At 63.1% G+C, this 112335-nt stretch carries 117 protein-coding genes and 2 riboswitches (2 of these 119 running past the window's edge); of the genes, 45 read left to right on the forward strand and 72 right to left on the reverse strand.

Annotated features, from left to right (window positions below; all coding sequences use genetic code 11):
* A protein-coding gene (locus V1288_RS05860) for a glutathione S-transferase family protein (protein WP_334356171.1) crosses the window boundary here: on the reverse strand, positions 1-365 show its 5' portion. It extends 355 nt beyond the left edge of the window; 365 of the gene's 720 nt are visible here — the first part of the coding sequence; its start codon is at positions 363-365; the stop codon falls past the left edge of the window.
* Between the two features lie 236 nt (positions 366-601).
* Here V1288_RS05860 and V1288_RS05865 point away from each other — a divergent pair, with 236 nt between their 5' ends.
* From V1288_RS05865 to V1288_RS05880, 4 genes are all read left to right on the forward strand, one after another.
* Complete coding sequence (locus V1288_RS05865; RefSeq protein ID WP_334356172.1) at positions 602-1570, forward strand: Bug family tripartite tricarboxylate transporter substrate binding protein; 969 nt, start codon at positions 602-604, stop codon at positions 1568-1570.
* Positions 1567-2052: a tripartite tricarboxylate transporter TctB family protein gene (locus V1288_RS05870; RefSeq protein ID WP_334356173.1), complete on the forward strand. Its 486-nt coding sequence runs from the start codon at positions 1567-1569 to the stop codon at positions 2050-2052. The genes V1288_RS05865 and V1288_RS05870 overlap by 4 nt, the downstream gene beginning before the upstream one ends.
* Positions 2052-3551 carry a tripartite tricarboxylate transporter permease gene (locus tag V1288_RS05875; RefSeq protein ID WP_334356174.1) on the forward strand — a complete coding sequence of 500 codons (1500 nt, stop codon included), beginning with the start codon at positions 2052-2054 and terminating at the stop codon, positions 3549-3551. Before V1288_RS05870 ends, V1288_RS05875 begins: the two co-directional genes overlap by 1 nt.
* A gap of 744 nt (positions 3552-4295) precedes the next feature.
* The gene (locus tag V1288_RS05880; protein ID WP_334356175.1) at positions 4296-5123 is read left to right on the forward strand and encodes a metallophosphoesterase family protein; all 828 of its coding nucleotides are present in this window, start codon (positions 4296-4298) and stop codon (positions 5121-5123) included.
* Here the strand turns inward: V1288_RS05880 and V1288_RS05885 are convergent.
* Positions 5062-5547: a Crp/Fnr family transcriptional regulator gene (locus V1288_RS05885; protein WP_334356176.1), complete on the reverse strand. Its 486-nt coding sequence runs from the start codon at positions 5545-5547 to the stop codon at positions 5062-5064. The two genes, V1288_RS05880 and V1288_RS05885, sit on opposite strands and share 62 nt — an antisense overlap.
* A gap of 136 nt (positions 5548-5683) precedes the next feature.
* Positions 5684-6001 (reverse strand): ArsR/SmtB family transcription factor, encoded by a 318-nt coding sequence (locus V1288_RS05890; RefSeq protein WP_334356177.1) that lies wholly within the window; start codon positions 5999-6001, stop codon positions 5684-5686.
* 71 nt (positions 6002-6072) lie between these two features.
* Here V1288_RS05890 and V1288_RS05895 point away from each other — a divergent pair, with 71 nt between their 5' ends.
* From V1288_RS05895 to V1288_RS05905, 3 genes are all read left to right on the forward strand, one after another.
* Complete coding sequence (locus V1288_RS05895; RefSeq protein ID WP_334356178.1) at positions 6073-7029, forward strand: threonine/serine dehydratase; 957 nt, start codon at positions 6073-6075, stop codon at positions 7027-7029.
* A gap of 181 nt (positions 7030-7210) precedes the next feature.
* A complete protein-coding gene (locus tag V1288_RS05900; RefSeq protein ID WP_334356179.1) occupies positions 7211-8236 on the forward strand; it encodes a Fe(3+) ABC transporter substrate-binding protein in 1026 nt (341 codons plus the stop codon).
* A gap of 103 nt (positions 8237-8339) precedes the next feature.
* The gene (locus tag V1288_RS05905; RefSeq protein WP_334356180.1) at positions 8340-9986 is read left to right on the forward strand and encodes an ABC transporter permease; all 1647 of its coding nucleotides are present in this window, start codon (positions 8340-8342) and stop codon (positions 9984-9986) included.
* Positions 9987-10249: 263 nt separating this feature from the next.
* Here V1288_RS05905 and V1288_RS05910 read toward each other — a convergent pair whose 3' ends face one another.
* The 6 genes from V1288_RS05910 to V1288_RS05935 form a co-directional block, all read right to left on the reverse strand.
* Positions 10250-10900, reverse strand: a complete 651-nt coding sequence (locus tag V1288_RS05910; RefSeq protein ID WP_334356181.1) for a 3-oxoacid CoA-transferase subunit B — start codon at positions 10898-10900, stop codon at positions 10250-10252.
* Positions 10900-11637 (reverse strand): CoA transferase subunit A, encoded by a 738-nt coding sequence (locus tag V1288_RS05915; RefSeq protein WP_334356182.1) that lies wholly within the window; start codon positions 11635-11637, stop codon positions 10900-10902. The genes V1288_RS05910 and V1288_RS05915 overlap by 1 nt, the downstream gene beginning before the upstream one ends.
* An 84-nt stretch (positions 11638-11721) precedes the next feature.
* Entirely contained in the window at positions 11722-12495 is a 774-nt protein-coding gene (locus tag V1288_RS05920) for a hypothetical protein (RefSeq protein WP_334356183.1), read from the reverse strand.
* Complete coding sequence (locus V1288_RS05925) at positions 12495-12623, reverse strand: hypothetical protein (protein ID WP_334356184.1); 129 nt, start codon at positions 12621-12623, stop codon at positions 12495-12497. The genes V1288_RS05920 and V1288_RS05925 overlap by 1 nt, the downstream gene beginning before the upstream one ends.
* A 77-nt stretch (positions 12624-12700) precedes the next feature.
* The gene (locus V1288_RS05930; RefSeq protein WP_334356185.1) at positions 12701-13153 is read right to left on the reverse strand and encodes a hypothetical protein; all 453 of its coding nucleotides are present in this window, start codon (positions 13151-13153) and stop codon (positions 12701-12703) included.
* Between the two features lie 25 nt (positions 13154-13178).
* Entirely contained in the window at positions 13179-16505 is a 3327-nt protein-coding gene (locus V1288_RS05935; protein ID WP_334361200.1) for a CHAT domain-containing tetratricopeptide repeat protein, read from the reverse strand.
* Between the two features lie 445 nt (positions 16506-16950).
* Here V1288_RS05935 and V1288_RS05940 point away from each other — a divergent pair, with 445 nt between their 5' ends.
* Positions 16951-18876 carry an AsmA family protein gene (locus V1288_RS05940; protein WP_334361201.1) on the forward strand — a complete coding sequence of 642 codons (1926 nt, stop codon included), beginning with the start codon at positions 16951-16953 and terminating at the stop codon, positions 18874-18876.
* A gap of 72 nt (positions 18877-18948) precedes the next feature.
* On the opposite strand, the gene V1288_RS05945 is transcribed toward V1288_RS05940, so the two are convergent.
* From V1288_RS05945 to V1288_RS05960, 4 genes are read right to left on the reverse strand one after another with little or no spacing between them, the layout of a single operon-like run.
* Complete coding sequence (locus V1288_RS05945) at positions 18949-19425, reverse strand: hypothetical protein (protein ID WP_334356186.1); 477 nt, start codon at positions 19423-19425, stop codon at positions 18949-18951.
* Between the two features lie 22 nt (positions 19426-19447).
* On the reverse strand, positions 19448-19615 hold the full coding sequence (locus V1288_RS05950) for a hypothetical protein (RefSeq protein WP_334356187.1): 168 nt from the start codon (positions 19613-19615) through the stop codon (positions 19448-19450).
* A gap of 5 nt (positions 19616-19620) precedes the next feature.
* Positions 19621-19833, reverse strand: coding sequence for a hypothetical protein (locus V1288_RS05955; protein WP_334356188.1), 213 nt, complete (start codon positions 19831-19833; stop codon positions 19621-19623).
* Entirely contained in the window at positions 19823-20230 is a 408-nt protein-coding gene (locus tag V1288_RS05960) for a hypothetical protein (RefSeq protein ID WP_334356189.1), read from the reverse strand. The genes V1288_RS05955 and V1288_RS05960 overlap by 11 nt, the downstream gene beginning before the upstream one ends.
* Before the next feature lie 97 nt (positions 20231-20327).
* Here V1288_RS05960 and V1288_RS05965 point away from each other — a divergent pair, with 97 nt between their 5' ends.
* Positions 20328-20507, forward strand: a complete 180-nt coding sequence (locus V1288_RS05965; RefSeq protein WP_334356190.1) for a DUF3072 domain-containing protein — start codon at positions 20328-20330, stop codon at positions 20505-20507.
* A gap of 154 nt (positions 20508-20661) precedes the next feature.
* On the opposite strand, the gene V1288_RS05970 is transcribed toward V1288_RS05965, so the two are convergent.
* Positions 20662-20856 (reverse strand): hypothetical protein, encoded by a 195-nt coding sequence (locus tag V1288_RS05970; RefSeq protein WP_334356191.1) that lies wholly within the window; start codon positions 20854-20856, stop codon positions 20662-20664.
* Between the two features lie 761 nt (positions 20857-21617).
* Between V1288_RS05970 and V1288_RS05975 the strand changes: the two genes are divergently transcribed.
* The 3 genes from V1288_RS05975 (at position 21618) to V1288_RS05985 (ending at position 24929) form a co-directional block, all read left to right on the forward strand.
* Positions 21618-23003 carry an ABC transporter substrate-binding protein gene (locus tag V1288_RS05975; protein WP_334356192.1) on the forward strand — a complete coding sequence of 462 codons (1386 nt, stop codon included), beginning with the start codon at positions 21618-21620 and terminating at the stop codon, positions 23001-23003.
* Positions 23004-23208: 205 nt separating this feature from the next.
* The gene (locus V1288_RS05980) at positions 23209-24081 is read left to right on the forward strand and encodes a carbohydrate ABC transporter permease (RefSeq protein ID WP_334356193.1); all 873 of its coding nucleotides are present in this window, start codon (positions 23209-23211) and stop codon (positions 24079-24081) included.
* Positions 24078-24929: a carbohydrate ABC transporter permease gene (locus tag V1288_RS05985; protein WP_334356194.1), complete on the forward strand. Its 852-nt coding sequence runs from the start codon at positions 24078-24080 to the stop codon at positions 24927-24929. Before V1288_RS05980 ends, V1288_RS05985 begins: the two co-directional genes overlap by 4 nt.
* Here V1288_RS05985 and V1288_RS05990 read toward each other — a convergent pair whose 3' ends face one another.
* The 3 genes from V1288_RS05990 to V1288_RS06000 are packed head-to-tail and all read right to left on the reverse strand — an operon-like array spanning position 24930 to position 27834.
* Positions 24930-25745: an ABC transporter permease gene (locus tag V1288_RS05990; protein ID WP_334356195.1), complete on the reverse strand. Its 816-nt coding sequence runs from the start codon at positions 25743-25745 to the stop codon at positions 24930-24932.
* The gene (locus V1288_RS05995; protein ID WP_334356196.1) at positions 25745-26659 is read right to left on the reverse strand and encodes an ABC transporter permease; all 915 of its coding nucleotides are present in this window, start codon (positions 26657-26659) and stop codon (positions 25745-25747) included. The genes V1288_RS05990 and V1288_RS05995 overlap by 1 nt, the downstream gene beginning before the upstream one ends.
* Positions 26656-27834: an ABC transporter ATP-binding protein gene (locus V1288_RS06000; RefSeq protein ID WP_334356197.1), complete on the reverse strand. Its 1179-nt coding sequence runs from the start codon at positions 27832-27834 to the stop codon at positions 26656-26658. Before V1288_RS06000 ends, V1288_RS05995 begins: the two co-directional genes overlap by 4 nt.
* Before the next feature lie 92 nt (positions 27835-27926).
* Here V1288_RS06000 and V1288_RS06005 point away from each other — a divergent pair, with 92 nt between their 5' ends.
* Together V1288_RS06005 and V1288_RS06010 are read left to right on the forward strand one after the other, a co-directional pair.
* Positions 27927-28271: a nuclear transport factor 2 family protein gene (locus tag V1288_RS06005; RefSeq protein ID WP_334356198.1), complete on the forward strand. Its 345-nt coding sequence runs from the start codon at positions 27927-27929 to the stop codon at positions 28269-28271.
* Positions 28272-28295: 24 nt separating this feature from the next.
* Positions 28296-29606: a tetratricopeptide repeat protein gene (locus V1288_RS06010; protein ID WP_334356199.1), complete on the forward strand. Its 1311-nt coding sequence runs from the start codon at positions 28296-28298 to the stop codon at positions 29604-29606.
* A gap of 12 nt (positions 29607-29618) precedes the next feature.
* Here V1288_RS06010 and V1288_RS06015 read toward each other — a convergent pair whose 3' ends face one another.
* From V1288_RS06015 to V1288_RS06025, 3 genes are all read right to left on the reverse strand, one after another.
* Positions 29619-30635, reverse strand: coding sequence for an adenylate/guanylate cyclase domain-containing protein (locus V1288_RS06015; RefSeq protein WP_334356200.1), 1017 nt, complete (start codon positions 30633-30635; stop codon positions 29619-29621).
* 14 nt (positions 30636-30649) lie between these two features.
* Positions 30650-32110: a glycerol-3-phosphate dehydrogenase gene (locus tag V1288_RS06020; protein WP_334356201.1), complete on the reverse strand. Its 1461-nt coding sequence runs from the start codon at positions 32108-32110 to the stop codon at positions 30650-30652.
* Positions 32111-32187: 77 nt separating this feature from the next.
* Positions 32188-34893, reverse strand: a complete 2706-nt coding sequence (locus tag V1288_RS06025; RefSeq protein WP_334356202.1) for a sensor domain-containing protein — start codon at positions 34891-34893, stop codon at positions 32188-32190.
* A 258-nt stretch (positions 34894-35151) separates the two neighbouring features.
* On the opposite strand from V1288_RS06025, the gene V1288_RS06030 reads away from it, so the two are divergent.
* The gene (locus V1288_RS06030) at positions 35152-36255 is read left to right on the forward strand and encodes an NAD(P)/FAD-dependent oxidoreductase (protein WP_334356203.1); all 1104 of its coding nucleotides are present in this window, start codon (positions 35152-35154) and stop codon (positions 36253-36255) included.
* A gap of 128 nt (positions 36256-36383) precedes the next feature.
* On the opposite strand, the gene V1288_RS06035 is transcribed toward V1288_RS06030, so the two are convergent.
* The gene (locus tag V1288_RS06035; RefSeq protein ID WP_334356204.1) at positions 36384-36569 is read right to left on the reverse strand and encodes a YdcH family protein; all 186 of its coding nucleotides are present in this window, start codon (positions 36567-36569) and stop codon (positions 36384-36386) included.
* A gap of 237 nt (positions 36570-36806) precedes the next feature.
* Here V1288_RS06035 and V1288_RS06040 point away from each other — a divergent pair, with 237 nt between their 5' ends.
* From V1288_RS06040 to V1288_RS06050, 3 genes are all read left to right on the forward strand, one after another.
* Positions 36807-37013, forward strand: coding sequence for a YdcH family protein (locus tag V1288_RS06040; RefSeq protein WP_057851906.1), 207 nt, complete (start codon positions 36807-36809; stop codon positions 37011-37013).
* Between the two features lie 231 nt (positions 37014-37244).
* The gene (locus V1288_RS06045; protein ID WP_334361202.1) at positions 37245-37457 is read left to right on the forward strand and encodes a hypothetical protein; all 213 of its coding nucleotides are present in this window, start codon (positions 37245-37247) and stop codon (positions 37455-37457) included.
* A 23-nt stretch (positions 37458-37480) separates the two neighbouring features.
* Positions 37481-37732, forward strand: a complete 252-nt coding sequence (locus tag V1288_RS06050; protein ID WP_334356205.1) for a hypothetical protein — start codon at positions 37481-37483, stop codon at positions 37730-37732.
* A 63-nt stretch (positions 37733-37795) separates the two neighbouring features.
* Here V1288_RS06050 and V1288_RS06055 read toward each other — a convergent pair whose 3' ends face one another.
* A complete protein-coding gene (locus V1288_RS06055; RefSeq protein WP_334356206.1) occupies positions 37796-38479 on the reverse strand; it encodes a GGDEF domain-containing protein in 684 nt (227 codons plus the stop codon).
* 151 nt (positions 38480-38630) lie between these two features.
* Here V1288_RS06055 and purE point away from each other — a divergent pair, with 151 nt between their 5' ends.
* Both purE and V1288_RS06065 read left to right on the forward strand, forming a co-directional pair.
* Positions 38631-39119, forward strand: a complete 489-nt coding sequence (purE, locus tag V1288_RS06060; RefSeq protein ID WP_334356207.1) for a 5-(carboxyamino)imidazole ribonucleotide mutase — start codon at positions 38631-38633, stop codon at positions 39117-39119.
* A gap of 11 nt (positions 39120-39130) precedes the next feature.
* Complete coding sequence (locus V1288_RS06065; RefSeq protein WP_442894011.1) at positions 39131-40219, forward strand: 5-(carboxyamino)imidazole ribonucleotide synthase; 1089 nt, start codon at positions 39131-39133, stop codon at positions 40217-40219.
* Between the two features lie 37 nt (positions 40220-40256).
* On the opposite strand, the gene aqpZ is transcribed toward V1288_RS06065, so the two are convergent.
* On the reverse strand, positions 40257-40979 hold the full coding sequence (gene aqpZ / locus V1288_RS06070) for an aquaporin Z (protein ID WP_334356209.1): 723 nt from the start codon (positions 40977-40979) through the stop codon (positions 40257-40259).
* A 255-nt stretch (positions 40980-41234) separates the two neighbouring features.
* Here aqpZ and rpsU point away from each other — a divergent pair, with 255 nt between their 5' ends.
* On the forward strand, positions 41235-41540 hold the full coding sequence (rpsU, locus tag V1288_RS06075) for a 30S ribosomal protein S21 (RefSeq protein WP_334356210.1): 306 nt from the start codon (positions 41235-41237) through the stop codon (positions 41538-41540).
* A gap of 175 nt (positions 41541-41715) precedes the next feature.
* Positions 41716-42360: a tetratricopeptide repeat protein gene (locus V1288_RS06080; protein WP_334356211.1), complete on the forward strand. Its 645-nt coding sequence runs from the start codon at positions 41716-41718 to the stop codon at positions 42358-42360.
* 122 nt (positions 42361-42482) lie between these two features.
* On the opposite strand, the gene V1288_RS06085 is transcribed toward V1288_RS06080, so the two are convergent.
* The 14 genes from V1288_RS06085 to V1288_RS06150 form a co-directional block, all read right to left on the reverse strand.
* Entirely contained in the window at positions 42483-43595 is a 1113-nt protein-coding gene (locus tag V1288_RS06085; RefSeq protein WP_334356212.1) for a hypothetical protein, read from the reverse strand.
* Positions 43596-43807: 212 nt separating this feature from the next.
* Positions 43808-44092 (reverse strand): cupin domain-containing protein, encoded by a 285-nt coding sequence (locus V1288_RS06090; protein ID WP_334356213.1) that lies wholly within the window; start codon positions 44090-44092, stop codon positions 43808-43810.
* A 15-nt stretch (positions 44093-44107) separates the two neighbouring features.
* Positions 44108-45205 carry a calcium:proton antiporter gene (locus V1288_RS06095; RefSeq protein ID WP_334356214.1) on the reverse strand — a complete coding sequence of 366 codons (1098 nt, stop codon included), beginning with the start codon at positions 45203-45205 and terminating at the stop codon, positions 44108-44110.
* Between the two features lie 54 nt (positions 45206-45259).
* Positions 45260-46066 carry an alpha/beta hydrolase gene (locus tag V1288_RS06100; RefSeq protein ID WP_334356215.1) on the reverse strand — a complete coding sequence of 269 codons (807 nt, stop codon included), beginning with the start codon at positions 46064-46066 and terminating at the stop codon, positions 45260-45262.
* A gap of 18 nt (positions 46067-46084) precedes the next feature.
* Positions 46085-47482: an NAD(P)(+) transhydrogenase (Re/Si-specific) subunit beta gene (locus tag V1288_RS06105; protein ID WP_334356216.1), complete on the reverse strand. Its 1398-nt coding sequence runs from the start codon at positions 47480-47482 to the stop codon at positions 46085-46087.
* Between the two features lie 59 nt (positions 47483-47541).
* Positions 47542-47859: a proton-translocating transhydrogenase family protein gene (locus tag V1288_RS06110; RefSeq protein ID WP_027579715.1), complete on the reverse strand. Its 318-nt coding sequence runs from the start codon at positions 47857-47859 to the stop codon at positions 47542-47544.
* A gap of 11 nt (positions 47860-47870) precedes the next feature.
* Positions 47871-48998, reverse strand: a complete 1128-nt coding sequence (locus V1288_RS06115) for a Re/Si-specific NAD(P)(+) transhydrogenase subunit alpha (RefSeq protein ID WP_334356217.1) — start codon at positions 48996-48998, stop codon at positions 47871-47873.
* A 134-nt stretch (positions 48999-49132) separates the two neighbouring features.
* On the reverse strand, positions 49133-49285 hold the full coding sequence (locus V1288_RS06120; RefSeq protein ID WP_334356218.1) for an aa3-type cytochrome c oxidase subunit IV: 153 nt from the start codon (positions 49283-49285) through the stop codon (positions 49133-49135).
* An 84-nt stretch (positions 49286-49369) separates the two neighbouring features.
* On the reverse strand, positions 49370-49756 hold the full coding sequence (locus V1288_RS06125) for a type II toxin-antitoxin system death-on-curing family toxin (RefSeq protein ID WP_334356219.1): 387 nt from the start codon (positions 49754-49756) through the stop codon (positions 49370-49372).
* Entirely contained in the window at positions 49753-50025 is a 273-nt protein-coding gene (locus V1288_RS06130) for an AbrB/MazE/SpoVT family DNA-binding domain-containing protein (protein WP_334356220.1), read from the reverse strand. The genes V1288_RS06125 and V1288_RS06130 overlap by 4 nt, the downstream gene beginning before the upstream one ends.
* Before the next feature lie 140 nt (positions 50026-50165).
* Positions 50166-50753, reverse strand: coding sequence for a dioxygenase family protein (locus tag V1288_RS06135; protein WP_334356221.1), 588 nt, complete (start codon positions 50751-50753; stop codon positions 50166-50168).
* Positions 50754-50856: 103 nt separating this feature from the next.
* Positions 50857-52716 carry a M3 family oligoendopeptidase gene (locus V1288_RS06140; RefSeq protein ID WP_334356222.1) on the reverse strand — a complete coding sequence of 620 codons (1860 nt, stop codon included), beginning with the start codon at positions 52714-52716 and terminating at the stop codon, positions 50857-50859.
* Between the two features lie 45 nt (positions 52717-52761).
* A complete protein-coding gene (locus V1288_RS06145) occupies positions 52762-53205 on the reverse strand; it encodes a hypothetical protein (RefSeq protein WP_334356223.1) in 444 nt (147 codons plus the stop codon).
* Positions 53202-53534, reverse strand: a complete 333-nt coding sequence (locus V1288_RS06150; RefSeq protein ID WP_334356224.1) for a helix-turn-helix domain-containing protein — start codon at positions 53532-53534, stop codon at positions 53202-53204. Before V1288_RS06150 ends, V1288_RS06145 begins: the two co-directional genes overlap by 4 nt.
* Before the next feature lie 78 nt (positions 53535-53612).
* On the opposite strand from V1288_RS06150, the gene V1288_RS06155 reads away from it, so the two are divergent.
* From V1288_RS06155 to V1288_RS06180, 6 genes are all read left to right on the forward strand, one after another.
* Positions 53613-53954, forward strand: a complete 342-nt coding sequence (locus V1288_RS06155) for a hypothetical protein (RefSeq protein WP_334356225.1) — start codon at positions 53613-53615, stop codon at positions 53952-53954.
* 118 nt (positions 53955-54072) lie between these two features.
* Positions 54073-54717, forward strand: a complete 645-nt coding sequence (locus V1288_RS06160; protein WP_334356226.1) for a TerC family protein — start codon at positions 54073-54075, stop codon at positions 54715-54717.
* Between the two features lie 87 nt (positions 54718-54804).
* Entirely contained in the window at positions 54805-56304 is a 1500-nt protein-coding gene (locus V1288_RS06165; protein ID WP_334356227.1) for a sigma-54-dependent transcriptional regulator, read from the forward strand.
* A gap of 8 nt (positions 56305-56312) precedes the next feature.
* A complete protein-coding gene (locus V1288_RS06170) occupies positions 56313-56492 on the forward strand; it encodes a hypothetical protein (protein ID WP_334356228.1) in 180 nt (59 codons plus the stop codon).
* A gap of 177 nt (positions 56493-56669) precedes the next feature.
* Positions 56670-58811 (forward strand): L,D-transpeptidase family protein, encoded by a 2142-nt coding sequence (locus V1288_RS06175; RefSeq protein ID WP_334356229.1) that lies wholly within the window; start codon positions 56670-56672, stop codon positions 58809-58811.
* A gap of 252 nt (positions 58812-59063) precedes the next feature.
* The gene (locus V1288_RS06180) at positions 59064-60671 is read left to right on the forward strand and encodes a DUF882 domain-containing protein (RefSeq protein ID WP_442893912.1); all 1608 of its coding nucleotides are present in this window, start codon (positions 59064-59066) and stop codon (positions 60669-60671) included.
* 111 nt (positions 60672-60782) lie between these two features.
* On the opposite strand, the gene V1288_RS06185 is transcribed toward V1288_RS06180, so the two are convergent.
* Both V1288_RS06185 and V1288_RS06190 read right to left on the reverse strand, forming a co-directional pair.
* On the reverse strand, positions 60783-61058 hold the full coding sequence (locus tag V1288_RS06185; protein WP_334356231.1) for a DUF2312 domain-containing protein: 276 nt from the start codon (positions 61056-61058) through the stop codon (positions 60783-60785).
* Between the two features lie 311 nt (positions 61059-61369).
* Entirely contained in the window at positions 61370-61672 is a 303-nt protein-coding gene (locus V1288_RS06190) for a DUF1244 domain-containing protein (protein ID WP_334356232.1), read from the reverse strand.
* Between the two features lie 194 nt (positions 61673-61866).
* Here V1288_RS06190 and V1288_RS06195 point away from each other — a divergent pair, with 194 nt between their 5' ends.
* Together V1288_RS06195 and pyk are read left to right on the forward strand one after the other, a co-directional pair.
* The gene (locus V1288_RS06195) at positions 61867-62448 is read left to right on the forward strand and encodes a DUF1036 domain-containing protein (protein ID WP_442893913.1); all 582 of its coding nucleotides are present in this window, start codon (positions 61867-61869) and stop codon (positions 62446-62448) included.
* Complete coding sequence (pyk, locus tag V1288_RS06200; RefSeq protein ID WP_334356233.1) at positions 62445-63881, forward strand: pyruvate kinase; 1437 nt, start codon at positions 62445-62447, stop codon at positions 63879-63881. Before V1288_RS06195 ends, pyk begins: the two co-directional genes overlap by 4 nt.
* 68 nt (positions 63882-63949) lie before the next feature.
* Here pyk and V1288_RS06205 read toward each other — a convergent pair whose 3' ends face one another.
* Both V1288_RS06205 and V1288_RS06210 read right to left on the reverse strand, forming a co-directional pair.
* On the reverse strand, positions 63950-64378 hold the full coding sequence (locus V1288_RS06205) for an OsmC family protein (protein ID WP_334356234.1): 429 nt from the start codon (positions 64376-64378) through the stop codon (positions 63950-63952).
* Between the two features lie 89 nt (positions 64379-64467).
* On the reverse strand, positions 64468-65142 hold the full coding sequence (locus tag V1288_RS06210) for a TetR/AcrR family transcriptional regulator (RefSeq protein WP_334361204.1): 675 nt from the start codon (positions 65140-65142) through the stop codon (positions 64468-64470).
* A gap of 290 nt (positions 65143-65432) precedes the next feature.
* On the opposite strand from V1288_RS06210, the gene V1288_RS06215 reads away from it, so the two are divergent.
* On the forward strand, positions 65433-66242 hold the full coding sequence (locus V1288_RS06215; protein WP_334356235.1) for a sialate O-acetylesterase: 810 nt from the start codon (positions 65433-65435) through the stop codon (positions 66240-66242).
* On the opposite strand, the gene V1288_RS06220 is transcribed toward V1288_RS06215, so the two are convergent.
* The 4 genes from V1288_RS06220 to V1288_RS06235 form a co-directional block, all read right to left on the reverse strand.
* Positions 66239-66607, reverse strand: coding sequence for a hypothetical protein (locus tag V1288_RS06220; RefSeq protein WP_334356236.1), 369 nt, complete (start codon positions 66605-66607; stop codon positions 66239-66241). The genes V1288_RS06215 and V1288_RS06220 overlap by 4 nt on opposite strands.
* Positions 66608-66636: 29 nt before the next feature.
* Positions 66637-67767: a ribonucleotide-diphosphate reductase subunit beta gene (locus V1288_RS06225; protein ID WP_442893914.1), complete on the reverse strand. Its 1131-nt coding sequence runs from the start codon at positions 67765-67767 to the stop codon at positions 66637-66639.
* A 25-nt stretch (positions 67768-67792) separates the two neighbouring features.
* Positions 67793-70708 (reverse strand): ribonucleoside-diphosphate reductase subunit alpha, encoded by a 2916-nt coding sequence (locus tag V1288_RS06230; RefSeq protein ID WP_334356237.1) that lies wholly within the window; start codon positions 70706-70708, stop codon positions 67793-67795.
* A gap of 116 nt (positions 70709-70824) precedes the next feature.
* Positions 70825-71043, reverse strand: a riboswitch (cobalamin riboswitch).
* Between the two features lie 146 nt (positions 71044-71189).
* Positions 71190-72611 (reverse strand): short-chain fatty acyl-CoA regulator family protein, encoded by a 1422-nt coding sequence (locus V1288_RS06235; RefSeq protein WP_334356238.1) that lies wholly within the window; start codon positions 72609-72611, stop codon positions 71190-71192.
* 134 nt (positions 72612-72745) lie between these two features.
* Between V1288_RS06235 and V1288_RS06240 the strand changes: the two genes are divergently transcribed.
* From V1288_RS06240 to V1288_RS06265, 6 genes are all read left to right on the forward strand, one after another.
* Positions 72746-73177 (forward strand): acyl-CoA thioesterase, encoded by a 432-nt coding sequence (locus tag V1288_RS06240; RefSeq protein ID WP_334356239.1) that lies wholly within the window; start codon positions 72746-72748, stop codon positions 73175-73177.
* Positions 73174-74724, forward strand: a complete 1551-nt coding sequence (locus V1288_RS06245; protein ID WP_334356240.1) for an MmgE/PrpD family protein — start codon at positions 73174-73176, stop codon at positions 74722-74724. The genes V1288_RS06240 and V1288_RS06245 overlap by 4 nt, the downstream gene beginning before the upstream one ends.
* An 11-nt stretch (positions 74725-74735) precedes the next feature.
* The gene (gene prpC / locus V1288_RS06250; protein ID WP_334356241.1) at positions 74736-75908 is read left to right on the forward strand and encodes a bifunctional 2-methylcitrate synthase/citrate synthase; all 1173 of its coding nucleotides are present in this window, start codon (positions 74736-74738) and stop codon (positions 75906-75908) included.
* Between the two features lie 10 nt (positions 75909-75918).
* Positions 75919-76839 carry a methylisocitrate lyase gene (gene prpB / locus V1288_RS06255; protein WP_334356242.1) on the forward strand — a complete coding sequence of 307 codons (921 nt, stop codon included), beginning with the start codon at positions 75919-75921 and terminating at the stop codon, positions 76837-76839.
* A gap of 104 nt (positions 76840-76943) precedes the next feature.
* Positions 76944-77157: riboswitch (cobalamin riboswitch) on the forward strand.
* A gap of 110 nt (positions 77158-77267) precedes the next feature.
* Complete coding sequence (gene metE, locus V1288_RS06260; RefSeq protein WP_334356243.1) at positions 77268-79652, forward strand: 5-methyltetrahydropteroyltriglutamate--homocysteine S-methyltransferase; 2385 nt, start codon at positions 77268-77270, stop codon at positions 79650-79652.
* A 53-nt stretch (positions 79653-79705) separates the two neighbouring features.
* The gene (locus V1288_RS06265; RefSeq protein WP_275185808.1) at positions 79706-79903 is read left to right on the forward strand and encodes a hypothetical protein; all 198 of its coding nucleotides are present in this window, start codon (positions 79706-79708) and stop codon (positions 79901-79903) included.
* Positions 79904-79985: 82 nt separating this feature from the next.
* On the opposite strand, the gene ftsH is transcribed toward V1288_RS06265, so the two are convergent.
* The 3 genes from ftsH to ybgF form a co-directional block, all read right to left on the reverse strand.
* Positions 79986-81908: an ATP-dependent zinc metalloprotease FtsH gene (gene ftsH / locus V1288_RS06270; protein ID WP_334356244.1), complete on the reverse strand. Its 1923-nt coding sequence runs from the start codon at positions 81906-81908 to the stop codon at positions 79986-79988.
* Positions 81909-82175: 267 nt separating this feature from the next.
* Entirely contained in the window at positions 82176-83210 is a 1035-nt protein-coding gene (gene tilS / locus V1288_RS06275) for a tRNA lysidine(34) synthetase TilS (RefSeq protein ID WP_334361206.1), read from the reverse strand.
* A gap of 50 nt (positions 83211-83260) precedes the next feature.
* Positions 83261-84403, reverse strand: coding sequence for a tol-pal system protein YbgF (gene ybgF / locus V1288_RS06280; protein WP_334356245.1), 1143 nt, complete (start codon positions 84401-84403; stop codon positions 83261-83263).
* A 182-nt stretch (positions 84404-84585) separates the two neighbouring features.
* On the opposite strand from ybgF, the gene V1288_RS06285 reads away from it, so the two are divergent.
* Positions 84586-85458, forward strand: coding sequence for an alpha/beta fold hydrolase (locus V1288_RS06285; RefSeq protein ID WP_334356246.1), 873 nt, complete (start codon positions 84586-84588; stop codon positions 85456-85458).
* A 49-nt stretch (positions 85459-85507) separates the two neighbouring features.
* Here V1288_RS06285 and pal read toward each other — a convergent pair whose 3' ends face one another.
* From pal to tolQ, 7 genes are all read right to left on the reverse strand, one after another.
* The gene (pal, locus tag V1288_RS06290; RefSeq protein ID WP_057838504.1) at positions 85508-85999 is read right to left on the reverse strand and encodes a peptidoglycan-associated lipoprotein Pal; all 492 of its coding nucleotides are present in this window, start codon (positions 85997-85999) and stop codon (positions 85508-85510) included.
* Between the two features lie 230 nt (positions 86000-86229).
* A complete protein-coding gene (locus tag V1288_RS06295) occupies positions 86230-86970 on the reverse strand; it encodes an N-acyl amino acid synthase FeeM domain-containing protein (protein ID WP_334356247.1) in 741 nt (246 codons plus the stop codon).
* Between the two features lie 165 nt (positions 86971-87135).
* Positions 87136-89469: a putative bifunctional diguanylate cyclase/phosphodiesterase gene (locus tag V1288_RS06300; RefSeq protein ID WP_334356248.1), complete on the reverse strand. Its 2334-nt coding sequence runs from the start codon at positions 89467-89469 to the stop codon at positions 87136-87138.
* Between the two features lie 181 nt (positions 89470-89650).
* Positions 89651-90979, reverse strand: a complete 1329-nt coding sequence (gene tolB / locus V1288_RS06305; protein ID WP_334361207.1) for a Tol-Pal system beta propeller repeat protein TolB — start codon at positions 90977-90979, stop codon at positions 89651-89653.
* Positions 90980-91066: 87 nt separating this feature from the next.
* A complete protein-coding gene (locus V1288_RS06310) occupies positions 91067-91969 on the reverse strand; it encodes a protein TolA (protein WP_334361208.1) in 903 nt (300 codons plus the stop codon).
* 74 nt (positions 91970-92043) lie between these two features.
* Positions 92044-92520 carry a biopolymer transporter ExbD gene (locus V1288_RS06315; RefSeq protein ID WP_057850190.1) on the reverse strand — a complete coding sequence of 159 codons (477 nt, stop codon included), beginning with the start codon at positions 92518-92520 and terminating at the stop codon, positions 92044-92046.
* A gap of 36 nt (positions 92521-92556) precedes the next feature.
* Positions 92557-93270: a protein TolQ gene (tolQ, locus tag V1288_RS06320; protein WP_334356249.1), complete on the reverse strand. Its 714-nt coding sequence runs from the start codon at positions 93268-93270 to the stop codon at positions 92557-92559.
* 1153 nt (positions 93271-94423) lie between these two features.
* Between tolQ and V1288_RS06325 the strand changes: the two genes are divergently transcribed.
* A complete protein-coding gene (locus tag V1288_RS06325) occupies positions 94424-95689 on the forward strand; it encodes a serine hydrolase domain-containing protein (RefSeq protein ID WP_334356250.1) in 1266 nt (421 codons plus the stop codon).
* 51 nt (positions 95690-95740) lie between these two features.
* Here V1288_RS06325 and V1288_RS06330 read toward each other — a convergent pair whose 3' ends face one another.
* From V1288_RS06330 to V1288_RS06380, 11 genes are all read right to left on the reverse strand, one after another.
* Positions 95741-96202 (reverse strand): DUF302 domain-containing protein, encoded by a 462-nt coding sequence (locus V1288_RS06330; protein WP_334356251.1) that lies wholly within the window; start codon positions 96200-96202, stop codon positions 95741-95743.
* A 99-nt stretch (positions 96203-96301) separates the two neighbouring features.
* Positions 96302-97024 (reverse strand): cytochrome c biogenesis CcdA family protein, encoded by a 723-nt coding sequence (locus V1288_RS06335; RefSeq protein WP_442893915.1) that lies wholly within the window; start codon positions 97022-97024, stop codon positions 96302-96304.
* Between the two features lie 22 nt (positions 97025-97046).
* Complete coding sequence (locus V1288_RS06340) at positions 97047-97439, reverse strand: thioredoxin family protein (protein WP_334356252.1); 393 nt, start codon at positions 97437-97439, stop codon at positions 97047-97049.
* Between the two features lie 393 nt (positions 97440-97832).
* A complete protein-coding gene (locus V1288_RS06345) occupies positions 97833-98318 on the reverse strand; it encodes a DUF2852 domain-containing protein (protein WP_334361210.1) in 486 nt (161 codons plus the stop codon).
* A gap of 108 nt (positions 98319-98426) precedes the next feature.
* Positions 98427-99137, reverse strand: coding sequence for a TetR/AcrR family transcriptional regulator (locus V1288_RS06350; protein WP_334356253.1), 711 nt, complete (start codon positions 99135-99137; stop codon positions 98427-98429).
* Between the two features lie 121 nt (positions 99138-99258).
* A complete protein-coding gene (locus tag V1288_RS06355; RefSeq protein WP_334356254.1) occupies positions 99259-99624 on the reverse strand; it encodes a hypothetical protein in 366 nt (121 codons plus the stop codon).
* A gap of 86 nt (positions 99625-99710) precedes the next feature.
* Positions 99711-100136: a YciI family protein gene (locus V1288_RS06360; RefSeq protein WP_334356255.1), complete on the reverse strand. Its 426-nt coding sequence runs from the start codon at positions 100134-100136 to the stop codon at positions 99711-99713.
* Between the two features lie 131 nt (positions 100137-100267).
* Positions 100268-100684, reverse strand: a complete 417-nt coding sequence (locus V1288_RS06365) for a YciI family protein (protein ID WP_334356256.1) — start codon at positions 100682-100684, stop codon at positions 100268-100270.
* Positions 100685-100878: 194 nt separating this feature from the next.
* The gene (locus V1288_RS06370; RefSeq protein ID WP_334356257.1) at positions 100879-101247 is read right to left on the reverse strand and encodes a nuclear transport factor 2 family protein; all 369 of its coding nucleotides are present in this window, start codon (positions 101245-101247) and stop codon (positions 100879-100881) included.
* A 12-nt stretch (positions 101248-101259) separates the two neighbouring features.
* Positions 101260-101913, reverse strand: coding sequence for a glutathione S-transferase family protein (locus tag V1288_RS06375; RefSeq protein WP_334356258.1), 654 nt, complete (start codon positions 101911-101913; stop codon positions 101260-101262).
* Between the two features lie 88 nt (positions 101914-102001).
* A complete protein-coding gene (locus tag V1288_RS06380; RefSeq protein ID WP_334356259.1) occupies positions 102002-102547 on the reverse strand; it encodes a dihydrofolate reductase family protein in 546 nt (181 codons plus the stop codon).
* Between the two features lie 115 nt (positions 102548-102662).
* On the opposite strand from V1288_RS06380, the gene V1288_RS06385 reads away from it, so the two are divergent.
* The 4 genes from V1288_RS06385 (at position 102663) to V1288_RS06400 (ending at position 106625) form a co-directional block, all read left to right on the forward strand.
* Positions 102663-103175, forward strand: a complete 513-nt coding sequence (locus V1288_RS06385) for a winged helix-turn-helix transcriptional regulator (protein ID WP_334356260.1) — start codon at positions 102663-102665, stop codon at positions 103173-103175.
* A 215-nt stretch (positions 103176-103390) separates the two neighbouring features.
* The gene (locus tag V1288_RS06390; protein ID WP_334356261.1) at positions 103391-105070 is read left to right on the forward strand and encodes a methyl-accepting chemotaxis protein; all 1680 of its coding nucleotides are present in this window, start codon (positions 103391-103393) and stop codon (positions 105068-105070) included.
* Positions 105071-105231: 161 nt separating this feature from the next.
* On the forward strand, positions 105232-106017 hold the full coding sequence (locus V1288_RS06395) for an SDR family NAD(P)-dependent oxidoreductase (protein ID WP_334356262.1): 786 nt from the start codon (positions 105232-105234) through the stop codon (positions 106015-106017).
* Between the two features lie 176 nt (positions 106018-106193).
* Positions 106194-106625, forward strand: coding sequence for a hypothetical protein (locus V1288_RS06400; RefSeq protein WP_442894012.1), 432 nt, complete (start codon positions 106194-106196; stop codon positions 106623-106625).
* A 99-nt stretch (positions 106626-106724) separates the two neighbouring features.
* On the opposite strand, the gene V1288_RS06405 is transcribed toward V1288_RS06400, so the two are convergent.
* The 6 genes from V1288_RS06405 to V1288_RS06430 form a co-directional block, all read right to left on the reverse strand.
* Positions 106725-107138 carry a VOC family protein gene (locus V1288_RS06405; protein ID WP_334356264.1) on the reverse strand — a complete coding sequence of 138 codons (414 nt, stop codon included), beginning with the start codon at positions 107136-107138 and terminating at the stop codon, positions 106725-106727.
* A 186-nt stretch (positions 107139-107324) separates the two neighbouring features.
* Entirely contained in the window at positions 107325-107861 is a 537-nt protein-coding gene (locus V1288_RS06410) for an SRPBCC family protein (protein ID WP_334356265.1), read from the reverse strand.
* Between the two features lie 27 nt (positions 107862-107888).
* A complete protein-coding gene (locus tag V1288_RS06415; RefSeq protein ID WP_334356266.1) occupies positions 107889-108302 on the reverse strand; it encodes a DoxX family protein in 414 nt (137 codons plus the stop codon).
* A gap of 301 nt (positions 108303-108603) precedes the next feature.
* Positions 108604-109875: an RNA polymerase sigma factor gene (locus V1288_RS06420; protein WP_334356267.1), complete on the reverse strand. Its 1272-nt coding sequence runs from the start codon at positions 109873-109875 to the stop codon at positions 108604-108606.
* Complete coding sequence (locus V1288_RS06425) at positions 109872-110240, reverse strand: YciI family protein (protein WP_334356268.1); 369 nt, start codon at positions 110238-110240, stop codon at positions 109872-109874. Before V1288_RS06425 ends, V1288_RS06420 begins: the two co-directional genes overlap by 4 nt.
* A gap of 90 nt (positions 110241-110330) precedes the next feature.
* Positions 110331-110537 (reverse strand): hypothetical protein, encoded by a 207-nt coding sequence (locus V1288_RS06430; protein WP_334356269.1) that lies wholly within the window; start codon positions 110535-110537, stop codon positions 110331-110333.
* 164 nt (positions 110538-110701) lie between these two features.
* On the opposite strand from V1288_RS06430, the gene V1288_RS06435 reads away from it, so the two are divergent.
* Both V1288_RS06435 and V1288_RS06440 read left to right on the forward strand, forming a co-directional pair.
* Positions 110702-111667 carry a 2-hydroxyacid dehydrogenase gene (locus V1288_RS06435; protein ID WP_334356270.1) on the forward strand — a complete coding sequence of 322 codons (966 nt, stop codon included), beginning with the start codon at positions 110702-110704 and terminating at the stop codon, positions 111665-111667.
* A 92-nt stretch (positions 111668-111759) separates the two neighbouring features.
* On the forward strand, positions 111760-112335 hold the beginning of the coding sequence (locus V1288_RS06440; RefSeq protein WP_334356271.1) for a methyl-accepting chemotaxis protein. It continues 1422 nt past the right edge of the window; the window shows 576 of its 1998 coding nt (coding positions 1-576); its start codon is at positions 111760-111762; its stop codon lies beyond the right edge, outside the window.

Consider the following 112335-nt stretch of genomic DNA (forward strand, 5'->3'; position numbering starts at 1 on the left):
TCATCCGATTCATGCTCCAGCCGGCGAGACCAGGCCCGTGCGGCAGAAGTCGCAGGCCACAGCGCAGGATGCGGCTTGATGTCTTCAAGATATTCGAAGATCTGGGTGGAATCGAAGATCTCGAGGTCACCGTCGATCAGCACGGGGACCTGCCGCTTTGGATTGATGCGCAGGACTTCCGGATGCTTTGGCGCGTAACCCTCCTTCATGGTGAAGGGGACCATGACCAGTTCGAAATCGATGTTCTTCTCGTGCGCCGCGATCTGGACCTTTGCGCCGAACATACTTAAGGGGCCGGAGAACAGCCGCATTTTGCGGTTGCTGCTTCGATGCGTTTCCTGGTCGGATTGAACATTCGCAGGCATCGATTTCTACCCTCACTCAATTTTTCGGAGGCTAATCCAGAATCGCGATCAGCACACGGGGCTTTCTCCGCTCCTCTCCCCGTCCTTCGCGGGGGCGAGGTTGGAGACGCGGCGAGATCTTTTACTGAAGGATCCCGTTCGGACACCTAAAGGTCCTTCTGGACAGCGGCGCCTTTTCCGGTTGATATGCGACGAATTGACACATAATGGCTCCGCGTGAGCCTGGAGGGAATCCCATGACGCCGTTTCATACGCGCCTGTTCGGCGCGGCCGTTGCGTTGACGCTTGCAGCAGGTAGCCCGGCCCTCGCGCAGCAGCTCGAGCTCAAGATCATGGCGCCGGCCGCTCCCGGCGGTGGATGGGATCAGACCGCCCGGTCGATGCAGCAGGCGCTGGTCGCCGCCAAGATCGCCCGCAGCGTCCAGGTCACCAACGTGGCCGGCGCCGGCGGCAGCGTCGGCATCGCGCAGTTCGTCAACGGCGCCAAGGGCGACGGCAACCAGATGATGGTGAACGGCTTCGTCATGGTTGGCGCGCTCGCCATGAACAAATCGCCGGTGACGCTCGAACAGGTGACGCCGATTGCGCGCCTCACCGAGGAGATCCAGGTGATCGTGGTGCCGGCGAATTCACCGCTCAAGACCGCGCAGGATCTTGCCGCTGCCGTGAAGGCCGACATCGCCAAGGTAACGTTTGCCGGCGGCTCGGCCGGGGGCGTCGACCATGTGATGGCGGCGCTGTTTGCGGGAACGATCGGCGCCGACGCCAAGAAGGTCAACTACATTCCGTTTTCGGGCGGCGGCGAGTCGCTGGCGGCGATCCTTGGCGGCAAAGTCACCGCAGGCATTTCGGGAATGAGCGAATACGAAGGACAGATCAAGTCCGGCAAGCTGCGCGCGCTCGGCGTGACGTCGGAGAAGCGCATCGCCGGCAGCGATATTCCGACGTTCAAGGAACAAGGCATCGACCTCGTGCTGGCCAACTGGCGTTCGGTGGTCGCGCCCCCCGGCATCACGCCGGAACAGCGCAAGACCCTGAGCGATGCGGTGGAGAAGATGGTCCAGTCGGACGCCTGGAAGGACATCCTCAAGCAGAAGGGCTGGGATGACGCCTATCTCGGCGGCGACGCGTTTGCGGATTTCCTGAAGAAGGAAACGACGCGCGTCACCGACGTCTTGAAGTCGGTCGGCCTCGTCAAATCATGACGGACCTTCCGCAGGAGCCAGGGTCGCGGCACATCGATCGTGCGGGCCTCATCATTGCCGCGGCGCTCGCCGCGCTTGCCGTGGTGCTGGTATGGGATTCAAGGCAACTGCCGGCCACCACGATGTACGGCATGGGCCCCGAGGTGATGCCGGTCGTCATCGCGATCGGGCTCGGCTTGCTTGCGATCGGCAATCTGGTCGACGCGTTGCGCGGCAACCTGCCGCCGCGCGAGAGCGCCGATCCCAGGGCTGTGCTGCTGATCCTCGGCGGGCTTGCGCTGCTGATCGCCATCATCGGCTTCGGCGGCGGCTTCATCCTTGCGACCTCGGCGTTGTTCGTCACCACCTCGGCTGCGTTCGGACGGCGCGCCATCCTCGCCGATTCCGCCATCGCGCTCGTGATGAGCACCCTGGTCTATCTCGCTTTCGATCGGCTGCTGACGTTGAGTCTCCCTGCCGGCCCCCTGGAAAGACTGCTGTAATGGAAACTTTCGCTGCGCTCGCGCATGGCATGGCTGTCGCCGTGCAGCCGATGAACCTGCTCTACGCGCTGATCGGCGTGTTCCTCGGCACCGCGGTCGGCGTGCTGCCCGGCATCGGTCCGGCGCTCACGGTCGCGTTGCTGCTGCCGGTCACTTACAAGCTCGATCCCGGCGGCTCGCTGATCATGTTCGCCGGCATCTATTACGGCGGCATGTATGGCGGATCGACCACCGCCATCCTCATCAACACGCCCGGCGAGAGCGCCTCGATGGCGACCGCGCTCGAAGGCAACAAGATGGCCAAGGCCGGCCGCGGCGGTCCGGCGCTGGCGACGTCGGCGATCGGCTCGTTCGTCGCGGGCACCATTGCCACCATCGGCCTCGCCTTTCTGGCGCCGTGGCTGGTGGATTTTGCCGTGCGCTTCGGGCCTGAAGATTATTTCGCGCTGATGTGCGTGGCCTTCGTGACGGTGTCCGCGACCTTCGGAGATTCGCCGATCCGCGGACTGACCAGCCTGTTTGTCGGGCTGACGCTCGGGCTGATCGGCATCGACAAGCTCACCGGCCAGGCCCGGCTCGCGTTCGGCATCCCCGAACTGCTCGACGGCGTCGAGGTGACGACGCTGGCGGTCGGCCTGTTCGCTGTGGGCGAAGCGCTCTACGTCGCATCGCGCCGCCATCACGCCGAGGAGAAGATCGAGCCGGTGCGCGGCTCGCTGTGGATGACGAGGGAGGATTGGAAGCGGTCGTGGAAGGCGTGGCTGCGCGGGACGATGTTCGGCTTCCCGATCGGCGCGCTTCCGGCCGGCGGCGCGGAGATTCCGACATTCCTGTCCTACTCGACCGAGAAGCGGCTGTCGAAACATCCGGAGGAATTCGGCAAGGGCGCGATCGAGGGCGTCGCCGGCCCGGAAGCCGCCAACAACGCTTCCGCCGCCGGTACGCTTGTGCCGCTGCTGACGCTCGGCCTTCCGACCTCGGCAACGGCAGCGATGATGCTGGCGGGCTTTCAGCAATACGGCCTGAACCCGGGACCGCTGCTGTTCGCCGAGCGGCCCGATTTGGTGTGGGGCCTGATCGCCAGCCTGTTCATCGCCAACGTCATGCTGCTGGTGCTCAACCTGCCGCTGGTCGGCCTGTGGGTGAAACTGCTCGCGATCCCGCAGCCGTGGCTGTACGCCGGCATTCTCGTGTTCGCGACCATGGGCACCATCGCGGCCAAACCGTCGGTCGTCGAGCTGTCGATGCTGGCAGGTTTTGGCGTGCTGGGCTTCTTGATGCGCCGGTTCGACTTTCCGATCGCGCCTGTCGTCGTTGGTCTCATCTTAGGGCCCATCGCCGAAAGCCAGTTGCGCCGCGCGCTCGCCATCAGCCTCGGCGACCCCATCGTGCTGTTGCAAAGCCCGATGTCGGCGACGCTGCTCGGTATCGCGCTGATCGCGCTGCTGGCCCCGTTCGTGCTGAAGGGGCTCGGCCGGTTCAAGGCGAGCGAGGATTAGGCGTGGACATATTAGCGCGCAGCCAAATTCGGATTAAGGCGAGTTGAATTGATTTTCGCTTTCGGCGTCACAGCGGACATGGCTGGACTTGCTGCTGGGTCGCCCCTGTAGCGAATGACCCCGGCGGACTTGGGCGGCGAAGATTGGGCTCTGACTGGGATTGTCAGCCCACCTGTGGCGGCATTATCATTGACGTCTTTCATTCCTCATTTTTGCTGGAGCAATCCATGTCACGTTTCGCATTTGCGGTTCTCGCTATTACACTCTTTGCCGGTATGGCCTGCGCTTTCGTGTCGGAGGCACGAGCGGCGGCCGCAGTTTGTGACGTCGCTGCGTGCATAAACACCAAGTGCAAGCGCGCAACTGGAAGCAACAGTCAGCGCTGCAATTCGAATTGCCAGATCGATATAGCGGAGAATAAGAAGAAAAGGCTCTGCAAGTAAGCCGACACTCGGCTTAACCAAACCAATGTCGCATCGAGAGGGTTATCTGCCGCTTTGCAGGCTACGTTCGCTGCTGGCACTTTGCGTCGTGCGTTGCGATGTGGAATTTGGTTCACTAGCGGGCATATCGCACGTCGAGTAGCCATCAATCCCGATTTATGGGTATGCCGCCCTGATCCTCCCAGCCGAGTAATGGACCCGTTTGAAGTCACGACCGGCACAATTCTTGCTCGAATCTACTGTGCCTGAATGCATCCGCCTGCGGATCGCCTGTTTCCTGGCATATTGGATTTGAATCATTATGCGCTGCCTTGTCGTTGCCGATTTGCATTATTCATTGCCGCAGTTCGACTGGCTGCTGGCGGCAGCTCCTGAATTCGACGTCGTCATTTTCGCCGGCGACGCGCTCGACATCGGGTCGTTCGTCGATTTCCGCGCGCAGATTCTCGTCGTGAAGAAATATCTGTCGCTGCTGTCCCGCGTCACGCGCATCATTCTCTGCTCGGGCAATCACGACCTCGACGAACGCAGCGCGGAAGGCGAAAAGATCGCGCGCTGGGTCGGCGATATCCGCGAGCTCGGCATCGCCTGCGACGGCGACAGCCTCACCATCGGCGACACGCGCTTCACGGTGTGTCCGTGGTGGGACGGACCGCTGGTCAAGGGCCGCATCGAATCCCAGCTTCGCGACGCCGCGGCGGAACGGGCGCAACGCTGGATCTGGGTGCATCATGCGCCGCCGGCGAATTCGCCGACGAGCTGGGGCGGCAAGCGGTTTTTCGGCGACGTCGAGTTGGTGCAATGGATCGCGCAGTACCAGCCGTCAATGGTGATCTCGGGCCACGTGCATCAGTCACCTTTCATCCCCGACGGCTCATGGTTCGACCGTCTCGGCACCACCTGGGTATTCAACACCGGCCTGCAGCACGGCCGTCCGCCGGTCTATATCGTGCTCGACCTCGATGAGGGCGCGGCGTTCTGGCTTGCGGCCGGCGAAGCCCAACGCATCGACCTGCGCGCGCCCTTGGCTCGGCCGGCGGCGGCAATCGAGACCCCGCCGACCTGGCTTACATCCTTGGGTCGGATTGCCGATCCGAGCCTGGCGAAACCTGCGTCGGCGGCAGGTTGATCATGCTCTGCAGGAGTTCGCCGACCATCGAGAGGTGGTTGCCGTGGCCGGCATATTGATGCATCAGGTCGGCCAGATAGGTGTTGGCGACGTTGAGGCGTTGCGCCAGCAGGCGCGCGATCAACAGCGCCACCGCCGGCTGGTCGCGCAGGAACGCCGCCGCGTCGTCGAACTCGTAGACGACGGAATCGGCGGCGGCGCGCACGGTCGCGGTGTGGGGCTGCTCGAGCAGGACCGACATTTCGCCGAGCATCGCCCCCGGCTCGGTCAGAACGGCGACGACGCTATCGCCCTTGACGACTTCCAGCCTTCCCTCGAGCAGGACGAACAGATGTCCGGTCTTGCTGCCCTCATGAAGGACAAGCGCGCCTGCCAGCACCTCTCGCTTCATTCCGCCGGTACAATAGTCCAGGATCGCGCGCATCAGCATCGTCTCCGCTCCAGCCCAGACTAGGCACTGATGATGCCAAGGTCGAACGGATAACGTGCGCTTCGCTGCTCAAAATGTCAGCACGGAGCGCCCAGCGTCGGCGCGCGCTGGCGCAGCCCACGACCGAACATCATATCTTTTCGAGTATGGCGGCTTTCAGCTTGGCGATGCGCGCTTCATCGCGCTTGTAGAACGTCCACTGCTTGACGCGCTTGGCGCTCACTAGTCCCGCCTGCGACAATATCTTCAGATGCTCGCTCACGGTGGGCTGGCTGACGCCGAGCTTCTCGGCAATCAACACGCCGCAGACCCCATCCTTGACAAGGTCGCCGTCGACCTGCGGCCGAAAGTGCGCCCGGGGGCGTTTCAGCCATTCCAGGATCAACAGCCGCCGATCGCTGGCGAGCGCGCGAAAAGCAGACTCGACGTCATCCTCGAAAGAAGTCATATTGCTAATTAGCTAAGTGACTAATTCCTGTCAACAAGCCTTTCCTTCAACAAGCCTTGGAGTGCCTTGGAATGAACGCGCCGGTGGATGCGGTAACTTCAGAAATGATCGCACAATGCGAGAGGCTCATTCGGCCCTTCATCCGGCGAACGCCAGTCGTCGACGTCGATGCGGCCGAGTTCGGCCCTCCCGGCCCTACGCTGACGCTCAAGTTGGAGCTGCTTCAGCACTCCGGCTCGTTCAAGGCGCGCGGCGCGTTCGCCAATCTCTTGACCCGTGACGTACCGAAGGCCGGCGTGGTCGCGGCGTCGGGCGGCAACCACGGCGCGGCGGTCGCCTATGCCGCGATGAAGCTTGGCAAGCCGGCCAAGATTTTCGTTCCGAACATCTCTTCGCCGGCGAAGCTGCAGCGGATCCGCGACTATGGCGCCGACCTCGCGATCGAGGGCGACCGCTATGCCGACGCGCTCGCGGCAAGCGAGAACTGGGCGCAGCAAACCGGCGCACTGCAAGTGCCGGCCTTCGATCAGAAGGAAACCATCATGGGACAGGGAACGCTCGGCCTCGAGCTCTCCGGTCAGGCGCCGGATATCGACACGCTGCTCGTATCGGTAGGCGGCGGCGGGCTGATCGCAGGAATCGCCGCCTGGTACGCCGGCCGTATCAAGGTGATTGGCGTCGAGCCGCTGGCATCGCCGACGTTGACCAGAGCCTTTGAAGCCGGCCGGCCGATCGATGCGGAGGCCGGAGGTCTGGCGGCGGATTCGCTGGCGCCGCGGCGCGTCGGCGAACAGGTCTTTCCGATCGTGCAAAAATACGCGCGGCACACCGTGCTGGTTTCCGACGCCGCAATCGCCGAGGCGCAGGCTGAGCTTTGGCGCGCCTTGCGCATCGTGGCAGAACCGGGTGGCGCAGCGGCATTCTCAGCGATCCTGTCGGGCGCCTACAGGCCCGTCGCCGGCGAGCGCGTTGCTGTCATCATCAGCGGCGGTAACACCACAGCCGTCAATTTCGACCTCACCCGTTGAGCGCCGATGATTGCGTCCCCCGCGCAAGGCGGCGGTGGCTCGTCCACACTTTGGAATCACTCTAAATCATTTCGCTGGAATCCTTCTAAATCGGGCCATTCGCGACATCCAGTCGCTGACGGCATGGCAGTCGCTGCGCTACTGAAACCGGCATCTTCACCAGCTTTGTCGGGCAGCTTTCATGATCAAATTTCGCGCTACCGCCGCAACCGCAGCGTTGCTTTGTTTCACCGCGTTCGGGGCCGCGCCGGCGTCCGCCGACGGCGAGGTCAATGTCTACACCTATCGCGAAACCAAGCTGATCCAGCCGTTGTTCGACGCCTTCACCAAGGACACCGGCATCAAGGTCAATGTCGTCTCGGCGAGTTCGGGCCTCGAGCAGCGCATGAAGGCGGAAGGCGCCAACAGCCCCGCCGACGTGCTGCTGACGGTCGACATCGGCCGCATCGACGAGGCCGTGCAGGCCGGCGTCACCCAGCCGATCAAGTCGGTGGTGATCGACGAGATCGTGCCGGCGCAATATCGCGATCCTGATGGCCACTGGGCCGGCATCTCGATGCGCGCGCGGGTGATCTACGCCTCGAAGGACCGCGTCAAGCAGGACAAGATCACCTACGAAGAGCTCGCCGACCCCAAGTGGAAGGGCAAGATCTGCATCCGCTCCGGCCAGCACATCTACAATAACGGTCTGTTCGCGGCCTACACGGCCAAGTACGGCGAGGCCAAAGCCGAGGAGTGGCTTAAGGGCCTGAAAGCCAATCTGGCGCAAAAGCCCTCGGGCGGCGACCGCGAAGCCGCGCGCGACGTCGCGGCCGCCAAGTGCGACATCGGCATCGGCAACACCTATTACTGGGCGCTGATGATGAACAACGATCCCGAGAAGAAGCCGTGGGCGGAAGCCACCAAGGTGATCCTGCCGACGTTTGAAGGCGGTGGCACCCACGTCAATCTCTCCGGCGTCCTGTTGGCCAAGCACGCGCCCAACAAGGCCAACGGCGTCAAGCTGATCGAGTGGCTTGTCAGCGACAAGGCGCAGCAGATCTACGCCGATTCCAACTACGAATATCCGGTTCGCGCCGGCGTCGCCGTCAACCCGACGATTGCGGGCTACGGCAAGCTGACCGCCGATCCGCTCCCGATCGCCAAGATCGCCGCCAACCGCAAGGCAGCCTCGACGCTGGTGGACAAGGTCGGGTTCGATAATTGATCGCACCAAGTCGCGACAGTCATTCCGCCAACATGCCCTCTTCCTCCCCGGGAGAGGGCATAATGCTGCATGGGTTTCCGGCTGCTCGCCGATGTGAGCCGGCGTGACCCGAACCACGCACGCGGGGTGGATCGCCGCAGTGATCGCGGTCGCGACCGCCATCCTGGTGGCCGCCCCCGTCATCTCCATCATCGCGCTGGCGCTGCAGCCGGCGCCTGATGTCTGGCAGCCCCTCATCGAATACGTACTGCCGCGGAGCCTTCTCGACACGGCGCTCCTGCTCGGCGGCGTCGGCGCCCTGTCGCTTGCGATCGGCACCGGCACGGCCTGGATCGTCTCGCTGCATGAATTCCGCGGCCGGCAAATGCTGCTCTGGCTGGTGCCGCTGCCGCTCGCGATCCCGACCTACCTCGCGGCCTACGTCTATGTCGATTTGTTCGAGCCGCTCGGCCTGGTCCACCGGACGCTCGCACTTTGGCTGCCGCTGCAGGACGCGGTGCGCCTGCTTCCCAGCCTGCGCTCGCTGCCCGGCGCCATCATCGTGATCGCACTGGTGCTCTACCCTTACGTCTATCTGTCGGCGCGCACGATGTTCCAGTTCCAGAGCGCCGAGTTCACTGAAGCCGCGAAGACGCTCGGCGCCGGACGCTGGACCACCTTCTGGCGTATCTCGCTGCCGATGGCGCGTCCCGCACTCGCCGTCGGCGTCGCGCTAGTGTCGCTGGAGACGCTGAACGATATCGGCGCCAGCGAATATCTCGGTGTCCGCACGCTGACGGTCTCGGTGTTCACGACCTGGCTCAACCGCGGCAGCCTCGCCGGCGCCGCGCAATTGTCCTGCTTCATGCTGGCGATCGTGGCCGGACTGATCGCGATCGAGCGTTACGGCCGGCGCAACGTCACGACGGAGTTTTCCGCCGAAAGCCCGCGGCTGACGCAACGGACAACGCTTGCCGGCATCAAGGGCGGTTTCGCATTCGCGGCCTGCCTGCTGCCGGTCTGCCTCGGATTTCTGGTGCCGCTGCTGTATCTCGCGCATCAGAGTTTCAAGCGCGGGCTGTTTGCGAATTTCGACATGGCGCTGTGGCGCGACGCCTTCAACTCGATCGCGTTTGCGAGCCTTGCGACGCTCGCCGCGCTGCTGCTCGGCTTTGCGACCATTCTGGCCTGGCGCTGGCGGCCGAACAGGCTGCGCTTCGTCGCGATGAACATCGCGCAATTGGGTTACACGCTGCCCGGGCTCGTGCTGGCGCTCGGGCTGCTCGCGCCGGTGCTCGCCATCGACAACGCGCTGAACGCGCTCGCCGCATCGCTCGGACGATCGCTGCCGGGACTGATCATGGTCGGCTCCGGCGCTGCCGTTGTCATCGCCTATGTGATCCGCTTTCTGGCGGTGCCGACCGGATTCATCAAGGCAGGGTTCGAGCGGATCCCGCGCGATTACGACGACAGCGCGCGCGCCGTCGGCGCCGGCCAGACCACGACGATGCGGCTGATCCATCTGCCGCTCTTGCGCCCCGCCATGCTCGGCGCCGTCATCGTGGTATTCGTGGATTGCCTCAAAGAGCTGCCGGCGACGCTGCTGTTGCGGCCGCTCAACGTCGAAACGCTGGCGACCTCGATCTACCAATACGCCAGCCGCGGCAGCTTTGAGGAAGGCGCGCTGGCGGCGCTACTGATCGTCGCCGCCAGCATCGGCCCGGTGGCGTGGCTGACAAGGTTTTCGGACATACCGAGCGGGCCGGCGTAGGCCAAGCAACTGGATTTCCGTCGTCCCTGCCAACGCATGCCAACGCAGGGACCGATAACCACCGGCCGTTGTTGTTACGAAGGCAACTAGCCCCAGCGCTAAAAAGAGAGGCCGCAGAGTGTGGGTCCCTGCGTTCGCAAGGACGACGACCCGTTGTAGGGTGGGCAAAGCGTCAGCGTGCCCACCACCTTTCCGCCTGTGCGGTGTAAATGGTGGGCACGGCGCTAAGCGCCTTTGCCCACCCTACGAGACCGGCACGATCGTCAGGCGTTCTTCAGCGCAACGCGGAATTCGGCTTCGGTCTTCGCCTTCACCTCGTCCAGGGTGACGCCGTCGGCGAGTTCGATCAGCGCCATGCCGTCCTTGCCGTGCTTGTCGATGGTGAAGACTGCCAGATCCGTTACCACCATGTCGACCACGCGCTCACCGGTCAGCGGCAAATTGCACGTCTTCAGAAGCTTCGGGCCGTCCTTGGCGGAGTGCTCCATGACGACGACGACGCGCTTGACGCCGGCGACGAGGTCCATCGCGCCGCCCATGCCCTTCACCATCTTGCCGGGGATCATCCAGTTGGCGAGGTCGCCGTTCTGCGCCACCTGCATCGCCCCCAGGATCGACAGATCGATATGCCCGCCGCGTACCATGCCGAAGGAGTCGGCGCTCGAGAAATAGCTGGTCGAGGGCAATTCGCTCACCGTCTGCTTGCCGGCGTTGATCAGGTCGGCGTCCACCTCGTCCTCATAAGGAAACGGGCCCATGCCGAGCATGCCGTTCTCGCTCTGCAGGCTGACGTCGATGCCGTCAGGGATATAGTTCGAGACCAGCGTCGGAATGCCGATGCCGAGGTTGACGTAATAGCCGTCGCGCAACTCTTTCGCGGCACGCGCAGCCATCTGTTCACGGGTCCAGGCCATCAGATTTCTACTCCCGTTGCCGCCGCGGACGCGCTCGATGGGCGCGGCCGGGTATTGCGGAATTCAATGCGCTTCTTTCCAGTTCCGACTTCGATGATGCGTTTGACGAAAATGCCGGGCGTGTGGATGCAGTCCGGATCGAGTTCGCCGGCCGGAACCAGATGCTCGACCTCCGCCACCGTGATCTTCGCGGCGGTCGCCATCATCGGGTTAAAATTGCGCGCGGTCTTGCGGTAGATCAGGTTACCGGCGGTGTCGCCCTTCCAGGCATGGACGATGGCCAGATCGGCGAACAGGCCGCGCTCCATGATGTATTTCTCGCCGTCGAATTCCTTCACTTCCTTGCCTTCGGCGATCAGCGTGCCGACGCCGGTCTTGGTGAAGAAGGCCGGGATACCAGCGCCGCCGGCGCGGATGCGCTCGGCCAGCGTGCCCTGCGGGTTGAATTCGAGTTCCAGTTCGCCGGCGAGGTATTGCTGCGCGAACAGCTTGTTCTCGCCGACATAGGACGAGATCATCTTTTTGATCTGCCGCGTCTCCAGCAGCCTGGAGAGGCCGATGCCGTCGACGCCCGCATTGTTGGAGACGACCGTCAAACCCTTGACGCCGGAATCGCGGATCGCGTCCGACAAGGTTTCGGCGATACCGCACAGACCGAAACCGCCGGACATGATCATCATGCCGTCCTTGAGAACGCCATCGAGTGCCGATTTGGCGTCGGGATAGACCTTGTTCATGGAAATATGACCTGATGGAGGGAACGGCCGAAAGCCGGCATTGTCGGGATTATTAGGCGAATTCTTCGCGGTGCGTCAATGCGCTCAGCCGCCCATAACGCCCTTCAGGCCGGCATACAGGGACCCGGCCGCGGTCCCCATGATACCCACCATGGGCCCGGCCGCCGTCATCAGGTCCTGAATGATGCGAGCGCGGCGGCGCAGGTGCTCCGCGCCGACATGCCGACCGACGAGCAGGCCTGCAGCCTTGTAGGCGAGCGGGTTGGGCTTGCCGCCGCCCCGCGTCACCGTTTTCGGCAGCACATCGACAATCAGGAGACCGAGAATGTTGCCGGTCACGAAAGCGAGCGCGATGCTGGCGGTATATTCGATCACCTCTCGCCATTCGACCCACGGCCCCGGCACGATCGGAACATTATCGTTGATGCCGGTCACGGTGAGCATGCATGTCACGGCAATCGCCGCCGTCAAAAACCCGACCGAAATGGCGCCGCGCCACCCGATTTTCAGATGCGAATGGATCAGGAAGCCGAACGGCAGCGGAATGACCACCGAAGCAAGCCGGAGATAGAGCGGGGTAATGTCCAGGATGATGGTGATGAGGATGTGAGCAGCCAGCAGCAGGATGACCGGGAGCAGGACATAGGCGAGCGAATGAACACCGTAGTATCGCAAGGGGGAACGAATCCGCTCGATGCGCGCATTGGTCTGATCGAGTTCACGCCGCAAGGCGTCGAGTTCGATGACGATTTTCTCGATCTCGATGATGACAGGGCGTACGATCCGCAGATCCCGCGAGCAATGTTTGCAGACGACCGCCTCATCCTTGATCGTTTCGGCGCAGAACGGACATTCCATCAGGCTGATCGATTTTTTCTGCGGCGCATGAGCATCTCAAGTTCGCTTTTCACCCGGTGCAGTTCGAAGCGCAACATGTCGCGCTTGCGCGCCAGTTCGTCACGCTCCGCCATCAGCGATTGCGGCACCGCGATCTCCCGCGAGCAGGAGCCGCACACCAGCGCCTCGGGTGGATTTTCCCGCGCGCAGTATGGACAGGCGGCGCTCAGGGGACGACCTTCAGGATGAAGCTCGTAGTCCCGACACGCCCGTCGGTGTCCTTGATGTCGACCCGCACCATGTGCTCGCCGGCCGGCAGTTCGACCTCCGGCATATCAATCCCGCGCGGCCCAACGAAGGATCTGACCCGCGACGTGAGATCGACGTTCGGGGTCCGGAGATAGGTCATCTTGACCGAATCCGGATCGATCTTGGCCCCGCCATAGGGTTCGAATTTGAGCTGAAGGCGCATCGGAGACCGGAACTCCCCGCCGCCGGTCAGGAGATCGACCTTGGGTCCCCGCGTGATTCCGCGCCGCTCGGCCGCGACCGCGCCTTTCGGCGGCGGCAACGCGGCTTCCTCGGCCGTGATCAAAACCTGCGCCGCTTTCGCCGGCATCGCGCCGGCGGCGATAATCGCAATACTTCCCAACAGAAGCCGCAAGCCGCAGATGCGCACGATCGTTCTCCCCTGCCCTTCAACATTATCTCACGCCGCCATCGCCGATGATGGTGTACGGCGCCCAAAACAACGGATGTGCATAAGCGAATTCGGCCTTGCCGTCGGCGCCAGCGTAGCCGGGGCCGTCCACCAGAGCCATCATCGCCAGCCGCAGCGCTTCGCCACGCGTCAATTTAGGATCCTGCGCCTGCCGCCTGAACAGGTCGGTCACCAGTTCACGCGCCGACTGCGAGTGAACCGACCAGTTGGTCACCAGAAGGGCGCGAGTGCCGGCGTAGAAAAAAGCGCGGCCGAGGCCCGAGGCGGCTTCGGCGCCGGCGCCTGCTCCGGCGCCGGTGTTGCACGCCGATAGCACCACCCAGTCGGCATCGAGTTTCAATCCGAGGATTTCCTCCATGGTGAGCAGGCCGTCACCCTCGCCGCCGGTCACGGTTGGCGATGACATTGCCAGCGCCGGCTGCGACAGGCCGTTCAACTCGCCGGGCACCAGGCCATGGGTGGCGAACGCCAGCACCTTGAAACCTGAAAGGTCGATCGTCTTGACCGCCTGCTCGCTCGCCTGCTTGCCGAGGTTCAGGACTTTCGAGGGATCGGCCTGCAGCGCCAGCGCGATCGACTTCAATTCTTCCCTCGTGTCCGGAAGCCGCGGCAATAGCGCCAGTTCGGCGCTGTCGACACCGTCGAGCTTTGGGCTGTTGCGACGCTTCAACGGTCTGCCGCGCGTGGTGTTGCCACTGGCATCGGCAACCCTGATCTGTTCATCTGTGGCGGCCTCCGCTTCCTGCTCCCTGCTGAAATAGGGATCGCCGAACGCGATCAATTCGCTCCGCCCCGCCTTGCCCGGCGGCAATTGCCGCAGGGTGCGCAGCGCCGCCGCCGAAGGCACTGCCGTGACCGCATGCGTCCGCGCCAGCCACGGCACGTTCTTGTAGCTTGAAAACAGCGGATCGTCGTCGCTGCGAGCTTCAGACGGCGCGGTCGGCAACAGCGACAGCGGCAACAGGCCGAGCGCGCCGTTGGTAACCACGATCAGGTTCTTCGCTGGCTTCCAGCCGCTTTCCACCGGCTGCAACAGCAGCGAATAGAGTTCATGCGCGAGTTTGAGATCGAACGGCGGAATGTCGGAAATCATCGCCGCCTCCGGCTCCAGCGCCTCGCGCAGCTTGCGCACCTTGCTCTCGATGTCGCCGCTGGTGGCCTTGATCGCGGCGAACGCGACCGGGCCGCTCTTCGGCACCGCCCAGACGAAGCTGTTGTTCTGGCCGAAATAGAACGACAGCATCGCCTCCCCGTCGGCCAATGTTGCCTTGATCTGCTCGACCGATGGCGGCTTCGGCGAGACCAGGTCGGCATAGGCCGGGAAGCGCTGACTGATTTCCTGCCGCGCCTTGGTGCGTTCAGCGCGCAGGGCGTTGATCGAAGCATTGATCGCCTGAACGCCTTTCTCGTCCCGCTCGTGCGACGGCAGCGACAGCACGTTGGTCAGCGTTCCCAGTTGTGCATTCACCTGCTTGCCGAGGTCCTGCTCTTTTCGGACCAGTTCGGCCAGCGCCGGATCCTTGGCGGCGGCACGCGCACTCGATGCCGCCAGCGCCTGCTGCACTGAGCGGCTGCGAATGGCATCGGCAAGGCTGAAGGTCTCAGCGCCGATGTCGCCTGCGGAATTCTTTGCGAGCATGTTGAGATAGGCTTCGACGATGCCCTGCAGGCGCTGGCTGCGCGCCGCGACCGCCGTGGCATTGTCGTCATCGGCGGTCTCGCGCGAGGACGCCATCAGGATCGGGATCGCCGTCCTGAATTCGCGGATCGCTTCCTCATCGCGTCCCGCCCGCATCAGGCCGACCGCCAGCGTGCCGCGCGCCGAGGCGGTATCGAAATGATTCTCGCCGACCCGGGAAACCTGCTTCTTCACGAGCTGTTCGGCCGCGGCGATGCCGGCCTCGATCTGTCCCGAGGCGTACAGCGAGGTGATGCGCCCGCCGCTGAGTTCGAAGGTCTGCCGCCGCGCGGGCTCCCAGTTCGCGATCGCCTTGTCGATCTGCGCGAACACCGCGATCGCTTCCCGGCCCTTGCGCTGCAAGTTCAGAATACTGCCGAGCTGCGACAATTGTTGCACATTCGAGAGAGAATTCTCGGCAACGCCGACCGTCCGGCTGATCTCGAGGCTCACCCGGGCCAGTTGCTCGGCTTCGGCATAACGGCCCTGCTCGACCAGAATATCGGCCAGCCCCGCGACGAAACGTGGCGTGGGGGCGTTGTACTTGCCCTGATTTTTCAGCTGCGCCAGCAGCGCGCGACGGGCATCGACCTCGGCCTCGGCAAGACGCCCCTGGCGCGCCTTCATTCGGGCCTGGCTTAAAACAGTGAAGTCGACGCCGAGCTGCATGCTGGACTCGGAAGGCGGATTCTCGGCTCCCAGCATTGGCTTGATCGCTGCGCGCCTGCGTAGTTCGCCGAGTTTGTATGCGGCCTCGGCATCGCGATACTGGCCACGCGCTTCGAACAGCATGGCTCGGCCAAGCTCGATTTCGGATTCCCACATCTGGCCGTAGGTAATGTAGGCCGCCCGCATCGGCGGAAGGCCGCTGGTGCGCACTTCCTGAAGCAGCGGCTGGTTGCGGCGAATATAGGCCTCCGCCTGGGCGATATCGCCCATCTGGATCAGGATGGCGGCGATCGCGCGGTTGGCGCTGAACTGGTAGCCCCTCCCCTTTCTCTGGGTCGAGACCTCACTAAGCTGCCGCTGATACAGTTCAAATGCCTTCTTGGGATCGCCGGCCGCAGAGTATTGCTGGGCTGCAAACGCAATCAACCTTCCCATCATAAGGGGCGTAATCGCGCCGCGACCGACTTCGACGGCCTTGTTGGCATCGGCGATGGAGTCGGCGAGCCGGCCGAGCTGCACCCGGGCATTGGCGCGGTCGAAATAGAACTGCGCGAGGCCTTCGCGCGATTCCTTGCCGGTCGGCTTGGAATCGGCCTCAGCCTTCAGCTTCTCGATCGTCTTGAGATCGGGCTTCTCGCTGTCCAGAATCGCAGTGATATCGGTGATCGTTCGCGGTGGCGCGACAAATCCGGCGGGCAGCGCGTTACCGGCCGCAACTTTCGGCGCGGCCTCGGCTGGAACGGCGACAGCGACATTGGCACGGCCATTGGCGGCGTTCAGCGCCGCCATCACACAGGCGCGGACTGGCGGCGTGGCCTTGGCGCGGCATGCTTCCAAGTTTCCCGTCCCGCCGGAGGCGCGCATACAGGCCTGAACGATCGGCCGGCCGACCGTCATCCGGCAGTTTTCCTGGGCGGCTTCGATGCTGAGCGCCTGCGCCGCCGGCGCAGTTGCCGCAAGCATCGCCGTCACAATGGCGCATCTTGAGGTAGCGGCCTGGATTGCAGGGAAGTTGGCGGCCCTAAAACGCAGGAGAGAATTACTATGCGAGGACATTTAATGACCTCCAGTAAACATTTCATCTGCAATAGAGAAATACTAGCAAGCAAGCCCAAGTCTGTCATGAAATTCTGCTGTCATGAAATTCTGAAGCCCGCCATCCTAGGGACTTCTGGTCGCATCCGGAATCGTACGGGCTTGGGGCGGAGCGGGCGATAAAGGCCTGTGATCCCACCCAGGAACCGGCGTTGTCGGCCTTGAAAGCGTCAAGAAAACGCTTCAAGTTGCGTGGGTTGGCATGGGCATAGCCTTTGCGCCGCCTGCCCTGATCAACATCGACCCTTAATCAACAAGTCTCCGCAGCAGCAACCCGAGTTCGGCTTAACCAGATCCGGATATGTCATTGACGATGGCCCAAGGAATGAAGCGCCTCGGGATGCCGGTTGCGGCGCTGTTCGGCGTGGCCGTGCTTGCCTTGATCGGAACCTCCTGGTTCCTCAACCGCGACGCGCTGCGGCAGGCGGTCGAGGCGCAGATCCGCGCGGTCACCGGGCTCGATCTGGTGGTGTCGGGCGCGATCGACGTTTCGGTGTTTCCGGGCAGCTACGTTTCCTTTCACAATGTCGGGCTGAAGGGCGGCGGCACCACTGACCCCGCGCTGCAGGTCGATGTGCTGACCGCCAATCTGCGCCTGCTGCCGCTGTTGCTGCGCCGCTTCGAGATCGCCGACGTCATGATGTTGCGGCCGCATATCCGCGTCATCAGGGAAGCGGGCGGCGAGAGCAACTGGACGCCGTTCGTCGAACGGATCGCGCGCACGATGAAGCCCGGCGCCGAGAACCAGGTGTCGTTCTCCGAAATCAGGATCCAGGACGGCGTGCTGAAATACGAGGACGCCGCCAACAACGTCAAAGAGCAGCTCGGCGACATCGATCTCTCGCTGGCCTGGCCGTCGATTTCGCGCTCGTTCGCGGCGACCGGGCAATTCGACTGGCGCAATGAGCGCGTCGACGGCTCGATCTCGGCCAGCGACTTCGTCGCGATGCTCTCGGGCGACCGCTCGGGCCTGAAGGCGCGGCTGGTCAGCGCGCCGGTAAAACTCGCCTTCGACGGCTTCGTCGCCAACCGCACCAGCCTGATGATGGAAGGCACGGTCACCGCCGACAGCCTGTCGCTGCGCAACGCGCTGCGCTGGATGGGACAGCCGGTGCCCGGCAGCGGCGGGTTCGGCCGCTTCGCACTAAGGGCCCGCGCCAACGTCGTCGGCGCCTCGGTCGCCTTGACCAATGTGAATGTCGAACTCGACGGCAATGTCGCCGAGGGCGTGATGACGGTGGCCAATAACGGCCGCCAGACGCTGCAGGCGACGCTCGCCGCAGGCAATCTCGATTTCACGCCCTACATCTCCACCGTGCGCCTGCTGGCGAGCGGCGCGCGCGACTGGAACCGGCAGTTGTTCGACCTCACGTCGTTGTCCGCCACCGATCTCGACATGCGCCTGTCAGCGGCGCGGGTGACGGTCGGCCCGACCCGGCTCGGCCGCACGGCCTTCGGCGCCAATTTGCGCGGCGGCGCGCTGGCGCTCTCGATCGGCGAGGCGCAGATGTATGGCGGCATCGCCAAGGGCTCGTTCGGTATCGCGCGTTCGGACACGATGGCCGACGTCAAGGCGCAGTTCCAGTTCACCGATGTCGACCTGCAGGCGTGCGCCAGCGAATTGTTCGGCATCACTAAACTGTCCGGCCGCGGCAATCTCGGCGTCTCGCTCGTGGCGTCAGGCGCGAGCCCGTTCGGGCTCGCCTCCTCGCTCGACGGCACCGCGACGATGACCGGCCATGACGGCGCGATCGCGGGCTTCAATGTCGAGCAACTGTTGAAGCGGCTGGAGCGACGGCCCCTGTCCGGCGGCGGCAATTTCCGCTCGGGATCGACGCCCTACGACAATCTCACGGTTTCGGTGCGCTTCAACGACGGCATCGCCACCGTCGAGGACCTGCGCGTCGACGGACCGACGACGCGGCTGAGCTTGACCGGCACCGCCTCGGTACCGGCCCGCGAATACGACCTTAAGGGCGTCGCCAGCCTGACATCAGCCGCAGCCGGCGGCGACAAGGGATTTGAGCTCCCCTTCGTGGTGCAGGGCCCGTGGGACGATCCGCTGGTATTCCCTGACCCGGAAAGCCTGATCCGCCGCTCGCCGGGCGCAGCCCCGCTGCTCGATGCGGTAAAGGACCGCAAGACGCGCGATGCGGTGCGCTCCGTGATCGAGCGATTTACCGGCGGTGGGCAAAAGCCAGCGGCGCCGGAGACAGCGGACGGGGCGAAGGCGAACTGAGGTAGGGCGTATTAGCGTCAGCGTGATCCGCCTTAACTACACCGGACGCCTTCAATTAATCCGTCCAAGGTCCTACTTGTTGGAAAACATAGCGACGACGTCGATCAAGGCGGCAGTTCCCGCCGCAACGACGACCACCAACGTGAACGCGTGAAGAAGATACTTCTTATACGCAGGTCGCTTTTCGCGCTCGGCCGCAAATTCTCTTGCGAATGGTTCTGAGAAAACGAGGAGCAATGCGGCAGCCAGACTCAGAACTCCTATTGTCGCGCCCCAGATGACGCCGGCATGCATCGGGCCAGCAAAGCCCCAAAACGCAAAGGCGGCAGATCCTGCAGAAAGAAAATAAAATACTGCACCTGCGTATCGCGCAATTTTGCTGAACAGCCAGAGGCCCAGCAAAACGATGAGCGCGGCCACCACGTGAATCGCAAGACCATCCCCAAGGCGCGACAGATACCACCGCGAATGGATGAGAAGGCTGCAATTCACGGCCGCGATCAAAGCTAAAAGATAAAGCGCCGCCCTGTAGCCGCATCGTTCAAGCATGCAATCTCCTCCGAAATTATCTTCATGGAATGTTATCGCGGCGGCGATCACCGATGCTGTGCGGCCTGTTGAGGAAGTAATCCCGATTGCTGAACGCCGCTTCGGCATACTGGTCGATCGCAACGATGATCGCCTGCACATGCGCGTGGCACCAGCCTTCCCGCGTCGCCTGGATGCGGACTTCCGCCAAGGCTTTTATCCATGGCGGATTGTCCGCGTTGTGATCGTACCATCTGAGCGGTCCTGACATCGCTGGCCCCTGTTGATAAAATCTTCCAGCTCCGCCCGCGTGCGCGAGAGCAGGAGCTGCGCCCTCGCGCTGTCGAGGCCGGATTGATCGAGCCGGCGGGCAAGCTGGTCCAGTTCGCCAATCCGCAGGCGCAGGGCTTGAATCGCCTCATCGCTCACGGCGGCCTCGAGTCTTTTCCGTTCCAATGGAATCGGAACGGGGCGCTGGATTTTTGACTGGATGCGTTTTCTTGACGCGAACTGGTCCCCGCCCCGGATCAAATCCAGAGGCTTTCGCCGGAAAACGCTCCGGCGCCCCGTTCGAGGGCTTTCTGCCGGCCGCGCGGACATCCAGCTTCAGCCGCTCGTCGACATTGAGCAGCCGTTCCTCGCCGCCGAGCCGGTTTCGCTCGCCGATCAGGCCGAGCATGACGACCCGCATGGACATCAGGTGAACAGCGGCCTCCGAGCAGTCCTCATTCCGGTTGACCCGTTTGCGGATATTATCCTCCGCGCTCAACATCTCCGCCCGCAAGAACCTGATTTTTCTACGAATTTCATTCAATTTGTTGTCCATGGGCCACCTCGCCAGGGTTGAAGCTTATAAGAACAAATAAAGAACAAATTTCAAGTTAAGAGTCGAGCCCAGATTAAAGATTCTTTGGAGCTACCCGATGTCCCGCCTCCCCGACCAGGTCGATGCGCCGATGACCCCGCGCCAACTGGCGACCCTCCGCACGCTGAGCGCCGAGGCGTATCAGCCAAAACTGTTCGAGAACAACCTGACGGCAAGGGAAGCCGAGCGGCGCATTGCGGCGCTGAAGGCGGAGATCGAACTGGCGAATTCTTTCTGAGCGGTAGACGGCTGCTTGAAACGCGCAAGCGCGTAGAGCGGACATGCATCAGCGTAGCCACGCTCCAGGCGGAGGTACCAGATCTTCAGTCCTCAGAATCACGGGGCTCATCAGGGGCTGTCTTCTTTTCCAAATCTCAAAATTGGGTACCGCCTCAGTTTGAAATTTCGATTTCGGTAACCCGCTTCTTGTAAGGTCCACGAAGAGCAGGCGCTTGGTTCGCATTCATCAGCGCGCCGCAACCAACCTCATGCAATACTTTATCGGCAGTTCCTGCAGCGATTGCAGTGGATACGGCCAATGTCTTTTGAATCCGCATGAAGTTGTGAAAGTGGAAGCAGAGCGTCACGGCGCGGCAATGATCCTCGCACCGTGTGCAACCAACTCCATTCACCGAGTATGACGTATTGCTCCGGCATTCGAGATAGCCGCCGAACCGCTCGCCTGCGCGCAGGCTTGTCGCAAGCCGAGCTTGCATCCCGGATGGGCACCAGAGGTTGTTTGAGCCCAACCGGGCTTCGATCAACCGCTAATTCGCCGATGACGGAGGCAAGAGGAATTCGTCTCCGGGGAGAGCGCGGCATAAGCCGTCAAACCATTGCGCAGGGAAGGCCGGATGCTCTCCGCTGGACCTGTATGCTCGTGTGCGCACTTCCTGTGCACATTGCACACGAGACCGCGGGTGCAGCGCACCCGGTCTTCCCTGCGCCCTCATTGGGCGAGAGCTTCGGTCAAGCCTCGGGCGCATCGCGCCGCGAGATTGCGAATGCATATTCAGTTGTCATCGCCCGGCTTGACCGGGCGACCCAGTATTCCAGAGACGGCAGTGATTGAATCGATAGGCCGCGGCGTACTGGATGCCCCGCCTGCGCGGGGCATGACGGTTTTGCGTGCCGCGACAATCCGGATCGCTTCCGGTATCCGAGGGCGAAAATGATTGAACCAAAAATGATTGAACCAAAACGGCGGGGCGCATTCAGTGTCTTGCCGCATTTGCGCCCGGAATGTCCCCCTACAGAAGTCTGCCCTGCCCCATCTGGATCGCGCCGCGCGCATGGGCTAGACCTTTATCCAACCGGTTAACAAGCCGGCGTTTTCAGGGAGAACAACGTGATATCCAAGAAATTAGGTGGGCTTTCACTCGCGGTCGCTGCGGTCGGGCTGTTTTATGCCACTGCACCCGCGCTGGCCCAGCAAAAGACCATCACCGTCTGGTTCGGCAAGGGCTTTTACAAGTCCGAAGACGACGCGCTGCTCGAGGCGATCAAGAAATTCGAGGCCAAGACCGGCATCAAGGTCGAACTGTCGCAATACGCCATCCAGGACATGATCCCGAAAACGGTGGCGGCGCTGGATTCCGGCACCGTGCCCGATGTCGCCTATTCCGACAGCTATGACGTGCAGGCGCAGGGCAAATGGGCGTTCGAGGGCAAGCTCGAGGACCTCGGCGACATCCTGACCCCGATGAAATCGGCGTTCGCGCCGAACACGCTGGAAACCGCGCTGCTCTATAACGACGTCACCAAGAAGAAGGCCTATTACGGCTTTCCGCTGAAGCAGCAGAGCATGCACGTCCAGATCTGGCAGGACATGCTGGAACAGGCCGGCTTCAAGCAGAGCGACATCCCGACCAAGTGGGAAGATTACTGGTCGTTCTGGTGCAACAAGGTGCAACCGGCGGCGCGCAAGGCCACCGGTCAGCGCGTCTACGCCGTCGGCCAGCCGATGGGTGTGGAATCCACCGATAGCTTCCAGTCGTTCTACACGTTCATGGATGCCTACAACGTCAAGCTGGTCGATGACGACGGTAAGCTTACGGTCGACGATCCCAAGGTGCGGGAAAACCTGATCAAGGCGATGAAGGATTATACCGATACCTACATCAAGGGCTGCACGCCGCCCTCCTCCACCACCTGGAAGGACCCGGACAACAACGTCGCCTTCCACAACAAGACGATCGTGATGACGCACAACTTCACGATCTCGATCGCGGCGAAATGGCTCGACGACGCCAACAACCCGGCGCTGACGCCGGAACAGCGCGCGCTCGGCAAGAAGAACTATGACGAGACCATCATCACCGCGTCGTTCCCCAACAAGCCGGACGGCACGCCAATCAAGTACCGCTCCGACGTCAAGACCGGGCTGATGTTCACGGTCGCCAAGAACAAGGCCGAGGGCAAGGAGTTCATCAAGTTCCTGCTGCAGGAAGAGAACGTCCGGCCCTATATCGAAGGCGCGCTCGGCCGCTGGTTCCCGGTGACGACGGCCAGCCAGCAGAGCCCGTTCTGGCAGGCTGACCGGCATCGCAAGGCGGTGTACAACCAGTTCACCGGCGGCACCACGCCGTTCGACTTCACCAAGAATTGGAAGTTCACGATTTTGAACAACGAGAACGTCTGGGCCAAGGCGATGAACCGCGTGGTGAGCGAGAAGGTGCCGGTCGACAAAGCCGTCGACGAACTGATCGCCCGCATCAAGCAGGTCGCGGGTTGAGGTAACCGATACTGGCCGCCGCCGAAGTATGGTCTTCGTCGTCCCTGCGAAAGCAGGGACCCATACGCCGCGGCGGCCGTTTTGAAAAATGCCGGTCGACGACCTTGCGCAACAACAACCGCCTGTGGTTATGGGTCCCTGCGTTCGCAGGGACGACGACGTAGCCGCAGCCGGAATCTCGTTCTAGGACTGCAAGAGTAAACGTATGGCAATCACGCTTTCGGGCGATCACGCGCTAGCAAGCCCGCCTTTGTCAGCCCGGCTGACCACACCGCAGGTCTGGGGCATCGTGCTGCTGGCGCCCTATCTGCTCGTGTTTCTCGCCTTCGTGGTCTATCCGGTCGGCTACGGGCTGTGGCTGGCGCGGCATCCGGCGAGCTATGTCGCGCTCTGGCACGACCCGATCTTCGCGCGCGCCGCCGTCAACACGCTGATCTTCCTCCTGATCGGCATCAATATCAAAATGGCGATCGCGCTGTTTTTGTCCGGCTTCTTCGCGCAGCAGCGCACCTGGATCAAATGGCTGTCGGTGCTGTTCATCCTGCCCTGGGCGGTGCCGTCGATCCCGACCATTCTCTCCGTGCGGTTCATGTTCAACCCGGAATGGGGCGTGATCAACCAGTTGATCTTCAAGTTCACCGGCGAGGACGGCCCGAACTGGCTGAACGATCCGGCGGTGGCGCTTTCGATGGCGATCGGCGTCCACATCTGGAAATCGTTGCCGTTCTGGACCCTGATCCTGATGACCGGACGGCTTGCGATCTCGCACGACCTTTATGAGGCGGCCGAGGTCGACGGCGCGAGTTGGTCGCAAAAGTTCCGCTACATCACCTGGCCATCGATGCAGACGCTCTACGTCACCTGTACGCTGCTCTCGATGATCTGGACGCTCGGCGACTTCAACAGCGTCTATCTGCTCACCGGCGGCGGCCCCGCCGACCTCACCCATGTGCTGGCCACGCTGGGCATCCGCTATCTCCGGCTCGACCAGCTTTCGCTGGCGATGGCGTCGATCGTCTGCGCGCTGCCGTTCGTGCTGCCGCTGGTCTATTTCATGATGAAACGGTTGTCGCGATGAAGCTGCCAACACTCCGCGAAATCGGCACCGAAGCAAAGCTGCTCTTGATCGGCATCCCCGTGTTGATCTGGACCATGGTGCCGATCTACCACATGTTCCTGTTCGCGATCTCGCCGAAGGAGGACGCATTTTCGGGCAAGCTGTGGCCCACGCATCCGACGCTGAACAATTTCAGCATCGTGTTCCACCAGCAGCATTACTTCCTGCGCGATTTCTGGATCCAGTTCTTCAATTCAGTGGTGATCGCGCTTTCGGCGGGCGCGCTGACCTTGATGATCGCGACCGCGGCGGCGTTCTCGATCTCGCGGCTGCGCGTCCCCGGCGGCCGCTGGGTGATGAATCTGGCGCTGTTCACCTATTTCATCCCGGCGGCGTTCCTCGCCGTGCCGATGTACCGGACCATGGGCAATTACGGCCTCTTGAACAATCACTGGTCGCTGATCCTCGCGATGGTGACGATCGCGTCGCCTTACGCGATCTGGGTCTTGAAGCAGGCGTCCGACAAGCTGCCGGTCGAGCTCGATGAAGCCGCCACCATGGACGGCGCCACCACGCTGCAATTGTTCCGCCTGGTCTATGTGCCCTTGATGATGCCTTCGCTGGTGGCGATCGGCACCTATGCGATCCTGCTCGCCTGGAACGAGTATCTCTACGCCTTCCTGCTGCTCTCGAAGGACACCGAGATCACGCTCCCCGTCGCGCTCGGCAACTTCCTGGCCGCGGACGACTCGCCGTGGGAGTTGCTGATGACCACCGGCTTCATCTACGCGCTGCCGCCGGCCGCGATCTACTACGCCTTCAAGCGCTACATGGTGGGAGGATTGACCGCGGGCGCGGTAAAGTCGTGACTACAGCGGCGCCGCGCTCTTCGCCTCCGAGCTCGACAGCTTCGCGGCGAGCGAAGCGATCACGATGACCACCGCGATCAGCGCGATCACCATGGTGCAGATCGCGTTGATCTCGGGCTTCACGCCGAGCCGCACCTCGGAGTAGATCCGGATCGGCAGCGTCGCCGAGCCCGGGCCGGTGGTGAAACTCGCGATCACGACATCGTCGAGCGACAGCGTGAAGGCCAGCATCCAGCCTGCGGCAATCGCCGGAATGATCAGCGGCAGCGTCACGCGAAGAAAGGCCTGCACCGGATCGCAGCCGAGATCCATCGCGGCCTCCTCCAGGCTGCGGTCGAGCGAGGCGAGGCGCGACTGCACCACCACAGTGACGAAGCACATGGTCAGCGTGGTGTGGGCGATCGTCACCGTCCAGAACCCGCGCTCGGCGTTCAGCGCCACGAACAGCAACAATAGAGAAAGCCCCGAGATCACCTCCGGCATCACCAGCGGCGCATACAGCATGCCGGAAAACAGCGACCGGCCCTTGAAGCCCTCGCCGCGCACCAGCCCGACCGCCGCCAGCGTGCCGAGCAGCGTTGCGATCGTGGCCGATGCCGCGGCGACGCGCAGGCTCATCCAGGCGGCATCCAGCATCGCGCGATCGTTGAAGAACTCATGGTACCAGCGCAGCGACCAGCCGCCCCACACCGTGACCAGCCGCGAGGCGTTGAAGGAATAGATGACGAGGATCACGATCGGCAGGTACAGAAACGCCGTCCCGAGCGCGAGCGCGGTGATGTTGAACGGCGACAGCCTGTTGACCTTGCGGACCATCAGCTCGCCCCTCCGAGCTGACGGCGCTGCAGCCGGTCGTAAAGCAATAGCGGCGGCACCAGCAGCGCCAGCAACGCGACCGCCGCCGCTGCGGCAACCGGCCAGTCCTTGTTGGTGAAAAATTCCAGCCACAGCGTCTGGCCGATCATCATCGATCCCGAGCCGGCCAAAAGATCCGGGATCACGAACTCGCCGACGATCGGGATGAAGCATAGCAGCGCTCCGGCGCCGACGCCCGGCAGGGACAGCGGAAACGTCACCAGCCAGAACGTTCTGCCCGGCGACGCACCGAGGTCGCTTGCCGCTTCCAGCAGCGCGGGATCCATTTTGGCCAGCGTCGCATAGAGCGGAAGGATCATGAACGGCAGGTAGGAATAGACGATGCCGAGATACATCGCGGTGTCGGTCGAGAGCCACACCACCGGCGCCGGCACCAGATGCAATCCGAGCAGCACCTTATTCAGCAGCCCGTCATGCTGCAAAATATTGATCCAGGCGTAGATGCGGATCAGGAACGAGGTCCAGAACGGCACGATCACCAGCATCATCGCAATCGCCTGCCAGCGTTGCGGCAGCCGCGCCATGCCATAGGCGATGGGGTAGCCGATCAACATCAGCATCAACGTCGAGGTCACCGCGACGACGAGGCTGCGAAGATAGGAGCCGATGTAGAGATTGTCCGAGACCAGCAGGCTGAAATTATCCAGCGAGAGCTGCGCGAAGGCCGCCTTGATCGCCGCCCACCCTTCGGTGAAATCGAACACCGGCAGATAGGGCGGCTGTGCGATCGCGGTCTGCGACAGGCTGATCTTCAGCACGAAGCCGAACGGCACCAGAAAGAACAGCACCATCCACAAATACGGTGCGATGGCGGCATAGCGCGCCGGCTGTGCGAAGATACGGCGCGCGCTCATTGCTCCAGCACCACGCAATCATCTGATGTAAACCACGCCACCACGCGCTGGCCAGCGCCAAGGGTATCGATATCGAGCCGCGCGGTATTGGCCATCGACGAACGCACCACCGCGCCGGAATCGAGCTTGATCTTGTAGACGGTCGAGCCGCCGAGATAGCCGACATCGGTAACGACGCCTTCGAGCCGGTTGATCGACTGCGAATTGACCGCATCCGACGCCAGGCCGCGGCGCGACAGTTTTACCTTCTCGGGGCGGATCGCGACCGTGACGACGGGCTGGGTGACGGGCTGGCGCGGCTCCGCGACCGTGATGGCGCCGCCGGTGCGGGTCGCGACCGTCAGGCGATGATGCTCGTGAGACGTGACTTCGCCCTCGAACAGGTTGACGTCGCCGACGAACTCGGCGACCCAGCGCGAGGCGGGCGCCTCGTAAAGGTCGCGCGGGGTCGCGACCTGTTGAAGCCGGCCGGCATCCATCACGCCGATTTTGTTGGCCATCGTCATCGCCTCTTCCTGGTCATGAGTGACGATGATGAAGGTCATGCCGAGTCGGCGCTGCAGCTCCATCAGTTCCAGTTGCGTGCTCTCCCGCAGCCTCTTGTCGAGCGCCGCCAAGGGCTCGTCGAGCAACAGTACCTTGGGCCGCCGCGCCAGCGAGCGCGCCAGCGCCACGCGCTGTCGCTGGCCGCCGGAAAGCTGGTCCGGCTTGCGCTTCTCCATGCCATCAAGCTTGACCAGCGCGACCATCTCAGCCACGCGGGTGTCGATGGCGGCGCGCGGCATCCCGGCCCGCTTCAGCCCGAACGCGATGTTGTCCCGCACGGAGAGATGCGGAAACAGCGCGTAGTTCTGGAACATCATGTTGACGGGCCGCTCATGCGGCAGCACCGGCGCGATGTCGCGGCCGCCAAGCAGGATGCGCCCCTCGTCCGGCGTCTCGAAGCCGGCAAGCATGCGCAGCAGCGTGGTCTTGCCGCAGCCGCTCGGACCCAACAGCGCAAAGAACTCGCCCGCCCTGATGTCGAGCGAGAGCCGGTCCACCGCGCGGAAACTGCCGAAATTCTTGGAGACCCCCTCGATCCGGAGCAAGGGCATGTCAGCGGCGGCGTCGGTCGGGGGCGCCACATTTGCCGGCTCCGCAGCCTCCTCGATTTTTGCCAATTCCTCAGCCATGATATCCGTCGGATCAATCGTGGTTGCACGCTAACGGCGGATTGTCGCCGGCTCAACTGGTTCGCGGGAAAGGAGCGCAGTTTCTGCACACAATGCCGAGCGAAACGGAGCTTCTCAAACGGCTCTACGAGCGGTTCAACGCCCGTGACCTACCGGCGGTGCTCAGCCTCCTGCATCAAGACGTAATGTGGGCCAACGGAATGGAGGGTGGCCATGTGTATGGACATGACGGCGTTCGCGACTACTGGACGCGACAATGGGCCACGATCGATCCTCGCGTCGAGCCGGACGCCTTCACGAAGCGCGCGGATGGGACAGTCGAGGCGACGGTCCACCAGACGGTGCGCGATCCAAAGGGCGGCATTCTATCCGACAAGATGGTTCGACATATTTTTCGGATTCAGGAAGACCTGATAAGGCGATTTGATATCGGCTAGGTTCGAACGAACGGAAAATGCAAAATGAACCGGGACAGATACGATCTTCCGCTGACGACCGCCTCGGACCGCGCCGCGGCGCATTACCGCGACGGCGTCGACTGCATGCTGTCGGCTTGGCACGGCGCCGAGGACGCCTTCGACAAGGCGATTGCGGAAGATCCCGGCTTTGCGCTGGCGCATATCGGGCGCGCCCGGCTGCACCAGCTCAACATGGAAGGCGGCAAGGCGCGTGCCATGGCGGCGCAGGCCCGGGAGTTGGCCGCTGGCGCGACCCCGCGGGAGAAAAGTCACGTCGAGGTCATCGCCGCCGTGATCGAGAGCAAGCCGAAGCTTGCCGTCAGCGGCGCCGAAACGCATCTGGAAGCGCATCCCCGCGACGCGCAGGTGCTGTCGATGCTGCTCGGCGCGTTCGGCCTCTATGCCTTCTCGGGCCGTCCCGACCATGATGCGGCGAAACTTGCGATCTGCGAACGCCATGCGCGCCACTACGGCGAGGACTGGTGGTTCGTCAGTTATCTCGGCTGGTCACACACGGAAGCGGGAAATCTCTCCACCGGCCGGGCGCTATCCGAACGGGCAGTGACGCTGAGATCGGCCAACGCCAACGCTGCGCATGGCCTTTCGCACGCGATGTTCGAACAGGGCGACATGGAGGCGGGCCGCAGCTTCCTGTCGCAATGGATGCCCGCGCATGACCGCCAAAGCTTCCTGCATGGGCACCTGGCCTGGCATGTCGCGCTGACTGCGCTCGACGCCGGCGATATCGACGGCGCGCTTACGATCTACGAGCAGCACATCAAGCCGGCGGGCCGCCCCTATCCGCCGCTGAACATCTTCACCGACGGCGCCTCGCTGCTGTGGCGACTTTCGCTGGCCGGCCAAACCGGACTGGAGCCGCATTGGCAGGATGTCGCCGCCTACGGCGAAAAGTACTTTCCGCAAGCGGGAGCGCATTTTGCCGATGTTCATTTTGCGCTGGCCACGGCGATGATCGGCAGCGATGCGCTGGATACGCGATTGGCGCAACTCGAAGCGCGCGATGCCGACGGCAAGCTGGCGCCGGGCCGCGCCGCCATCGACCTCTGCCGCGGCATTCGGGCATTTGCGGAAGGCGACAATGGGGGCGCGATCCGTCTGCTCGAACCTGCCCTTGCCGAATTGACGCGGATCGGCGGCAGCCACGCCCAGCGCGAATTGTGGGAGGACACGCTGATCGTCGCGTACTTGCGCGCCGGCCAGGGCGACAAGGCGGCCCGGCGCATCTCGGCCCGGCTCGAACGCAGGCCTTCGGCGCGTGACGAGGCCTGGTCGCGGCAGGCGGAGCGACACTGAAGCCGTCCGTGATCAGCTACGACGCTCGACGGCAAAGACCTCGATAGCGGCCGCACGGCCTCGCAAGCGAGCCTCTCCCAGCGCTTCGACGGCGAAGGCCGGCTTGAGCTTCATGTGGCGCAACAGCTCGGCAGACACCAATAAATTCCGGCCGGCCTCCTTGCAGTGCTCCTGCAGCCGCGCCGTCACGTTCACGGTATCGCCGAAATAGGCAAGCTGGCGACGCGAGCTGCCGCACTCGCTGATCACGACGTGACCGGCATGCAGGCCGGCGCGGAAGCTCGGCACCATGCCGAACTCCTGCCGGTAAGAGTCCGCTTTTTCCGCAATGCTGTCGGCGATCGCGAAGAAGCAGTCGATGCAGCGTCCCCCCGACATCCGCTCATCGAGCGGCCACGTCACGATGACTTCATCGCCGACATAGGCGTGAACCTCGCCGCCAAGCGCGACGATCGCACCGTCGATGTCGAAGAAGAAACGGGTGAGCAGGCTCTGCACGCGCAATTCTCCCATCTCTTCGGCGAGCGAGGTCGAGCCTGCCAGGTCGAGGAACATCAATACGCGGGCTTCCCGCACCGGGCTTCGGTAGCGCCCGAGCGCTATATTGAAAAGCACGCGGCTGCCGACCAGTCGTGTCAGTTCGAAGGTTGACAGGACGAGCAGGGACGCGAAGAAGCTAAACGCAACGACAATGGGAAACTTCTCAATCAGCCACTTCGTCTCAATCCATTCCCAATACAGCGTCACCTGCAAGACCAGCGCCGCGCTCGCGACGACGATGGCCATGGTCGCGGAGCGTACTGCCAGATCCATCAGCAGCGGCCATCGGCTGATCCACTCACTTCGTCGCGACGTGAAGTAGAGATGAACGCCCCAAGCGGCCAGCGTTACGCCCATCCCATGCAGGCTGCTCCGGAGATAGTACGGCAGCGTTGCTTCGATCGGATCGTCAATGAAATAGCGATAGGCTATTCCCCCAAACAAGCCGCCAATCGCAAAGAAAACAGTTGGCCTGATCGCGCGCCGCATGTCCGATCCATTCTTCACACCGATGCCGCCATGAATACCGCCAGCGCGTCGCGATCCGCTGGCGGCATGGTGAGGCCGAGCTTGGTGCGCCGCCACAGGATGTCATCCGGAAAACGCGCCCATTCCTTTTGCATGAGATAGCGTACTTCGGCGCCCGTCAATTCCGGCCCGAAGGCCGGGCCGAGGTCACTGCGCGCTTTGGCGTCGCCGAGGATGGCCTTGGTGTTCGAGCCATAGGCGGCGACCAGACGCCTCGCCTGGTCCTCGCCAAGAAACCGCCAGCGGTCGCGTACTTCATCGACCTCGTTGTCGAAACGGTCCCAGGCAAAATCGCCGCCGGGCAGCGGCGACTTCGCGGTCCAGCGCGCCGACATCGGATAGAACGGCGTCAGCTTCGATACCGCTCTCTCCGCGCGCAGCCGCGAGGTCGTGACGTCGCCGCCGACGATAGTGACCAGCGGCGCCTTGCCGCGACCGTGGTCGAGCGTCACTGCCCGGTCGCGCCTGCTTGCAGGCTGCAGCGCCATGTTGGCGCCGGAAAGCGTACGCACCACGTCGACCGTCTCGATCCGCTCGCGGAAATAGCGGTTCGCCGCATCGCAGAGATAGGCGACGTTGCCCGCCGCCATCGCAACGACGGCGGGATCGCCCTTGAAGGCATGGCTGACAGTGCCGATCAGGGTAAAATCGCGCTCATAGGGACTTGCGAAAATCAGCCGACCGTCGCTGTTCTGGAACACATAGACGTTGTCGCTGTCGAACAGGCGGCGGACGACGATCTGGTCCGTTTGTACGGCGGCCACCTTCGGCGGCGATGTACGCAACACCGTCTCGGCGACGGATGAGGTCCAGGCGCCGGTGGCGTTGGCCACCGCCCGTGCCGTGATCACCTGGCGAAAGCCGCGATCTTTCGTCACCAGCCGCCATTCCTTGCCGCGTTCGGCCCGGGTGCAGCGCGCGCCGGTGCGAATCACGGCGCCGCGCGCCGCGGCATCGACGGCGGTGAGAACCACCAGCCGGGAATCGTCCACGACGCAGTCGGAATACTCAAAGGCGGTACCGAACGGCCGCTTCAGTGCGTTGCCGACGGGATGATGGGTGACATCGACGGTAGCCGAGGCCGGCAGGCCGCTGCGCGAGGCCAGCCGGTCGTACAACAGGAGCCATGAGCGCAACTGCCAGGCCGCACGTTCCTCCGAATGGGCAGGGATAGCAAAGCGCATCGGGCGCACCAGGTGCGGCGCAATCCTGAGCCAGACGTCGCGCTCGGCCAGCGCCAAACGGACGCGAAGAAAATGCCGGCGCTCCAGATCAGCGAGATCGCCATGGATCAGCCGCGGCGAGGCCGAGGAGGCGCCCGCGCCGAGATCGCCCTGCTCCAGCAGGATCACGCGCAGGCCGCGTCCGGCGGCGTCGCGCGCGATGCTGACGCCGTTCAACCCGCCGCCAATGATCGCGAGATCGTAGTCCGCCATACGCAAGGGCTACTGGTGAGAATCTGATCTCACTACACTAGGGCATGATGGCCAAAAGTGGATGTCGCTCGTTGAAATCAGGCGCTGGCGAGTTTGCGCGCGGTTTCGACGCCGTTTGCGGCGCTGCGGCCGACCAGCGCGTCGTAGTGCCCGATCGGCTGCGGCTTGCCGAGGAAATAGCCCTGCACCGCGTCGCAGCCCTCGTCCGCGAGGAAGCTGAGCTGTTCCTGGGTCTCGACGCCTTCGGCAACGATCGACATTTCGAGGCCGTGGCCGAGATCGATGACGGCGCGAACGATCGCTGCCGACTGCGGATTGCGCCCGAGATTCATAACGAAGGCGCGGTCGATCTTGATCTTGTCGAACGGGAACGCCTGCAGATAGCTCAGCGAGGAATAGCCGGAACCGAAATCGTCCATCGATATCCGCACGCCGAGCGACTTCAGCCGGCGGAGCAGGGCGAGACCGCGGTCGAAGTCCTCGATCAGCACGCCTTCGGTGATTTCGAGTTCGAGCCGGTCGGGCGCAAGACCCGTTTCGAGCAAGATCGAATGCACCAGGCTGACCACGTCGCCGTGCATGAACTGCGCCGGCGACAAATTGACGGCGATCTGCATCGGCACCGGCCAGGAGGCGGCCTCCCGGCAGGCTTCGCGCAGGATCCAGACGCCCATTTCGACGATCAGGCCGCTTTCTTCCGCCAGCGGAATGAAATCGCCGGGTGACACGAAGCCGCGCACCGGATGGATCCAGCGCGCCAGGGCTTCGAAGCCGATAACCTTGCTGGTCGCGACCGACGGGCCTGACGCGGCCTGCGGCTGATAGTACAATGACAATTCGCCGTTCCTGATCGCCATCGAGAGGTCCTGGTGCAGCACGCGGCGGTCGCGGATCTGCTGATCCATCTCCGGCTCGAAGATGCTGATCGAGCCGCGCGACTTCTGCTTGGCGCGGAACAGCGCCGCGCCGGAATTGGCGAGCAGCGAGGCCGCGTCGGAACCATTGTGCGGAAATACCGAGATGCCGGTGGTGACGCCGGTGCGCACCGACTTGCCGTCGATCACGAATTCGTCCGACAGCGTTTGCGCGAGTTTTTCGGCGAGTGCCTTGCCCGCCTCGGGTTGCTTGCCGTCGATGATCAGGCCGAACTCGTCGCCCGACAGCCGCGCCACCACGCCGCCACGCGCGCAGGACTGGATGCGGCCCGCAACCTCGATCAGGAGTTTGTCGCCCATCGCATGACCGAACACGTCGTTGATTTCCTTCAAGCCGTCGAGGTCGACGCACAGCACCGCGAATTCCTCGTCGGTGCCGGCGCAGGCCTCGATCATCTGCGCCAGCGCCTGCAGGAAGGCGGCGCGGTTCGGCAGATCGGTCAGGCCGTCATGATAGGCCATGTGCGCCATCCGCGATTCGGTCTGGCGGCGGTCGGTGACGTCCTCGTGGGTCTTGATCAGATATTGCGGCTCGCCGGCCTCGTCGAGCACGGTCATGCGGCGGGTCAGGAACAGCCGCAGCCCGTCCTTGGTCGAGATCGGGTGCTCTTCGGTGAGCAGGCCGCGCTTCTTGATCGCGGCCTCGTCGCGCGCGATGATCAGCTTGGCTTCGCGCGGATTGAAGATGTCGGCGGCGGTCAGGCCGGTGGCATCCTCGCGGCGGCGGTTGAGAATGGTCTCGGCACTGCGGTTGGCAAGCAGATAGCGCCCGTCGCTGACGCGCTCCACGACCAGCGACACCGGGATGTTGTCGACCACCAGTTCGAGGAACTTCTTGGTGTTCTCGAGCTCGCGTGACAGCGAGCGTCGGTCGGTGACGTCGTCGAACAGCGTGATCAGGAATTCCGGCTTGTTGTTCTCGTTGCGCGCCACCACGCGGTTGGAGGAGAGAACGCGCTTGTCGTCGCCCCGTTCGACGACGTATTCGCCGCGGTGATAGCCTTCCGGCGCGCTCAGCGCCGCCTGGTCCGCCATCTCGATACTCTTCGCGGTTTCGGGCCGGAAGATTTCATCGGCGCGCTTGCCGATGATGTGATCGCGGGAGAAGCGCGAGAATCGTTCGAACGCGCGGTTGGCGAAGATGTAGCGGCCGTCCTCGATGTTCTTGGCGGCGACGCAGACCGGAACGTTGTCGAGCACCGATTCCAGAAATTTGGTGGTCGATGCCAATTTACGCGAGAGCTGGCGCTGCTCCGTGCAATCCTCATGCGTTCCGATCGTCCCGCCATTGGGCAGGCGGAAGATCTTCGAAAGCACCGATCGCCCGCCCGGCAGTTCGGTGATGACGCCTTCCGGGCGGCGGGCAAGCTTGCTGAATTCCCCGACGGTGAGATCGAGCAGGCCCCGTGTCCGGCGCAGTTCGAGCAGTTCGCGGCCGGTCATGGAGTTCGAGATCTCGGCACGGCTGAGCCCGTACATTTCGAGAAAGCGGTCGTTGAAGAAGACCACGCGGTTTTGCGCGTTGGTGATCATCACGCCCTGGTTGAGCGTGTTGAGCGCCGAGCTGATGAAGGCGCTGCGCCGCAATTGCGCGCTCTTGGCGCCGCGCAACGCTGCCAATATCCAGACCCCGATCGCAACCAGGAATGAAACGGCGGCGATCCCCCCGAGCAGGAGCTCCCACACCAGATTGGGATCGAATTCGCCGATATAGCTTGCCGGAGCAAAGCCACCGGAAGGCGCGGCCGCCCACGCAACTCCGCACGGCGCAACCATGGCGAGCAGACAGACGAGGGCCTGCGCCGGAATCGAAGTCTTCCGTCCTGCCTGCCGGTTCCTGTCAGCCATTACCCACCCGAGGTTTGCGGGCGGAGTGTCTGGCTTGACGGGTTTGGATCGGGTAAACGACTACCCGTACAATTCTAAAATGTGACCCAAATTACGGCAATTGCCCTGACATGATTAATGCTTCACTAATGGGACCGCGTTCGCGGCGTATTTCGAGGCAAACCAACGGGTTGCTCGATTGCTCCACTGAGCGGAACGGTTATGACGAAGCGCGGAACGCGCCGATTCTCACGCCAGATTCCCGGGCCTGAAGCTAACATGGACAAGGTCGATTGCGTCGTCATCGGAGCAGGGGTGATCGGGCTCGCGATCGCACGACGCCTGGCCCAGGCCGGCCGCGAAGTGATCGTGCTCGAGGCCGCCGAGGGCATTGGCACCATCACCTCCTCCCGCAACAGCGAGGTGGTCCACGCCGGTATCTATTACCGCGCCGGCAGCCTGATGGCGCGGATGTGCGTCAGCGGCAAGCGCGCGCTTTACCAGTATTGCCGCGACCACGGCATTCCCCATCGCAATTGCGGCAAGCTGATCGTGGCGACGACGCCAAGCGAAACCGAAAAGCTGCAGTCGATCCGGGCACATGCCGAAGCCAATGGCGTCGACGATATGCAGGTGCTGACCGGCGAGGCGGCGCGCGCGCTGGAGCCGGCGCTTAGCTGCGATGCGGCCCTGCTCTCGCCGTCCACCGGCATCATTGACAGCCACGCCTACATGCTGGCGCTGCGGGGCGATGCGGAGGAAGCGGGCGCGGCCTATGCATTCCATACGCCGCTGTTGCGCGCGCGGGCCGGTGCCGGCCGGATCGAAATCGAAGCGGGCGGCGATGCGCCGATGACGCTTGCATGCGACCTGCTCGTCAACGCAGCGGGCTTAAGCGCACCCGCCGTGGCGCGCAGCATCGAAGGCATGCCGGTCGGGATGATCCCCTGCGCCTATCTGGCCAAGGGCAATTATTTCAGTTGCAGCGCGCGGGCGCCGTTTTCACGCCTGATCTATCCCGTGCCGGAGCCCGGCGGCTTGGGCGTGCACCTGACGCTCGACATGGCGGGACAGGCGCGTTTCGGCCCCGACGTCGAATGGGTCGAGAGCATCGACTATGCGGTGGATCCGGCCCGTGCCGAGCGATTCTACCCTGCGATCCGGCGCTACTGGCCGACGCTGCCGGACGGCGCGCTGATGCCAAGCTATTCGGGAATCCGGCCGAAGATCGTGCCGCCGGCCGTCGCCACGCAGGATTTTCTGATCCAGGGCCCTGCCGATCACGGCGTCGCCGGACTGATCAATCTGTTCGGTATCGAATCGCCGGGACTGACGTCGTCGCTCGCGATCGCCGATCACGTCGGCGCGCTGGCTGAGCTGTGACAAAACCGCAGAGCTGCGCCAAAAAGACTGGACCGCCAAAAAGCTTGCCACAGTGGCCGCGCGCGGGCGGATGAGCGCAACGGCGCCCATCCGGCCGTGTGGGGATTTTCGATACTTTGCTGGACTGGTTAGTGGAGAGTTTCGCTGGCGGTTTGCTTCAACCGCTCGATCTCATCCTTGACCATCAACTTGCGGCGCTTCAACTCGACAATTTGCAGGTCGTCTGTGGAAAGGTGCACGAGCGCTTCGTGCAATTCGTTCTCGAGGATCTTGTGTTTACGTTCAAGTTCAACAAGATGCGCCTGTAGTGCCATACGAAATCTCCTCGGTGGGTGAACCTCAGATTCGATCCGGACGCGGGAGTGTACACCAGCCGCTGAATCTGTCGACGACTATCAAGAATCGCGCCTCTCATATTTTCGGATTTATCTGTAACCAATCGTGAGTATGGAACCCGGTAGCTTGCGAACAAGCCTCGCAAGGACGATATTCACCGCTAGCTTCTCGAAGAATCGTTCGCAACCTCATCACGCTTTCAGCTAACGTACACCATGACCGACGATGATGAGCGCGAGCTTGAAAACGAGCTCGCCAGGCTGCAGCAGGAGCATCGCGATCTCGATGCGGCGATCGACGCGCTGCACCAGTCGCCCGCGCCGGACTTGCTGCGGCTGCAACGGCTGAAGAAACGCAAACTGCAATTGCGCGACCGCATCGCCTTCATCGAAGACCAGATCACGCCGGATATCATCGCCTGATCGTTGCGCCTGCCGCGTTCGGCCGTTTCGGTTCGCCAAAACCGTCCGCCTTCCGGCCGCTCCTTTTCCCCGACATCCACACGCCTGACGACGCGAAGATCTCGCCGGGCGGGCCCCACCGGCAAAAAACCGGTTTCCGGTCGGCGGATGTGGGCTTGACTCCACGAGAACAAAGAGAGAACATATCTTCCTGCCGCCAGCCTCTGGAGTCCCGCCATGTCCGTTGCATCCATGCCCGTCACATCGCCCCTGTCCGACAACAGCCGCTACGAGCAGGCCTGCGATCAGGCCATCGCGATGTGCGACGGCAATCTGCGCTCGACCATCAAGGCGCTGATCATGGCGAACGAGTATCTGGAAACCGAACTGGAGGAATTGCGGGCGGCCATCGCGGCCGGCTGTGTGCCGGCGAGAACCTCCCATGCGGAGAGCGACGCCGCCTGATCAATCAGACCCGGAGCGAACCAATGGCCGATGTCACCTACTACGTCGCAATGCCATTCCTGCAGGACGATAGCGGCACGCCGGTGGCGGGAACTGCGGAAGAATGCCAGAGCCCGACGACCGCGTTGCGGCGCGCCGAGACGATGTCGCGAATGGCCGGCAGCATCGGTGCCGTTGCCTTCAGCCGCAGCGGCGATCCCATGATGGGCGAATTCGGCGATGCGAAATTGCTGCGCAAATTCGGCAATGTGCCGGACGATCTCAGCGGGCTTTAAGAATCGTCGGGATTCGTAGGCGAGCAAAACGCTAGTGTGCCTACCATCCAGATCTCCGGCTCCTCACGGCGCCTCATGCCGTCGCAGCGCCTTACGCACATACATGGCGCTATCGGCCGCTTCCAGCGCGCGGCCCGCTTCAGAGTGGGTATCGAGAACGAAGACGCCTGCCGAGGCGCCCGCGGTAATGGTGCGACCATCGAACACGAAGGTGAGCCGATCGATCGCTTCCTCCAGCGCGGCCGCCTTGGCCTTGGCGTCGGTCTCGCTGAGATTCCACAACAGCAGCGCGAACTCGTCGCCGCCGAGCCGGCCGACCACGTCGGAAGCGCGCACCTGCGCCAGCAGCGTCGTGACGACGGCCTTGAGCACCTGGTCGCCCGCGGCATGTCCGAAGGCGTCGTTGATCGGCTTCAGGCGATCGACGTCGAGCACGACCAGGGCGCCGCCGGCGCGATAGCGTTTGATGTAGGCAATCGCGCGATTGAGCTCGCGTTCGAAGCCGCGGCGGTTCGGAATGCCCAGCAGGAAGTCGGTATCGGCGGAGGCCTGAAGTTCCTCGATCTGCGCCTGCGTCCGGGCCAGTTGCGCCTTGAGCCGGCGAATCGTCGCCTTGGTGCCGTTGGACACCGCCGGCGGCCGGGATCCCGGTGCGGACGACCGCCGCGGGGCGACTTTTTGCCCGGAAGCCGCGCTTTTAGGGCGTTTTCCGGCCTTGGAGGCGGTCGCCCTGGTTTTCTTCTTCATGGCCTTCCCTGTGCAGGCTTGCTTATGAAGGCTTGCCGGGATTCACCAAGACAGGATAGTCCATTCCTGATCCCTTGCCACGCCTTGGATGAGTCCCGGGCCGACCCTATAATCGGCCTATGCTTCTGGATTCCCGAACAGAATTGACGAGATGACCGCACCGATCGCCATCATCATGGGCAGCCAGTCCGACTGGGAGACCATGCGCCATGCCGCCGAAACCCTGACGGCGCTCGGGATCGACTGCGAAAAGCGCATCGTCTCGGCCCACCGGACCCCGGACAGGCTGTTTGCCTTCGCCAAGGGCGCCAAGGCCGCAGGCTTCAAGGTCATCATCGCCGGCGCCGGTGGGGCGGCCCATCTGCCGGGCATGGCGGCGGCGCTGACGGAACTGCCGGTATTCGGCGTTCCCGTCGAATCCAAGGCGCTGTCGGGGGTCGATTCGCTGTACTCGATCGTGCAGATGCCGGCCGGCGTTCCCGTCGGCACGCTGGCGATCGGCAAGGCCGGCGCCATCAACGCCGCGCTGCTTGCAGCGAGCGTGCTCGCGCTGAACGACGCGGCGCTGGCCATGCGATTGGCCGCCTGGCGCAAGCAGCAGACCGACACCGTCAAGGAGCGCCCGGAGGGATCGGCGTGACGGCTTCAGGCATGGTGAAGCTGAAGCCGGGCGACACCATCGGAATTCTCGGCGGCGGGCAATTGGGCCGGATGCTGGCCATGGCGGCGGCGCGCCTTGGCCTCCACTGCCAGGTGTTCTCGCCGGACCCGGACTCGCCCGCCTTCGACGTGGTGCTGAACGCGACCTGCGCCGAATATGCCGATGTCGAGGCGCTCGAATTGTTCGCCAACGATGTCGACGTCATCACCTATGAATTCGAGAACGTGCCGGCCGCCACCGCCATGGTGCTGGCCGCGCGGCGTCCGGTATTGCCGGCGCAGAAGATCCTGGAGACCACACAGGACCGGCTGATCGAAAAGGACTTCATCAAGCGGCTGGGCATCGGCACCGCCGACTATGCCGACGTGTCGTCGGTTGAAACCCTGCACGCGGCCATCGAACGCATCGGCCTTCCCGCCGTGATCAAGACCCGCCGCTTCGGCTATGACGGCAAGGGCCAGGCGATCATCCGCGAGGGCGACGATCCCGCTCAAGTCTGGGAAGACCTCGGCACCAAATCCGCGATCCTCGAAGCCTTCGTGCCCTTCGAGCGCGAGATCTCCGTGATCGCCGCGCGCTCGGCGGACGGTCAGGTCGAATGCTACGACGTCACCGAAAACGAGCACCGCGATCACATCCTGAAATTCTCGCGCGTGCCCGCCGCGATCTCGGATGCGCTGGCCGCAGACGCGCGTGCCGTCGCCGAGAAGATCGCGAACGCGCTCGACTATGTCGGCGTGCTCGCAGTCGAATTATTCGTGGTCGCCGGAAACGGCGGACCGCATGTGCTGGTCAACGAGATTGCCCCGCGGGTGCATAATTCCGGGCACTGGACGCTGGACGGCGCTTCGATCTCCCAGTTCGAGCAGCACATCCGGGCGATCGCCGGCTGGCCACTCGGCAAGCCGGTTCGTCACGGCCAGGTCACCATGACCAACCTGATCGGCGACGATATCCTGAGCTACGAGCAATGGCTGACGGTGCCCGGCGCCACCGTCCACCTGTACGGCAAGGGCGCGCCGCGTCCGGGCCGCAAGATGGGTCATGTCACCGAAGTGGCCCCGGCCGGCAAGAAATAGCGCGCGCGCCTCGCTCTCGCCGGGCGCGTTTTTCAGCTCACGCCGTCTTCAAGCCTTCCACGACGCCGGCCGGCTCCTCGCTGAGCCAGCGATAGATCGCGCCGCCAAGCGCACCGCCGATCAGCGGCGCAACCCAGAACAGCCAGAGCTGCGCCAGCGCCCAGCCGCCGACGAACAGCGCGGGCCCCGTGCTGCGCGCGGGATTCACCGACGTGTTGGTGACGGGAATGCTGACGAGATGGATCATCACCAGCGCCAATCCGATGGCGACCGGCGCAAAGCCCGCAGGCGCCTTGCCGTGGGTCGCCCCCATGATGATGAACACGAACATCGTGGTCATCACCACCTCGGTGATGAAGCAGACCATCATGTTGTACTGCCCGGGCGAATGCGCATCGTAGCCGTTGGAGGCAAAACCCTTAGCCAGATCGAAGCCGGGCGCACCGCTTGCGATCACATAGAGCAGCGCCGCGGCAACGACCGCGCCGATCACCTGTGCGATCACGTAAGGAACGATCTGCTGCGCCGGAAACCGTCCACCGGCCGCGAGGCCGATCGTGACGGCGGGGTTGAGATGGCATCCGGAAATGTGGCCGATCGCATAGGCCATGGTGACGACGCTCAGGCCGAACGCCAGGGACACGCCAACCAGGCCGATACCGACCTGCGGAAAACCGGCGGCGATGACCGCGCTGCCGCATCCCGCAAAAGTGAGCCAAAATGTGCCGATCGCTTCAGCGGTATATTTTTTGGTATTCATACTCGCCTCCCGCATGTTTTGCGTGATCGGATGCTAGGGAGGGGCCCGTGAGGGGCTCGTTATTTGAGGAAACCGGGATCGTACTGGCCTAATCCCGCCGATTTTCGTGGCTTTCCGAAGCCGGAAACCGCCATCGCAGGTGGACATCGGCAGTTTTGTCTGCTACATGCCCGCGCTCAGGGTTAAGGGCCAGGCCTTTTGCCGGCACTTCGCTTTACCAGAATTCCTATCCGATCAATTGAAAGAGGATGCCGCGTGCAGGTTCTCGTCCGCGATAACAATGTCGATCAAGCCCTCAAGGCGCTGAAGAAGAAGATGCAGCGCGAGGGTATCTTCCGCGAGATGAAGCTCCGCGGGCACTACGAAAAGCCCTCCGAGAAGAAGGCCCGTGAAAAGGCCGAAGCCGTGCGCCGCGCGCGCAAGCTGGCCCGCAAGAAGCTGCAGCGCGAAGGCCTGCTGCCGATGAAGCCGAAGCCGGTGTTCGGCGCCGGTGCCGGTAGCGACCGTGGTGGCGCTGGCGGCCGTGGTGGCCCGGGCGCAGGTCCGCGCGGACCGCGCTGAGCGCGTCCTTCAGAGACTGAATTGAAAACGCGGACCTTGGGTCCGCGTTTTTGTTTTTGCTATCGCTCGATCACTCGCATCTCATTCATCGGCCGTTGCCGCCATTTTGACCGATGCATTTTGCGGCCCATCGGGTTACCTATGCTGTATTCGACACGCGAGAGTCTTCCGCTGCATGGCCGTTACGGATTGCAATGCCCTTCGCTGCGCTTCGCGCTTCGCGGCCGCCTCTGTTGCGCTGCTCGCAACCATTCTTGCCCTTCCCCTCGGCGGCTGTTCGTTCGACCTGGGATCATGGGGATCGGACAAGGAAAAGCCGCAGGCCGTCGAGCAAAAACCGACCGGCACGATCAGCGGACAAAGCGTCAGCGAAGCTCAGGGCTATGCTACGCGCGGCCAGGCGCTCGCCAAATCCGGCAAGACCGAAGAAGCGCTCGCGGAATTCGACCGCGCGCTCGCACTCGATCCCTACAATGTGCAGGCCCTGTATGGCCGCGGCCTGATCTATCAGGCCGACAAGCGACATGAGCAGGCAATTACGGATTTCACCGCAGCCAATGGCCTGACCCCGCAACGGATCGAGCCGCTCTTGGCGCGTGCAACCAGCTACCTCGCCATCGACAAGGCCAAGGAAGCCGCTTCCGATCTCGACGAGGCGGTGCAGGCCGATCCCAACAGTGCGCAAGCCTGGTCAGCCCGCGGCGCCACCTATGAACGCCTCGGCGACAAGGCCAAGGCGTTCACATCCTACGGCCGCGCGCTCGCGCTCCGCCCCAAGGACGAAACCGCGCGAAGCGGCCTCGTGCGCACCGGCAGCTAGACCTTCGGGTTTTGATTGAAGCGGATACTGACTGCAGCTTTGCCTGGCGCGCTTTCCTTGTGCCAAGCAGACGCCCCCGGATTCAGGGTCCAAGGGCTCGCCCTGCTCGAAGAGCCATAGATTTATTTCGGCAGCACCGCGTGGAAGAGCGACTTGGCGGTCGACAGCGCGTCCTCGGCAGCCGCCGTGGCGCGCTCGCGCACGGATGGTTCCGCAACTTCGGCACGCAGATCAAGCGGGCGCGAGACCGGAATTTCGGCGGGCGGGGTCGGCCGGTTCGGGTCGACCGCCTCGGCATAAGGCGGGCGCGCTTGCGACGGAGCATGACCGGACGAACCCTGACCGGACGAAGCCTGACCGAAGGGTTCGCCGGCAGGCGAACCCGAGACCATGATCGGCGGCGGCAGCGGACGAAGCGCGGGCGCAGCGGCGATTGCAGGAGCATTCGCGACCACGGGAGCATTCGCGACCACGGGAGCATTCGCAACCTTGGGCGCGTCGGGGACGCGGGCCGTCTCGGGGGCGCGTGGAGAGGTTTCGCCGTTGGCACGCAGGCGCTCGATCGCGGCGCGTGCCAGATCGTTGGCATCGCGGCGTTCATCTGGCGCAGCCGCAGCCTCGACCGGGGCGGCCGGTGCAGCCGCCACAACCGGAGCCGCCGAGGAATTCACCGGCTGCACAGGCGACGGCAGTATCACCCTGATCTTTTCCTTTTCGCGCGATACCGCTGCGTGGCGCCGCTGGTCGGCGGGCTCGGCCGGGCTTTCGGCCGCTTTCACATCGGACTTGGTATCGACGGACTTGGTATCAGGGGACTTGGCATCAGGGGACTTGGCATCAGGGGACTTGGCATCGACGGACTTGGTATCGGGTTTGGCGTCAGCTTTTGCTTCGGCTTTTGCGTCGGTCTTTTCCTGGGCCTTTTCAGCCACCGCCGGCCGTTCGGCAGCGGTCTTCTCCATGATGGCTTTCTCGGAGATTCCCCTCGCCTTGACGCCGGCCGCCGGAAGATTGCTGACACTGGCCGTGGTATCGGCCGACTTGGATTCGGACTTGGCGTCGGATTTGGCTTCCGCCTTGCCGTCCCCCTTGGGATTGGCAGTCGACGCCGCAGCGGCAGGAGCGTCCGCGCTGGGCTTGGTCACGATGTAGTGGTTGACGATGTATGCCCCGATGACGGTCGCAGCCACCGAGGGAAAGATGTCTACGGCGAATTTCTTCAGGTAATTCAGCATTCCGGCCACTCCCCGCGGTCCTTCAATTGCCGGAACTTTGAGGCACATTAAGGGATCAACTGCGACGGATCGGTGGCAATTCAGCAGTTCCCGTGCAGGCCGAGGCGATGCCGGCCTGGATCGGGCGGAAAATCCAGGTTTCGTTTCCGGGAAGTTAATGCAAGCTCCCCGCCGCCCTGCGCCCCCGGGGCCCTGGCCCCGAGGACGGACAGTCAGGGCTTCAGTTCGACTTCCAGGAACACGATCTCACTCGTCGTCTCGTTGAGCACGTCATGCTGGACGCCGGCTTTCCGGAAATAGGATTTGCCGGCCCCGAGCTGCGCCTTGGTGCGTTCGCCGTTCGGCGCGACGATGGTCATCTCGCCCGAGGTCACCGGCACGATCACGTAATCCATCTCGTGGGTATGATGGCCGGTAGCGCTGCCCGGCGCCAGCCGCCACTCGGTGACGCGGACTTCCGATGTATCGACCTGAACGTCGGATTTGGCGGCAAGCATCTCATTCTTCTCCGATTACGGCACGAACACCATAAACACGAACACGGCAAACACCACCATGTGCACCAGCCCGAACAGGATGTTGGTGCGCCCGGTGCCGAAGGTGAGCATGCTCAGGACGAACGTGAGCAGCAGCAGTACCATGCCCTGACCGTTGAGCCCGAGCACGAGTTCCTTGTCGAGCGCATAGGTCGCCACGCCGACCGCGGGAATAGTCAACCCGATGGTTGCCAGCGACGATCCGAGCGCGAGATTGATGCTCTTCTGCAGATCGTTGTTGCGCGCGGCTGCAATGGCGGTGACCCCCTCCGGGAGCAGGATGAGGAGCGCGACCAGCACGCCCGCGAACGCCGGTGGGGCGCCGATCATCGCGGTTACGACATCGACCACCAGCGAAAATTTCTTCGCCAGAAGCACCACGGCAAGCAGGGAGATAAGCAGCAGCGCGACGCTGAGCGCCAGCATCCGGTTCGACAGGGATGAGGCTTCGGTGGCAGCGCCGGCCCCTCCCTTGATGAAATAATCACTATGCCGGATCGTCTGGGTATAAAGGAACACGCCGTAGAGCATGAGCGTGACCAGGTCCACAAAGCCAAGCTGCGCCGCCGAATAGATCGGCCCCGGCGCCGTCAGCGTATAATTGGGCATGATCAGCGTAATGGTCGCCAGCACGAACAGCACGCTGAGATAAAGGTTGGCGCCGGAAACCTGGAAATCCTGCTCGCGGTAGCGCAAGCCCCCGATGAAGATACACAGGCCGACGAGGCCATTGCACACGATCATCACCACCGCAAACACGGTGTCGCGCGCTAGCGCAGGCTGCGGCTTTTCGCCGAGCATGATGGTGGCGATCAGCGCGACCTCGATGATGGTGACCGCAAGCGTCAGCAGCAGCGTGCCGTAGGGCTCGCCGATCCGCTCGGCAATCACCTCGGCATGATGCACGGCTGCGAACACGGTGCCGAACAGGATCGCCAGCAGCGTGGCCGCGAACAAAAACCCGCCAACTGACGGCGTAAAGGTGAGCCCAAGGCCGGTGGCCGCAGCAAACAGCAGCATCGCCAGCGCCGGGAATATCCAGGCCGATTTCGGCATTGGTCCGTGTGCGCTCATGCGGTCAACTCCCCAGCGGGTCGTGGACACAAGATGCGTCCATGAGGGCAACCATCACCCCTTTGCAAGGTTGATGAAATTTCGCGCGATTTCAATCGCGCCGAAATTGTCCAGATCGTTATGACCGCCCCGGGCAAGACGGACAAACCGTTTCGGCTCGTTCGCCAGCGCAAACAACCGTTCCCCGAACCTAACCGGTATCGTTGGATCGAGCGCGCCATGCATCACGAGCAGCGGGACCTTGACCCTCGCGATCTGCGCGTCGGAGCGGAATTGATCCCGCATCAATAGACGCACCGGCGCGAACCAGAACGCCGATGCGGCGATATCGGTGATCGACGTATAGGGAGCTTCCAGGATCAGCCTCCCGATCCGCTGCTCCGCTGCAAGCGCCACCGCAACGCCGGTGCCGAGCGAAAAGCCCCAGAAGACAATGTCGTCCACGCGATAGCGTGCGGTCGTGAAGGCATAGGCCGCCGCGGCGTCCTGCAACAATCCGTACTCGCTCGGCTGCCCGGTGGAGCCCGCATAGCCGCGATAGGACAATGCGATGACCCCGGTCCCGTCGGCGATGATGCTGCGAAAGCGACCGAAGAAGCCGGCGAGATAATCGCCATTGCCATGGAAATAGAGCACTACCGGACGGCCTTTCCTGGCCGGAACGTGCCAGACGATGACCTTTTCGCCGTCAGCCGTGGTCAGGATATGTTCTTCGGCTTCCGGAAAGCCCGCCGCCGGCGGCGCCGTGCGCGCATTCGTCGGGGCCGGAAACAGAACGGCGCGCTGCGCGAAGAACAGTGCGAGCAGTGCGCAGACATAACCAGCTGAAACGACGATCAGCAGCCATTTCAGACCTGTCATGGATTCCTGCGTCGTGGATTACATCCCCTTGACGATGTTCTCGGTGACCTTCTTGGCGTCGCCGAGCAGCATCATGGTGTTGTCGCGATAGAACAGCGGATTGTCGATGCCGGCATAGCCCGAGGCCAGCGAGCGCTTGATGAACATCACGGTGCCGGCCTTCCAGACCTGCAGCACCGGCATGCCGTAGATCGGCGAGGTCTTGTCTTCTTCCGCGGCCGGGTTGGTCACGTCGTTGGCGCCGATCACAAACGCAATGTCGGCCTGCGCGAATTCGGAGTTGATGTCCTCGAGCTCGAAAACTTCGTCATAGGGCACGTTGGCTTCCGCCAGCAGCACGTTCATGTGGCCGGGCATGCGTCCCGCGACCGGGTGAATCGCATACTTCACCTCGACGCCTTCCTTTTTCAAGATGTCGCCCATTTCACGCAGCGCGTGCTGGGCCTGCGCCACCGCCATGCCGTAGCCGGGCACGATGATGACCTTGGAGGCGTTCTTCATGATGAAGGCGGCGTCGTCGGCCGAGCCGAGTTTTGCCGGCTTCTGTTCGCCGCTGCCGCCGCCTGTGGCCGCCGTCTCGCCGCCGAAGCCGCCGAGGATGACCGAGATGAACGAGCGGTTCATCGCGTGGCACATGATGTAGGACAGGATCGCGCCCGACGAGCCGACCAGCGCGCCGGTGATGATCAGCGCGGAGTTGCCGAGCGTGAAGCCGATGCCGGCCGCAGCCCACCCGGAATAGGAGTTCAGCATCGAGATCACGACCGGCATGTCGGCGCCGCCGATCGGGATGATCATGAGCACGCCGAGCACCAGCGCGATGATCGTGATCAGCCAGAAGTCGAGCGCGCTGCCGGACCGGACCAGACCGAAAATGAAGAACACCAGCGCAAGCGCGAGCGCGATGTTGATGATGTGGCGGCCGGGCAGGATGATCGGCGCGCCGCTCATGCGCGCGGAAAGCTTCAAGAACGCGATCACCGAACCGGTGAAGGTCAACGCACCGATGGCGACGCCGAGCGACATCTCGACCAGGCTGGAAGCGTGAATGGCGCCGGGCTTGCCGATGTCGAAGGCTTCGGGCGCGTAGAACGCGCCGGCGGCGACCAGCACCGCGGCCATGCCGACAAGCGAGTGGAACGCCGCGACCAGTTCCGGCATCGACGTCATCGGCACGCGCCGCGCGATGACAGCCCCGACGCCGCCGCCGATGGCGATACCGAGGACGACCAGCACCCAGGCAACACCGTCCGCCGGCGGATGGCTCGCCAGCGTGGTGGCGACCGCGATCGCCATGCCGATCATGCCGAACAGATTACCCTGGCGTGACGATGCCGGGCTCGACAGTCCGCGCAGCGACAGGATGAACAGCACACCCGCCACGAGATACAGAACTGCTGCCAGATTGGCGTTCATCTCAGGTCCCCATTGTCTTCGTCACCGCGAGGTGCACGCCGAAATTTTACGCCGAAATTCTACTTGGCCTTTTTCTTGTACATCGCCAGCATGCGCTGGGTGACAAGGAAGCCGCCGAAAATGTTCACGCAGGCGAAGATCAGCGCGATAAAGCCGAAGCCCCGCGCCCAGCCCGAACCGCTCGAGATCATGCCGACGCCGACCGCGAGCAGCGCGCCGACCACGATCACCGAGGAGATCGCGTTGGTCACCGACATCAGCGGCGTATGCAGCGCAGGGGTCACCGACCACACCACGAAGTAGCCGACGAAGACGGCGAGAACGAAAATCGACAGCCGGAATACGAAGGGATCGACGGCTTGGGCGATGTGCTCCATGACTTCTCTCCTTAGGCTTTCGGCTGGAAGTTCGGATGGACGACGGCGCCGTCTTTCGTCAGCGCGGTGGCTTTCACCAGTTCGTCATCCCAATCGACCGCGAGCGCCTTGTTCGCCTTGTCCACCATGGTCTCGACGAACGAGAACAGGTTGCGGGCATAGAGGCTGGAGGCCGATTGCGCGACGCGGCCGGCCACGTTCGTATAGCCGACGATCTTGATGCCATCGATATCGACGACTTCGCCGGCCTTGGCGCCCTCGACATTGCCGCCGCGCTCGACGGCGAGATCCACCAGCACCGAACCCGGCTTCATCGATTTCACCATCTCGGCGCTGACGAGCTTCGGCGCCGGCCGGCCCGGGATCAGGGCCGTGGTGATGACGATGTCCTGCTTCTTGACGTGCTCGGCGGTGAGGGCCGCCTGCTTGGCCTGATACTCTTTCGACATTTCCTTGGCATAACCGCCGGCGGTCTGGGCGTTCTTGAATTCCTCGTCCTCGACCGCGAGGAATTTTGCACCGAGCGATTCGACCTGCTCTTTCGTGGCCGGGCGCACGTCGGTGGCGGTGACCACGGCCCCTAGCCGGCGCGCGGTCGCGATCGCCTGCAGGCCAGCGACGCCGACGCCCATCACGAACACTTTCGCGGCCGGAATAGTGCCGGCCGCGGTCATCATCATCGGGAACGCGCGGCCGAACGATTCGGCGGCCTCGATCACCGCGCGGTAGCCGGCGAGGTTTGCCTGTGAGGACAGCACGTCCATCACCTGCGCGCGCGTAATGCGCGGCATCAATTCCATCGCAAATGCCGAGACACCGGCATCCGCGATCGTCTTCAGCGCCGCTTCATTGCCGTAAGGATCCATGATCGCGATGACCAGCGCACCGCGCTTGTACTGCGCAAGCTCGCTCGCTTCAGGCCGCTTCACCTTGATGATGATGTCGGCGTCCTTCAGCGCGTCCGCGCTGACCGTGGCGCCGACGGCGGTGAATTCGGAATCCGGCAGGCCCGACTTGATGCCTGCACCCGGCTCGATCGCGACTTCGGCGCCGATCGCCTTGAATTTCTTCACAGTGTCCGGGGACGCGGCAACCCGCGGCTCGGACGGATCGATTTCCTTGGCAACGGCAATCTTCATGAGGCCTCCCGGCGCGGCAGGCGCGCGCGCAAGCAAACTAGCGTCTTTTTCGCTTAGTTGGATACCGGTTTCGCAACCGGCATGCGTGCAATTATTCTGGCCACCGCCGGGGTGGCGGTGCAGGCAGCAATGCGTCAGGTCAGGAAGTAGCCCATCAGGGCGACAATGATCACAACGGCAGCCGTGCCGTATTTGACCAGCATGATGAACCCTTCATAGGTCTGCTCATGGGCCTCGTAGTCGTTGCCGTCAGCGGTCGTGTAGGCCACTTCGTTATGGTCTGCCATCGGTTATCCCCAGTCAAAATCCGCGTTTCTCGCGTGCAATTACCGCAAAGCGTCTGGGAGGGCAACGGCCCCTTGCCGATCGGGTCATTCGGAAGGCCAATTGTCCCGGATCCAGCGGGTCAGGCTTTCCTCGCCGACCTCGCCCGCAGCGAGGGAGAGGATGATGGCAGCCGCTTCCGCTTCGGGCACAATGAAGTCGATGCCGTTGACGCCCAGAAATGTGTAGAGCGCCAGCAACGACGTTCGCTTGTTTCCGTCAATGAACGGATGATTGCGCGCTATGCCGAACGCATATGCTGCGGCCAACTCGGCCAGTTCAGCCTTCTCGTAAGCCCACCTGTTTTTCGGTCGATCGAGTGCAGATTCAAGCATGCGCTCGTCGCGCAATCCACTTGCACCGCCGTGGATCGTGAGTTGCTCGTCGTGAATTGCAACAATCATCTGGCGGGTGAGCCAGAACGGCTCGATCATTTGGCAAGCTCAGCCAACGCGTTGTGATAGCGCTTCATGCCGCGCCGGGCGACTTCCATCGCCTTCTCGAAATCCGGGTCATGGGGGGTTAGCCGAAAACCGCCATCGGGCGTGAGAGTCGCATAGAGCTTGTCGCCGACGCTGACATGCATCCGAGCAAGCACATCCTTCGGCAGGATGATCCCTGAGGAATTACCAATCTTTTTGATTTCGACGGTTCCGATCACCTGGCCGCAGGGATCGGGCGTATCTTTCGATTGCTCGTTCATGGCGCAGCTCCGTTATACAAAACGTATAACACCGCCCCTCGTTCCGTTCAACAAATGTTTTACATCCCCACTTTTTTGGTCGGCTCTGTTTCGGCCGTCCGCCTCAGGACCCGCCCTCGGCCGAAAGCTGGGCCCCGCCCCTAAGCAAGCACGAAGTCGAAACGCCCGGCCAGCCATCCCGCGTTCTTGGCCGTGCGAATCTGCAAGTCCTTGCGGAAAAGCCCGTCGGCGCGGTTTTGCGATTCGCCGGGGAAATAGAGCTGGGTCGTCAACACACGGCCGCCGCGCGGCTGCACCTTCACATGGATGTGGCGCGTACGGCCAACGTAAATGCCGGGCACGATGCTGCGCAATCGATAGCGGCCTTCCGCATCGGAGAATTGATGGCCGCGCAGGCGGAAACCGGAATTGTCGTAGCGGCCCTTGTCATCCGCCTGCCAGAAATCCAGCAAGGCGCCGGCCAGCGGTTTGCAGGCGCGGGTGAGCACGAAGCCGACCAGTTCGATCGGCTGCCCTGCCATGCCCTCTTCGAACAGCTCGGTTCGCTCAGGCGACGACGGCTTGAAGTATGGCCCTTCGGTTTGCGGGACGGTGGCGTCGTCGCCGTCGTGGCATGCGGGCGTCGGGGCAAGCGGAGCCTGAGCTACGCTGCCATCGACCATGAGCAGCGAACCGGCTGCGAAGATTCCCGCTCCAAGTACAACGCGCCGCGTCGGGGTGTCGATCATGGGACCCTCCCCTCCTGTCGTCACCGTCATCATGAAGGGCAACGGCGGCTGAAATTATGTCCGCGCCCATCACAAGTCCGTTTCGTGGCCGCGGGCGCGCCCGTCAGCCCATCTCTTCCAACTCGTCGATCATGCCCGCGATGACGGACAGCCCGCCGTCCCAGAATTTGGGATCCTTGGCATCGAGCCCGAACGGCCTCAGCAGTTCGGAATAATGCTTGGTGCCTCCCGCCGCCAGCATGGCGAGATAGCGCTCGGCAAAGCCTTCGGAGGCATTCTCGTAGACTGCATACAGCGAGTTCACCAGGCAATCGCCGAACGCATAGGCGTAAACGTAGAACGGCGAATGGATGAAGTGCGGAATGTACATCCAGAAATTCTCGTAGCCGGGGCGGATGTCGATGGCCGGCCCGAGGCTCTCGCCCTGCACGCTGAGCCAGATCTGGCCGATACGCTCCGCAGTCAATTCACCGTTCTTGCGCTCGGTATGAATCGCGCGCTCGAACGAATAGAACGCGACCTGCCGCACCACGGTGTTGATCATGTCCTCGACCTTGCCGGCGAGCAGCGCCTGGCGCTGCTTGGCGTTTTTGGTCTGCGACAATAGCCGCTTGAAGGTCAGCATTTCGCCGAACACGCTTGCCGTCTCGGCTAGCGTCAGCGGCGTCGGCGCCATCAGCGCTCCGTTTTTGGCCGCCAGCACCTGGTGCACGCCATGGCCGAGCTCATGCGCCAGCGTCATCACGTCGCGGGGCTTGCCCTGGTAGTTCATCAGCACATAGGGATGCGCCGACGGCGTGGTCGGGTGCGAGAACGCGCCCGGCGCCTTGCCGGGCCGCACCGGCGCATCGATCCAGCGGTCGGTGAAGAAACGTTCCGCAATCGCAGCCATCTCGGTCGAGAAGCCGCGATACGCCGTCAGCACCATCTTCTGCGCCTCGGGCCAGGCGATCGTGCCGGTCGCCGCAAACGGCAGCGGCGCGTTGCGGTCCCAATGCGCGAGCTTCTTCTTTTTGAACCAGCCGGCCTTCAGATTGTAGTAGCGGTGCGACAGCCGCGGATAGGCTGCGCGAACCGAGCCGACCAGGGCATCGACGACTTCGCGCTCGACGCGGTTGTTCAGGTGGCGCGAATCCGCGACATCCTGGAAACCGCGCCAGCGATCGGAAATCTCCTTGTCCTTGGCGAGCGTGTTGGTGATCAGCGCAAAGGTCCGCTCATTGTCCTTGAAGGTCTTTGCCAGCGCTTGGCCTGCGGCCTTGCGTTTTTCCGGCGCGCGGTCCTGCAGCAGGTTGAGCGCAGGCTCGATCGCCAATTCCTTTCCGCTCACCCTGAAGCGCAGGCCGGAGATGGTCTGGTCGAACAGCCGGTTCCAGGCGGCATAGCCGCTCTGGGATTTCTCGTGAAACAACTGCTCGACGCGGTCTTCGAGCTGATACGGCTTGTCCTTGCGCAGATCCTCGATCCATGGCCGGTAGTGGGCGAGCTCGGGCGCCTGCATCGCGCGCTCGATCACGGCATCGTCGATGCGATTGAGTTCGAGCGCGAAGAACAGCAAATGCAGCGAGGCCGCCGTCAGCCGCTCGGAAACGTCGCCGTAGAATTTGGAGATCACGGGATCGACGCTGTCGCCGGCATGAACGAGGCCGGCATAGGAGCCGAGCCGGCCCGCGAGATCGTCGATCGCCTCGTAGCGCCTGACCGCCTCGGCGAGCCAACGGCCGCCATCGTCGCGCGTAACGCCTTCCGCCAACTTGGCCTTGTAATCCGTTTCAAAGGCTATGCAGTCGGCATCCATCTTTTGCAGATCGCGCGCGATTTCGGGCACATCGATGCCGGAATAGAGATCGGTGAGGTTCCATTCCGGCAGTTTGCCGGTTTTGGATTTGGTGGCCGCCTTGCTGCCCGCGGCTGATTTGCGGGACGTCTTGCCGGTTCGGGAAGTCGCAGATTTCACGCTCATGATACTTTCAAAATTGGGAGGTGATCAGGAAATGGGCTTGGGGAATCAGGCGAACGCCGCAAGCTGCGGTACAAACTGGACGAACAGCTCTTCGCCTTCACCCAGCAGCGGCTCGACCTTTTCATGCACCGTATTGCGGATCGCACACCACATCGTGATCACCCGTACCATGACCCACGACGTCGACGGAACCGCGGCCTTGGCATGCAACGCTACGAGTTCGAGGTTCCAATGCTCGAACAGCAGCCGGCCCAACCCGTCTTCCAGGACGTAACGCCCGCCGATCCGGGATACGCACAACTCGCAAGCCTGATCCGGCAGCGGACCCAGCAGATAGAATTGGGCGTCGCCCTTCTCTGTCATGCCGGTTTCCCATTCACGTCCCGTCCTCGGTGCCATCGCTGCGCCCAGCACCGCGACAAGGGTGTTGAGCTCCTTTTCGCTCCATTCGCCGCTGTTTTGTTTGCGCTCGAACGCAACAACACTCATTTGCTTTCCGCTCCGAACAGCAGCCGGTGCAGTTCCGGCTCGTAGTACATTAACAGATGCCTAGCGAAGGCGGCCTGTTCAAGGCCCAACTCGCGGGCCCAAGCGCCCATAATTTCGATTGGGACACGGCTGAACCCGTTCTCGACCTGCGAGATGAACGTGTAATATTTCAGGCCGAGGCGCACCGCGAGATCAGCCTGCGACAATTCGGCATCCGCCCTTCGCTGTTTCAGCCAATCCCCAGCCAGTTTGCGCAATTGCTTGGCGTCCGGCGTGCCTTTGGCCTGCGCCCGTTCAGCGAAAACGTCTTGATGTTTTACTCGTTTCATGATTACTAAACTATCCAGAATGAATTGACTGGTAGGTAATGTTCCCTACCACAATTCAGGCGCGCGAATAAGAATCCGATGGCTTTCTTGGACCGCAGTCACATTTTCCGAACCGCCGACCGGGCTTCCCCGGCGCATGGCAAGGAGTTGATGGCCGGCATCCTTCTCGCCGTGCTGCTTGCGACCCTCGCGATCCGTAATCTGGTGCCGGCAGACGCACTGGCGCCCGCCATCGTTACACTGCTGTTTGCGACTGGCGCGGCGACTGCCGGAGCGGCGTGGCTTTGTCAGGCCGGCAGATTCCGCATCGCCTGGCTCGACCTCGCCGGAAGCCTGACTTTCATCGGCATCGTCATCTCGGTTTTGATCGAGCCCGATCAGCTCGTCAGGCTGTGCGGCGTTTCGGATCAATCTGAATAAGGAATCCTCTTCGGCGCAGTTTTGACTGCGTCTTCAACCATGTGCGTCCAAGCCCGGGCCCCTCTGGCGGTTCAAGTGAACCGCGATGTCGGATTGGACCTTGAACGGAGTGGCCCGCATGCTGGAATTCTTCTCCTCACAATCCCTGACAGCGCTTTTCCAGGTCGTGATGATCGACCTGGTGCTCGCCGGCGACAATGCGATCGTTATCGGCCTTGCAGCCGCCGGGCTACCCGAGGAGCAGCGCAGGAAGGCCATTCTGGTCGGCATATTGGCCGCCACGGCGCTGCGGATCGGCTTCGCCAGCATCACGGTCCAACTGCTGCAGATCATCGGGCTGCTGCTTGCCGGCGGCATTCTCCTGCTTTGGGTGTGCTGGAAGATGTGGCGCGAGTTGCGGTCACATAAGCATCAGCAGCCGACATTCCAGAATCTGTCGGCCGCAAGGACGATGGACGCCGCCGTCGCGCCCGCTCATCAGAAGACGCTTGGCCAGGCCGTCTGGCAGATCACCCTCGCCGACGTATCGATGTCGCTCGACAATGTACTGGCGGTCGCAGGGGCCGCGCGGGAGCATCCGATTATTCTGATATTCGGCCTTGGGCTTTCCATTGCGCTGATGGGTTTCGCCGCGAACTTCATCGCGCGCGTCCTGGAGAAACATCGCTGGGTCGCCTATGTCGGCCTGCTGATCATCCTCTATGTGGCATTCGACATGTGTTACCGCGGCGCGATGGAGGTGTGGCAGGACGTCAATGTTTAGCCGAGATGTCAACGTTTAAGAGAGCGTTAATCGGCATCGGCGAAAGTGCCCCGATTCGATACAATCCAGTAGCGTGCGGGGAGAGCCATGGCTGCCACCATTTTGATTGCCGACGATGACGCTGTGCAGCGCCGTTTGGTTGAAAACATGGTGCAGAAGTGCGGCTATGAGCCCCTTGTCGTCGACAGCGGCGATGCAGCCGTGGCGCTACTGACTGCCCCGGATGCGCAGGCGATCGACGCGGTGGTGCTCGACCTCGTGATGCCCGGCCTCGACGGACTTGGCGTGCTTTCAAAAATGCGTGAAGCCGGCCTGAGCATCCCGGTCATCGTGCAGACCGCCCATGGCGGCATCGACAATGTGGTTTCAGCAATGCGCGCCGGCGCGCAGGATTTCGTGGTCAAGCCGGCGAGCTTCGAACGGCTGCAGGTGTCGCTGCGCAACGCGCTCAACACGAGCGCGCTCAAGGGCGAACTACAGCGCATCCGCCATAGCCGCGAGGGACGGCTGACCTTTGCCGACATCATCACCCGCAGCGAAGCCATGGCGGCCGTGCTGCGCACCGCGCAGAAGGCGGCCACCTCGAGCATTCCGGTGCTGATCGAGGGCGAGTCCGGCGTCGGCAAGGAATTGTTCGCCCGCGCCATCCACGGCTCCAGCGAGCGCAAATCGAAACCGTTCGTCGCGGTCAATTGCGGCGCCATCCCCGACAATCTCGTGGAATCGATCCTGTTCGGTCACGAGAAGGGCGCCTTCACCGGCGCCACCGAACGTCACATGGGCAAGTTCGTCGAGGCTTCCGGCGGCACGCTGTTTCTCGACGAGGTCGGCGAGTTGCCGCTGGCTGCGCAGGTAAAGCTGCTGCGCGCGCTGCAGGAGGGCACTGTCGAAGCGGTCGGCGGCCGCAAGCCGGTGAAGGTCGACGTCCGCATCATTTCCGCGACCAACCGCAAGCTGCTCGACCTCGTGAAGAACGGCGCGTTCCGCGAAGATCTGTTCTACCGGCTGCACGTGCTGCCGCTGACGATCCCGCCGCTGCGGATGCGGCGCGAGGACATTCCGCATCTGTTGCGGCATTTTCTGGCGCGCTTTGCCGCGGAGGAAAACCGCACCATCACCGGCATCAGCGGAGAGGCCGTGGCCCATCTCGCGCAGCTCGATTGGCCCGGCAACATCCGCCAACTCGAGAACACGGTCTATCGCGCCGTCGTCATGAGCGAGACCGACCTGCTCGGCCTGCCTGATTTCCCGCAGGTCCTCGGCCACCCCGCAACCGACGGCCAGCTCACACACAGCGAACCGTTGGTCGTCGCGCCGTCGACCGCACCCGCCATGGTTTCGGGTAGTGATATACCGATTGCCCCGCTCGCCAACGCCGGCAGCCTCGCGATGCTGACCGCCACCGGCGAGGTGCGGCCGCTCGAAGACATGGAAAACGAGATCATCCGTTTTGCGATCTCGCACTATCGCGGCCAGATGTCGGAAGTCGCGCGCCGCCTCAAGATCGGCCGCTCCACGCTCTACCGCAAGCTCGATGAAGCTGCCGCCGACGACCCGGCCGACGGCGGCGCGCAGGATGCGAATTGAGGCGCGAATTGAGCGACAGCCAGTGGGCGATTATGGCGTCCACATGGCAAAGATCGTGGCAAACCAACGACATCGATCGTTCGGAAGCTTTTGAACCGTGGCTTGGCGGTGACAGACAAATGATGGGTGGCGTGGCAAAAACGCGCGACCCGAATGCAAACGGGTTGTTTGAGGTCAGTTTGTCGTGAGTTGTCCCGCATGGCGCTGGCTGCATGAAAGGGGCACATGTATCGTCTGCGTTTGAATCATGGCGTGCAGGCGTACGACTGAGAAACCGATCGAGCCGGCGCTTCCCGCGCAAGCCGTGACGAACGATACCTAACGACTGCTCCATGCCGGGGCAGTTCGCCCAAGGGGGTGTGACGATGCGTGACTGTTCGACGAATCGTGCAGGATTTGACCGCGTGCTGATGGCCGTCGCGGCAACCTTCCTCACGGTATCAGCGACCTCAGCACTGGCGGCTCAGTCAACCACGCCGCGTGCCAGCGCCGCCGAGCTCGCGATCGACGCAGCAGTTCCCCGGCCCGAACCGGCCAACGTTCCGCCTCCGACCATCGGCGACTTCAAGATGGACACCACCGCCACGGTGCCTGACGCAGCAACGACGGCCACGAAGCCGAACGAGGCCGACACGACCGTAAAGGCAGTCGAGCCCAAAACCGACGCCAAGCCGGCCGAAACCGTCACCGCACCTGCGGCCAACGACGCCGGAACCGCCACGCCTCCGACTGCGACCGCCACGGCGCCGGCCGCCGAACCCGCCAAGGAGCCGGTGAAGGCGAGCACCGTCGCACCGGCCGACCAGCCGGTCGCCGACCGCCTGCGCGACATGCTCGGCGCCAGGTCGCTGCGCTATTTCGACCGCAAGAACGAACGCGCCGCCGTCGAGAAGTTCTACTCGGCGCGCGACTTTGCGCCGCAATGGACGCAAGCCGGCAAATTGACCGACAGCGGCAAGGGCGTGATCGCCCGTTTGAAGGATGCCGCCGCCGAGGGCCTCAATCCGGCCGACTATCCGTTGCCGGAGTTTGCGGCCGCCACTTCGCCGGACCAACTCGCCGAAGCCGAACTGAAACTGACCGCGAGCATGCTCGACTATGCGCGACAGGCCCAGAGCGGCCGGATGCACTGGTCGCAGGTTTCCGCCGACATCCAGTATCCCGAGCACCCGACCGATCCGGCGGAAGTGCTCGCCAACATCTCGACCGCCAAGGACGCTTCCGCAGCGCTGGACGGCTACAACCCGCCGCACAAGCTCTACAAGGAATTGAAGGCCAAGCTCGCCGAACTGCGCGGCCTGGGCGACGGTCCAATGATCCACATCGCCGAGGGGCCGGCGCTCGCGTTCAAGGCCGCCTCCAAGAAGCAGGGCGAAGTCGCGCCGGAAGATTCGCGCGTGCCGCAACTGCGCGCCAAACTCGGCATCGAGAACCCCGACGACCAGCGCTACGACGCCAAGGTCGCCGCCGCCGTGCGCAAATTCCAGGAGAGCGTCGATCTCAAGCCGACCGGTGTGCTCGACGACCGCACCGTGAAGGCGATCAACAGCCCGAAGCGCGACCGGCAGATCGACACCGTCCTCGTCAATATGGAACGCTGGCGCTGGCTGCCGCGCCAGCTCGGCGCGGCCTCACTCGGCAATGCCTATGTCATTCTCAACGTCCCTGACTTCACGCTGAAGGTGATGCAGAACGGTGCGCCGGTCTGGACCACGCGGGTCGTGACCGGAAAGCCGGGCAAGCATGCGACGCCGATGCTGACGGAGACGATGAAGTTCATCACGGTCAACCCGACCTGGAACGTGCCGCCCTCGATCATCTACAACGAATATCTGCCGGCCCTGCAGCAGGACCCGACCGTGCTGCAACGCATGGGACTGAAGCTCGAGCGGGCCCGCGACGGCAGCATCCACATTTCGCAACCGCCGGGCGAGGCCAATGCGCTCGGCCGCATCCGCTTCAACTTCCCGAACAAGTTCCTGGTCTATCAGCACGACACGCCGGACAAGCACCTGTTCGCCAAGGAAGAACGCGCCTTCAGCCACGGCTGCATGCGGGTGCAGAATCCGGATCAATACGCCTCGACGCTGCTCAACATCGTGATGCCGAACGAGCGCTATTCGCCGGAAAAGATCCGCAGCATGTACGGCCGTAGCGAGATCGACCTGAAATTCCCGACGCCGATCCCGGTCAACATCACTTATCAGACCGCGTTCGTGGATGACGCCGGCAAGCTGCACATCCGCAAGGACATCTATGGCCGCGACGCTGCGATGATCGCGCTGCTCAAGAACGGCCGCAGCAAGGACCTGGAGGCCATGGTCGCCCATGCGCAACCGAACTATTCGCGCCCGAAGGACGGTTTGCCGGCCGGCGTCAGCTTTGCCAGCGACAACACCTACTCGTCTGGTCCGTCGTCGTTCTTTGAGCGTCTGTTCGGGGGGCCGTCGAACGTCACGCCGCCCGCCCCGGTTGGTCGCCGCCCGCAACAGCGGTTCACCCGGTAATCCTGCCCGAGTGGATTTCCGAACAAAATCAACGGCCTCGCCGCTCCGGCGAGTTCGTTTACGTTAACCATTATCCATCCCGGATTCGGCGGGGCACTTTTTCGCCACAGTCCGCGGGTTAGGTTAAGCCTAACTTGGGGGCGGGATGGTAAACATCGGTTAACCTTCCCGCTTTAAGAAAGCGTTCACCCTCTTTTGCCGGGGGTCTGCAAAAGAACACCGTGAACGCTCGTCGACTGGGTGGGCTCATACGTGCTGGCTGGTTTCGCGCGCCAATACAATCCGCTGTCTTCAAAAGCCGGATATCGGATCGGCCTGACTACGCTATTGCTGCTGGCCGGCGCCGGCTCGGTGCATGATGCGACCGCGCTGAACGAAACCCGCACCCTCTCGTTCCACCACACCCATTCCGACGAAGACCTCACCGTCACCTTCAAGCGCGACGGCCGCTACGACGAAGAAGCTCTCAAGAAGCTTAATCACTTCCTCCGCGACTGGCGCAGCCAGGACTCCACCACGATGGATCGGCATCTGTTCGACATCCTCTGGGAAGTCTACCGCGACGTCGACGGCAAGAAGCCGATCCAGATCATCTCCGCCTACCGCTCCCCCGCTACCAACTCCATGCTCCGCCGCCGCTCTTCCGGCGTGGCGCGCTTCAGCCAGCACATGCTCGGCCACGCAATGGACTTCTACATCCCGGACGTGCCGCTGGAGCAGATTCGCGCCGCCGGGCTCCGCCTGCAGCGCGGCGGCGTTGGCTTCTACCCGACATCGGGATCGCCGTTCGTCCATCTCGACACCGGCAGCGTCCGTCACTGGCCGCGCATGACCCACGATCAACTCGCCAGAGTGTTCCCGGATGGGCGCACCGTCCATCTGCCGTCCAATGGCGGTCCGATGAAGGGCTATGAGCTGGCCCGCGCCGACATCGAACGCCGCGGCAATGGCGACAATGCCGCAACCGTCGGCAAAATGCCGAGCCTGTTCGCAGCCCTGTTCAGGGGCGGCAAGTCGAACGAAGAGGATGACGAGGCTGGCAGCGCCCCCGTCAAGAACGAGAAGCCTGCCAGCGTGATGGCCGCAGCGGCACCCGCGAAATCCGCCGATCCGATTCCGACCCCGCGCGCAAAACCGCAGGTCGGGGCGACCCTTCAGTTGGCTTCAGCCGACGCGCAGATCGTGCCGGCGCCCAAAGCCAGGCCGGAACAGAAACAGACCGAGCAGACTTCCGCCGAACCGAAGCCGCAGACGCCGGCCGATATCATCAATTCCCGCGGCTTCTGGGACGACGTACCGAAGGCGGCTAACCAGGCGACCCCCGCGCAGGTCGCGGCCCTCCGCGCCCGCCAGGCGCTCGCCGCCGCCACCGATCCGCAGCCGACCGCCAGCGTCACCGAATCGTTCAACAGGGCGATGGCCTATGCGCCGGCCGCCTCCTCGCCGGTTGATCGCGCCAACGTCGTCACCGCCTCCGCGCCGGTGCCGGCGCGTCCCGCCCGTCCGGCGCGCAATGCCGGCGCCGCCGCGACCGAAATCAATACCGTGGTCGCCAAGGGTGCTCAGGGGCAGGACAGCGTGGTCGCGACCTCGACCCGTCTCGCCGCCGTCCAGGGCAACAGCATCTGGATGCGGGTGGTGATGCTGGCGCCGAGTGCGAGCAATGCGATGTCGACGACCGTGCTCGGCGACACCGAGATGACCCAGATGCGCAGCCATTTCGTCAAGCCGAAGGCCGCGATCGCCATGACCTTCTCGGATGATCCAATGATGGGCATGACCTGCGACCGCTTCACGGGATCGGCGACCGCGCAACTGCCGACGCAGTCGTTCGTCCTGCGCACCGCCGCGCTGCGCTAGGCGCCTATCGTCATTGCCGGGCCTGACCCGGCAATCCATCCCTCTCGTATGAGTCTTTCTGAAGCTTGATGGATACGCGGGTCAAGCCCGCGTATGACACCTTGAGACGCCTCACAGCATCCCCAGCGCCTGCATGTAGGTCTCCAAAATGGTTTCCTGCTCGGCGCGCTCATTGGCGTCCTGCTTGCGCATCCGCACGATGGTGCGCAGCGCCTTGGTGTCGAAGCCGTTGCCCTTGGCTTCCGCATAGACGTCGCGGATGTCATCGGAGATCGTCTTCTTTTCTTCTTCCAGACGCTCGATGCGCTCGATGATGGCCTTGAGCTGGTCTTTGGCGAATTTTGTCGCGGGCTCGTCCTGGACGGCAGCGGCGGCGGAGGTGGCCATCGGGTACTCCTGAATGGAACTGAAAGTAATGCTGAAAGATCAAGCGCCGCACGCGTTACCGCACGGCGCTTTTTCAGGATTGACCCTCAAGATCAGGGGGCCCTGCGTCAAGGAAACATCGCGCTCATCCACAGCGCGCCCACAGGAGATGGGGATCAATCAATACCGTGCGTCATTCCGGGATGGTGCGGAAGCACCAGACCTCAGATGCGCAATTGCGCGTCGGGGAATCTCGAGATTCTCAGGTGCGCAATTGCGCACCAAAGTTCGATGCTACGCATCGCCCCGGAATGACAGACGACCTGAAGGGCTCAATGCCCGGGATGAACCTTCTTCATCGCAGCCAGCTGCTCCGGGGTCGCCGCACCCTGATGCTTCGCCTTCCACTCCTCATAGGGCATGCCGTAGACCGCCTCGCGGCTCTCGTCCTTGCTGACGGCGACCCCCCTGGCGTCGGCCTCTTCCTTCATCCAGTTGGACAGGCAGTTGCGGCAGAAGCCGGCCAGATTCATCAAATCGATGTTCTGGACGTCGGTACGGGCGCGCAGGTGGCTGACCAGGCGCCGGAAAACGGCGGCTTCCAGTTCCGTTCTGGTTTTGTCGTCGATTGTCATGGGCTTGGGTCCTGCGTCATAGGGTGCCGGGCATGTTAATAGGGAATTGTCACAGATTTTGCCATATCTGCGCGCAAAAGTGGCTATCGCACGTGGCGTCCCGGTTTCCCATAGCGCGGGAAAGGCGTCCCCGGCCGTTGACAGGTCCCGCCGGGTCACGCGAAATCGTCAATGATTTGATATAGCTTCGCTGCATGACCGGAAAAGATTCTCGCCGCTTGTCCCCCCTCCCCGCACGCATGACCGCCGGCCTGATGCCGATGCTCGCGTTGGCGGCGGCGTGCCTGTGGAGCAGCCCGGCGGCGGCCGATTTCCGGCTCTGCAACAACACTTCCAGCCGGGTCGGCATTGCGCTCGGCTACAAGGACGCGGAGGGCTGGACCACCGAAGGCTGGTGGAACGTGTCATCCCGGAGCTGCGAGACGCTACTGCGCGGAACTCTTGTCGCCCGTTACTATTACATCTACGCGCTCGACTATGACCGCGGCGGCGAATGGTCGGGACAGGCCTTCATGTGTTCGCGTGACAAGGAATTCACCATCAAGGGTACCGAGAATTGCCTGGCGCGCGGCTACGACCGCACCGGGTTCTTTGAGGTCGACACAGGCGAACAGCGAGCGTGGACCGTGCAACTGACCGAAGCCAACGAGCAACCCGCGCAGCGCGTGCCGGGAATTCCAGGGACGGTGGGACCGGGCGGCCCCGGCGGAGTTCCGGGCCTGTCCAATCCGCCAAGCGGACCGGGTCTGCCGCCAGCCGCGGCGCCCAAGCAATGAGACGGCTCCGTCGTATCAAGATCCTCGCAACCCTCGGCCCGGCATCGTCAGACAGCGCGATGATCCGGAAGCTGTTCGAGGCCGGTGCGGATGTGTTCCGCATCAATATGAGCCACACGCCGCACGACAAGATGCGCGAGCTGGTCTCGACCATCCGCAATGTCGAAAGTAGCTACGGCCGCCCGATCGGCATCCTGGTCGACCTGCAGGGACCGAAGCTGCGGCTCGGCGCTTTCGCCGAAGGCTCGACCCAGCTCAAGAACGGCCAGAGTTTTGTGCTCGATTCCGACAAGGCGCCGGGCGACAACAGCCGCGTGCAATTACCGCATCCGGAAATCCTCGCAGCCCTTCGGCCGGGCCATGCGCTACTGCTCGACGACGGCAAGGTGCGCCTGATCGCCGAAGAGACCTCGGCCCACCGCGCGGTGACGCGGGTGGTGATCGGCGGCAAGATGTCGGACCGCAAGGGCGTCAGCCTGCCCGATACCGACCTGCCGGTATCGGCGATGACACCGAAGGATCGCGCCGACCTCGAAGCCGCCCTGGTGACCGGGGTCGACTGGATCGCGCTCTCCTTCGTGCAGCGCGCCGAGGACGTCAACGAAGCCAAGCGGATGATCCGCGGCCGCGCCGCTGTGATGGCCAAGATCGAGAAGCCGCAGGCGATCGACCGCCTCGCCGAAATCATCGACGCGTCAGACGCGCTGATGGTGGCGCGCGGCGATCTCGGCGTCGAGCTGCCGCTGGAGCGGGTGCCGAGCCTGCAGAAGCAAATGACGCGGATGGCGCGCCGCGCCGGCAAGCCGGTGGTGATCGCAACGCAAATGCTGGAATCGATGATCCAGGCGCCGGTGCCGACGCGCGCCGAAGTCTCCGACGTCGCGACCGCGGTTTACGAAGGTGCCGACGCCATCATGCTGTCGGCTGAATCGGCTGCCGGCAAATTCCCGATCGAAGCGGTTTCGACCATGAACCGCATCGGCGAGGAAGTGGAGCGCGATCCGACCTACCGCTCGGTGCTGACGGCGCAGCGGCCCGACCCCGAGAACACGGTCGGCGATGCCATTGCCGACGCCGCGCGGCAGATCGCCGAGACGCTGGAGCTATCGGCAATCATCTGCTGGACCTCCTCGGGCTCAACCGCGATTCGCGTGGCGCGCGAGCGTCCGAAGCTGCCCGTGGTGGCGATCACGCCGAACCTCGTCACCGGGCGCAAATTGTCCGTCGTGTGGGGCGTGCATTGCGTGGTCGCCGAAGACGCCCACGACCAGGACGACATGGTCGATCGCGCCGGTTCGATCGCCTTCCGCGACGGCTTCGCCAAGGCCGGCCAGCGCGTGATCATCGTCGCCGGCGTGCCGCTCCGCATCCCCGGCACCACCAACATGGTGCGCATCGCCTCCGTCGGTTCCAGCAGCGATGCGGAGATGTGACGGCGTGCCGTCCTTCCGGGCGCGCGTCAGCGCAAACCCGGAACGACAATTCATGATCGGATCAGCACCTAGCTCTGCAAGGTCGTGTCCAGCGTGATTTTCGTATTCAGCAGTTTCGACACCGGGCAGCCGGCCTTCGCTTTACCAGCCAGTTCCTCGAATTTCGCCTTGTCGGCGCCCGGAATTTTCGCATTCAGCGTCAAATGAACCGAGGTGATGGCAAAACCATCACCCTGCTTTTCCAGCGTCACGTCGGCTTTCGTTTCCATGTGCTCGGCGGTGAGCTTGGCTTCGCCCAAAATCAGCGACAGCGCCATGGTGAAGCAAGCAGCATGCGCCGCGCCGATCAATTCCTCCGGGTTGGAGCCCGCCTTGCCCTCGAAGCGGCTCGAAAAGCCGTAAGGATAATCGTTCAGCGCGCCGCTCTTGGTCGAGATCGCGCCCTTGCCGTCCTTGATGCCGCCCTGCCATTTGGCGGACCCTGATGTCGTGCTCATCGCATGCTCCTGATCGCTGGTTGGACCGTCGATAAGCCGCAGCGTGGCAAATGGTTGCGACAAAGGCGTGTCGCAAACGAAGGGGGTTTCTACGCCCCGACCAGCGTCTTCGCCGGCAGCACCGCCTGCACCACGAGGCCACGGGCACGCGCATCCATCACGCCGACGGCGCGCAGCGCTAACAATGTGACCGTTTGCACGGCGTCGCGCAGCTTCGCAGGATCATCCAGATTCTCGGGCGCCAGCGGACCTACCAGCGATTCATGCAGCGCACCGAGCAGCGCGGTGGCGGCAAGCGCGGTATCCTGCGCCGGCAGATGGCCGGCGCGCACCGCGGCATCTATTCTCGCAGCGATCTCGCCGGAGATTTCGCGGCGGCTGGCGAGCCGCGACACCGAGACGTCGACATCGACGGGCTCGGCCAAGATGCCCCAGGCGAGCTTGCGCTGCGACAGCACATGCACGGCAACGGTAGTGACGGCGGCAGCCAGCGCCGAGGACGGCCCCGGCGCCGCATCCGCCGCGCGGCGAATCGCCCCCAGTTCGTCGCGCGACACTTCGGCGATCAGCTCGGAAATCAGCTCAGCCTTGGAGGGGAAGTAGCGGTAGACGGTGCCGGCCGCGACATTGGCGCGGACCGCAACCGGGGCGATTTGCACCGCCGCCATGCCGCCCTCGGCCGCAGCGTCCCGCGCCGCCGCCAGGATGGCGCTACGCCGCGCCGCCAGCCGCTTTACGACCTGATGGGTCCGCCGATAGACCATGGCGCGTTCCGTCCCCGGCGCGCCCTCGAGCCCCATGGGGCCTGCCAGAACGCGCATACCGTCAATGTCTTGCACGACAACCGCAGTCACCGCTTTGAAGAAGTGAACAACTATTCACGAGCGATGACAAGATGGTTTCAAGACTTTCCGAACCGTTAACAGGATCGCAATCTCGGCCCGCTAGCCTGTACCGAATGGCAGGCTCCGATCGCGCGCTCTGCCCCTGCCTACGGGCTATCGCGGGATGGCCACGGCTTCGACGGCAATCGAGCTACACGGAGACCATTCCATTGCGGCGTAAAGTGGCGTTCCTGATGGGTGGCGTGCTGATCGGGACCATCGGCTACACGCTCTTGAGCCCGGCCACCTCCCACACCGATTTGGCCGCAATCGCGCTGCCAGCGCGAGACGAGCGACCGTGCGTTATCGCATCGGCGCGAACCGCAATTCTCGTCGTGCACGGCCAGAGCAATGCGGCCAACTACGGAAGCACCCGGCACGCGGCGCGCGAAGCCGTCGATAATTTCGATCCCGCGACCGGCAAATGCTTCGCTGCGATCGACCCCCTGCTGGGCACCGATGGTCTCGGCGGAAGTTTTGCAACGCGGCTCGGCGACATTCTGATCCAGTCCGGACGCTACGATCGCGTAGTCCTGGTGCCGATCGCCAGGGGCAGCTCTTCAATCTCCTTCCTGAACAACGAAGGAGCGAGCCTGATCACCAACGGCATTGCGAAGTTGAAGGCAGCCGGACTGACGCCGACGCATATTCTGTTCCAGCAAGGGGAAACGGACGCGCAATCGACGACATCAGCTGAGCAATATGTTTCGCTGCTGCATCAACTCGTGAAGCGATTCCGCGCCGCCGGTTTCGATGCGCCCTTCTATCTGTCACGCAGCACGAAATGCGGCCATGTCGATCCGAAGAACACGGCTGCCATCCGTGCCGGTCAGTTATCGGCGATCGATCGCGCCCTGAACATCCATCAGGGGCCCGATACTGACACGATCGGAAATGAGGGACGCAGTCCTGATGGTTGCCACATGAACGAGGCAGGCACGCTTGCGAACGCTGCCCTGTGGGCGGCGTTCATGAATTAGCAAGCGGTGATTTCCGGCGCTGGCGCGCGACATCTCCTCTTCACCTCGCGCCAATCACGCGCTGGCCGTAACCAGTTTTGGCGCCGGCTCATGCCGCCACAGGGACCGGCGCGGCGCAAGATCAGCGCGACCACCACCAGCGTGGCGCCAAGGCCGGTCGGAATACCGGTGAACATGTAGCAGACGATGAGGGCGACGACGGCGCCCAGCGCCGGCAGCTCATAGGCGCGAAAGCCGGTCTTCAGTCCGGTGCGGACCAGGAAACCAATCGGAATCGCCAGCACCATCATGTCGTACATGAACAAATAGGGCATGGTCAGCAGCGTACCGGCGGCAAGGGCCGCGGCCTTCAGCGTGTAGGGCACGCGGCTTCGCCAACCCCTACTCTCAACCCCTACTCCCAGCTCAGCGCCCCGCCGTTCTGATATTCGATCACCCGCGTCTCGAAGAAGTTCTTCTCCTTCTTCAGGTCCATCGCCTCCGACATCCATGGAAACGGATTTTCGGTTTCGTCGAACACCCGCTGTAGCCCAAGCTGCGCACAGCGGCGGTTGGCGATGAAGTGCATGTAGCTCTCGCACAGCGCTGCGTTCAGCCCGAGGAAGCCGCGCGGCATGGTGTCCCGCCCATAGGCCGCTTCCAGTTCAGCCGCCTCGCGCACCATGGCGCGGACTTCGTCCTGAAAGGCTTTGGTCCACAAATGCGGATTCTCGATCTTGATCTGGTTGATGACATCGATCCCGAAGTTCAGATGAATCGATTCGTCGCGCAGGATGTATTGATACTGCTCGGCAATACCTACCATCTTGTTGCGGCGGCCGAGCGAGAGGATCTGGGCGAATCCCGTATAGAACCACATGCCCTCGAAGATGACATAGAAGGCGACGAGGTCGCGCAGGAACGCCTGGTCGGCTTCCGGTGTCCCGGTCCTGAAGTCCGGGTCATCGAGGTGCTGGGTATGTTTCAGCGCCCACGCCGCCTTGTCGGTGATCGAGGGCACCTCGCGATACATGTTGAACAACTCGCCCTCGTCGAGGCCAAGGCTTTCGACGACGTACTGGAAGGTGTGGGTGTGAACGGCCTCCTCGAAGGATTGCCGCAGCAGATACTGCCGGCACTCCGGATTGGTCAGATGGCGATAGATCGCCAGCACGATGTTGTTGGCGACGAGGCTTTCGGAGGCCGCGAAGAAGCCGAGGTTGCGCTTGATGGCGCGGCGCTCGTCTTCCGTCAGCCCATCACGCGACTTCCACAGCGCGATGTCGGCCTGCATCGAGACTTCGGTCGGCATCCAGTGATTGTTGCAGCCGGCGAGGTATTTCTCCCATGCCCATTTGTATTTCAGCGGCAGCAATTGATTGACGTCGGCGCGGCAGTTGATCATCCGCTTGTCGTCCACGGACACCCGTCCGCCGCCGCGGTCGATGGTGCCGAGGCCGGTTTGATCGGCCGCGACATTGGTTTGCGCCACCAAGGGAGGCGGCATCCGGCGCGGGGGTGCAGTGGGTTCGGACCAGTCGAGCATTATCGTTTCCTTGCTTCTTGTCTGCTTACTGGCAGGCTTCGCATTCGGGATTGTCGATGGAGCACGCCACAGCGCCGGACAGGTCAGGCGCCGTGATGCCGGATGGGACGATGATCGGCGCGGCGGCCGACACCACAGGCGCAGCCGCAACGGCGTTGAGCTTGCCGTCGGTGCCCCGGAGCGTGGACTTTTCGACATGCGTCGCGCTGCGCGAGCGCAAGTAGTAAGTCGTCTTCAGGCCCCGTGCCCAAGCCAGGCGATAGAGCGCATCGAGCTTCTTGCCGCTGGGGTTGGCGATATAGAGGTTGAGCGACTGCGACTGGTCGATCCATTTCTGCCGCCGGGAGGCCGCCTCGATCAGCCAGGCGCTGTCGATCTCGAAGGCGGTCGCATAGAGCGCCTTGAGGTCATCAGGAATGCGATCGATGGCGCCAACGCTGCCGTCGAAATATTTGAGGTCGTTGACCATCACCTCGTCCCACAGCCCGCGCGCCTTGAGGTCGCGCACCAAAAACTCGTTCACCACGGTGAAGTCGCCGGACATGTTGGATTTGACATAGAGGTTCTGGTAGGCGGGCTCGATCGACTGCGCTACGCCGCAGATGTTCGAAATGGTCGCCGTCGGCGCGATCGCCATCACGTTCGAATTGCGCATGCCGGTCGATTTGACGCGCTCGCGCAGGCGATCCCAGTCGAGCGTCACGCCGCGGTCCATCGCGAGGCCGCCGCGGGCTTCCGCCACTAGCTCGATCGAATCGATCGGCAGAATGCCCCGGCTCCACAGCGAACCGTCGAACGACGGATAGCGTCCGCGCTCGGCCGCCAGATCGACCGAGGCCGCGATCGCATAATAGGAAATCATCTCCATGCTGGTATCGGCGAAGGCAACCGCCGCATCGGAAGCCATCGCTATCCGCAACGCCTGCAGCGCATCCTGGAAGCCCATCAGCCCGAGGCCGACCGGACGGTGCCGCAGGTTCGAGCGGCGCGCTTCCGGGATGGTGTAGAAATTGATGTCGATGACGTTGTCGAGCATCCGCATCGCGATCGTCACGCTGCGCTTCAGCCGCGGCTCATCCAGCCGCCCTTCCTTCACATGGTTGAGCAGATTGATCGAGCCGAGATTGCAGACGGCGGTCTCGTCGTCGGATGTATTGAGCGTAATCTCGGTACAGAGATTCGAGGAATGAATCACGCCGGCATGGCGCTGCGGCGAGCGCAGATTACAGGGGTCCTTGAACGTGATCCAGGGATGTCCGGTCTCGAACAGCATGGTCAGCATCTTGCGCCACAAATCCGTGGCGCGAACCTGCTTGAACACGCGGATTTCGCCGCGCGCCGCCTTGGCCTCATAGAACGCGTAACGCTCGGCGAACGCCTTGCCGTAGAGGTCGTGCAGATCAGGCGTCTCGTCCGGCGAGAACAGCGTCCATTCGCCGTCCGCCTCGACACGCTGCATGAACAGGTCGGGCACCCAGTTCGCGGTATTCATGTCGTGGGTGCGGCGGCGGTCGTCGCCGGTGTTCTTGCGCAGGTCGAGGAACTCCTCGATGTCGACATGCCAGGTTTCGAGATAGGCGCAGACCGCGCCTTTACGCTTGCCGCCCTGGTTGACGGCGATCGCGGTGTCGTTCGCAACTTTGAGGAACGGCACCACGCCCTGGCTCTCGCCATTGGTGCCCTTGATGTGCGCGCCAAGCCCGCGCACGCGGGTCCAGTCGTTGCCGAGCCCGCCGGAATATTTTGCCAGCAACGCATTGTCCTTGACCGACTTGAAGATGCCGTCGAGATCGTCGGCAACGGTGGTAAGGAAGCAGGACGACAATTGCGGCCGCAGCGTGCCCGAATTGAACAGCGTCGGCGTCGAGGCCATGAAGTCGAACGACGACAGCAGATCGTAGAACTCGATGGCGCGTGCCTCGCGGTCGATCTCGCGCAGCGCCAGCCCCATGGCGACGCGCATGAAGAACGCCTGCGGCAGTTCGATGCGGTTGCCGCGCTCATGCAGGAAATAGCGGTCGTACAGCGTTTGCAACCCCAGGAACTGGAACGCCAGATCCCGTTCCGGCTTCAGCGCCGCTGCGAGTTTCTTCAGGTCGAAGCGCGCCAGATCGGGATCGAGCAGTTCGGCCTTGATGCCGGTCTTGATGTAGGCGGGAAAGTATTCGCCGTAACGCACGGCCATATCGGCCTGCGAGGCGCTGGTCGGCACCCCCTCCACAAACGACAGCACCTCGGTGCGCAGCTTGTCGAGCAAAAGCCGCGCGCTGACATAGGCGTAGTTCGGCTCCTGCTCCACCAACGTTCGCGCGGCCATGACAGATGCCAGCGCCAGTTCGCCCTCGCCGATGCCGTCGTAGAGATTGCGCTGCGTCTCAGTGAGCACGGTCGCGGCGATGACACCCTCAAGGCCGGCGCAGGCCTCCTCGATGATCAGCGTCAGGCGCGCGATATCGAGCGGAACCTGCACGCCGCTGGCCAGCGCGACGCGCAGCGCAGGCTCCCCCGACGGCTGGGCGTTGGCCGCTTCCTGCCTGGCGCGTTGTCGCGTGCGCTCCTCGCGATACAGCACATAGGCGCGCGCGACCTTGTGGTGCTCGCTGCGCATCAAGGCGAGTTCGACCTGGTCCTGTACGTCCTCGATATGAAAGGTGCGGCCCTCGCTCATCCGGCGCGACAGCGCGCCGACGACTTCGGCGGTCAGTTGCTCAACGATTTCATGCACGCGGCGGGAAGCCGCCGCGCCGTGCCCCTCGACCGCGAGGAACGCCTTGGTCATCGCGACCGAAATCTTGCTGGCGTCGAATTTCGAAACCGTGCCGTTGCGGCGGATCACCTGCATCGGCAGCGCACTTGCCGGCGACGCCGACGATTCGGTGCGCAACGCGAGAAAGGGAGCAGCTTTGGCTTCGGGAGAAACGAGTTGAGAAGATTGCGACATCGGCAGACCCCGTGGTGTTGTTGGGGCTGGATGTCTTGAGGCGACGCTGCATAGGATGCCCGGCGCAAGGCACGGGCATGAATCTGCGAGCGACCGCCGGGACACCCCGCCCGTGGACGTTTTTCGGTGTCGCGGCAGGTCTCCTGGCTCGCAGGTCAGCGTTGCACCCCGTCTTCCCAATGCGTGGCCGCATCAGTGACGTGAAAAATCGGGAGCAACTCACTGCTTACAGTTGCGGGGGCAGCGCCGGATTCTCGCAAAAACGCGCGATACACCGGCTTCCCTCTTAGCCACCAAATCTTGCGATCTGGCAGGCCGCGACGCCTATATCTGGTACCATTCGTAGCAAAGTGTCAATGGGGCGCGGGAGACCGATGCCCGCAATTTCCAAAAAATTTCCGCAGGAGGGGTGGGAAACACGAAAAAGCCGATTCTTTCTCCGCGTGAAAGCCGTTTTCCCCGATATTCCGGCCACGTCGGATCACGACGTGGCATAGGGCGCGAATCGGGATCGCGTCTCGTCGATTCGAAGGGCCCGGCCGGCCGGGGGAAACGCGCGCTGCGGACAATCCGGTCGTTCGCACACCTTGCAGCCCATGCCGATCGGCGTCGCCAGCGACGGATCGATCTTGAGGCCCTGCGAATAGACGATTCGGTCCGCATGGCGAACATCGCATCCCAGGGCGACCGCAAACGTCTTGGCGGGCGCTCCGTAGCCTCCGCTGCCGTGCGACACCGTCCGGGCAACCCAGAGATAGGTTCGCTCATCGGGCATCCGCGCCACCTGCGTCAGGATACGCCCCGGGTTGGCGAAGGCCTCATAGACGTTCCACAGCGGACAGGTCCCGCCGACCCGCGAAAAATGGAAATCGGTCGCCGACTGGCGTTTCGATATGTTTCCGGCGCGATCGACGCGGATGAAGAAGAACGGCACGCCGCGCGCATTATGGCGCTGCAAGGTACTCAGCCGGTGACAGATCGTTTCAAAGCCCACGCCGAACCGGTGACTGAGCAATTCGATGTCGTAGCGGCGCCGCTCCGCCTCGGCCAGGAAAACGGCGTAAGGCAAGATCAGCGCACCGGCGAAATAGTTTGCTAGCCCGATGCGGGCGAGGCCGCGCGATTCGTCGCTGGTGAATTTTGCCTTGTCGACGATTGCGCGGATCGCCTCGTCCAGTTCCAGAATGGCAATCTGCGTTGCGAGCTGAAACGCCTGCTGGCCCGGATCAAGGCTTGGCGACAGTCGTAGCGTTCGCGTGCGGCCATCGAACAGACGCTGCGTTCCCGATCCCAGCTCGCCGCTCGCGTCGATCAGGACAGTCACGCCGTGATGGCTTTCGAGATACGACACCAGGCCCGGCGTCATCCGCCCGATCGGTAACCCCATCCGGCCGGCGATCGCCTCCGCCGCGTCGTCGAGCTCAGCAATATAGTTGTGCTGCAGATAGAAGAAGTCGCGGACTTCCTCGAACGGCGTGGTCGGCAGAACCGCCGCTGCGGCCTGACGGTCCTCGCCGAGCCGCGCGGAGATGGCCGCATATTGCTCGGTGGCATGGCGATACTTCTGGTTGAGATTGACCAGCGCGCGCCCGACCGCAGGCATGTTCTGCGCGAGTTCACGAAGTTCGGCGATAGCAATCGTCTCTCCCAATGCAGGATCCGCCAGCGCTTCGCGAAGGTCCGAGATCAAGCGCGCTTCGTCGCCCTCGGCGAACGACTGCACGTCCAGGCCGAACACCGAATTGAGCGCCAGCAGCACCGGCACGGTGAGCGGCCGCTGATTGTTTTCCAACTGGTTGAGGTAGCTCAGGGAGATCCCGAGCTTCCCGGCAAGTGCCGCCTGCGTCAGGCGCTGCTCCTCACGCAGCCTTTTCAGCCGCACGCCCATGAAGGTCTTTTTCATCGCATCACCTTCGCAACCTTTGCAAATAAACCGGCTCGTCTTCGCAAGACTATGCTTTTTCAGCCATTTCGATGGTGCACGTTTGTAGATATTGCGAAGTCGGTACGGAATAACAAGTCGTCCGGAGCAGGAAAATGCATTCAGTGGCGTCGCCAACCCTTAATCCCGACGAAACCCGGTTCGTGGAGATGGTGTTTCCGGAGCAGGCCAATCACTACGGCACGCTGTTCGGCGGCCATGCGCTGAGCCTGATGGGCAAGGCGGCATTCGTCACGGCCACGCGGCACGCGCGGCAGAGCGTCGTCATGGCGACCTCGGACAAGATCGAATTTCATGAGCCGATCCATGTCGGCGAACTCGTCGAGCTCGTTGCCCAGGTCGTACGGGTCGGCCGCAGTTCCATGACGGTTGCCGTCGACATGATCCGCGAAGACCTGATCAGCGGCAGGCGGAAATCCGCGGTGCGCGGAACGTTCGAGATGGTCGCGGTGAACGAATTCGGCCGTCCGGTCCCGATCACGCAACCAGCCATGACCGGTTCAATCCAGAAGGAAGCTGCGTCTTGAAACAGCATACCGTTCGTACTTTCAAATCGGCCGATCATCTGCCGCGCGCGGAGCAACTGGCCTGGAAGATCGCCGAGGTCGCCGCCGACCCGGTCGGGGTCGAGAGCGACGTGGTGGGGATGCTGGGCAACCGCATCATCGATAACGCCGCCGTTGCCGCCGCCTCGATCGCGCGGCGTCCTGTTGTCAGCGCGCGAGCGCAAGCCGAGACGCATCCGTTCCAGCCGGGAGCCACCGTGTTCGGGTTGACGCGGTCGCAGCGGATTTCGCCGGAATGGGCCGCCTGGGCCAACGGCGTCGCCGTCCGCGAACTCGATTTCCACGACACGTTCCTGGCGGCGGACTATTCGCATCCCGGCGACAACATTCCGCCGGTGCTGGCTGTCGCCCAGCATTGCGGGTTGACGGGCGCGGACCTCGTGCGCGGGCTGACTGCGGCGTATGAAATTCAGGTCGATCTCGTGAAGGGCATCTGCCTGCACGAGCACAAGATCGATCACATCGCCCATCTCGGGCCGTCGGCTGCCGCCGGAATCGGCGCGTTGCTCGGTCTGCCGGCCGAGACGATCTATCAGGCCGTCCAGCAGGCGCTGCACGTCACCACCACCACGCGGCAGTCACGCAAGGGCGAGATCTCGAGCTGGAAGGCCTATGCGCCGGCCTTCGCCGACAAGATGGCAATTGAATCCGTCGATCGCGCGATGCGCGGCGAAGGCGCGCCGTCACCCGCCTATGAGGGCGAGGACGGCTTCATCGCCTGGCTGCTCGGTGGCCCGCGCGCGGAATACGCGGTGCCGCTGCCTGAGAAGGGCGAGCCGAAGCGCGCCATTCTCGACACTTACACCAAGGAGTACTCGGCGGAATACCAGAGCCAGGCGCTGATCGACCTGGCGCGCCGGCTGAGACCGAAAATCGGCGATCTCTCGACGATCGAAAGCATCGTCATCCACACCAGCCATCACACCCACTACGTCATCGGCACCGGTGCCAACGATCCGCAGAAGATGGACCCGAAGGCGAGCCGCGAAACGCTCGACCATTCGATCATGTATATTTTTGCGGTCGCGCTCGAAGACGGCGGCTGGCATCACGAGCGATCTTACGCGCCCGAGCGTGCCGGCCGCGAGACGACGGTTGCGCTGTGGCGCAAGATCTCCACGGTCGAAGACCCCGCATGGACCCGCCGCTACCACAGCCACGATCCGAAGGAAAAGGCGTTCGGCGGCCGTGTCGTCTTGAGACTGAAAGGCGGCTCCGTCATCAGCGATGAAATTGCGCTGGCAGATGCACATCCACTGGGCGCCCGCCCGTTCAAGCGGCCGGACTACATCCGGAAATTCCGCAACCTGGCGGAAGACGTGATTGCCCCTGCTGAGCAGGATCGCTTCATCGCAACGGTGGAGCGACTGGCGTCGCTGAAGGCGGGTGAGCTGACCGACCTGACCTTCACGGTTGATCCAAAATTCCTCGGCAGCACGTCAACGCACGGCATCTTCGATTGGCGCGACACCACCCCGGCCACAGTCCAGCGCGCCGCTAATCGATAAGGGAGATTGAGATGACGGACATCAAGCCTTCGCCCAAGAAATCGGTCGCGCTCTCCGGCGTGATCGCCGGCGATACTGCGCTGTGCACGGTCGGCCGCACCGGAAACGACCTGCATTATCGCGGCTACGATATTCTCGATGTCGCCGAAAGCTGCGAGTTCGAGGAAATCGCGTATCTCCTCGTTCACGGCAGCCTGCCCACTCTGTCGGAACTCAGAAACTACAAGGCCAAGCTGAAGGCGCTGCGCGCCTTGCCGCTCGCGGTGCTGCAGACGCTGGAATTGCTTCCCGCCGCTGCGCATCCGATGGACGTCCTGAGAAGCGGCGTTTCCGCACTCGGCTGCATCCTTCCCGAGGCCCATGATCACAACCAGCCCGGCGCCCGCGACATTGCCGACCGGCTGATGGCCTCGCTTGGATCGATGCTGCTCTATTGGCACCACTACGCCCATCATGGCCGCCGGATCGACGTCGAAACCGACGACGATTCGATCGGATCGCACTTCCTGCATCTGCTCCACGGCAGGAAGCCGCCGCCATCGCACGAGCGCGCGATGCATACTTCGCTGATCCTCTACGCGGAGCATGAGTATAACGCCTCGACGTTCACCGCGCGCTCGATCGCCGGCACCGGCTCGGATCTCTATTCCGCGATAACAGGCGCGATCGGCGCGCTGCGCGGGCCGAAGCATGGCGGCGCCAACGAGATCGCGTTCGAAGTGCAGAAGCGCTACGGAACTACGGAAGAGGCGGAGGCTGATATCCGCCGCAGGGTCGCGGCCAGGGAGGTCGTGATCGGTTTCGGCCACCCGGTCTACAGCATTGCCGACCCCCGCAACAAGGTGATCAAGGAAGTCGCGCGCCGCCTGAGCATTGAAAGCGAGAACACCCGCATGTTCGAAATCGCCGACCGGATCGAGGCCGTCATGGCCGACGCCAAGAAGATGTTCGCCAATCTCGACTGGTTCAGCGCGGTCTCCTACCACGCGATGGGGGTGCCGACCGCGATGTTCACGCCCCTGTTCGTGATTTCCCGAACATCCGGATGGGCGGCGCATGTGATGGAACAGCGCATCAACAACAAGATCATCCGCCCCGCCGCGAACTATATCGGCCCGGAGAATCTGAAGTTTGTGCCGCTGCATGAGCGTGGCAAAGCCGCCGTCGCCCCTCGCGCCGCATAAGGAGGCAACAATGGTGTATCTCCTGGGTTCCGACATAGCCGACACGCCGGCCGGGGCTCGCTTCCGCGACCTCCTGAACAAGCCGGACATTCTCCAGATGCCGGGTGCGCATAACGGAATGGCCGCGCTGCAGGCCCGTGACGCCGGCTTTTCCGCGCTCTATCTGTCGGGCGCGGCGATGACGGCTTCGATGGGCCTGCCGGATCTCGGCATTATCACGATCGAGGAAGTCGGCTTCTTCATCCGCCAGGTGGCGCGCGCCAGCGGCCTGCCGGTACTGGTCGATGGCGACACCGGCTATGGCGAAGCGCTCAATGTCATGAACATGGTGCGCACCTTCGAGGATGCCGGCGCTGCCGCCGTGCACATCGAGGACCAACTGCTTCCGAAGAAGTGCGGCCACCTCAACGACAAGAAGCTGGCGGATGCGCGCGACATGGCAACCAAGGTCGCCGCCGCCGCAAAAGCGCGGCGTCATCTTTATCTGATCGCAAGGACGGACGCTGCGGCCAGCGAAGGCATGGACGGCGCGGTGGCGCGTGCAAAGCTTTATCTGGAAGCGGGGGCGGACGCGATCTTCCCGGAAGCAATGATTTCGCGCGAGATGTTCCAGGAATTCGCCAGGCGCGTTCCCGGTGCTCCGCTGCTCGCGAACATGACGGAGTTCGGCAAGACGCCGTTCTTCACGGCATGCGAGTTCGAGGCGATGGGCTATCGCATGGTGATCTGGCCGGTGTCGTCGCTCCGCGTCGCCAACAAGGCCCAGCAGAACCTGTTTGCTACCCTCAAGCGCGACGGCAGCACCCGCAAAATGCTCGACCAGATGCAGACGCGCGCCGAGCTGTACGCAGCGATCGGGCTGCAGGATTACGAGGCGCTCGACGCCTCCATCGTCAGAACCATCGTTCCCACAGCCATGCCGCAGAGGTGAATTATGTAGTTATCGCGCTTCGATCGGAATGGCGTCCATCGAATGATGGCAGAGAGCGCCGCGGGGGAACGACCGATCTCATATTGACTGAGATCGCCGTTGACCTTAACTGAACTCGTCGTGGTTCTTCGGGCTGGATCGGCCCGAAGCTAAGAGGGAAGCCGGTGCGGCCGAAAAAGCCAAAGCCGGAGCTGCCCCCGCAACTGTAAGCGGCGAGTTGCTGTCCAACAAAGTCACTGAGACCTCACGGGTTTCGGGAAGGCCGGACAGCAGCATTGACCCGCGAGCCAGGAGACCTGCCTCGACAACATACACGTCCTCGGGCGGGGTGTCCCGGTGGTGCGGTTGCGATTCCGCGCGCGCTCCGCCGTACGCGGAATCCAGACGTGTCACTTCGGCCTTTGCCCCCAACTTTTGGGGTTAAGCCAATGTCTTCAACATCGTCATCTTCTACATCGTCTACTTCCACCATCTCTACTTCCTCGCTTCCCGTTGCTGCCCTCGGCACGCCGCGGATCGGCCCGCGCCGCGAGCTGAAATTCGCTTTGGAAAGCTTCTGGTCGGGCGCAACCGACGAGGAGGCGCTGGTCGAAACCGGCGCCGGGCTTCGCGCGGCCAACTGGGCGCGCCAGAAGAAACTCGGCGTCAGCGTGATCCCGTCGAACGATTTCTCGTTCTACGACCAGATGCTGGATACGTCAGTGATGGTCGGCGCGATTCCTGAAATCTATCGCTGGAACGGCGGCCCGGTCCCGCTCTCGACTTACTTTGCGATGGCCCGCGGCGCGCAAGGCAAGACGCACGAGGCGAGCTGCGGCCATACGGATCATGGGCACGATGCCGCCCACGGCGCGCCGGCGCAGGAAATGACAAAATGGTTCGACACCAACTATCACTACATGGTGCCCGAGCTGGCGAGGGATCAGCAGTTCACCCTCGCCTCGCGCAAGCCGATTGAGGAATATGAGGAAGCCAAGGCGTTGGGCTATCAGACCCGCCCCGTGCTGGTCGGCCCGGTCACGTTCCTCAAGCTCGCCAAGAGCAGGGACGCCGGCTTCAATCCGTTGTCGCTGCTCGACCGGTTGCTGCCGATCTATATCGAGGTGCTGCGCGAACTGGCCTACGGGGGCGCCGACTGGGTGCAGATCGACGAGCCATGTCTCGTACTCGACCTCGACATCGTCGGGCAGCAGGCGCTGCATTACGCCTATACAGAGATCACCAATGCGGTGCCGCAGCTCAAGATCATGCTCGCGACCTATTTCGGCGGGCTGGGCGCTAACCGCGATGTCGCGCTGGCGCTGCCCGTCGCCGGCCTGCATCTCGATCTGGTGCGTGCGCCAGATCAGATCGACGACCTCGCCGGTTTTCCAAAAGACCGCGTGCTGTCGCTCGGAATCATCGACGGCCGTAACATCTGGCGCGCGGACTTGAACCGGATTCTTGGCCGGCTCGAACCCGTGATCGCGAGACTCGGCAAAGACCGCGTGCAGATCGCGCCCTCCTGCTCGCTGCTGCATGTTCCGATCGACCTGGCGCTGGAAACGGGGCTCGATTCCGAAATCAAGAGCTGGCTGGCGTTCTCCGTACAGAAGCTCGAGGAATTGACCACGCTCGGGACGGCGCTTGCCAGCGGACGTGGCAGTGTCGAAGCCGCCCTGCGGGTTTCGGACGAGGCGGCCGCCGCCCGCAAGGCTTCGCCGCGAATTCACGATGCGAAGGTCGCGGCGCGCATCGCCGGCATCGATGACGCCATGCGTCGCCGCGCCAGCCCATTCGCCGAGCGCGCCGGCGTCCAACACGAGCGCTTCAACCTGCCGGCCTTCCCGACCACGACCATCGGCTCGTTCCCGCAGACGGCCGAAGTCAGGAAAGCCCGCGCCGCGCACGCCAGCGGCGCCCTGACGGACGAAGTCTACAAGGTCTATCTGCAGGACCAGACCGCCCGCGCGGTGCAGTGGCAGGAAACCATCGGTCTCGACGTGCTCGTGCATGGCGAGTTCGAGCGCAACGACATGGTGCAATACTTTGGCGAACAGCTCGCAGGCTTTGCCTTCACCGCAAACGGCTGGGTGCAATCCTACGGATCGCGCTACGTTCGCCCGCCGGTCTTGTTCGGCGACGTCTCCCGCCCGAAACCGATGACGGTCGAGTGGTGGCAGTACGCCCAGTCGCTGACAAAAAAGCCGATGAAGGCAATGCTGACCGGTCCCGTCACCATCCTGAACTGGTCCTTCGTGCGCGATGATTTGCCGCGCAGCGAAGCCTGCCGGCAGATCGCGCTCGCGATCCGCGACGAGGTCGCCGATCTCGAGGCGGCCGGCGCCGGCATGATCCAGATCGATGAGGCGGCGCTACGCGAGGGTTTGCCGCTGCGCAAATCCGAATGGAAAGCCTATCTGGACTGGGCCGTCGATGCCTTCCGCCTCTGTTCCTCCGGCGTGCGCGACGAGACGCAGATCCACACCCATATGTGCTATTCGGAGTTCAACGACATCATCGGCGCGATCGGCGCGATGGACGCCGACGTGATCTCGATCGAGACCTCGCGCTCGAAAATGGAGCTGCTCGACGCGTTCAGGAACTACAGCTATCCGAACGAAATCGGCCCCGGCGTCTACGACATCCACTCGCCGCGGGTGCCCGAAATCGAAGAGATGACCGCCCTGCTCAAGCTGGCGCGGATGCGGCTCAACGACAGCCAGATCTGGATCAATCCGGATTGCGGATTGAAGACAAGGAAATGGGAAGAGGTGCGGCCTGCGCTCGTCAACATGGTGGCGGCGGCTCGCGAATTGCGGGCTTCAGCCTAGCGCAAGACTGACCCCTTCTCTAGTCTTGCCGCAGATGATCGAAGGAGACTGCGATGCGCTTCTGGATTCAATGCACGAGGTTCGAGACGGGGCAACCCATCCACATCAATATCGCGCTCGTCGGCAGCATGTCACGCGACGGCGAGCGCACCGTTCTTGCCTTTGTCGGTGGCGACGGGGAGACGATCGAAGTGGTAGAGACGCCGGAGCATATCCTGGCCGTGCATCTCGGCGCTCCGGCGAAAGCATAACGCACCTCGTGGCGCAATGACGACAGCGATGACAAAAAAACGCGGCGTCGCCGCCGCGTTTCTCTAATCGGATGCTGCTAGCTTACGCTTGCGGCTGGGGCTCCAGACCCGGGTCCGGATCGGGACGCGGGCGCGGCTTGCCGGCAGGCGGCACGGCGGAAGCGCGCGGCGTGCTCGGCTCCAGCACCGACTCGCGGTTGGGCTTCTTGCCCTTCAAGAGGTCGATGATTTCGTCGCCGCTCAGCGTCTCGAATTCGAGCAGGCCCTTGGCGAGCATCTCGAGGTCCTCGCGCTTCTCGGTGAGGATCTTGGTCGCCTCGTTGTAGCCTTCCTCGACCAGCCGCTTGATCTCCTTGTCGATCTTCTGGACGGTCGCTTCCGACGCGTTCTGCGTACGCGACACCGACATGCCCAAAAACACCTCGTCCTGGTTTTCGCCATAGGACACGGTGCCGAGCTCTTCGGACAGGCCCCAGCGCGTCACCATCATGCGTGCCAGACGCGTCGCCTGCTCGATATCGGAAGCCGCACCCGAGGTGACCTTCTCGCGGCCGAAGATCAGTTCTTCCGCAACACGGCCGCCCATCATGATGGCGAGCCGCGAGGTCATCTGCTCGAGCGACATCGACAGCTTGTCGCGCTCGGGGAGCTGCATCACCATGCCCAGCGCACGGCCGCGCGGAATGATCGTGGCCTTGTGGATCGGATCGGTCGCAACGACGTTGAGGCCGACGATGGCGTGGCCGCCCTCGTGATAGGCCGTCAGCAACTTCTCTTCCTCGGTCATGACGAGCGACTTGCGCTCGGCGCCCATCATCACCTTGTCCTTGGCTTCCTCGAACTCGGCCTGCGTCACCATCCGCTTGTTGCGGCGGGCGGCGGTCAGTGCGGCCTCGTTGACGAGGTTCATCAGGTCGGCGCCGGAGAAGCCCGGCGTGCCGCGCGCGATGGTCTTGAGGTTGATATCCGGCGCCAACGGCACCTTGCGAACGTGAACCTTCAGGATCTGCTCGCGGCCGACGACATCCGGGTTCGGCACCACGACCTGGCGATCGAAACGGCCGGGACGCAGCAGCGCGGGATCCAGCACGTCGGGACGGTTGGTCGCCGCGATCAGGATCACGCCTTCATTGGCCTCGAAGCCGTCCATCTCGACCAACAACTGGTTGAGCGTCTGCTCGCGCTCGTCATTGCCGCCGCCGAGGCCGGCGCCGCGATGACGGCCGACCGCATCGATTTCGTCGATGAAGATGATGCAGGGCGCATTCTTCTTGGCCTGTTCGAACATGTCCCTGACACGCGAGGCGCCGACGCCGACGAACATTTCGACGAAGTCCGAACCAGAGATCGTGAAGAACGGCACGTTGGCTTCGCCCGCGACCGCACGCGCGATCAGCGTCTTGCCGGTGCCGGGAGGGCCGACCAGCAGCACGCCGCGCGGAATGCGTCCGCCGAGGCGTTGGAATTTTCCGGGATCGCGCAGGAATTCGACGATCTCCTGCAGGTCCTGCTTGGCTTCGTCGACGCCCGCGACGTCCTCAAAGGTGACGCGGCCATGGGCCTCGGTCAGCATCTTGGCGCGCGACTTGCCAAAGCCCATCGCCTTGCCGGCGCCGCCCTGCATCTGCCGCGACAGGAAGATCCACACGCCGATCAGCGCGATGAAGGGCAGCCAGGAGACGAGCAGCGAGACGAACCACGGCACGTTGTCGCCGGGCGGCTTCGCGGTGATCGAGACCTTGCCGTCATAGAGGCGCTTGACCAGCGTCGGATCGTTTGGCGCATAGGTCTGGAACGAGGAGCCGTTGGTGAAGGTGCCGTGGATTTCCGGCCCCTGGATCACGACGTCGCGGACGCGGTTCTGATCGACCTCGCTCAACAACTGCGAAAACGAAATGTCCTGCGAGGACGTACGCTGACCCGGGTTCTGGAAAAGCGTGAACAATGCCAACAGCAGCAAAACAATGATGACCCAGAGGGCGAAGTTGCGCAGATTGGCGTTCATTGATCTTCCTTCGTGGTCGCGCGGATCGCGGCCCTATGTCCTTGGCAGTAACCCTTGAGTATTCTTGGGTAGTGAGGCGAGAAATCCCCGGTCCACTGCATCTCAATCTAGGTGGCGCCCGGGTCAATGCCAAGGGAACCACTCGGGACTATTTAACGCATCTTAACGCGATTCCCGGTCAAAAAATGACGCAAAAGCCGAGGTTTTTCCGAGGTGGTTAAGGCACTTCGTCCCGATATCGCGGATATTGCGGCATGGCAACGCTTCTCACGCCCGATTACCCCTCCGCGGCGGTGCTGGATCGACATGAATCCGGCCTCCGATCAGGCTGATCGCCGCCCCGGCCAGCGTCTGTTTCAGTTGGGTCTGCGTCGCGCCATTCGCAATGGCCCGGTCCAGTACCGCCAGCAGCGCCTCGACCTTGCCGAGTTCCGCTGGCCCTTCGTGACCGGCCCGGTCAATCGCCCGCTTGAGCAGCCGAAGCCGGATTTCCTCGGGCAGGCCGGCAAACGCCCGGGCATCAAATCCGAAGCGCGAGACATCATCACGATCTCTCAAGGCGAGATAGCGCTCGGCGCCGTCGGCCAGCACTTCAATCGCGTCATTCGCCCGCGCCAGCCTCGTTGCCAGCCGCGCCAGGTTTCGGCTGTCGCCGCCCTCCTCGACCAGCGCCGGCATCAACGCGCGCAGCCGCGGCCGCGTGAAGCTCATGTCGCGATTGGTAGGATCGTCGGCAAAGGCGATCTTCGCCCTGCCCAGCGTCGCAACGAGCCGCGATTTCGGAACGTCGAGCAACGGCCGCGCCAGCCACACGCCCTCGCGTTCGGTCTCGCGCGCCATCGCCGCAAGCCCGGCGATGCCGCTGCCGCGCAGCATGCGCATCAACAGCGTTTCGGCCTGGTCGTCGCGGGTATGCGCGGTCAGAATATGCGTCGCGCCGGTCGCTCGTGCGGCTTTCGCCAGCAGCCGATAGCGCGCCGCCCTCGCTGCGGCCGGCAGGCCGGTCTTCGGCTTGGTCCCGGTCCAGCGCAGCGTGCGATGGGGCATATCGAGCGTAGCTGCCAGACGCTTGACGTCGCGCGCCTCGCGCGCGGCCTCGCGCCGCAAGCCGTGATCGACGGTGACGGCGATCAATCGCGGCCCGCGCGAAAGCGCACGGCGCCAGCGGGCGGCAAGCCACATCAGGGCAAGGGAATCGGGACCGCCGGACACCGCCAGCACGAGCGCGGGCGCGGCCTTCCAATGCGCGAACAGGTCTTTCGCTTGCTGTACCGAGATCGGCGCGTGGTCGTCGTCAGCCATGGCATCGCCAGTCCATTCGAGGCCGATGGCGGCCTCGACCGGCTCCTGCTTTAGCACTTAACCCGCTTTTGCTCACGGTCGACGGCGGCTTTGACGCCGGCCGATGCGCGCGGATATTTCCGCGTCACCTCGCCGAGCGCCGCACAGGCGGCTTCCTTTTCCTTCAGCGCCGCCAGCGACTGGCCGAGCCGCAGCAGGGCGTCGGGCGCCTTGCCCGACTTGTCGAACTTGGTGGTCACGCCGAGGAACGCTTCGGCGGCGTCGCGATATTGCTGGCGCTGGAAGTAGCTTTCGCCAAGCCAGTATTGCGAATCCGCGATCAGCGGATCGCTCGGATATTTCTGCGCAAAGTTCTTCATCGTCGCTTCGGCCAGTGCATAGTCCTTGCGCTGCATGTAGCCGATGCCGAGATCGAATTCGTCCTTCGGCGTGGCCGAGGGCGGCAGCGTGGTCAGCGCGGCGCTGGCGCCGGCCCCGCGCGGTGGCGGTGCGGCTGCCGAGGGCGGCGGCAGGGCGCCGCCGGAGTCGCGCGGGCCGCCGAGATTGAGCGGCTCGCCCGGACCGCGCCCACCGGGGGCGCCAACCGCAGCGTCGCTCGATAGCGGCATCTGGCCACCACCAAGCGCGCGCGGCGCGCCGGGGGCGTTGGGATTCTGGCTGGGATCGAAGGCATCGCCGCGACGGCGGCCACCGGCCTGCGGGGCTGCCGGGTCCTGCACGATCGGCGCGGGCGACGCGATCTGCGGCTGCTGGTCGTAGCCGGGTTGGGCCTGCGGATAGCCCTGCGGCTGGCGCGCCCCCTGCTGCGGATAAGCTTGTTGCGGATAGCTCTGTGGCCCCTGCGGCGGGCCGGGCTGAACTGGAGGCGGCGCCGCGGCCACGTTGGGCAGCGCACCCGCGGGCTGGCCACCCGGCGCGGGCGGTGCAGCGCCAAGCTGACGCAGCCGATCCTCAAGCTGGCGGTTACGGTACTGCAATTCCTCGTTCTGGCCGGTCAGTTGCCGGAGCTGGTTTTCCAGCCGCTGGATCCGCATCTCCAGATCGGCGTCATCGGACTGCGCCTGGACCTGCGGGGAGCCTTGCGGAGAACGCTCCCATGGGAACGTGATCTGTGCGGACGAGGTCTGCACAGACAAAGCCAGCATCGCGGCGATCGCCGCGGCACCGGCAGCATTAAGGAATCTGGATGACATTTTGCCCTGACGACGAATATCACGTGTCAAACGAAAGCAGAACACTATTGAGATAGGGAGTACGCCAGAATTGTGACTGGCATTTCCGATTCGGTTCGCTGAATTCCGGTATGGTTTAGTATCCGCCGCAAGACAAGCCGCCCGGTCCGGCAGACCGTTCACAAATCGAGGGAGACCCGCTCATGCACGTATCCGTGAACGGTGTGCGGCTGTTCTTCGATGTCGAGGGCGCAAAGCTGGTTCCGGACGGCCCGGTGATGCGGGAAAAGCCGGTGCTGTTGATGCTTCACGGCGGCCCCGGCTTCGACCACTCGATCTACCGGCCGGCCTATTCCGCCTTGGCCGACATCGCCCAGGTCGTCTATCTCGACCACCGCGGCAACGGCCGCAGCGAGGATGGTGCGCAAGAGTGCTGGAACCTGGCGCAGTGGGGCGACGACGTGCACGGGTTCTGCGACGCGCTCGGCATCGCCAACCCGATCGTGCTCGGCGCCTCGTTCGGCGGCATGGTTGCACTGGCCTACGCCACGCGCCATCCAAGCCACCCTTCGAAACTGATCCTGATCAGCACCGCGGCTGCCGGCGACGAATATCTGGAGCGGCGCGTCGAGCTGTTTGAACGCTTCGGCGGGCCGGAGGTCGGCGCGCTGGCGCGGCGTCGCCTGCTGGAGCAACAGGGCCATCCTGACCAGGCTTCGGTGGAGGCCTGGATGCGGCTGGCGATGCCGCACTACACACGCATCCCGCGCGACCCCGACATGGGACGCCGTGCCATCAACCGGCCGCAGGTACTGCAATGGTTCACGCGGCCCGGGGGCGAGAGCCACAGCTACAATTTCTTCCCCGACCTGGGTCGCATCCAGTGTCCGACGCTGGTGCTCGGCGGCGAAGACGACCCCATTCACCCGATCGAGAGCCAGGCCGATATCGTAGCAGCGCTGCCGCCGCATCTGGTGCGGTTCGAACGGTTCGCTGACTGCCGGCACGCCTGCATACAGGACGCGCCCGAGCGTACCCTGGCCGCGATCCGCCGCTTCATCCTGCACCCGAAATAAAACCGGCGCCCGATGGCGCCGGTTTTGAAACTCTACGAAGTCGAATTCGTCAGGCGCCGGCGTTCAGCACCGTGACGGCGCGGCGATTCTGCGACCAGCAGGAGATGTCGTTACAGACCGCCACCGGGCGCTCCTTGCCGTAGGAGATCGTGCGCATGCGGTTCGGGTCGATGCCGCGCGAGGCGAGATAGCTGCGCACCGACTGGGCGCGGCGTGCGCCGAGCGCGATGTTGTATTCGCGGGTGCCGCGCTCGTCCGCATGGCCTTCGATGGTGAAGGAGTAGCGGTTGTAGGTCTGCAGCCACTGTGCCTGCTTCTCCAGCGTGGCGATCGCCTGCGGGCTCAGATCGGTCTGGTCGCTCTCGAAGAACACGCGGTCGCCGACATTGACGACGAAATCCTGCTGGCTCCCCGGGGTCGCCGCGCTTGCCATCGCGCCATCGGCGCCGACGTTGTTCTTGGCGCAGGCGCCCATCGACAGCGCCACCGCGACCACCGCCGCCAGCTTCCATCCCTGGAGGATACGCATTTGATATTTCATTCCGGAGCCTCCACGCTCACGTTTTTCGACTGTTATCCGGTCTACAGGTCGATGGTTAAGCGAACGTTCCGTCAACCTTGATGGAACCTTGCCAGACCCGATCAAATGCCGACAAACCGTGAAAAGCGACCGCGATAGTTAATGGTTTGTAAATGTGGCGCGACGGTGAAGGCAAGCGCCATCTGCTCAAAAACCCTGCAGTGAGGCTAAGTTAGCCACAATCCGCAAATTCAGGCGTTCGGCACGATCGAGGGGCGCCGGAAGGATTCAACGACCGCACTCGGAAAGAAGGGGCGCTCAGCCGGGCGATCGAACAGCATCCGTCGCTCGAAAGCGCTCGAGCGCATGATGGGAAAACGGGTCAAGACCCGTTCGCGCACGGCTGGAAAATCGCACGCCATCAATGCCACTTTTTTCAATACGTTCGGAAAAGAACGCGGCTCGGCAATGGTCTCCTGCAGAAAGACCCGGCGATAAAACGCCAGATGCTCGGCACGAACCTGCGCGAGCCCGGTATCGGCGTTGAAATACTCACATGCCAGATAGGCCAACCGCACCGTCAAATAGGGCAGTTCCGGAAACCGTTGGGCTTTTTCGGGATCTGCAACAAACCGAGCCGGATCAACGATAACTTCGCCGCGGTCGAGGCGAGGATGAAGAACATCGCCGAACAATTCAGTTGCAAAGGACGTCCGCGATTCCGGCGTCAGGACGTGGATGCGGAGAGAACTGCAAAGTTCGCCGTCAACATAGATTCCGAACGTCCAGGCGTTGGGCGCATCGTCATAACGATCGGTGACGCGCTGAGACTCTGAGGGCATGATCAACCCGCCATGCAGATAGGCTCTGTAACGCATCAAATACAGAGCGTCCCTTTCCTCGGGAGTTTCGATGAGCCGGTAGTCGACGCGATCAAATAGCCCTGCCCCCCGCACAAAGAGCGGATTGCGCGGTTCGGCTCCAGCCTTCATATGATGCTCCAACCATCCGACAACTTCCACGAGTATGGAAAGATTAACGGCCCCTTAACAAAATTGCAAAGGCTTAGAAGCGTTAGGGTTAACCTTTGCAGCCCGCAAAAACACGGGAGGAGCCGTGTCGAGAGCACGAACACAGGAGGACGGATTACCCTGAAGTCAGGCGATCGATCGCGAGGAAACCGCGACGATCTGATCGTCAGGCATGCGGCGACCGTGCGACGCGTTGAGCAACTGCCGGACCCGCACGGCCGGGACCGGCGGGCTGAATAGATAGCCCTGCGCTTCCGTTACCGCCCCGTCGGCGCTGATCAATTCAAGTTGCTCGTTGGTCTCGATGCCCTCGACCACCACCGACATTCCAAGATCGGCTGACAGCCGCGCCACGCCGCGCAGCAGCGTCAGCGGACGGTCGCTATCGATCCCTTCCAGGAAGGAGCGGTCGATCTTCACCTTCTGCAATGGGAAGTTGTGCAAGTAGCTGAGGCTCGAATAGCCGGTGCCGAAATCGTCGAGCGATATCCGCACACCGAGCGAATGCAATTGCGACAGCACGTCGTGCGTCAACTGCGTGTTACGCAGCAACGAGGATTCGGTAATCTCGATTTCGAGCCGGTTCGCCGGCAGGCCGGAGACCTCGAGTGCATAGCGGACTTCGCTCAGCACGTCGCGCTGATGGAACTGCTGCGGCGAGAAGTTGACCGCGACGCTGACGGCTTCGGGCCATTTCATGCATTCCATGCAGGCCTTGCGCAAAATCCAGCGGCCGAGATCGACGATCAAGCCCATGTCCTCCGCGATCGGAATGATATCGGTCGGCGACACCGTGCCGCGGACTGGATGATTCCAGCGTAGCAACGCCTCGCAGGTCGATATCCGGCCCGACTTGAGATTGACCAGTGGTTGGAAGAACAGTTCGAACTCCTCGTTGGCCAGCGCCTTGCGCAGGTCCAGTTCGAGGATACGGCGGGACTCGACGATTTGCGCCATCTCGTCGCGGAAGAAGCAGAAGGTGCCGCGGCCGTCGGCCTTGGCGCGATAGAGCGCCATGTCGGCATTCTTCAACAGCGTGTCGGCACTGATGCCGCGCGAGGTCACGGCAATGCCGACGCTGGCGCCGATCTCGACCAGATGGTTGTCGATCTTGTAGCGCTCGCTCAAGCGATCGACGATGCGCCGCGCGAGACCGGCGGCGTCGTCGGGGGACTGGATGTTCTGCTGGAACACCACGAACTCGTCGCCGCCAAAGCGCGCCACGAAATCCTCGGGCCGCAGCATTTCACGCAAGCGACCGGCCACCGCGCACAGCAACTGGTCGCCGCAGGGATGACCGAGCGTGTCGTTGACCTGCTTGAACTGGTCGAGGTCGACGAACAGCAGCGCCGACAACTGCTCGGCGCCCTGCTGGGCTGCCAGAAGATGTCCGATCTCGTCGCGGAAGTTGACCCGGTTGGGGAGTTCGGTGAGTTCGTCGTACCGCGCCAGATGGCTGATCTTGGCTTCGGAGTTGCGCCGCTCGGTAATGTCTTCCAGGAGCACGACTGCGCCGCCGCCAGCCATCGGCTGGAAGGCCCACGATAGTGAACGGTTTCTGGCGAGGTCGGGGTCGGCGGTGATGACGTCCTTGGCCTGTGAATTCTCGATTTCGGCGAGGATCATTTGTCCACTCGCCGCCGAGATCGATCCGGCAATCACGCAGGCGGCGATGATGTCGGGCGCGCTCGCGCCCTGCTGCACGAGATCTTCGGACAGATCCATCATTTCGCAGAAGCGGTGATTCATCACCGCAAGCTGTCCGTCGCCGCGAAACATGCACAGACCATGGGGCATGTTGTTCAAGGCAGTATCGAACTGTCCGGCGAGCGCCGCCTCGCGCTCGCGGGCCAGAAGCGCCCGCAGGAAGATGCTGTGCAAATTGGCCGACATCTGCATGACAACGACAAGGAATGCGGCGGTGATAACTGACATGGCGAGGTAATAGGGCGTGCCATTCAGCGCCAGCGCGATAACCGTTGGACCGAAGGCAATTGCAGCCTGCAACTGGAATATCCACTGGCGCCCATAGGCCCTGCCTGCGCCTCCAGACACGACTCCGGTAATGACGGACAAGCAAATCATGTGGGCGACGGCATCGTCGCTGGTCAGCAGAGTGACGAAGCCCCATATGCCGATTGCAGCGGCCTGGATCATCGCCCCGATCTGATATCGCTTTTTCCACCGTTCAGCTTCATCGGCCGTCAGGCTCGCTTTGCACGCTTGGTACCGCTGCAAATCGAAAGCCCGGATGGCACCGGCCAACAGCAGAAGCCCGACGCACACCCAGATCAGATTTTCGCCGGTCTTCAGCGCGGTCAGGCTCGCCGCGACGGCCAGGAAGAAGATGCCGACGTGCACCGGACCTTGAGTTTCGAACAGCGAATCGATCAGCGCCGCCGCAATCTTCGGCGATATCTGTCGCTGGTCCGGCTCTCCGCTCAGATTGGCGAGTTGCATATTCGGGGCACGCGTCCTGTTAGGGGTGCGTAGTTCTACCCTTCTCAGATGAAGTCTTTCTGAGGGAACATCGTTACCGAGGCGTTGCTTTTGAGGAGCAAGCGACAAATTTGCCTGAAAAATCAGCAGACTAGGCAATCGTTGCCCATCAACAACGGCCCGCCCGCCGGGCCGGGTTCCATCACGACAGCAGCGGCGACCATGCCGGGTCGGAGGCGAAGCCGGGCGTCGGTACCCGCAATTCGTTACGACCTGAAATATCGACGGTGAACAACGACGGCCCGCCGCTGCCGCCGGGCTCGCGGAAGAACATCACGACCCGGCCGTTCGGCGCAAAGGTCGGCCCCTCATTGTGGAAGCCCGAGGTCAGGATCCGTTCGCCCGAACCGTCGGTCTTCATGATGCCGATCGCAAACTGTCCGCCGCCCTGCTTGGTAAAGGCGATGTAGTCGCCGCGCGGCGACCACACCGGCGTCGAATAGCTGCCCTCGCCAAACGAGATACGCTGTGCGCCGCCGCCGGTGGCCGGCATCACGTAGATCTGCGGTTTGCCGCCGCGGTCGGATTCGAAGCAGATGCGGGCGCCATCGGGCGAGTAGGACGGCGAGGTGTCGATCGCCGGCGTATCGGTCAGCCGCGTCGTCGATTTCGAACGCAGATCCATCACGAACAGGTTCGAATTGCCGCCTTGCTGCAGGCTCATGATGATGCGCTGGCCATCCGGCGAGAACCGCGGCGAGAACGACATGCCGGGGAAATTGCCGACGATCTCGCGCTGTCCGGTGTCGGTGTTGAGCAGATAGACCCGCGGGTCGCCCTGCCCGAATTCCATGTAGGTGATCTCTTGCGTCGACGGTGAGAAGCGCGGCGTCAGCACCAGATCGGCGCCCTTGGTCAGATACCTGACATTGGCGCCATCCTGATCCATCAGCGCCAGCCGCTTGACGCGGCGCTCCTTCGACCCGGTCTCGTCGACGAACACGACACGGCTATCGAAATAGCCCTTTTCGCCGGTCAGCCGCTCATAGATCTGGTCGGAGATGATGTGCGCGATGCGCCGCCAATACTCCGCCTGGGTGTCATATTGCTGGCCGGCGAGTTGTTGGGCGGTGTTGACGTCCCAGAGGCGGAATTCCGCCTTCACACGCCCATTGGGCTGGCGCGTCATGCGCCCGAGCACCAGCGCCTGCGCGTTTATCTGTTTCCAGCTCTGGAATTGCGGAGGGACGTCGATGTTGGTGATGCGCTCGATGTGGGCGGCCTGATCGATCGGCGCGAACAGCCCGCTGCGCTTGAGATTGTTGGTGATGACCTGCGCCATGCCGACGCCGACCTCGGCATCCGCCGGTGTGCCCGCGACGAAATTCGGGATCGCAATCGGAAGCGGGGTGAACTCGCCTTCCGGAATGACGACCCGCTTCTGGGCGAAGGCGCTTCCGAAACCGCCCACCAAAAGGCCCGTCGAAGCCATTCCAGAAATGATCTGCCGGCGGTTCGGACGATACAGCATGTTCGGCAATCCATCCTTGTCAGTCATCGCTTCAAACTTTGCTCATATCCGTCATTGCCAGCAGGTATCCACCACGTGACCAAATCGTCAGACTTTTTCCTTGAACACCGGCGCGAAATATTTCCATTCCTCGTAAAGGGCCGCCGGCAGCTTGTACGGCTGGCATTCGATGATCGCGCGCAGCGCGCTCTCCTGATAGACGCGAAGGAAGGGCGTCGTAGGCACGCCTTCCGGAACCGGCGAGCCTTCAAGGGTGCCGTCGCGCTTCAGACGAATGGCAAAAGCGGCTTCAGGCTTCTGCGATTCGATGCCGCCATAGGGCTTTTTCCAGCACCGCTCGACCTGCCGCTGGAACATCGCGCCCCAGGTTGCGGAATTGTCCGCAGCCGCGCCCTTCGAAAGGCCGAGCGCGGCGTTGGAATTCAGCGTGTCGCCGGTCGCGGCCTGACGCGACGGGTCACGCTTGTCGAGCAAGGCTGCGATCTGGTTCTGATCGAAGTGCCGTTCCACAATCCTCTGCTTCTGCGGCTCCGGCGGCTTGGCGGCCTGTACCGGCTTCGGCGGCGGCTTCTTCTCTTCCTTCTTGAGGGTTTCGCCGATCGGGTCGACCTTCGGCGGATCAGGTTTTTTCTCGACCTGCTTCGGCTCTTCCTTCGGCTTCTCGACAACCTTCGGCGGATCGGGCTTCTTCTCGACCGGCTTGTCCTCGACCTTCGGCTGCGGCGGTGGCGCGGTCTCGGTCACTACAGGCGCTTTCTCGGTGATCTTGCCGACGGCGTCATCGACCGGCTTGGCTTCGGCGACCTTTTCGACCAGTGGCTTCGGGTTTTCCTTCTTGCCGGTCTTCATGCCGGCCATGACCTTGGCCAGCTGATCGGGAGAAATGACATCGACCGCGACCGAATCTTCCGGCTGCATTTCGAGGGCCTTGGTCGAGAACGACAGCATCACCCACCCCAGCACGAACACGTGCAGGGCAACCGATGCCATCACCGTCTTGTCGACCTTGACCTTCACTTGAGCTTTCCCGCTCCGTCCTCAGCCGTCGCGCGCCGCTGCATGGCTCAGGAGCCCTGCTCCGGCACGATGACGATATTCGCCTTGAATCCCGCCGTCCGAATATACCCCAATAATTTCATCATATCCGTGTAACAAACGTCCTTGTCGCCGCGCAGGTATACCACGCTCTCGGCCTCCGACCGGGTCTCCCGGATCGCCTTGATCTTGGGCAGCAGGTCATTGGCCGAAATCAGCGTATCTCCGAGATAGAGTTCGACGTTCGAATTGCAGGCCCCGCCGGTGCGCTTGACCGAGAGCGTCAGCGGCGGCGCATTGGCCGCGATCTGCTTGCCGCCGCCGGCGACGGGCAGATCGATATCGATGGTCGACGTCATCAGCGGCGCCGCCACCATGAAGATGATGAGCAGCACCAGCATCACGTCGACCATCGGCGTGACGTTGATCTCCGCCATCACGGCGGCGCGACGCCGGCCGCGGCGTCCACCGCCGCCACCGGCCGAACCTGCCATGTTCATCGCCATGATCTTGATCTCACGATGCGCTCGTCATTTGCGTCCTCATGCCCGCTCGTCGATCTGGCGGGACAGGATGGCGGAAAATTCGTCGGCGAAGCCTTCCAGCCGCTGCGCCTGCCGATTCACCTCGGACGTGAATTTATTGTAGAAAATGGTCGCCGGAATGGCCGCGATGAGGCCGATAGCCGTCGCAAACAGCGCTTCGGCGATGCCGGGCGCCACCACCGCGAGCGAGGTGTTTTTCGAGGCCGCGATCGACTGGAAGCTCGACATGATGCCCCAGACGGTTCCGAACAGGCCGACGAACGGCCCGGCGGAGCCGACGGTCGCCAGCACCAGGAGCCTTCGTTCCAGCCGCTCGACCTCGCGGGCGATGGAGACGTTCATTACCTTCTCGATCCGCATCTGCAATCCGGCGAAGGAGCGGGTCTGGCTCTCGAACGAGCGCTTCCATTCGCGCATGGCCGCGACGAAGCATGCTGCCATCGATTGCGTCGGTTTGGCCGACAGCGCGCGATAGAGTTCCTCGATCGATTGACCGGACCAGAAGGCCTGTTCGAAGCGGTCCATGGCGCGCTTGGTGCGGCCATAGAGGAAAATCTTGTCGATCGCGATCGCCCAGACCCAGACCGAGCAGGCCAACAGCCCCAACATGACCGTTTTCACGACCCAGTGGGCCTGCAGAAACAGGGAGATCAGCGACACGTCGGCGGAGACCAACGGCAGGGCTGCCGGAGCCACGTCGGCGGGATTCATGGGCGGTATCCTCTCAACGCAAGTGTCCCTATTTCCTCCGGGAGCAAATGGCTGCCGGTACCACAGCCGCGCGTCGGGCGTGGCGTCATGCGCCAGCGCGAAAGCTCTCTTGGTGTCGCATGGGGGGCCCGCCGAAAGCCGGGTCTTGCTTCCCCTGCCAACATGTCAAAACGAGGGCTGTCAGCGCGTCATTCCGTCCCTAACCAGACGCTAAGCTTGGTTAACACTAGGTTACTAAAGGGAAATGTGACTGCCGTAAATCGAGGCAGGCCGGGCGGTTACGGGGCTCGAGGTCCGGGTTCCATGCCCCCGGAGGTGGTGCCCGCCAGTGGCTTCGCCCTTCGAGACGACCGCTCGGCCGGCTTCTCGGGGTGCGTTCGCAGGGACGACGAAAGAGCTTTCGCATTCAATTTCAACGAGGCGACGCACCTTCACCTTCTCGCGGCGCATTGCGTCCGAGGTTTGCACTTAAACTGTACCCTCTTGTTCAGAGGGCGCAGGGAAGACCGGGTGCTTGCTGCACCCGCGGTCTCGCGTGCGATTTGCGCAAACAAAACTGCACACGAGCATACAGGGCAGCGGGAGCATTCCGGCCTTCCCTGCGCAATGGCTTTACGGCTTACTTCGTGCTCTTCCCGGAGAACGGCTCTGTTGCCTCCGTCGCCAGCGAGATACTTCCCGCCAACTTAACGCCAGCACCGCGGCGCCCGAACCACACGACTTCGCCGTACGCGTCCGGCGCGTACGTCTAGCGCGCCATCAGCGTCCATCGCATCTCACCGCACGTTCGTGACGATCGCGAGCCGCCCCTCAATCGGGTGAGACGGGCGGAGTTATGCGACTGATTTGCCCGACAAGTGAAGCGGAATATTTTTGCCCGCCAATCTGGACGACCCAAATCGCGTTGAAATGGCTGGTGGAATTCGTCTTTGCGCGCAGCGCCTTTGGCAACCATTGAACGCGCGACGGCGCAGTCGGTGCTTGCTGTTTTGGCCGTCGGGGCAGCGCGGAACAAATTTTGCGGCGCCGGACAACCGCCCTGCTCCCACGCTCGCCTTGTCGCTCGGACAGGCGTGATCTAAACATGGCGCCAACCATAAGGCGCCAACCATAATAAGCGTGCGGGTCTGATCCGCATTCGAGGGAGAAGACAATGAAGGCATTCATGATGGCCGCGGCGGTTGTTGCCGGCTTCGCTGCCAATGCGGCGAATGCCGCGCCGCTGCCCGAGGCAAAGCCGGATGACGCTGGATTTTCGCAGCAAGGATTGGCCCGCCTGGACGATTTTTTCGCCCGCGAGATCGCCGCGAAACGTGTGCCCGGCGCCGTGGTTGCGATAGCCCGCGACGGAAAGCTGGTTCAGTACAAGGCGTACGGCCAGCTTGATCCGACCAAAGGCACGCCGATGCCGCTGGATGCCGTGTTCGCGCTTGCCTCCATGACCAAGCCGATGGCCGCCGTCGCCGGCCTGACACTTATGGAGCAGGGCCGCCTGGCGCTTCAGGCAAAGCTTGCCGACTACTATCCCGCGTTCGCCGAGATGAAGGTCGGCGTCCCGCAGCCGGATGGTTCGCTGAAGCTCGAAGCGCAGGTTTCGCCGATCTACATCCACGACCTTTATCGGCACACCTCCGGCCTGATGTATGGCGGACGCCCGGACAGCTCGAGCCCGGTAGCGCGTCAATACCCGGAGGGGACGGCGCCGGCGATCGAGGGCGATACGCAGGCGTTCATCGATCGCATCACGAAGCTGCCGCTGGCGCACCAGCCGGCGACGGTTTTCGAGTACGGCTTCTCGATCGATGTGCTCGGCGCGGTTGTTGAAAAGGTGAGCGAGCAGCGGCTTGGCGACTACCTGGCCGGCAATGTGTGGCGACCGCTCGGCATGAAAGACGCCACGTTCCAGCCCACGGAGGCGCAGCGGGCTCGCCTTGCCCGGCCATTTCCCAATGACCCGCTGACGGGCAAGCCGCAGGCGATCAAACTTCTCGATACACCAACGAAGTTCGACTGCGGTGGCGCCTGCGCGTTTGCAACCGTGGGCGACTATGTGCGTTTTGGGCAAATGCTGCTCAATGGCGGCGAACTCGACGGTCAGCGCATTCTCGGGCCCAAGACCGTGCATCACATGATCTCCAGCCACCTCGGACCTGACATCAAGAACAACGTGGCCAACGTCGAGCCGCATCGCGGTGGCTTTGGCTTCGGTCTTGGAGTGGCCGTGCGCACGAGCGAGGGTCTGTCCTCGGTTCCAGGCAATCCCGGCGAATTCACCTGGAATGGCGCCTATGGCACGCAGTTCTTCTGCGACCCGAAGGAGCGCCTTGTCGTCGTCGTGGGAACGGCGGCGCCCGGCGAACTTCGGAAGTACTATCGCGAGCAGGTCCAGGACATCGTCTACGGCGCCATGGTGCGGTAAGCTTTCTTCGCAGACGATGACATCCACGCGACAGCGCCGGCGCGAGCGCCGCTACTTTGTTGCCTCGTCGGTGATGTCACTCAAGGTCTTTGCGAACGCCGCATAATTGGGTGGTGCTTCCAATCCATGCCGCGGGTAAATAGTCTTATACAGATAATCGGCTGAATTATACGACAGCCATGCTTTGCCCTGATCATCCTCCCAAACCAGAACCTTCAAAGGATTGTCGATCGCCAGCAATGGCGTCTTTGCCATTACCGGCGTGCCGAGTTTGGGATTTCCAAATATGACCACCGTACGAGGCCGCATATCGATGCCGAATTTCTTTCCAGCGGCAGCGTGGTCGATTTCGGTGAACACGATGAAGCCGGCGCCTTCCCTAGATTTGACGGCCGCCTCAAAGCGCGAAATCGTATCCTTCACCGAAAAATTGCTGGGCTTCGTGATGATGCCGTCGTCCGCGCAAGCCGGCGCCGCGATGACCAGTGCTAAGAAAACGAACATGAACTTCATCGGAGCTTCTCCCTAGCTGGATTTCAAGGTCCTCAAACAAGTAACTGGCAATTCGTCCGAAGGGCCCCGCAAGTATGAGCCTCCAAAAGCTATGAGCCTCTAAAAGCGCGTAGTCAGATTGGTCAGCCATTCCGGCGAAACGTCGACCAGAAAGCTTTCAAGCGCCTTGTCCGCTCCGGAAATGATGAGCATGCCGACGACAACAAGCAAAAGACCGAGCGCGGACTTCATTCCGCCGCCGGCGGCCAACAATCGGCCGCGCCAGCGCGCCATCGTTTCCCGGGAAAGCCATCCCAATCCCACCAATGGGAGCGCGGCGCCGACACCGAACGCAAGCATCGTCAGCGCGACCTGACCAAGATCCCGGCCTTGGGCGGCAAGCAAGGATGCGGTTCCAAGTGTCGGCCCGACGCATGGGCTCCATACGGCTCCGAGCAGCACGCCGATCCAAAACTGTCCGACAATGCCGCTGGTGCGGCTCGTCGCCAACCTGCCATCGGCCCAGTTTCCGATCGGGCCCGCTGCAACTGCGATTTGCGCCTGTAACCGCGGCACAACAAGCACGACGCCGATAAGCATCATCAGCGTCGCCGCAAGGTAGCGAAGTCGATCCGCATCCAATCCTATCGAGTGGCCGACCGTCGCCGCAAATAATCCAATGCCGACAAACGAAAGGGACAGCCCGGCAGCCAGTGCCAAAGGTCCCTGACGATGACGAGATGCCGCGCTACCCAGGACGATCGGAAGTAGAGGGAGAACGCAAGGCGAAAGGATCGAAAGGATTCCTGCGAGGAATGCCAACAACATACTGCCGATCGTCATCGCGGGTTTCCCATCGAAAAGGTCAGATCGCTTTCCCGACCATCGCAAAGATCGAGTCCCGCTTGGTATCGCCGACCGAGCGCGCCTCTTCCTTTTCGCCCTTGAAGGCAATCAGGGTCGATTGCGTGCGGACGCCGAAGCGATTGAGCAGATCCTTCTGGCTGTCGAAATCGATCACGAAATAGACGAGTTCCCTGAACCTGGGATCGGCCCTTAGATCGTTCAGGATCGGCGCCTGCGCCTTGCAGGTCGGACACCACGAAGCGTGAACTGCAATCAGGATTGGCTTGCCGGCCTTCTGGGCTGCGGCGAACGCCTTGGCATCGAACGCAGGGACGTCTTCTGCCAGCACCGGCGAAGCGGCGAGAATTCCGACAACGAGCGTGGCGCCGATAAGGGAACGACGGGTCAGCATGATCTTCTCCTTATTGTTGATCTTGATGAACTTCGTTTCGGAAGCCACAAATGTTACGCGCCCGCGCCAACAGCGGCACGGGCCTCATGGGTTTCGCGGTTGGAGGTTCGACGCAGCCGCGGCAAAGGTTAGCGTTTCAGCGGAAAACGGCGTCGCCTCATGATTTTCAGTGCTTGTTGTTCTCTTGACGCCGACAAAGGATGGGCCGGTATCAAGCAAGTTCCAAAAAACAAGCCGCCCACCTGCTTTCGCAGATGGGCGGCTGTATCGCCATCAGGCATCATGGGGGCATCACGCCTGAGGCTGAACTCTCACTCGCGACGGGCGCTTTACTTTTGACGCGCTTTCTTCACGCGAACCGGTATCCACTTCGCTTGAAAACGCTATGCGCGCTCAGCCCTGCTGCGGCTGGTCGTTCGGCGGGGTCGGACGCGTCTTGTGCTGCGCCATGAACGCGTCGAACTCTTCCTTGTCCTTGGCGTGACGCAGGCGATCGAGGAAATTCTTGAACTCGACCTGCTCTTCCTCGAGCCGGCGCAGGGTTTCCATGCGGTACTCGTCGAAGGCGCGGTTGCCGCTGGTGGGCGCGCCGAAGCCGAAGCCGCCAAAGCCGCGGCCCTCCATGCGGTTGCGCATCCGGTCCATCTTGTACTGCATCCGCTCCATCTTGTTCTGCCAACGATCCCCGTGACTCCAGCAACCCATTTTTCTGCTCCCTAGTGTGAAAAAGAGGAGGGCAAGGCCGATCGGCCACCAGATGATGAAGCCGAGGATGGTCACGGCGATCCAGCCGGGGTGCCAGGGGCTCTCAAGCATATGCGGGCGATAGTGCTCTTCCGTCGGGCCGCGCCATCGATTGACATCTGCGGTGTAGGCCATTTCCCTCTCCATGACGGCGATCACGCCGTTGTGAATGTAAATAACATTTACATACCTAAACCATCCCGCGTTTTTGTCAAGCGTGCGGCTCGCCGCAGCTTCGAAAAATTATTTTGGGGTGCCCCAGGGACCAGCGGGCGGCACTGGCGGCGGACCCGGCGGTTTGGGTTCCGGCCGGCGATCGGTCGGGAAGCCGAGGCCGCGCAGATAGATCAGCACTTCGGCTTCCAGGAGATCCTCTGGAGACATCGGCAGCTTGCGCCGCGCCGCATCGCCGCGGCCGAACAGCGAGGCCACGCCATGCGCCATCGACCAGATGTGCAGCGCCATCATCATCGCCGGCGGCCGCGGCATGCCGGGCGGCGCCATCGCGGCAAGCCGTTCGGCGGCGGCGCGGATGATGGCGAACGCCCGCTCGCTGGCGGCCATCAGTGTAGGGTTTAAATCAACCGGAATGCCGGATTCGAACATCGCCGAGTAGAACGCGGGCTCGTTGCGGGCGAAGGCAAGATAGGCCTTGCCTACCCGCTCGAACGCCGAGACCGTGTCCGGGCGGCCGTCGTCCCAGGCCTGCGTCAGCAGCGCCTCGAACTGCTCAAAGCCGCGCTGGGCGATCGAGGACAGCAATTCATCGCGGTCACGGAAATGGCGATAAGGCGCGGCCGGGCTGACGCCGGCCATCCGCGCCGCATCGGCAAAGGTGAAGCCGGCCGCGCCCTTCTCGGCGATCAGGCCGAGCGCCGCCTGCAGCAACGCCTCTTTCAAATTGCCGTGATGGTAGCCGCGCTCGGTGCGGCGTTGTTCCTTGCGCCAGCTCATGTGAAAGGCTTTTACATGAGCCGGCGGAAAAGGTCACTTATTTTGAGGCCGTTAACCGGTGTTCATCAAGATTAACGGCGTGCGGCGCGACGCGGTTCCGGCCGGTTCCAGCCGCCACGGTCTAACCGCCCGGGATCGGGAGGACCGGCATGATCTCCACGCGCTCGCCGGGGAAGATCGCAAAATGCGGGTGGTTCTCGAACAGTTTCGCGGCGGCCTCATGCGAGCCGGCGCGCACCACCGTGAAGGCGCCCATCTCGTTGGCGATGTCGGCAATACCGTTTGAATCGACCTTCTTGGTCTTGCCGAGCGGGCCACCCATGGCGACGATCGCCGCCTGGTGCTTTTCGACCCAAGCTTTCCACGCCGCGATTCCCTGTTGCTCCCTGTCGCGCCGCTCAGCCTCAGACAGCGCATTCCAGGCCGTCATGTTCGCGCTGGTCTTGCTGCCGAGGAAGACGGCGAGGAACGTATCGTTGGTGCTCATGGGGTTTCTCCTCCCTTGTGGTTGACGGATCGCGATAGGCTCTCAACTAACGGCGTGCGCAGCTCTGTTGCAGCGGCCTTTCGGACTCATTGCGCCTTGTGCGCATTTCCCTTCTGCAGCTCGTCGAAGCCCTTGGCTGCCTGTTGCACTTCTTCCGAGAAATCGGCCATCTCCTGCACCTGGCGGATCTCGATGATTTCGTTCTCGGAGGCCGGGCACTTCTTTGCCCAGGCGATCGCCTCCTCGCGCGACTTCACGTTGATCATCCAGTAGCCGCCGAGCACTTCCTTGGCCTCGGTGAAGGGACCGTCGGTGACGACAGGCTTGCCGGCGGCGAAGGAAACCCGCGCGCCCATCGACGGCGGATGCAGCCCGTCGAGCGCGATCAGCACGCCGGCCTCTTTGAGCGCCTCGTTGTATTTCATCATCGCCTTGACCCGTTCAGGGTCGAGCTGGACATCCGGCGGCGCGGTCTCATAGCCCAGGGGGATCATCAGCATCATGAATCGCATGGTGGGTGTCCTTTGCGCTGCGTTGTCATTCCGGGGCGCGAAGCGAACCCGGAATCTCGAGATTCCCCGATGCGCAATTGCGCATCTGAGGTCTGGTCCTTCGGACCATCCCGGAATGACGGTGGATGGACTTATTTCTTCGCGGCCTGCGCGCGCAGGCGCTCTTCCTGCTCGCGCAGTTCGGGGGTCAGCGCTTCGCCGAAATCCTCCGCGGCAAACACCTGGCGGATCTCGATCTCGTCGCCATCGAGGAACGGGGCGCGCTTCATCCAGTCGATCGCGTCATCCAGCGACTTGGTGTTGATCAGCCAGAATCCGGCGACCAGATCGCCGGAGAGCGGGAACGGCCCGCGGCTGACGCCGCCCTGCCCGCTGCCATACTTGATCCGGGCACCCTTCGCGGTCGGATGCAGGCCCTCGCCCGCCTCCATCACGCCGGCCTTCACCAATTCCTCGTTGAACTTGCCCATCGCGGTCAGCAGTTCCGTGCTCGGCATCACGCCGGCTTCCGAATCCTTGCTGGCCTTCACAATCACCATGAATCGCATCGTTATTCTCCGTTGTGATCCTCTTGGGCCGGCTGCTGTCACGTCGGCCTTCGTCAACAAGACGAGCGGGCTTTTACGCCGCCGACATGTCGGTGAAAATTATTTTTGGAGTAATCGTGCCCCCGGGCGCGGCGCAGCAAGCCGCTCAGCAGCTTATGGTCGTGCATCGCGTCCGGGGGCGAAGCAAACAGCAACTACCCCGGCTGCCTGACGAAATTGCCGTTTTGGTAGGTCGCGCCGAAATAGACGTCGATGCGTCTTACCTTGTCGCCATCGAAAACGAAGAATTCGGTATTGCGGAAGCTTCGGCCACCTTTGGCTACGCAGCGATAGGTCACAAAGACTTCATCGCCGTCGACGACGATTTTCTCCAGTTCGTGCCGTTCGATCCACTCGCTGCCCTTCCAGCACCGCTCGAAATAGGTCGGCTTGTCGATGTTGTCGTCATAAGGGCTGGTGAAGCGGAAATCGTCGCTGAGCGCGGCCTCCACCAACTGGCGGTTGTTGGCCAGATAGGCCGCAAAAATCGCGCGAATGCTATCCGCCCTGTCGATCGCTGCCATTCAATGTTCCTCTCAAGGCTCCTTCGGTACCATCTGGAAATACGGCTCCGCCTCCCTCATCACGCGCGCGAATGAGGGACGCGCCTTCAGCCGCTCGAGATAGGCCGCGAGATTCCTGTTCGCGTCGCCGAACGGCTCGGCCATGCTGCCGTAGAACAGCGACGGCGCGGCGGCGCAGTCGGCGAGGCTGAAATCCGCGCCCATCGCCCAGGCGCCGCCTGCCATCTGCTGCTCGATCATGGCGTAGGATATCCGCAACTGCGCGCGTGCTTCCTCGACGCCGTGCGGATCTCGTTTCCCTTCAGGCCGCAGCCGGTCTGTCATGATCTTCTGCATCGGCAGATGCACATAGAGATCGTAGAAGCGGTCGCGCAGCCGCGTCTGCAAGGCGCGGGTGGGATCGTCAGGGATGAAGCGCGTGCGGCCGCCATAGTTTCGGTCGAGATATTCGATGATGATGCTGGATTCCGGCACGGTCTCGCTCCGCGCATCGTCGCGCAGTACCGGAAATTTGCCGATGCCCCACAGCTTCACCAGCGCGGCGCGCTCGGCGGGATTGCCGAGATCGACCTGGTTCGGCGTGAACGGAATGTCGTTCTCGTACAGCGCGATCAGCGCCTTCCAGCAGTACGAGGCCAGCGGATGGAAATGCAGGGTGAGCGACATGAAAATCTCCAGGTATCGACGGGCCTTGCCCGCGAGGTATCGACGGGCTTTGCCCGCGAGGTATCGACGGGCCTTGCCCGCAAGGCGATCAGGGGGCGGGCACGTAGCGCAGGATCACGACGCCGGTCGACAATGGCCGGCTGTCAATCAGCTTCAGCTTGCGCTTTTCGCCCGGCTTGAACAGCGGCGTTCCGCCGCCGAGGATGACCGGGTTCAGCGCGATGCGGAACTCGTCGATCAAGCCGTGCGGGATCAGGCTGTCGGCAAGATCAGCGCTGCCGAACAGAAAAATATCCTTGGCGCTGTCGCGTTTCAGCCTGGCGACGGTCTCGGGCACGTCAGCGCTGAACATCTGCGTGTTGTTCCAGTCGGACTTTTTCACCGTGCGGGAGAAGACGTATTTCGGCGCGGCGTTCATGAAATCGGCGACCTCGCCGGTCGCGCTAGGCCAATGGTTCGCCATCAACTCGTAGGTGACCCGGCCGAACAGCAGTCCGCCGGCGGCGTGCAACTGCTCAATACCCAATTGCTCGAGTTCGTCGCCCCAGACATCGGAATGCCAGGAAATGTCCCGGTTCGGGCCTTCGACGAAACCATCCAGCGTCATCAGGTTCCACATGATCAACTTCGCCATCGCGACACCTCCCTTGAAAACTGATTGCGATTTGCAACTGGTTGCATCCTGAGACAACTGGTGCAATATTGCAAGCAGTTTTTTGGGGCGTTCTGACGCCCGTCTGGAACCGAACATGACCGACACCAGCCGCTCCGGCTGCCCGATCAATCTCTCGCTGGAAGTACTCGGCGATAAATGGAGCCTGCTGATCATCCGCGACATGATGTTCGGCAACCGGCGGCACTTTCGCGAGCTGTTGACGAAATCAGAGGAAGGTATCTCCTCCAACATCCTCGCCGACCGGCTGAAGACGCTGCTCGACGAAAAGATCATTACCCGCGAGGACGATCCTACGCACAAGCAAAAGGGAATCTATTCGCTGACGGAGCAAGGCATCGAGCTGCTCCCCATTCTCGCGCAGATGGCAGCCTGGGGTTACAAATATCTCCCCGTCAGCGACGAGCTCGGCATCCGCGCGGGGCTGCTCAGCGAGGGCGGACCGAAACTATGGGCGGAGTTCATGGACGAGTTGCGCGAAAGCCATCTCGGCGTGAAGCGGCGCAAGCGAACGGGACCGTCGGTCGGCGAGCGGTTACAGGCGGCGTATGAGAGCGTGGTGCGCCGCAAACAGGTATTGCCGACTTGATCCAGGCCGGCGCTTTGCGCTCGTACAGCGCGTGACGCCGCACAGATGTACCTTCCAGGTCTATGTTTTTACAATGTTATCCGTCATCTTACGGAGAACAGCGTTAACGAATTCTTCTTTCCTTCGGATCAATTGTCCCATTCCTGGGCGATGAGGCTCGAACCGGCATTTGATCACAGCCTCACCAATTCACATCACTTTGGACGGGGTTGCTCGTGTTTCAATTCCTCAAGAATTCGTCTTCAGACAGGGCGCTGGCTGATGCACTCGGCCGGTCGCAGGCCGTGATCGAGTTCGGCATGGACGGCACCATCGTCACCGCCAACGACAATTTCCTCAAAGCCCTCGGCTACTCGCTCGGCGAAATCCAGGGCAAGCATCACAGCATGTTCGTCGATCCGTCGGAACGCGACGGCGCGGCCTATCGCGACTTCTGGGCGGCGCTGCGGCGCGGCGAATTCCAGGCCGCCGAATACAAGCGGATCGGCAAGGGCGGCCGAGAAGTCTGGATTCAGGCGACCTACAACCCCGTTCTGGATGCCGGCGGCAAGCCGATCAAGGTGGTGAAATTTGCGACCGATATCACCGCGCGCAAGATCAAGAGCATGGAGGACGCCGGCCAGATCGCCGCGATCAGCCGCGCACAGGCGGTCATTGCGTTCGAGATGAACGGCAGCATCATCACCGCCAATGAAAACTTCCTGAAGGCACTCGGCTACACGCTCGCCGAAATCCAGAACAAGCACCACAGCATGTTCGTCGAACAGGGCGAGCGCAACAGCGCGGCCTATCGCGAGTTCTGGGCAAAGCTCAACCGCGGCGAAAACCAGTCGGCCGAATACAAGCGGATCGGCAAGGGCGGCAAGGAGGTCTGGATCCTCGCCTCCTACAACCCGGTGCTCGACGAAAAGGGCAAGCCGTTCCGGGTGGTGAAATTCGCCACCGACGTCACCAGCCAGAAACTGGCGACTGCAGACCTCGCCGGCCAGATCGCCGCTATCGGCAAGTCGCAGGCCGTGATCGAATTCAACATGGACGGCACCATCATCGGCGCCAACCAGAACTTCCTCAAGACGGTCGGTTACGCGCTGGACGAGATCCGCGGCCGGCACCACAGCATGTTCGTCGATCCGTCCGAGCGCGACGGCGCAGCCTACCGCGAATTCTGGGCGGCGCTCGACCGCGGTGAATACCAGGCCGCCGAGTACAAGCGGCTCGGCAAGGGCGGCAAAGAGCTCTGGATCCAGGCGTCCTACAATCCGATCATCGATCTCAACGGCAAGCCGTTCAAGGTCGTCAAATACGCCACCGACACCACCGCGCAGGTGCTGGTGCGCCTAGGCAACGAGCGCGTGCGCGGCATGATGGAATCGGTGGCCTCGGGCGCCGAGGAATTGAACGCCTCGGTTCGCGAAATCTCTGAAGCCATGACCAAGTCGCGCGAGACGGCATCGACCGCGGTCGGACGGGTCGAGGCGGCCGACGCCCAGGCCAAGCGTCTGAACGAGGCGGCGCAGGCCATGAGCGGCATCGTCGAACTGATCGGCAACATCACCGGGCAGATCAACCTTTTGGCGCTGAATGCGACGATCGAATCGGCGCGTGCCGGCGAGGCGGGGCGCGGCTTTGCCGTGGTCGCGTCCGAGGTCAAGAACCTCGCCACCCAGGCCAAGCAGGCCACCGACAAGATCGGGCAGGAGATCGGCAATCTCAACGGCATCTCCGGCGACGTCGTGAGCGCGCTCGACAGCATCAAGCAGGCGATCCAGGGCGTCAGCGAATACGTCACGGCCACCGCGGCCGCGGTCGAGGAACAGAGCACCGTCACCAGCGAGATGTCGTCGAGCATGCAGCGCGCCGCCGCGGAAGCGAAGGCGATCGCGCAGCGGGCGTAGCGCTGCTACGGACCGGATCCGACACGGGACAACTCCCGTGTCGGATTTTCGTATGCCGGCTGCCCGCGGCATCGCTGAATTCCGCATCATTGTCGCCGGGACACGGGACAGGGCTTGGGTTATAGCAGCGGGAAATCTTTCTCTCGCAAACGGACCCGCCCATGCCCCCCTCCCCGCAAAAAGTTGCTCTCGTCACCGGCGCCGCACGCGGCATCGGACTTGCGACGGCCAAACGGTTTCTCGCCGAGGGCTGGCAGGTGGCGCTGCTCGACATCGAAGCCGAACTGCTGCGCGGCGCGGTCGCAGGCCTCGCCGACCCCGACAATACGGTGGCGCTGCATTGCGACGTCTCCGATGCCAAGGCGGTGGCGACCGCCATGGCGTCGGTGAGCGGACGGTTCGGCCGGCTCGACGCGCTGGTCAACAATGCCGGCATCGCGGTGTTTGCACCTTTGCTCGACACCTCGGATGAAGACTGGAGCCGCATCCTGCAGGTCAACCTCACCGGGCCGTTCCTGTGTACCAAGGCAGCCGCGCCATTGATGCGCGAGCATGGCGGCGCGATCGTCAACATCACCTCGATCTCGGCGGTGCGAGCCTCCACGCTGCGCTCGGCCTACGGCACCAGCAAAGCCGGGCTGGCGCATCTGACCAAGCAGCTCGCGGTCGAACTGGCGTCCCTCGGCATCCGCGTCAACGCCGTGGCGCCCGGCCCGGTCGAGACCGCGATGGCGAAACAGGTCCATACGCCGGAAATCCGCGCCGACTATCACGACGCCATTCCGCTCAATCGTTACGGCCTCGAGGAGGAACTGGCGGAAGCGATCTTCTTCCTGTGCAGCGATCGTGCAAGCTACATCACCGGGCAGATCCTTGCCGTCGATGGCGGCTTTGACGCCGCCGGCATCGGCCTGCCGACCCTGCGCGGCGCACGGCGGAACGGGTAAGGTCTCCCCCCCTCTCTGTTGCGGCCGCAAGCGGGCGAGATTGAAGGCACAGGCGGCTAGCGCTGGTTGACCGCAACCACGCGCCAACCGGCGCGGGCGCTTGACGAAACCTTGCCACATATGTCTGCGTAACTGCCTCAGGGCAGACAATGCTGACGAAGGAGCCGCACATGCCAATGGCGGTCATCAAGGTAGTCGTTGTCGCCGCCGCGCTGTTCGCGGCGATACTGTCCGCTCAGGCCGAGGTCCGCATTCTCGCCAGCCCCGGCGGACAGGTCGGTCCATTTATCGCGCTGTTCGATCGCGTGAACGCCTCCGGCGAGCGGGTGGTGATCGACGGTCCCTGCCTGTCGGCCTGCACGCTGGTGCTGATGATGGTGCCGACTGAGCGCATCTGCGTGACGCGCCGCGCGGTGCTCGGATTTCACGCCGCACGCTCGATCGACGGCCGCGGGCACATATACGCCGAACCGGAAGCCTCGCGGGATGTGGAGGCGGCCTATCCGGCGCCGGTGCGGGACTGGATCGGCCGCCGCGGCGGATTGACGTCGCGGCTGTTGCTGCTGCGCGGGCGCGAACTCGCCGCGATCTATCCGCGGTGCAAATAGGATTTGCAGGGTGGGCAAAGGCGCCGTCAGGCGCTGTGCTTACCATCTTCGATGCTGCACGAATGGTAGGCTCGCTTCGCTTTGCCCACCCTACGAGCCTCACATATCTTCCTTCGGGCAGTTGACCATCCAGGGAATGCCGAATCTGTCGACGCACATGCCGAAGCCGTTGGAGAAGAAGGTCTTGCCGAACGGCATGCGCACTGTGCCGCCCTCGGCCAGTCCGTTGAACCGACGCTCGGCGTCCGCGGGATCGTCGACCTGAAGCGAGACGGCAAAGCCCTGCGGCTGATGGTAATCGCCGGGTGTGGCATCGGAAGCCATCAATACCTCGCCGTCGATCGTAATGCTCGCATGCATGAGCTTGTTCTTCCACTCCGGCGGGACCGGCATATCGGGCGGTCCGCCCTCATAGCGAAACATCGCCCCGATCTCGGCGCCGAGCACCTTTTGATAGTACTTCAGCGCTTCCTCGCAATTGCCGTTGTAGAACAGATAGGGATTGACCTGCATCGCTGTCTCCTTGGGTTATGTAATCAGTCACGGCGCTCCCCGGACGCTGCGCAGCACCATATGCGGGTTCACGCGCGTCTTCGACGCGCTATGGTGATGCGCCGCTGATCCGGGGTCCATCTGGGTCCCGGCTCTGCGGTGCATCGTGAAGAACGCTGCACTGCGTCCGGGACAAGATAGCGACACTCATTTCTCGGTGAGCCTCTTCAGGTTGGCGAGACCGGCCTCGAAATCCTTTCCGATCATGTTGTCCAGATTCATGAACACCTGGATCAGCCTGGTCACGAAGCGGGCGGGACCATGCATCAGCCATGTGACATGGGTGCCATCGCCCTGCGGCAGCATTGTGAACTCGGCGGTGTTGTGGCCTTCGAACGGCGTGAAGAAATCGAGCTTGATGACGATCTTTTGCGGCGCGGAGGCTTCGAGAATTTCCATGCGGCCGGAACCGACGTTTTTGTCGCCGTCCCAGGCATAGACGGCGCCCTTGCCGCGCTCCGCGCCGCTATAGGTGCGCTTCATCGCCGGGTCCTTGTTTTCATACGGCGACCAGCTTCTCCACTGGTGAAAATCGTTGATCAGCGGAAAAATCGTTTCCGCCGGCGCCTTGATGCTGACCGAGCGCTGCACACCCAGCATGCCCGGCTTGGTTGCGGCGAGAGCGAGAACGGCGGCAATGGCGATCGCCAATATGACGGCGATGATGACGAGGACTTCAGACATGTCTGGCTCCACTAAAGTTGCCGCCGATCAGCGGCGGAACGGGATCAAGGTTTGCAAATTCCGGTCGCGCAGCCACAGCCCGCCCCACACCATCAGGCCGAGATAAAGCCCGAACAGCGTGTGCGTGAACAGAGGGCTGCCGATCCGCACATGCGAGGCCATGGCGCCGCCAAGATAGCCGGTGAGCAGGATCGCACCGAGGATCGAGGTCGGCGGAATGGAATAGAGCACGGTGCAGACGATGGTGATGATGCCGAGGCTCCGCGCCAGCGTTTCGCTCGAACCATAGCCCATCCTGTCCATGGTTTCGGTGACGACCGGCCACGGCACCAGCTTGATGGCGCCGTCGATCATCAGGAATACGATGACGAGGCCGGAGAGGATGCGGCCGGTCCAGCGTGCGGGGCCGGAGGCTGGAAGGGTTTCGGCGATGACGGTCATGATTGATCCCCGTGGTCTTGAATGGCTGCTCGGATTCAAGACGAATGGGGCGGGCGGAAGCCGACAGGAGGGAGCGAAAAATTCTTCGCGGCGTCTGCCGTTCTTCCCTTCTCCCCTTGTGGGAGAAGGTGGATCGAATGAGCGTCAGCTCATTCGAGACGGATGAGGGGTTTGTCTCCGCGGATGAATCTCTCGCATTGGTATTCGCGGATAGAACCCCTCATCCGCCTTCGCTTCGCGAAGGCACCTTCTCCCACAAGGGGAGAAGGGAAGAAGCGACAAGGGGAGAAGGAAGAAGAGTCTACTTCCCCGCCTTCTTGCCGCGGGGCTGGCTGTCGCGCTGCAGGCGGTCGAGGTGCATGCGGATGTGGGCGGCTTCGGCCGAGGTGTTGGCCAGCGCAATGGCGCGGTCGAAGGCGGTGCGGGCCTCGTCGTTGCGGCCGAGCTGCATCAGGAAGGCGCCGCGCACGCCGAAGAAATGAAAATAGTTCGACAGCCGCGGCGCCAACGGCTCGATCATGTCGAGGGCGGCCTGCGGTCCCTTCACCTTGGATACCGCGACCGCGCGGTTCAGCGTCACCACCGGCGACGGCTGCATGACCTCGAGCGCGCCGTAGAGCAGGTCGATCTGGGTCCAGTCGGTATCCTGCGGCTTTTCGGCGCGGGCATGCAGCGCTGCGATCGCGGCCTGCACCTGATAAGGCCCGCTGCGGCGATGGCGCATCGCCTTGTCGATCAGCGCCAGTCCCTCGGCGATGAGAGACTTATTCCATAGCGAGCGATCCTGATCGTCGAGCAGGATCACCGCGCCATCGGCATCGAACCGCGCCGCAGCGCGCGCATGCTGTATCAGTAGCAACGCGGTCAGCCCCATGATCTCGGGCTCGCTCTGGAACAGCCGCAGCAAGAGCCGCGCCAGACGAATCGCCTCCTCGCACAAGGGGCTGCGAATCTCCGCGGTATCGCCCGAGGCCGAATAGCCCTCGTTGAAGATCAGGTAGATCATGGCGGCGACGGAGGTGAGGCGCTCGGAGCGCTCCACCGCGCCGGGTGTTTCGAACGGCACGTCGGCGTCGGCGACCCGGGCCTTCGCGCGCGTGATGCGCTGCTCCATCGCGGCTTCCGAGACCAGGAAAGCGCGCGCGATCTGCTTCACCGTGAGCCCTGAGACGATGCGCAGCGCAAGCGCGATCTGCTGGGTCGCCGGCAGGTCCGGATGGCAGCAAATGAACAGGAGCCGCAAAATGTCGTCGCGATAGTGCGAGCCGTCGAGACGCTCGGCCAACTGTTCCTCGGCGTCATCAAGATCGGAAATCGCCTCGTCCTCGGGCAACGCCTCTTGCTTCTTGCTCCGCCTGATGTCGTCGATCGCGACATTGCGCCCGACCATGATCAGCCACGCCGCGGGATCGCGCGGCGGGCCATTCTGCGGCCAGCTCTTCAGCGCCCGCAGGCAGGCGTTCTGAAACGCCTCCTCGGCGGTGTCGAGATTGCGGAAATAGCGCAGCAACGCGCCGACCGCCTGGGGGCGAGCCGAGGTCAGCGCGGCATCGATCCAGGCGGTATCAGTCACGGCTGCACACTCCCGGGCCTGAACTGGCCGACGGGCCGGACCTCGTAGGCGCCGCCGGGATTGGCCGCGCCGAGGTCGCGGGCGACATCGAGCGCCTCGTCGAGATTCTTGCAGTCGACGAGATAGAAGCCGAGCAGCTGCTCCTTGGTTTCGGCATAGGGGCCGTCCAGCACCAGTGGCGGATCGTCCTTGCGCAGCGTGGCCGCCGCCGTCGTCGGCAGCAACCGCGCGACCGGACCGAGCCGACCCTGTTTGGTCAGCTTGTCCTGCACGACGGCAAGCTTATTCATGACCGCGGCGTCCTGTTCCTTGGTCCAGGAACCGACAAGGTCTTCGTCGTGATAGCAAAGGATGGCGTAAAGCATGAGAACTGGCATCTCCGTTGTCATGATGACGAACGATTATGCCCGGAGCCGACAGGGGCGTCGAAGAAATTTTGAATGTTCCAGCGCCGGTCAGGGACCGATGATCGGAGGCGATGGCGGATTGAAGTGCCGGTAGGTGTGGACGGCCGCCTTGGAACAAAGGCTGCACACGACGAGAACCAGAAAGATGGTTTTCGCCGCCCTCCTGAAGGCTTCGATCCCTGTGATGCCAGCGTCGCGCTGACTGTTCCGCCAGGAAATCGCCAGCGATACCGCCACCGCCGCGATGATGGCCACCTGTATCATCAATAGGCACCACATTTGGCGATCCGGCAGGAGGCGGGCGCAAATGCCGCGATCAAGATCAATTTGCGCAACTGAAGCCTCCCTTGTTGGATGAAAGGAGGATAGAGAAGCGGCTCGATCCGCGATGTGAGGCGGGTCACGCGAAAGGAATGGCAATGAACAAAGGTGCGCTCGCCCTTCTGGTGCATGGCGGAAGTGAAAACTGGTCGCCGCAGCGCTGGAAGAGCCGGTTCGACGAGGTCTGCGAGGGGCGCCGCGTGCTGCTGTTGCCGAATGCCGCGTCCGATCCGGCGGAGGTGCACTACGCCGCGGTGTGGAAGCCAAATCCAGGCGAGCTTGCCGCCTTCCCCAATCTGCGTGTGATCTTCAATCTCGGCGCCGGCGTCGATGCGTTGATGGCCGACCGCTCATTGCCCGACGTGCCGCTGGTGCGCGTGGCCGTCACCGACCTCACGGCGCGAATGACCGAATATGTCGTGCTGCACGTGCTGATGCACCACCGGCAGGAGCCTTACTTGCGGGAGTCGCAGCGCGCCAAGCGCTGGGCGCCGAAAATGCAATGGGCGGCGGGCGCGATCTCGGTCGGCATCATGGGGCTGGGCACGCTCGGAGCTGACGCCGCCGACGCGCTCAAGCGCCTCGGCTTTCGCGTCGCCGGGTGGAGCCGCAGCCCCAGGGCGATCGACGGCATCGATTGCTTTCACGGCGAGGCGCAGTTCGAGGCGTTCCTGCGGCGGACCGACATCCTGGTCTGCCTGCTGCCGCTGACGCCGGAGACGCGGCATATTCTCGACCGCGCGCTGTTTGAGAAACTGAACCGCACCAGCCCGCTCGGCGCGCCGGTGGTAATCAATGCCGGCCGCGGGGGCTTGCAGAACGAGACCGACATCCTGCAATGCCTCGACGACGGCACGCTCAGTGGCGCCTCGCTCGACGTCTACGCCACCGAGCCGCTGCCCGCAGACAGCCCGTTCTGGACCCATCCAAAGGTGGTGCTGACCCCGCACAACGCCGCCGACACCGATCCCGACGAGATCTCGAAATATGTCGCGCAGCAGATCGCGCGCTTCGAGGCCGGCGGCTTGCTGGAGAATGTGGTGGATCGCAACCGGGGGTACTAGGGCGCACGCACAGGTTGTTCGCGACAGCCTCGCAAGGTTGCACGGCCGGCGCCATTCACCCAAAATTAGCAACGTTTCGTTATCCATGCTGGATGGCCAGCACAGCACGAAACGGTTTCTCCCGACACTTCAATCTGGGGCTCAGAACCCGGATCACCGCGGCGCTCGCGCTCGCCTCGGCGGCAACGGCGGTCTTCGTCCTGCTGGGTGCGATGTGGATCATCTCAGGCATCGTCGATCGCGCCGATGAGCGCGAATTGCGCAGCCACTACGACGCGCTGCAATCGAGGCTCGGCCAGGAGGCCCGCCGGGCCGCCGCGATGAGCGCCGTCGTCGCGACCATCCCCGCAGTTCAGGAAGCGATGGCGCGCGACGATCGCGATGCCTTGTTGGCCTTGTTCGGCGCCGGGTTCGCGGCGCTGAAATCCGACTATGGCGTCGACCAGTTCCAGTTTCACACGCCGCCGGCAATATCATATCTACGCATCCATCAGCCGAAGAAATTCGGCGACGACCTCTCCGGATTCCGCAAGACGGTGGTCGCGGCCAATCAGACGCGCAAGCCGATCGTTGGTCTCGAAGGCGGCGTCGCCGGGCTCGGCATCCGCGGCGTCGTTCCGGTCGCGCTGGCCGGCAAGCATCTCGGCTCCGTGGAGTTCGGCCTGACC

The organism is Bradyrhizobium sp. AZCC 2176 (assembly GCF_036924645.1).
In the GTDB taxonomy this organism is placed as follows: domain Bacteria; phylum Pseudomonadota; class Alphaproteobacteria; order Rhizobiales; family Xanthobacteraceae; genus Bradyrhizobium.

Excerpts from the sequence above, each read along its gene's own strand:
- prpC (WP_334356241.1), top strand. The coding sequence starts at position 74,736 with ATGACGGACATCAAGCCTTCGCCCAAGAAATCGGTCGCGCTCTCCGGC.
- V1288_RS06330 (WP_334356251.1), bottom strand. The coding sequence starts at position 96,202 with ATGAAGTTCATGTTCGTTTTCTTAGCACTGGTCATCGCGGCGCCGGCT.
- V1288_RS06175 (WP_334356229.1), top strand. The coding sequence starts at position 56,670 with ATGCGTGACTGTTCGACGAATCGTGCAGGATTTGACCGCGTGCTGATG.
- aqpZ (WP_334356209.1), bottom strand. The coding sequence starts at position 40,979 with ATGAATACCAAAAAATATACCGCTGAAGCGATCGGCACATTTTGGCTC.
- V1288_RS06125 (WP_334356219.1), bottom strand. The coding sequence starts at position 49,756 with ATGATCGAGCCGTTCTGGCTCACCCGCCAGATGATTGTTGCAATTCAC.
- V1288_RS05920 (WP_334356183.1), bottom strand. The coding sequence starts at position 12,495 with ATGGAATGTCCGTTCTGCGCCGAAACGATCAAGGATGAGGCGGTCGTC.
- V1288_RS06350 (WP_334356253.1), bottom strand. The coding sequence starts at position 99,137 with ATGAGCTGGCGCAAGGAACAACGCCGCACCGAGCGCGGCTACCATCAC.
- V1288_RS06205 (WP_334356234.1), bottom strand. The coding sequence starts at position 64,378 with ATGAGCACGACATCAGGGTCCGCCAAATGGCAGGGCGGCATCAAGGAC.
- V1288_RS06375 (WP_334356258.1), bottom strand. The coding sequence starts at position 101,913 with ATGTCGCTCACCCTGCATTTCCATCCGCTGGCCTCGTACTGCTGGAAG.
- V1288_RS06395 (WP_334356262.1), top strand. The coding sequence starts at position 105,232 with ATGCCCCCCTCCCCGCAAAAAGTTGCTCTCGTCACCGGCGCCGCACGC.
- V1288_RS06435 (WP_334356270.1), top strand. The coding sequence starts at position 110,702 with ATGAACAAAGGTGCGCTCGCCCTTCTGGTGCATGGCGGAAGTGAAAAC.
- V1288_RS05885 (WP_334356176.1), bottom strand. The coding sequence starts at position 5,547 with ATGCGCGCGATCCTGGACTATTGTACCGGCGGAATGAAGCGAGAGGTG.
- V1288_RS06160 (WP_334356226.1), top strand. The coding sequence starts at position 54,073 with ATGCTGGAATTCTTCTCCTCACAATCCCTGACAGCGCTTTTCCAGGTC.
- V1288_RS06100 (WP_334356215.1), bottom strand. The coding sequence starts at position 46,066 with ATGACAGGTCTGAAATGGCTGCTGATCGTCGTTTCAGCTGGTTATGTC.
- V1288_RS05980 (WP_334356193.1), top strand. The coding sequence starts at position 23,209 with ATGGCAATCACGCTTTCGGGCGATCACGCGCTAGCAAGCCCGCCTTTG.
- V1288_RS06135 (WP_334356221.1), bottom strand. The coding sequence starts at position 50,753 with ATGATCGACACCCCGACGCGGCGCGTTGTACTTGGAGCGGGAATCTTC.
- V1288_RS05880 (WP_334356175.1), top strand. The coding sequence starts at position 4,296 with ATGCGCTGCCTTGTCGTTGCCGATTTGCATTATTCATTGCCGCAGTTC.
- V1288_RS06355 (WP_334356254.1), bottom strand. The coding sequence starts at position 99,624 with ATGAGCACCAACGATACGTTCCTCGCCGTCTTCCTCGGCAGCAAGACC.
- V1288_RS06425 (WP_334356268.1), bottom strand. The coding sequence starts at position 110,240 with ATGCTTTACGCCATCCTTTGCTATCACGACGAAGACCTTGTCGGTTCC.
- V1288_RS06365 (WP_334356256.1), bottom strand. The coding sequence starts at position 100,684 with ATGCGATTCATGGTGATTGTGAAGGCCAGCAAGGATTCGGAAGCCGGC.
- V1288_RS06235 (WP_334356238.1), bottom strand. The coding sequence starts at position 72,611 with ATGAAAAAGACCTTCATGGGCGTGCGGCTGAAAAGGCTGCGTGAGGAG.
- V1288_RS06345 (WP_334361210.1), bottom strand. The coding sequence starts at position 98,318 with ATGGCCTACACCGCAGATGTCAATCGATGGCGCGGCCCGACGGAAGAG.
- V1288_RS06110 (WP_027579715.1), bottom strand. The coding sequence starts at position 47,859 with ATGGAGCACATCGCCCAAGCCGTCGATCCCTTCGTATTCCGGCTGTCG.
- V1288_RS06165 (WP_334356227.1), top strand. The coding sequence starts at position 54,805 with ATGGCTGCCACCATTTTGATTGCCGACGATGACGCTGTGCAGCGCCGT.
- V1288_RS06080 (WP_334356211.1), top strand. The coding sequence starts at position 41,716 with ATGGCCGTTACGGATTGCAATGCCCTTCGCTGCGCTTCGCGCTTCGCG.
- V1288_RS05870 (WP_334356173.1), top strand. The coding sequence starts at position 1,567 with ATGACGGACCTTCCGCAGGAGCCAGGGTCGCGGCACATCGATCGTGCG.
- V1288_RS06150 (WP_334356224.1), bottom strand. The coding sequence starts at position 53,534 with ATGAAACGAGTAAAACATCAAGACGTTTTCGCTGAACGGGCGCAGGCC.
- V1288_RS06090 (WP_334356213.1), bottom strand. The coding sequence starts at position 44,092 with ATGCTTGCCGCCAAATCCGACGTTCAGGTCGATACATCGGAAGTCCGC.
- tilS (WP_334361206.1), bottom strand. The coding sequence starts at position 83,210 with ATGGCTGACGACGACCACGCGCCGATCTCGGTACAGCAAGCGAAAGAC.
- V1288_RS06315 (WP_057850190.1), bottom strand. The coding sequence starts at position 92,520 with ATGGCGATGAACATGGCAGGTTCGGCCGGTGGCGGCGGTGGACGCCGC.
- V1288_RS06230 (WP_334356237.1), bottom strand. The coding sequence starts at position 70,708 with ATGTCGCAATCTTCTCAACTCGTTTCTCCCGAAGCCAAAGCTGCTCCC.
- V1288_RS05965 (WP_334356190.1), top strand. The coding sequence starts at position 20,328 with ATGTCCCGCCTCCCCGACCAGGTCGATGCGCCGATGACCCCGCGCCAA.
- prpB (WP_334356242.1), top strand. The coding sequence starts at position 75,919 with ATGGTGTATCTCCTGGGTTCCGACATAGCCGACACGCCGGCCGGGGCT.
- V1288_RS06405 (WP_334356264.1), bottom strand. The coding sequence starts at position 107,138 with ATGCAGGTCAATCCCTATCTGTTCTACAACGGCAATTGCGAGGAAGCG.
- V1288_RS06010 (WP_334356199.1), top strand. The coding sequence starts at position 28,296 with ATGAACCGGGACAGATACGATCTTCCGCTGACGACCGCCTCGGACCGC.
- tolB (WP_334361207.1), bottom strand. The coding sequence starts at position 90,979 with ATGCTGTATCGTCCGAACCGCCGGCAGATCATTTCTGGAATGGCTTCG.
- metE (WP_334356243.1), top strand. The coding sequence starts at position 77,268 with ATGTCTTCAACATCGTCATCTTCTACATCGTCTACTTCCACCATCTCT.
- V1288_RS06300 (WP_334356248.1), bottom strand. The coding sequence starts at position 89,469 with ATGCAACTCGCCAATCTGAGCGGAGAGCCGGACCAGCGACAGATATCG.
- V1288_RS06030 (WP_334356203.1), top strand. The coding sequence starts at position 35,152 with ATGGACAAGGTCGATTGCGTCGTCATCGGAGCAGGGGTGATCGGGCTC.
- purE (WP_334356207.1), top strand. The coding sequence starts at position 38,631 with ATGACCGCACCGATCGCCATCATCATGGGCAGCCAGTCCGACTGGGAG.
- V1288_RS05865 (WP_334356172.1), top strand. The coding sequence starts at position 602 with ATGACGCCGTTTCATACGCGCCTGTTCGGCGCGGCCGTTGCGTTGACG.
- V1288_RS06190 (WP_334356232.1), bottom strand. The coding sequence starts at position 61,672 with ATGACAATCGACGACAAAACCAGAACGGAACTGGAAGCCGCCGTTTTC.
- pyk (WP_334356233.1), top strand. The coding sequence starts at position 62,445 with ATGAGACGGCTCCGTCGTATCAAGATCCTCGCAACCCTCGGCCCGGCA.
- V1288_RS06370 (WP_334356257.1), bottom strand. The coding sequence starts at position 101,247 with ATGGCAGCGATCGACAGGGCGGATAGCATTCGCGCGATTTTTGCGGCC.
- V1288_RS06050 (WP_334356205.1), top strand. The coding sequence starts at position 37,481 with ATGGCCGATGTCACCTACTACGTCGCAATGCCATTCCTGCAGGACGAT.
- V1288_RS06025 (WP_334356202.1), bottom strand. The coding sequence starts at position 34,893 with ATGGCTGACAGGAACCGGCAGGCAGGACGGAAGACTTCGATTCCGGCG.
- V1288_RS06105 (WP_334356216.1), bottom strand. The coding sequence starts at position 47,482 with ATGAACGCCAATCTGGCAGCAGTTCTGTATCTCGTGGCGGGTGTGCTG.
- V1288_RS05990 (WP_334356195.1), bottom strand. The coding sequence starts at position 25,745 with ATGGTCCGCAAGGTCAACAGGCTGTCGCCGTTCAACATCACCGCGCTC.
- V1288_RS05875 (WP_334356174.1), top strand. The coding sequence starts at position 2,052 with ATGGAAACTTTCGCTGCGCTCGCGCATGGCATGGCTGTCGCCGTGCAG.
- V1288_RS06295 (WP_334356247.1), bottom strand. The coding sequence starts at position 86,970 with ATGAAGGCTGGAGCCGAACCGCGCAATCCGCTCTTTGTGCGGGGGGCA.
- V1288_RS06240 (WP_334356239.1), top strand. The coding sequence starts at position 72,746 with ATGCATTCAGTGGCGTCGCCAACCCTTAATCCCGACGAAACCCGGTTC.
- V1288_RS06115 (WP_334356217.1), bottom strand. The coding sequence starts at position 48,998 with ATGAAGATTGCCGTTGCCAAGGAAATCGATCCGTCCGAGCCGCGGGTT.
- V1288_RS06035 (WP_334356204.1), bottom strand. The coding sequence starts at position 36,569 with ATGGCACTACAGGCGCATCTTGTTGAACTTGAACGTAAACACAAGATC.
- V1288_RS06040 (WP_057851906.1), top strand. The coding sequence starts at position 36,807 with ATGACCGACGATGATGAGCGCGAGCTTGAAAACGAGCTCGCCAGGCTG.
- V1288_RS05945 (WP_334356186.1), bottom strand. The coding sequence starts at position 19,425 with ATGCTTGAACGATGCGGCTACAGGGCGGCGCTTTATCTTTTAGCTTTG.
- V1288_RS06210 (WP_334361204.1), bottom strand. The coding sequence starts at position 65,142 with ATGGTCTATCGGCGGACCCATCAGGTCGTAAAGCGGCTGGCGGCGCGG.
- ftsH (WP_334356244.1), bottom strand. The coding sequence starts at position 81,908 with ATGAACGCCAATCTGCGCAACTTCGCCCTCTGGGTCATCATTGTTTTG.
- V1288_RS06065 (WP_442894011.1), top strand. The coding sequence starts at position 39,131 with ATGGTGAAGCTGAAGCCGGGCGACACCATCGGAATTCTCGGCGGCGGG.
- V1288_RS06185 (WP_334356231.1), bottom strand. The coding sequence starts at position 61,058 with ATGGCCACCTCCGCCGCCGCTGCCGTCCAGGACGAGCCCGCGACAAAA.
- V1288_RS05935 (WP_334361200.1), bottom strand. The coding sequence starts at position 16,505 with ATGCTTGCGGCAACTGCGCCGGCGGCGCAGGCGCTCAGCATCGAAGCC.
- V1288_RS06225 (WP_442893914.1), bottom strand. The coding sequence starts at position 67,767 with ATGCTCGACTGGTCCGAACCCACTGCACCCCCGCGCCGGATGCCGCCT.
- V1288_RS06005 (WP_334356198.1), top strand. The coding sequence starts at position 27,927 with ATGCCGAGCGAAACGGAGCTTCTCAAACGGCTCTACGAGCGGTTCAAC.
- V1288_RS06085 (WP_334356212.1), bottom strand. The coding sequence starts at position 43,595 with ATGCTGAATTACCTGAAGAAATTCGCCGTAGACATCTTTCCCTCGGTG.
- V1288_RS06410 (WP_334356265.1), bottom strand. The coding sequence starts at position 107,861 with ATGTCTGAAGTCCTCGTCATCATCGCCGTCATATTGGCGATCGCCATT.
- V1288_RS05960 (WP_334356189.1), bottom strand. The coding sequence starts at position 20,230 with ATGGACAACAAATTGAATGAAATTCGTAGAAAAATCAGGTTCTTGCGG.
- V1288_RS06415 (WP_334356266.1), bottom strand. The coding sequence starts at position 108,302 with ATGACCGTCATCGCCGAAACCCTTCCAGCCTCCGGCCCCGCACGCTGG.
- V1288_RS06195 (WP_442893913.1), top strand. The coding sequence starts at position 61,867 with ATGACCGGAAAAGATTCTCGCCGCTTGTCCCCCCTCCCCGCACGCATG.
- V1288_RS06335 (WP_442893915.1), bottom strand. The coding sequence starts at position 97,024 with ATGACGATCGGCAGTATGTTGTTGGCATTCCTCGCAGGAATCCTTTCG.
- V1288_RS06340 (WP_334356252.1), bottom strand. The coding sequence starts at position 97,439 with ATGCTGACCCGTCGTTCCCTTATCGGCGCCACGCTCGTTGTCGGAATT.
- V1288_RS06000 (WP_334356197.1), bottom strand. The coding sequence starts at position 27,834 with ATGGCTGAGGAATTGGCAAAAATCGAGGAGGCTGCGGAGCCGGCAAAT.
- V1288_RS06015 (WP_334356200.1), bottom strand. The coding sequence starts at position 30,635 with ATGCGGCGCGCGATCAGGCCAACTGTTTTCTTTGCGATTGGCGGCTTG.
- pal (WP_057838504.1), bottom strand. The coding sequence starts at position 85,999 with ATGAAATATCAAATGCGTATCCTCCAGGGATGGAAGCTGGCGGCGGTG.
- V1288_RS06045 (WP_334361202.1), top strand. The coding sequence starts at position 37,245 with ATGCCCGTCACATCGCCCCTGTCCGACAACAGCCGCTACGAGCAGGCC.
- V1288_RS06055 (WP_334356206.1), bottom strand. The coding sequence starts at position 38,479 with ATGAAGAAGAAAACCAGGGCGACCGCCTCCAAGGCCGGAAAACGCCCT.
- V1288_RS06145 (WP_334356223.1), bottom strand. The coding sequence starts at position 53,205 with ATGAGTGTTGTTGCGTTCGAGCGCAAACAAAACAGCGGCGAATGGAGC.
- V1288_RS06130 (WP_334356220.1), bottom strand. The coding sequence starts at position 50,025 with ATGAACGAGCAATCGAAAGATACGCCCGATCCCTGCGGCCAGGTGATC.
- V1288_RS06325 (WP_334356250.1), top strand. The coding sequence starts at position 94,424 with ATGAAGGCATTCATGATGGCCGCGGCGGTTGTTGCCGGCTTCGCTGCC.
- V1288_RS06020 (WP_334356201.1), bottom strand. The coding sequence starts at position 32,110 with ATGGCGGACTACGATCTCGCGATCATTGGCGGCGGGTTGAACGGCGTC.
- V1288_RS05915 (WP_334356182.1), bottom strand. The coding sequence starts at position 11,637 with ATGAACAAGGTCTATCCCGACGCCAAATCGGCACTCGATGGCGTTCTC.
- V1288_RS05940 (WP_334361201.1), top strand. The coding sequence starts at position 16,951 with ATGGCCCAAGGAATGAAGCGCCTCGGGATGCCGGTTGCGGCGCTGTTC.
- ybgF (WP_334356245.1), bottom strand. The coding sequence starts at position 84,403 with ATGTCATCCAGATTCCTTAATGCTGCCGGTGCCGCGGCGATCGCCGCG.
- V1288_RS06120 (WP_334356218.1), bottom strand. The coding sequence starts at position 49,285 with ATGGCAGACCATAACGAAGTGGCCTACACGACCGCTGACGGCAACGAC.
- V1288_RS06360 (WP_334356255.1), bottom strand. The coding sequence starts at position 100,136 with ATGCGATTCATGATGCTGATGATCCCCCTGGGCTATGAGACCGCGCCG.
- V1288_RS06380 (WP_334356259.1), bottom strand. The coding sequence starts at position 102,547 with ATGGCGAAGTTGATCATGTGGAACCTGATGACGCTGGATGGTTTCGTC.
- tolQ (WP_334356249.1), bottom strand. The coding sequence starts at position 93,270 with ATGAATCCCGCCGACGTGGCTCCGGCAGCCCTGCCGTTGGTCTCCGCC.
- V1288_RS05890 (WP_334356177.1), bottom strand. The coding sequence starts at position 6,001 with ATGACTTCTTTCGAGGATGACGTCGAGTCTGCTTTTCGCGCGCTCGCC.
- V1288_RS06140 (WP_334356222.1), bottom strand. The coding sequence starts at position 52,716 with ATGAGCGTGAAATCTGCGACTTCCCGAACCGGCAAGACGTCCCGCAAA.
- V1288_RS06095 (WP_334356214.1), bottom strand. The coding sequence starts at position 45,205 with ATGAGCGCACACGGACCAATGCCGAAATCGGCCTGGATATTCCCGGCG.
- V1288_RS05900 (WP_334356179.1), top strand. The coding sequence starts at position 7,211 with ATGATCAAATTTCGCGCTACCGCCGCAACCGCAGCGTTGCTTTGTTTC.
- V1288_RS06385 (WP_334356260.1), top strand. The coding sequence starts at position 102,663 with ATGACCGACACCAGCCGCTCCGGCTGCCCGATCAATCTCTCGCTGGAA.
- V1288_RS05985 (WP_334356194.1), top strand. The coding sequence starts at position 24,078 with ATGAAGCTGCCAACACTCCGCGAAATCGGCACCGAAGCAAAGCTGCTC.
- V1288_RS06155 (WP_334356225.1), top strand. The coding sequence starts at position 53,613 with ATGGCTTTCTTGGACCGCAGTCACATTTTCCGAACCGCCGACCGGGCT.
- V1288_RS06265 (WP_275185808.1), top strand. The coding sequence starts at position 79,706 with ATGCGCTTCTGGATTCAATGCACGAGGTTCGAGACGGGGCAACCCATC.
- V1288_RS05995 (WP_334356196.1), bottom strand. The coding sequence starts at position 26,659 with ATGAGCGCGCGCCGTATCTTCGCACAGCCGGCGCGCTATGCCGCCATC.
- V1288_RS05895 (WP_334356178.1), top strand. The coding sequence starts at position 6,073 with ATGAACGCGCCGGTGGATGCGGTAACTTCAGAAATGATCGCACAATGC.
- V1288_RS05910 (WP_334356181.1), bottom strand. The coding sequence starts at position 10,900 with ATGGCCTGGACCCGTGAACAGATGGCTGCGCGTGCCGCGAAAGAGTTG.
- V1288_RS06285 (WP_334356246.1), top strand. The coding sequence starts at position 84,586 with ATGCACGTATCCGTGAACGGTGTGCGGCTGTTCTTCGATGTCGAGGGC.
- V1288_RS06310 (WP_334361208.1), bottom strand. The coding sequence starts at position 91,969 with ATGGCATCGGTTGCCCTGCACGTGTTCGTGCTGGGGTGGGTGATGCTG.
- V1288_RS06400 (WP_442894012.1), top strand. The coding sequence starts at position 106,194 with ATGGCGGTCATCAAGGTAGTCGTTGTCGCCGCCGCGCTGTTCGCGGCG.